Annotated in this window: 95 protein-coding genes (1 of these 95 running past the window's edge); 46 read left to right on the top strand and 49 right to left on the bottom strand. The window is 46.8% G+C overall.

The annotated features are described in order from the left end of the window. The 5 genes from H8K52_RS13105 to H8K52_RS13085 form a co-directional block, all read right to left on the bottom strand. Positions 1–306, bottom strand: the 5' portion of a protein-coding gene (locus tag H8K52_RS13105; RefSeq protein WP_186923353.1) for a hypothetical protein. The gene continues 93 nt to the left of window position 1, outside the view; only the first 306 of its 399 coding nucleotides appear in the window; its start codon is at positions 304–306; the stop codon falls past the left edge of the window. Further along, complete coding sequence (locus H8K52_RS13100) at positions 303–1,166, bottom strand: CbbQ/NirQ/NorQ/GpvN family protein (protein ID WP_186923352.1); 864 nt, start codon at positions 1,164–1,166, stop codon at positions 303–305. Before H8K52_RS13100 ends, H8K52_RS13105 begins: the two co-directional genes overlap by 4 nt. Before the next feature lie 78 nt (positions 1,167–1,244). After that, the gene (locus H8K52_RS13095) at positions 1,245–2,633 is read right to left on the bottom strand and encodes a cbb3-type cytochrome c oxidase subunit I (protein WP_186923351.1); all 1,389 of its coding nucleotides are present in this window, start codon (positions 2,631–2,633) and stop codon (positions 1,245–1,247) included. A 152-nt stretch (positions 2,634–2,785) separates the two neighbouring features. Beyond that, on the bottom strand, positions 2,786–3,211 hold the full coding sequence (locus H8K52_RS13090) for a c-type cytochrome (protein ID WP_186923350.1): 426 nt from the start codon (positions 3,209–3,211) through the stop codon (positions 2,786–2,788). Between the two features lie 352 nt (positions 3,212–3,563). After that, positions 3,564–4,076 carry a GIY-YIG nuclease family protein gene (locus H8K52_RS13085; protein ID WP_186923349.1) on the bottom strand — a complete coding sequence of 171 codons (513 nt, stop codon included), beginning with the start codon at positions 4,074–4,076 and terminating at the stop codon, positions 3,564–3,566. 243 nt (positions 4,077–4,319) lie between these two features. On the opposite strand from H8K52_RS13085, the gene H8K52_RS13080 reads away from it, so the two are divergent. Both H8K52_RS13080 and H8K52_RS13075 read left to right on the top strand, forming a co-directional pair. Next, positions 4,320–5,381, top strand: a complete 1,062-nt coding sequence (locus H8K52_RS13080) for a 3-deoxy-7-phosphoheptulonate synthase (protein ID WP_186923348.1) — start codon at positions 4,320–4,322, stop codon at positions 5,379–5,381. Positions 5,382–5,533: 152 nt separating this feature from the next. Further along, entirely contained in the window at positions 5,534–6,139 is a 606-nt protein-coding gene (locus H8K52_RS13075) for a DUF2242 domain-containing protein (RefSeq protein ID WP_186923347.1), read from the top strand. A gap of 146 nt (positions 6,140–6,285) precedes the next feature. On the opposite strand, the gene H8K52_RS13070 is transcribed toward H8K52_RS13075, so the two are convergent. Further along, positions 6,286–8,529: a penicillin-binding protein 1A gene (locus H8K52_RS13070; protein WP_186923346.1), complete on the bottom strand. Its 2,244-nt coding sequence runs from the start codon at positions 8,527–8,529 to the stop codon at positions 6,286–6,288. 350 nt (positions 8,530–8,879) lie between these two features. Here H8K52_RS13070 and H8K52_RS13065 point away from each other — a divergent pair, with 350 nt between their 5' ends. After that, positions 8,880–9,425 carry a hypothetical protein gene (locus H8K52_RS13065; RefSeq protein ID WP_186923345.1) on the top strand — a complete coding sequence of 182 codons (546 nt, stop codon included), beginning with the start codon at positions 8,880–8,882 and terminating at the stop codon, positions 9,423–9,425. Between the two features lie 19 nt (positions 9,426–9,444). Here the strand turns inward: H8K52_RS13065 and H8K52_RS13060 are convergent, their stop codons facing one another. From H8K52_RS13060 to metK, 5 genes are all read right to left on the bottom strand, one after another. Continuing rightward, positions 9,445–11,235, bottom strand: coding sequence for an ABC transporter ATP-binding protein (locus H8K52_RS13060; RefSeq protein WP_186923344.1), 1,791 nt, complete (start codon positions 11,233–11,235; stop codon positions 9,445–9,447). Next, the gene (locus H8K52_RS13055) at positions 11,225–12,976 is read right to left on the bottom strand and encodes an ABC transporter ATP-binding protein (RefSeq protein ID WP_186923343.1); all 1,752 of its coding nucleotides are present in this window, start codon (positions 12,974–12,976) and stop codon (positions 11,225–11,227) included. The genes H8K52_RS13060 and H8K52_RS13055 overlap by 11 nt, the downstream gene beginning before the upstream one ends. A gap of 98 nt (positions 12,977–13,074) precedes the next feature. Next, on the bottom strand, positions 13,075–15,159 hold the full coding sequence (locus H8K52_RS13050) for a prolyl oligopeptidase family serine peptidase (RefSeq protein WP_186923342.1): 2,085 nt from the start codon (positions 15,157–15,159) through the stop codon (positions 13,075–13,077). Positions 15,160–15,378: 219 nt separating this feature from the next. Beyond that, positions 15,379–16,287: a M14 family zinc carboxypeptidase gene (locus H8K52_RS13045; RefSeq protein ID WP_246464516.1), complete on the bottom strand. Its 909-nt coding sequence runs from the start codon at positions 16,285–16,287 to the stop codon at positions 15,379–15,381. Between the two features lie 19 nt (positions 16,288–16,306). Further along, the gene (gene metK / locus H8K52_RS13040) at positions 16,307–17,485 is read right to left on the bottom strand and encodes a methionine adenosyltransferase (RefSeq protein WP_186923341.1); all 1,179 of its coding nucleotides are present in this window, start codon (positions 17,483–17,485) and stop codon (positions 16,307–16,309) included. Positions 17,486–17,770: 285 nt separating this feature from the next. Here metK and H8K52_RS13035 point away from each other — a divergent pair, with 285 nt between their 5' ends. Further along, the gene (locus H8K52_RS13035) at positions 17,771–18,631 is read left to right on the top strand and encodes a lysophospholipid acyltransferase family protein (RefSeq protein ID WP_186923340.1); all 861 of its coding nucleotides are present in this window, start codon (positions 17,771–17,773) and stop codon (positions 18,629–18,631) included. Then, the gene (locus H8K52_RS13030) at positions 18,628–19,524 is read left to right on the top strand and encodes an LpxL/LpxP family acyltransferase (protein ID WP_186923339.1); all 897 of its coding nucleotides are present in this window, start codon (positions 18,628–18,630) and stop codon (positions 19,522–19,524) included. Before H8K52_RS13035 ends, H8K52_RS13030 begins: the two co-directional genes overlap by 4 nt. A gap of 105 nt (positions 19,525–19,629) precedes the next feature. Here H8K52_RS13030 and phhA read toward each other — a convergent pair whose 3' ends face one another. Both phhA and hppD read right to left on the bottom strand, forming a co-directional pair. Further along, positions 19,630–20,514 carry a phenylalanine 4-monooxygenase gene (gene phhA / locus H8K52_RS13025; RefSeq protein ID WP_186923338.1) on the bottom strand — a complete coding sequence of 295 codons (885 nt, stop codon included), beginning with the start codon at positions 20,512–20,514 and terminating at the stop codon, positions 19,630–19,632. A 76-nt stretch (positions 20,515–20,590) separates the two neighbouring features. Continuing rightward, positions 20,591–21,709, bottom strand: coding sequence for a 4-hydroxyphenylpyruvate dioxygenase (gene hppD / locus H8K52_RS13020; RefSeq protein WP_186923337.1), 1,119 nt, complete (start codon positions 21,707–21,709; stop codon positions 20,591–20,593). Positions 21,710–21,904: 195 nt separating this feature from the next. Between hppD and H8K52_RS13015 the strand changes: the two genes are divergently transcribed. From H8K52_RS13015 to H8K52_RS12995, 5 genes are all read left to right on the top strand, one after another. Beyond that, entirely contained in the window at positions 21,905–22,405 is a 501-nt protein-coding gene (locus H8K52_RS13015) for an Lrp/AsnC family transcriptional regulator (RefSeq protein ID WP_186923336.1), read from the top strand. 467 nt (positions 22,406–22,872) lie between these two features. Beyond that, entirely contained in the window at positions 22,873–23,262 is a 390-nt protein-coding gene (locus H8K52_RS13010; protein ID WP_186923335.1) for a hypothetical protein, read from the top strand. 62 nt (positions 23,263–23,324) lie between these two features. Further along, the gene (locus tag H8K52_RS13005) at positions 23,325–23,924 is read left to right on the top strand and encodes a hypothetical protein (RefSeq protein WP_186923334.1); all 600 of its coding nucleotides are present in this window, start codon (positions 23,325–23,327) and stop codon (positions 23,922–23,924) included. Positions 23,925–24,181: 257 nt separating this feature from the next. Further along, complete coding sequence (locus tag H8K52_RS13000; protein WP_186923333.1) at positions 24,182–24,403, top strand: hypothetical protein; 222 nt, start codon at positions 24,182–24,184, stop codon at positions 24,401–24,403. Beyond that, positions 24,400–24,693: a BrnA antitoxin family protein gene (locus H8K52_RS12995; RefSeq protein WP_246464514.1), complete on the top strand. Its 294-nt coding sequence runs from the start codon at positions 24,400–24,402 to the stop codon at positions 24,691–24,693. Before H8K52_RS13000 ends, H8K52_RS12995 begins: the two co-directional genes overlap by 4 nt. 244 nt (positions 24,694–24,937) lie before the next feature. Here the strand turns inward: H8K52_RS12995 and H8K52_RS12990 are convergent, their stop codons facing one another. The 5 genes from H8K52_RS12990 to H8K52_RS12970 all read right to left on the bottom strand — a co-directional run bounded on the left by H8K52_RS12990 (position 24,938) and on the right by H8K52_RS12970 (position 30,971). Continuing rightward, entirely contained in the window at positions 24,938–25,948 is a 1,011-nt protein-coding gene (locus tag H8K52_RS12990) for a PstS family phosphate ABC transporter substrate-binding protein (RefSeq protein ID WP_246464512.1), read from the bottom strand. A gap of 65 nt (positions 25,949–26,013) precedes the next feature. Then, on the bottom strand, positions 26,014–26,844 hold the full coding sequence (locus H8K52_RS12985; protein ID WP_186923332.1) for a hypothetical protein: 831 nt from the start codon (positions 26,842–26,844) through the stop codon (positions 26,014–26,016). A 111-nt stretch (positions 26,845–26,955) separates the two neighbouring features. Further along, entirely contained in the window at positions 26,956–28,212 is a 1,257-nt protein-coding gene (locus H8K52_RS12980; protein WP_186923331.1) for a multifunctional CCA addition/repair protein, read from the bottom strand. Between the two features lie 18 nt (positions 28,213–28,230). Then, positions 28,231–28,950, bottom strand: a complete 720-nt coding sequence (locus H8K52_RS12975) for a glutathione S-transferase family protein (RefSeq protein WP_186923330.1) — start codon at positions 28,948–28,950, stop codon at positions 28,231–28,233. 8 nt (positions 28,951–28,958) lie between these two features. Then, complete coding sequence (locus H8K52_RS12970) at positions 28,959–30,971, bottom strand: lytic transglycosylase domain-containing protein (RefSeq protein ID WP_246464510.1); 2,013 nt, start codon at positions 30,969–30,971, stop codon at positions 28,959–28,961. A 127-nt stretch (positions 30,972–31,098) separates the two neighbouring features. Between H8K52_RS12970 and H8K52_RS12965 the strand changes: the two genes are divergently transcribed. The 8 genes from H8K52_RS12965 (at position 31,099) to H8K52_RS12930 (ending at position 41,764) form a co-directional block, all read left to right on the top strand. Further along, entirely contained in the window at positions 31,099–31,707 is a 609-nt protein-coding gene (locus tag H8K52_RS12965) for a 5-formyltetrahydrofolate cyclo-ligase (RefSeq protein WP_186923329.1), read from the top strand. 135 nt (positions 31,708–31,842) lie between these two features. Further along, a complete protein-coding gene (locus H8K52_RS12960; protein ID WP_222613775.1) occupies positions 31,843–32,346 on the top strand; it encodes a DUF1924 domain-containing protein in 504 nt (167 codons plus the stop codon). Beyond that, complete coding sequence (locus H8K52_RS12955) at positions 32,318–33,094, top strand: cytochrome b/b6 domain-containing protein (RefSeq protein ID WP_186923328.1); 777 nt, start codon at positions 32,318–32,320, stop codon at positions 33,092–33,094. The genes H8K52_RS12960 and H8K52_RS12955 overlap by 29 nt, the downstream gene beginning before the upstream one ends. 442 nt (positions 33,095–33,536) lie before the next feature. Further along, positions 33,537–34,238 carry an SOS response-associated peptidase gene (locus H8K52_RS12950; protein WP_186923327.1) on the top strand — a complete coding sequence of 234 codons (702 nt, stop codon included), beginning with the start codon at positions 33,537–33,539 and terminating at the stop codon, positions 34,236–34,238. A 191-nt stretch (positions 34,239–34,429) separates the two neighbouring features. Next, positions 34,430–37,240, top strand: coding sequence for an insulinase family protein (locus H8K52_RS12945; protein WP_186923326.1), 2,811 nt, complete (start codon positions 34,430–34,432; stop codon positions 37,238–37,240). 223 nt (positions 37,241–37,463) lie between these two features. Beyond that, the gene (locus tag H8K52_RS12940; RefSeq protein ID WP_186923325.1) at positions 37,464–38,351 is read left to right on the top strand and encodes a metallophosphoesterase family protein; all 888 of its coding nucleotides are present in this window, start codon (positions 37,464–37,466) and stop codon (positions 38,349–38,351) included. 124 nt (positions 38,352–38,475) lie between these two features. Beyond that, positions 38,476–39,384 (top strand): DMT family transporter, encoded by a 909-nt coding sequence (locus H8K52_RS12935; RefSeq protein WP_186923324.1) that lies wholly within the window; start codon positions 38,476–38,478, stop codon positions 39,382–39,384. A gap of 313 nt (positions 39,385–39,697) precedes the next feature. After that, positions 39,698–41,764 carry a sensor histidine kinase gene (locus tag H8K52_RS12930; RefSeq protein WP_186923323.1) on the top strand — a complete coding sequence of 689 codons (2,067 nt, stop codon included), beginning with the start codon at positions 39,698–39,700 and terminating at the stop codon, positions 41,762–41,764. Here H8K52_RS12930 and tcdA read toward each other — a convergent pair. After that, the gene (gene tcdA / locus H8K52_RS12925; RefSeq protein ID WP_186923322.1) at positions 41,753–42,574 is read right to left on the bottom strand and encodes a tRNA cyclic N6-threonylcarbamoyladenosine(37) synthase TcdA; all 822 of its coding nucleotides are present in this window, start codon (positions 42,572–42,574) and stop codon (positions 41,753–41,755) included. The genes H8K52_RS12930 and tcdA overlap by 12 nt on opposite strands. Positions 42,575–42,773: 199 nt before the next feature. Between tcdA and H8K52_RS12920 the strand changes: the two genes are divergently transcribed. After that, positions 42,774–43,310: a hemerythrin domain-containing protein gene (locus H8K52_RS12920; RefSeq protein ID WP_186923321.1), complete on the top strand. Its 537-nt coding sequence runs from the start codon at positions 42,774–42,776 to the stop codon at positions 43,308–43,310. 67 nt (positions 43,311–43,377) lie between these two features. Then, complete coding sequence (gene pdxH, locus H8K52_RS12915; protein ID WP_186923320.1) at positions 43,378–44,013, top strand: pyridoxamine 5'-phosphate oxidase; 636 nt, start codon at positions 43,378–43,380, stop codon at positions 44,011–44,013. Positions 44,014–44,082: 69 nt separating this feature from the next. On the opposite strand, the gene msrA is transcribed toward pdxH, so the two are convergent. Beyond that, a complete protein-coding gene (msrA, locus tag H8K52_RS12910; RefSeq protein ID WP_186923319.1) occupies positions 44,083–44,613 on the bottom strand; it encodes a peptide-methionine (S)-S-oxide reductase MsrA in 531 nt (176 codons plus the stop codon). A gap of 238 nt (positions 44,614–44,851) precedes the next feature. On the opposite strand from msrA, the gene H8K52_RS12905 reads away from it, so the two are divergent. Beyond that, positions 44,852–45,628: a helix-turn-helix domain-containing protein gene (locus H8K52_RS12905; RefSeq protein ID WP_186923318.1), complete on the top strand. Its 777-nt coding sequence runs from the start codon at positions 44,852–44,854 to the stop codon at positions 45,626–45,628. Between the two features lie 14 nt (positions 45,629–45,642). Here H8K52_RS12905 and H8K52_RS12900 read toward each other — a convergent pair whose 3' ends face one another. The 3 genes from H8K52_RS12900 to H8K52_RS12890 form a co-directional block, all read right to left on the bottom strand. Further along, the gene (locus H8K52_RS12900; RefSeq protein ID WP_186923317.1) at positions 45,643–48,321 is read right to left on the bottom strand and encodes a bifunctional acetate--CoA ligase family protein/GNAT family N-acetyltransferase; all 2,679 of its coding nucleotides are present in this window, start codon (positions 48,319–48,321) and stop codon (positions 45,643–45,645) included. Positions 48,322–48,405: 84 nt separating this feature from the next. After that, positions 48,406–49,341 carry a histone deacetylase family protein gene (locus H8K52_RS12895; protein ID WP_186923316.1) on the bottom strand — a complete coding sequence of 312 codons (936 nt, stop codon included), beginning with the start codon at positions 49,339–49,341 and terminating at the stop codon, positions 48,406–48,408. Between the two features lie 117 nt (positions 49,342–49,458). Next, a complete protein-coding gene (locus H8K52_RS12890; RefSeq protein ID WP_246464508.1) occupies positions 49,459–50,823 on the bottom strand; it encodes a DUF3422 family protein in 1,365 nt (454 codons plus the stop codon). Between the two features lie 316 nt (positions 50,824–51,139). Between H8K52_RS12890 and H8K52_RS12885 the strand changes: the two genes are divergently transcribed. Then, positions 51,140–51,652, top strand: a complete 513-nt coding sequence (locus H8K52_RS12885) for a peptidylprolyl isomerase (protein WP_186923314.1) — start codon at positions 51,140–51,142, stop codon at positions 51,650–51,652. An 80-nt stretch (positions 51,653–51,732) separates the two neighbouring features. Here H8K52_RS12885 and H8K52_RS12880 read toward each other — a convergent pair whose 3' ends face one another. The 3 genes from H8K52_RS12880 to H8K52_RS12870 form a co-directional block, all read right to left on the bottom strand. Then, positions 51,733–54,690, bottom strand: coding sequence for a TonB-dependent receptor plug domain-containing protein (locus H8K52_RS12880; RefSeq protein WP_186923313.1), 2,958 nt, complete (start codon positions 54,688–54,690; stop codon positions 51,733–51,735). Positions 54,691–55,051: 361 nt separating this feature from the next. After that, positions 55,052–55,678: a 2-dehydro-3-deoxy-6-phosphogalactonate aldolase gene (locus tag H8K52_RS12875; RefSeq protein WP_186923312.1), complete on the bottom strand. Its 627-nt coding sequence runs from the start codon at positions 55,676–55,678 to the stop codon at positions 55,052–55,054. 130 nt (positions 55,679–55,808) lie between these two features. Next, entirely contained in the window at positions 55,809–56,282 is a 474-nt protein-coding gene (locus H8K52_RS12870; RefSeq protein WP_186923311.1) for an Lrp/AsnC family transcriptional regulator, read from the bottom strand. Positions 56,283–56,419: 137 nt separating this feature from the next. Between H8K52_RS12870 and kynU the strand changes: the two genes are divergently transcribed. From kynU to H8K52_RS12855, 3 genes are all read left to right on the top strand, one after another. Beyond that, positions 56,420–57,676 (top strand): kynureninase, encoded by a 1,257-nt coding sequence (gene kynU, locus H8K52_RS12865; RefSeq protein WP_186923310.1) that lies wholly within the window; start codon positions 56,420–56,422, stop codon positions 57,674–57,676. 52 nt (positions 57,677–57,728) lie between these two features. Continuing rightward, positions 57,729–58,586 carry a tryptophan 2,3-dioxygenase gene (gene kynA, locus H8K52_RS12860; protein WP_186923309.1) on the top strand — a complete coding sequence of 286 codons (858 nt, stop codon included), beginning with the start codon at positions 57,729–57,731 and terminating at the stop codon, positions 58,584–58,586. Between the two features lie 793 nt (positions 58,587–59,379). Further along, entirely contained in the window at positions 59,380–62,241 is a 2,862-nt protein-coding gene (locus tag H8K52_RS12855) for a TonB-dependent receptor domain-containing protein (protein ID WP_246464506.1), read from the top strand. Between the two features lie 335 nt (positions 62,242–62,576). On the opposite strand, the gene secA is transcribed toward H8K52_RS12855, so the two are convergent. Then, positions 62,577–65,339, bottom strand: a complete 2,763-nt coding sequence (gene secA, locus H8K52_RS12850; RefSeq protein ID WP_186923307.1) for a preprotein translocase subunit SecA — start codon at positions 65,337–65,339, stop codon at positions 62,577–62,579. A 234-nt stretch (positions 65,340–65,573) separates the two neighbouring features. Next, positions 65,574–66,545: a M23 family metallopeptidase gene (locus tag H8K52_RS12845; protein ID WP_186923306.1), complete on the bottom strand. Its 972-nt coding sequence runs from the start codon at positions 66,543–66,545 to the stop codon at positions 65,574–65,576. Positions 66,546–66,596: 51 nt separating this feature from the next. Between H8K52_RS12845 and H8K52_RS12840 the strand changes: the two genes are divergently transcribed. Continuing rightward, complete coding sequence (locus H8K52_RS12840; protein ID WP_246464504.1) at positions 66,597–67,091, top strand: DciA family protein; 495 nt, start codon at positions 66,597–66,599, stop codon at positions 67,089–67,091. Positions 67,092–67,120: 29 nt separating this feature from the next. On the opposite strand, the gene lpxC is transcribed toward H8K52_RS12840, so the two are convergent. Together lpxC and H8K52_RS12830 are read right to left on the bottom strand one after the other, a co-directional pair. Further along, the gene (lpxC, locus tag H8K52_RS12835; protein WP_186923305.1) at positions 67,121–68,056 is read right to left on the bottom strand and encodes a UDP-3-O-acyl-N-acetylglucosamine deacetylase; all 936 of its coding nucleotides are present in this window, start codon (positions 68,054–68,056) and stop codon (positions 67,121–67,123) included. A 136-nt stretch (positions 68,057–68,192) separates the two neighbouring features. Beyond that, the gene (locus H8K52_RS12830) at positions 68,193–68,699 is read right to left on the bottom strand and encodes a peroxiredoxin (RefSeq protein ID WP_186923304.1); all 507 of its coding nucleotides are present in this window, start codon (positions 68,697–68,699) and stop codon (positions 68,193–68,195) included. Between the two features lie 277 nt (positions 68,700–68,976). Between H8K52_RS12830 and H8K52_RS12825 the strand changes: the two genes are divergently transcribed. Next, the gene (locus tag H8K52_RS12825; protein WP_186923303.1) at positions 68,977–71,073 is read left to right on the top strand and encodes a M13 family metallopeptidase; all 2,097 of its coding nucleotides are present in this window, start codon (positions 68,977–68,979) and stop codon (positions 71,071–71,073) included. Positions 71,074–71,160: 87 nt separating this feature from the next. Here H8K52_RS12825 and H8K52_RS12820 read toward each other — a convergent pair whose 3' ends face one another. Continuing rightward, the gene (locus H8K52_RS12820) at positions 71,161–71,769 is read right to left on the bottom strand and encodes a glutathione S-transferase C-terminal domain-containing protein (RefSeq protein WP_186923302.1); all 609 of its coding nucleotides are present in this window, start codon (positions 71,767–71,769) and stop codon (positions 71,161–71,163) included. A 384-nt stretch (positions 71,770–72,153) separates the two neighbouring features. Between H8K52_RS12820 and purB the strand changes: the two genes are divergently transcribed. The 5 genes from purB to H8K52_RS12795 all read left to right on the top strand — a co-directional run bounded on the left by purB (position 72,154) and on the right by H8K52_RS12795 (position 76,017). Further along, positions 72,154–73,581 carry an adenylosuccinate lyase gene (gene purB / locus H8K52_RS12815; RefSeq protein ID WP_186923301.1) on the top strand — a complete coding sequence of 476 codons (1,428 nt, stop codon included), beginning with the start codon at positions 72,154–72,156 and terminating at the stop codon, positions 73,579–73,581. Positions 73,582–73,764: 183 nt separating this feature from the next. Beyond that, positions 73,765–74,316, top strand: a complete 552-nt coding sequence (locus H8K52_RS12810; RefSeq protein ID WP_186923300.1) for a cytochrome b — start codon at positions 73,765–73,767, stop codon at positions 74,314–74,316. A 3-nt stretch (positions 74,317–74,319) separates the two neighbouring features. After that, the gene (locus tag H8K52_RS12805; RefSeq protein WP_186923299.1) at positions 74,320–74,922 is read left to right on the top strand and encodes a YceI family protein; all 603 of its coding nucleotides are present in this window, start codon (positions 74,320–74,322) and stop codon (positions 74,920–74,922) included. Between the two features lie 32 nt (positions 74,923–74,954). Beyond that, positions 74,955–75,524 carry a YceI family protein gene (locus H8K52_RS12800; protein WP_186923298.1) on the top strand — a complete coding sequence of 190 codons (570 nt, stop codon included), beginning with the start codon at positions 74,955–74,957 and terminating at the stop codon, positions 75,522–75,524. A 55-nt stretch (positions 75,525–75,579) separates the two neighbouring features. Then, positions 75,580–76,017, top strand: a complete 438-nt coding sequence (locus H8K52_RS12795; protein WP_246464502.1) for a MarR family winged helix-turn-helix transcriptional regulator — start codon at positions 75,580–75,582, stop codon at positions 76,015–76,017. Positions 76,018–76,159: 142 nt separating this feature from the next. Here H8K52_RS12795 and ftsZ read toward each other — a convergent pair whose 3' ends face one another. From ftsZ to H8K52_RS12715, 16 genes are all read right to left on the bottom strand, one after another. Beyond that, positions 76,160–77,356, bottom strand: coding sequence for a cell division protein FtsZ (gene ftsZ / locus H8K52_RS12790; RefSeq protein ID WP_186923359.1), 1,197 nt, complete (start codon positions 77,354–77,356; stop codon positions 76,160–76,162). Between the two features lie 181 nt (positions 77,357–77,537). Continuing rightward, the gene (gene ftsA / locus H8K52_RS12785) at positions 77,538–78,770 is read right to left on the bottom strand and encodes a cell division protein FtsA (RefSeq protein WP_186923296.1); all 1,233 of its coding nucleotides are present in this window, start codon (positions 78,768–78,770) and stop codon (positions 77,538–77,540) included. A 116-nt stretch (positions 78,771–78,886) separates the two neighbouring features. Continuing rightward, a complete protein-coding gene (locus tag H8K52_RS12780) occupies positions 78,887–79,660 on the bottom strand; it encodes a cell division protein FtsQ/DivIB (RefSeq protein WP_186923295.1) in 774 nt (257 codons plus the stop codon). A gap of 30 nt (positions 79,661–79,690) precedes the next feature. Beyond that, positions 79,691–80,635 (bottom strand): D-alanine--D-alanine ligase, encoded by a 945-nt coding sequence (locus tag H8K52_RS12775; protein ID WP_186923294.1) that lies wholly within the window; start codon positions 80,633–80,635, stop codon positions 79,691–79,693. A gap of 50 nt (positions 80,636–80,685) precedes the next feature. Continuing rightward, positions 80,686–82,071, bottom strand: coding sequence for a UDP-N-acetylmuramate--L-alanine ligase (murC, locus tag H8K52_RS12770; protein ID WP_186923293.1), 1,386 nt, complete (start codon positions 82,069–82,071; stop codon positions 80,686–80,688). 46 nt (positions 82,072–82,117) lie between these two features. Further along, complete coding sequence (gene murG / locus H8K52_RS12765; RefSeq protein WP_186923358.1) at positions 82,118–83,203, bottom strand: undecaprenyldiphospho-muramoylpentapeptide beta-N-acetylglucosaminyltransferase; 1,086 nt, start codon at positions 83,201–83,203, stop codon at positions 82,118–82,120. Between the two features lie 14 nt (positions 83,204–83,217). Next, the gene (gene ftsW, locus H8K52_RS12760) at positions 83,218–84,351 is read right to left on the bottom strand and encodes a putative lipid II flippase FtsW (RefSeq protein WP_246464519.1); all 1,134 of its coding nucleotides are present in this window, start codon (positions 84,349–84,351) and stop codon (positions 83,218–83,220) included. Between the two features lie 83 nt (positions 84,352–84,434). After that, a complete protein-coding gene (gene murD / locus H8K52_RS12755; protein ID WP_186923357.1) occupies positions 84,435–85,934 on the bottom strand; it encodes a UDP-N-acetylmuramoyl-L-alanine--D-glutamate ligase in 1,500 nt (499 codons plus the stop codon). 37 nt (positions 85,935–85,971) lie between these two features. Further along, positions 85,972–87,141: a phospho-N-acetylmuramoyl-pentapeptide-transferase gene (gene mraY, locus H8K52_RS12750; protein ID WP_186923291.1), complete on the bottom strand. Its 1,170-nt coding sequence runs from the start codon at positions 87,139–87,141 to the stop codon at positions 85,972–85,974. A gap of 32 nt (positions 87,142–87,173) precedes the next feature. Then, a complete protein-coding gene (locus H8K52_RS12745) occupies positions 87,174–88,586 on the bottom strand; it encodes a UDP-N-acetylmuramoyl-tripeptide--D-alanyl-D-alanine ligase (RefSeq protein ID WP_186923356.1) in 1,413 nt (470 codons plus the stop codon). Further along, positions 88,586–90,142 (bottom strand): UDP-N-acetylmuramoyl-L-alanyl-D-glutamate--2,6-diaminopimelate ligase, encoded by a 1,557-nt coding sequence (locus H8K52_RS12740; RefSeq protein WP_186923290.1) that lies wholly within the window; start codon positions 90,140–90,142, stop codon positions 88,586–88,588. The genes H8K52_RS12745 and H8K52_RS12740 overlap by 1 nt, the downstream gene beginning before the upstream one ends. Further along, the gene (locus tag H8K52_RS12735; RefSeq protein ID WP_186923289.1) at positions 90,142–91,905 is read right to left on the bottom strand and encodes a penicillin-binding transpeptidase domain-containing protein; all 1,764 of its coding nucleotides are present in this window, start codon (positions 91,903–91,905) and stop codon (positions 90,142–90,144) included. Before H8K52_RS12735 ends, H8K52_RS12740 begins: the two co-directional genes overlap by 1 nt. Continuing rightward, positions 91,902–92,177, bottom strand: a complete 276-nt coding sequence (gene ftsL / locus H8K52_RS12730) for a cell division protein FtsL (RefSeq protein WP_186923288.1) — start codon at positions 92,175–92,177, stop codon at positions 91,902–91,904. The genes H8K52_RS12735 and ftsL overlap by 4 nt, the downstream gene beginning before the upstream one ends. Further along, complete coding sequence (rsmH, locus tag H8K52_RS12725) at positions 92,177–93,130, bottom strand: 16S rRNA (cytosine(1402)-N(4))-methyltransferase RsmH (protein ID WP_186923287.1); 954 nt, start codon at positions 93,128–93,130, stop codon at positions 92,177–92,179. Before rsmH ends, ftsL begins: the two co-directional genes overlap by 1 nt. 9 nt (positions 93,131–93,139) lie before the next feature. Next, complete coding sequence (gene mraZ / locus H8K52_RS12720) at positions 93,140–93,568, bottom strand: division/cell wall cluster transcriptional repressor MraZ (RefSeq protein WP_186923286.1); 429 nt, start codon at positions 93,566–93,568, stop codon at positions 93,140–93,142. Between the two features lie 481 nt (positions 93,569–94,049). Continuing rightward, positions 94,050–96,551, bottom strand: a complete 2,502-nt coding sequence (locus tag H8K52_RS12715; protein ID WP_186923285.1) for a beta strand repeat-containing protein — start codon at positions 96,549–96,551, stop codon at positions 94,050–94,052. Between the two features lie 305 nt (positions 96,552–96,856). Here H8K52_RS12715 and H8K52_RS12710 point away from each other — a divergent pair, with 305 nt between their 5' ends. From H8K52_RS12710 to H8K52_RS12670, 9 genes are all read left to right on the top strand, one after another. Beyond that, on the top strand, positions 96,857–98,323 hold the full coding sequence (locus tag H8K52_RS12710) for an ExeA family protein (RefSeq protein ID WP_186923284.1): 1,467 nt from the start codon (positions 96,857–96,859) through the stop codon (positions 98,321–98,323). Continuing rightward, the gene (locus tag H8K52_RS12705) at positions 98,286–100,163 is read left to right on the top strand and encodes a pilus (MSHA type) biogenesis protein MshL (RefSeq protein WP_246464500.1); all 1,878 of its coding nucleotides are present in this window, start codon (positions 98,286–98,288) and stop codon (positions 100,161–100,163) included. The genes H8K52_RS12710 and H8K52_RS12705 overlap by 38 nt, the downstream gene beginning before the upstream one ends. After that, positions 100,160–101,710 carry a tetratricopeptide repeat protein gene (locus H8K52_RS12700; protein WP_186923283.1) on the top strand — a complete coding sequence of 517 codons (1,551 nt, stop codon included), beginning with the start codon at positions 100,160–100,162 and terminating at the stop codon, positions 101,708–101,710. The genes H8K52_RS12705 and H8K52_RS12700 overlap by 4 nt, the downstream gene beginning before the upstream one ends. Before the next feature lie 38 nt (positions 101,711–101,748). Further along, positions 101,749–103,455 (top strand): GspE/PulE family protein, encoded by a 1,707-nt coding sequence (locus H8K52_RS12695; protein ID WP_186923282.1) that lies wholly within the window; start codon positions 101,749–101,751, stop codon positions 103,453–103,455. Beyond that, positions 103,452–104,654 (top strand): type II secretion system F family protein, encoded by a 1,203-nt coding sequence (locus H8K52_RS12690; RefSeq protein ID WP_186923281.1) that lies wholly within the window; start codon positions 103,452–103,454, stop codon positions 104,652–104,654. Before H8K52_RS12695 ends, H8K52_RS12690 begins: the two co-directional genes overlap by 4 nt. Before the next feature lie 21 nt (positions 104,655–104,675). After that, positions 104,676–106,250 carry a hypothetical protein gene (locus H8K52_RS12685; RefSeq protein ID WP_186923280.1) on the top strand — a complete coding sequence of 525 codons (1,575 nt, stop codon included), beginning with the start codon at positions 104,676–104,678 and terminating at the stop codon, positions 106,248–106,250. A gap of 1 nt (position 106,251) precedes the next feature. After that, entirely contained in the window at positions 106,252–106,944 is a 693-nt protein-coding gene (locus tag H8K52_RS12680) for a hypothetical protein (RefSeq protein WP_186923279.1), read from the top strand. Positions 106,945–106,959: 15 nt separating this feature from the next. After that, positions 106,960–107,517: a hypothetical protein gene (locus H8K52_RS12675; RefSeq protein ID WP_186923278.1), complete on the top strand. Its 558-nt coding sequence runs from the start codon at positions 106,960–106,962 to the stop codon at positions 107,515–107,517. A 263-nt stretch (positions 107,518–107,780) separates the two neighbouring features. Next, positions 107,781–108,449 (top strand): hypothetical protein, encoded by a 669-nt coding sequence (locus tag H8K52_RS12670; protein ID WP_186923277.1) that lies wholly within the window; start codon positions 107,781–107,783, stop codon positions 108,447–108,449. Positions 108,450–108,654: 205 nt separating this feature from the next. Here H8K52_RS12670 and H8K52_RS12665 read toward each other — a convergent pair whose 3' ends face one another. Both H8K52_RS12665 and H8K52_RS12660 read right to left on the bottom strand, forming a co-directional pair. After that, on the bottom strand, positions 108,655–109,578 hold the full coding sequence (locus H8K52_RS12665) for a type II secretion system protein (protein ID WP_186923276.1): 924 nt from the start codon (positions 109,576–109,578) through the stop codon (positions 108,655–108,657). Beyond that, the gene (locus H8K52_RS12660; RefSeq protein WP_186923275.1) at positions 109,556–110,530 is read right to left on the bottom strand and encodes a type II secretion system protein; all 975 of its coding nucleotides are present in this window, start codon (positions 110,528–110,530) and stop codon (positions 109,556–109,558) included. The genes H8K52_RS12665 and H8K52_RS12660 overlap by 23 nt, the downstream gene beginning before the upstream one ends. Positions 110,531–110,755: 225 nt before the next feature. On the opposite strand from H8K52_RS12660, the gene H8K52_RS12655 reads away from it, so the two are divergent. The 5 genes from H8K52_RS12655 to H8K52_RS12635 all read left to right on the top strand — a co-directional run bounded on the left by H8K52_RS12655 (position 110,756) and on the right by H8K52_RS12635 (position 115,148). Beyond that, positions 110,756–111,523: an ABC transporter permease gene (locus H8K52_RS12655; RefSeq protein ID WP_186923274.1), complete on the top strand. Its 768-nt coding sequence runs from the start codon at positions 110,756–110,758 to the stop codon at positions 111,521–111,523. Between the two features lie 11 nt (positions 111,524–111,534). Next, entirely contained in the window at positions 111,535–112,245 is a 711-nt protein-coding gene (locus H8K52_RS12650; protein WP_186923273.1) for a hypothetical protein, read from the top strand. Between the two features lie 364 nt (positions 112,246–112,609). Next, entirely contained in the window at positions 112,610–113,227 is a 618-nt protein-coding gene (locus H8K52_RS12645; protein WP_186923272.1) for a response regulator, read from the top strand. Next, positions 113,220–114,308 (top strand): sensor histidine kinase, encoded by a 1,089-nt coding sequence (locus H8K52_RS12640; protein WP_186923271.1) that lies wholly within the window; start codon positions 113,220–113,222, stop codon positions 114,306–114,308. The genes H8K52_RS12645 and H8K52_RS12640 overlap by 8 nt, the downstream gene beginning before the upstream one ends. Before the next feature lie 156 nt (positions 114,309–114,464). Next, a complete protein-coding gene (locus tag H8K52_RS12635; protein WP_186923270.1) occupies positions 114,465–115,148 on the top strand; it encodes a prepilin-type N-terminal cleavage/methylation domain-containing protein in 684 nt (227 codons plus the stop codon). Positions 115,149–115,343 lie beyond the last annotated feature (195 nt).

Genomic DNA, 115,343 nt, shown 5'->3' with positions numbered 1-115,343 from the left:
GAAGACAGAGTGCACGCACAAGACGTATAAAATTAGAACCATCCAAGTCCCTACCTGACGTAAATCGCCAAATAATAAAATACCCGCACTGACCAAGATCAGCATAAAACCAGCACAGATACTGGCACCCAGAGCCTGAATCAAATGGCATTGCACTAGTGTCGACACATTGTGACGCTGTCGTTGATAAAGCAATAGCAGCAACACGAAGGCGGCAAACGGTAGCAGCAAGATATTCAACAAGTACAGCGTTGCAGCAATACTTGCTATTTGAATTTCTTGTGCCGTTGGTTCTAAGATTTTCATGGCGTTTTACTTGATAACTTGCCACTGTCAAAATGTAGTTTGACGACTTCCATTAAAGCAGTGATGGTATCGAGATCGTCAGTTAAGGGCTCAACCAGCGCGGCGGCGCAGGCTTCTATCACCGGACATCCAGCAGCAATTAAATTTGCGGCATAGACCAGTAAGCGAGTCGAGGCTGCTTCATCTAAATCATGTTGTTTGAGCTGACGAAAACGCTGTGCAATATCGACCAAACGTGTTGCCAACGTTAGATCGATGCCTGCTTCTTTCATCAAAATACTTTGCTCTAATTCTGCATTGGGATAATCAAACTGTATCGCCAAAAAACGCTGTCGCGTCGATGGCTTGAGATTTTTGAGTAGATTTTGATAGCCAGGGTTATACGACACCACCAGCATGAATTCTTTTGGTGCAGCCAATTCCTCGCCGGTACGTTCGATAGGCAAGATGCGTCGGTCGTCAGTGAGCGGATGCAATACCACGGTGGTATCTTTACGCGCTTCCACGATTTCATCCAAATAGCAAATGCCGCCCTGACGCACGGCACGGGTCAGCGGGCCATCTGACCATAAGGTTTCTCCATCGCCAATCAAGTGACGGCCGACTAAATCTGCTGCGGTTAGATCATCATGGCAAGCAACCGTGATTAATGGACGCGCCAGTTTCGCTGCCATATGCGCGACGAAGCGTGTTTTACCGCAACCAGTTGGTCCCTTAATTAATAGAGGTAACTGGCGTTGGTACGCAAGTTCAAATAAAGCGCATTCATTCCCAACTGGCTGATAGTAAGGAATCTCGACGGCTGCTGAAGTTTGCGCCGCAGCTGAAGACAGAAACACTTGATGGCTCAAATCATTCATGAAAACTTTCGTAAAGCGATATCAAATAACAATCCAAATCAAAAACGCCCGACGATGTGTTGTCGGGCGTTGCGCTGCTTATGAAGTTTGAGATGAATTCTCAGCGTGGTCTCCACCAACGAAGAAGCTAAAGATGTATAAGCCCAATCCAAGTAGGAAAATCACACCAGAGGCAAGTCGTAACCAGTAAAAGATCATCAACTGATCTTGCGTTGCCATGAAACTCAATGGTGATGTCGCCACACGTTGCAACCATACTTGCAAGATTCCCGCAGCGGTCAGGAACAAGGTAATGAAGACCATGGATACTGTCATCAACCAGAACGACCACATTTCGACGACTTGAGATTTATTGCTATTCGCCTGACGACCACGCATGAGCGGCATGGTGTAGCTGATCATCGTCATTACCACCATCGCATACGCACCGTAGAACGCCATGTGTCCATGGGCCGCCGTAATTTGCGTGCCGTGCGTGTAGTAATTCACTGGTGACAAAGTATGTAAGAAGCCCCATACACCAGCACCTAAGAACGCCATCACACCGGTACCTAAAGCCCACAACACGGCCGCACGATTTGGATGGTCACGACGGCGACGGTTCACCATGTTGAATGCAAACACGGTCATCATAAAAAATGGAATCGGTTCTAAAGCCGAGAATATGCTACCCCACCATTGCCAGTATTCAGGCGCACCGATCCAGAAATAGTGGTGTCCAGTACCGATAATGCCGGTGATTAAGGACATCGCGATAATGGAGTACAACCATTTTTCGATCACTTCACGATCAACCCCAGTGACTTTAATCAAAACAAATGCCAGCATCGCGCCAAGGATCAGTTCCCAAACCCCTTCCACCCACAAATGCACGACCCACCACCAGTAGAATTTATCTTTCACTAAATTGTGTGGATTAACAAAAGAGAATAGGAAGAAAATCGCTAAGCCCCACAAACCTGCCAACATCACCAGGCTGATACTGGTTTTGCGACCGCGTAAGACTGTCATCGAAATATTGAACAAGAACACCAGTGCCACAATCACGATACCAATTTTGGTTGGCAAAGGTTGCTCGAGGAATTCCCGCCCCATGGTTTCAAGCAGATCATTGCCCGTCATTTTCGCCAACGATGCATACGGCACTGCCAGATAGCCAACGACGGTTAAAGCACCTGCTACCAAAAATACCCAGAACATTAACATCGCCAATTTCGGGCTGTGTAATTCACGTTCCGATTCTTCGGGGATCAGGTAATACGCTGCGCCCATAAAACCAAACAGCAGCCAGACGATTAGCAAGTTGGTGTGCACCATCCGAGCCACATTAAATGGAATCAGAGGAAACAAGAAGTCGCCTATGATGTATTGCAAGCCCATGATCAGACCAAATAAGATCTGACCTACGAACAGGGCAATTGCCGCGATAAAGTAGGGCTTCGCGACGGCCTGTGATTTGTATTGCATGAAGTTCTCCGCTTATAAGTTGGACTTACACAAAACCGCCTCAAATTGCTGCTGCGATTCATTTGCGATTTTTACTGTCTTCGCAAAAGTGCTCCCTTGCGTCGCGTTGAGACAATTTTGCGTAAGCCCTGGTATGTTTAAGGATCGCGTTATTAACCTTCGATATTCGGCGGCCAGTTATTGGTATTAATCTCTGAGCTGTATTTCAGAAATTCGACGAGATCGTTCATTTCTTTTTCGTTTAAATTGAACTGTGGCATCTGACGACGACCCGGAGCTCCGGTTGGCTGAGCAGCCATCCACGCGCGAATAAAGTCAGGACCGCGACGCTTATACACATTGCCGAGTTCAGGCGCAAAATACGCACCTTCACCGAGGAGCGTGTGACAGCCAATACAGTTGCGGGTCTCCCATATTTTTTTACCGCGGATTGCCGATTCGGTTAGATTTGCGCTGTTATCTCGCTTGGGCAGCGCACGCATCGTGTCGAAGGTCAGTGCTAAAAATAACAGGAAGAAAAATACAGAGCCGCCATAAAAAATATTTCTGGCGGTTGACTTGGTGAACGTTGAGCTCATGTCGAGTTAACCCCTAGTGAATGTAAATCATAAAAAGCGCATACCAAGCAAAGCGAACAGTCTGCGCTATTTGATGTTGTGGATGTAGTTTCCCCACGTCACCGAGTGTAAGTGGCTAGTGACTTGCTTTCCTTGACTGCAGTCAATTTTGGAAAGATGGCAACAAAATGACTATGGATAAATGCGAGGTTTTCGAACAAGCTTTGCGGTGTATCAAAACTAGCCGAAATTTGTGAAATGGGATGGAGCTGATTGTGCAGAGAATTACGCTCGGCAAATCTGAGGATTGTTTGGTAGTGCGACTAAAACTTGACACCTTACGCGATGAGGCGACAAGTTTCAGTGATTGAGTTTAATTCATCGCCTCAGAGACCCAAGACATTGCTTTCTTAAAGATACCTTCGCGAACGGGTTCTGTTTTTACAGGCTCAACTGCAGCAGCGCTTTCCTTTTCCAAATACTCGCGCATCGCCACATCTTGTCTGAAGCGATTTTGAAACTTCAAGTCCGCATCGCTTACCGATATGCGAATTATTGCCTCAGCACGGTGCAATTCAATTTCAAAAAAATCCTGATCCTTGCGTCCACATCGAACATTGTGCAGAGCCTTCAAAACCATTTCTAAAGCGCCGCCACCATCTTGGGCACGCATTTCAAATATGCATTCAAAACTGCCGGGTATGGTATTAGTCTTGTCTCGGTTCAGCTCCAAAGCCTTGGCCCATCCAGAGCGTCGGCTTAAGCCAATTTGTAAAACACCTTCTTTCAAACCAGAATTACGCAGGATATAAATATGGCCTGGCACTCCGTGCAAAGGTTTTGGTTCCTTATATTTCCCGCGTGATTGCTCTGATGACGAAAGCATAAAGCACCTCAAAATTTTTCAAACATAGAAAGAGAGCTTAGTGTAAGAAAGATCACAGTAAAACCATGCTCGGAATAAGCTACAGAAAACCAGCTATTTCTTCCCTATGCCATCGCAACACATCAAATTTTGTTAAGTCTGTGGTGATTTCTGCATAGAAATCAGGGCTTAGTGCACAAACCATCGAGCCCGCCTGCCCTATAATAGCTACAGCCATTTACTCCTTTATTTGAAATCAAACCTATGAATAGCCAGGATTTAGAAAATATCAATGTCACCTCGTTTGCACCGATGCCCACGCCCGAGGAATTACACGCCAAACTCCCTTTATCTGAGAACGCTGCAACCGTAGTCGATGCCGGACGTGAAGCGCTAAAGAACATTTTAGATCGTAAAGATCGACGCTTTATCGTAGTAGTTGGCCCTTGTTCTATTCACGATCCGATTGCTGGACTGGACTACGCCCGTCGCCTCAAAGCCTTGCAAGACGAAGTTAAGGACAGCATGCTATTGGTAATGCGGGTGTATTTCGAAAAGCCACGCACCACGACTGGATGGAAAGGGTATATCAATGACCCCATGATGGATGACTCTTTTCAGGTTGATCTGGGAATGGAGAAAGCGCGCCAGTTTTTGTTAGACATCTGTGAACTAGGCTTGCCAACCGCGACCGAAGCGCTCGATCCAATTTCGCCACAATACCTCGGCGACTTGATCGCCTGGACTGCCATCGGTGCCCGCACCACAGAATCACAAACCCACCGCGAAATGTCGTCAGGTCTGTCTACGCCAGTCGGTTTCAAAAATGGAACTGATGGTGATATCAGTATTGCGATTAACGCGATTTTATCGGCATCCCATCCGCATTCTTTTTTAGGCTTAAATGGCCAGGGCAAAGTTGCGGTGGTTCGTACTCGTGGCAATCAGTATGGTCACGTCGTATTGCGTGGCGGTGATGGCCGTCCTAATTACGATACGGTATCGGTCGCGATGGCAGAACAGGCACTCAAGAAAGCCAAATTACCGGCCAATATTATCGTCGATTGCTCACACGCGAATAGCTATAAAAAACCCGAGCTACAACCACTCGTGATGGCCGATGTCATCAATCAAGTTGTCAATGGCAATCAAGCTTTGGTCGGCGTCATGATTGAATCGAATATCGTTGATGGCAATCAGAAAATTCCAGCCGATCTATCGCAGTTAGTGTATGGCTGTTCCGTGACTGATGCGTGCGTCGATTGGGCAACCACAGAAGAGATGATACGGGCAGCGGCTGAGCGTTTGCGTCATCGCCCAAGCTAACTCCTACGTTCAGTGTAAGTAAGCTAAACGATGTCGTTGCAAATAACGCTGATTTTCCCTGTAGATTGCCTTCTTTAGGATGTAAAATCAGCGAGCTCTACAACCATCAGCGCCATCGCCTGAATCTATCAAGCCCAAGCAGAGTATTCTCAATGTCAAACATTAATCATCTCAAATTTGCTCTCGTCTCCCTGCTATTAGTCTCGAGTCTAAGTGCTTGCACGACGACTCAAAAAGCGACCGTGCACAAAGATGAATTTGGCATGGCAGACATGTTCACCTACGCGGTACCTGGCACAGAGGAAGAAGCCTGTGAAGCTTCGAGGCGTGCTTTACTCAGTCAAGGCTATATCATCAATGAAGCGCACGAGAACAATGTCAAAGGGCGTAGAAAATTTCAGTCAGATGATGAAACACATGTCGAGATCGAATTCAATATTGTCTGTGCACCCAATAGCAAAGGCAGCAACAGCACGACTATTTTCGCAAACGCCGTTCGTGATCGCTATTCTTTAAAGAAAAATAGCTCAAGTGCTAGCTTGGGGGTCGGTGGTATAGGTTCAATCTCTTTACCTTTTGGCGCCAGCAATGATTCCATGGTGAAAGTTGCCAGCGAAACCATAGCCGAGGCAAAGTTATATGGTCGATTCTTTGATTTGGTAGAACGGTATCTAGATGATGTCAAAAAACCCGAAGACGAATCCATCAAGTCCGAGTTAACCGGCATGCCTGACAAGGCAAAAGAGGAACAGCAATAAACACCATTAGTAGAGGACTTAGCTGAATGCAGCCACGTCATGATGGCGTAATAATGCATCGTTATGATGAAGGCTCATCTGACTACTCCTCCAAGGGTGTGGATTTTGCCCGCAAACATTTGCGGGCTTTTTTTTATCCTTTGCGACTACTGCTCTGGCGGTATCGTGGCTGGCGCAGTCTCAATATCCAGCGTTTTTACCCCGGCGCCATTCTCATATTCCGCATACATCCATTTGCCATTGGCAAAAACTAAGTTCTCAGGTGTAGGACGGGTAAACTCCGGTTTGCCATTTAAGGCATGACGCATCGCATCGATCCAAATTGGCAATGCTACTGTTGCGCCAAACTCCCGTCCACCTAAGGACTTAGGATCATCAAAGCCCATCCAAGAAACAGCCACCACATTACCCGCATAACCTGCAAACCAGCCATCCACGGCGTCGCTAGTCGTACCGGTCTTGCCTGCCAAATCACGGCGTCCAAGTTTTTGAGTCGCCGCAGCCCCGGTCCCGGAACGCACGACTTCCCGCAACATACTATCCATCACAAATGCATTACGACTATCTAGCACACGCATATCTTCACTAGCTTGTTCTGCGACTTTGGCTTCGAAAAGCACGGTTCCCTTGCTGTCTACGACTTTCTGAATCAACCAAGGTTTAACTTGATATCCACCATTCGCGAAAACCGCATAAGCACCTGCCAATTGCAATGGAGTGACAGAACCAGTTCCCAAGGCCATCGTCAAATTAAGCGGATGTTTATTCTGATCAAAACCAAATCGTGGCAAAAAGTCTCGACCATACCCTGCTCCAATGGCTTTCAAAATACGCACAGACACTACGTTTTTAGATTTCGCCAGTGCATGCTGCATATCGATAGGGCCGTCGTACTGACCATCATCATTACGTGGATCCCAAGCTAAGACTTCCTCCGTAGTCTCTGACAGTGGAACATCATTGATCAAGGTTTCTGGAGAAAATCCCTTTTCTAAGGCAGCTGAGTAAACAAAAGGTTTAATTGACGAGCCTGGTTGACGCCAGCCACTGGTCACGTGATTGAATTTTTTACGATTAAAATCAAAGCCACCGACCATAGCGCGATACGCACCATTATTCGCATTTAAAGAAACATAGGCTGCCTCAACCTCTGGGGTTTGTGTGACGGACCATTTTCCTTTGCGGTCTTGCATCACCCGTATCAAGGCACCAACACGGATTTTTATGTCGCGATTGGCCTTTGACTGTAAAGCAGGAACAGCTAAGCGCAATCCCTCGCCACTAATCTCCACGGATTCACCAGTCGCCAAATCGGCTTTGATCAACTTCGGAGATGCCGCGGTCACAACCGCGGAAATCAAGCCCTCGCTGGATGGAAACTTTTGCAAAAACTCATCTATCGCTTCATCCCGTAAGGTGTCATCCGTCGGTAATTCAATAAATGCCTCGGGACCACGATAGCCGTGACGCTGATCGTAAGTCAGGACATTTCTGCGTAAGGACTCATAAGCCGCATCTTGCTCATCACTGTCTATCGTTGTAATGACTTTGATACCGAGAGTGTAAGTTTCGTCTTTGAATTGGGCATAGATTTGCTGTCGCACCATTTCCGCCACATGCGCTGCATGTGATTCAAACTGCGCGACTTTACTGACCTGCAAACGCTCTTTACTCGCTGACTCAAATTGAGCTTGATTAATGTCGCCATGCTTTAACATACTTTTCAAAACTAAGATCTGACGCTTTTTGGCACGTTCAAAGTTGACTGCCGGATTATGTCGTGCTGGATTTTGCGGAATACCCGCTAACATCGCGGTTTCTGCAATGGTTAATTCTTTGAGGGATTTATTAAAGTAAGTACGTGCCGCACTAGAAAAACCGTGAGTGCGTTGCCCAAGATAAATCTGATTCATATACAGCTCTAAAATCTGATCTTTTGACAAAGCATCTTCTATGCGCTTTGCCAGCATCATCTCACGCAATTTACGCGTCATCGATTTTTCACGGGTCAAAAAGAAATTACGTGCGACTTGCATCGTGATCGTCGAAGCCCCTTGTTGCACGCCGCCAGTTGCTGTCGCCACCACGGCACGAGCAACACCGATGTAGTCAACCCCGCTGTGTTCATAGAAGCGCGCGTCTTCAATTGACAACACCGCTTTTTTCATCTTTTCTGGAATATCTTTAATCGGAACAAAATCCCTGTGTTCCTCACCAAATTCGCCAATCAAATTATTATCGGCGGTGTAAATTCGTAAAGGAATCTTCGGCTTGTAATCGGTCACTGCTGTCAATTCCGGCAACCCCGGAGCCAAAATCAGGAAGATATACGCGAGCAGACCTAGAATAAACACCACACCGGCGGCGGCTAAAGCGAGTAACCATTTCATGGAAGGCGGCCAAGCAGCTTGGCGTAGAATGAAAACGCACAGTGTAAACGGACTATCTCATGCTGCAAGCGTTTTCTTTGTCTAGTACTGGGATTCGGTACCTTTTAGAGCAAGCTCTGCATCAATCTAATCAGCCACATGAGATAGCGCCACGTTCTACTACACTAGCCGACTGCTCTCCACAGATTGGCTGTCACACCATGCTCTTTCGCTCACAAACCAGATCAAAAACACTGCGCTTTCTGTTCGTATTGATTTTGCACTTAGCTGGTTTGTATGGCTTCATGCTTAACTCCTCAAGTCGATCAAATACTAGCTCTACAATCGAGAGATTTGATCAATCAGAAACTATGTCTATCGTCTTTATAAAGCCTCCGGTTGTTAAAATTCAGAAATCAGAAAAAGACATTAGGCTCACGAATCAGCAAACGAATCATCCGCAACTGAGCAAGAATAACCAAGTAAAACAAAAGCAGTTAGAGGCGATCTCTGTCCCACCTGCCGATGCGCAAAAACCTGTGACTGATACTGCCATTGCCAATGAGCCCGTAGAACACAGCCCAAACGCCACATTAAACCGCGATGTGAACAACATCAGTAAATTATTGGAACGTGATCTGAGATTCGAGCAACAAAAAATCGAAGCAGCAAAACCGCCGAATCAAATTGCAAGAGAATACTGGCAGAAACAAAATAACCCGTACAAAGATAAGTGGGAAGAGCTCGCCCACAAGATAGAGAAAGCAGGCACGCCACGTGGTCTGCAAATGGAAACATTTAAAGCCGCCGATGGTACGCAAATTACTAAACTTGGCGATAGATGCTTCAAAGCACCCGACCCCGGACGAACCTATTTGCATCAGGCGGAAGCAAGGCGGGTCATTTGCCCGCGTTAACTTAAGCCATCAAGCCCTTCTATTCTTCCAAAGTCTGTAGCAAATACAGTTTTTGATACAGACCGTTGTCGACCGCCATCAAATCAGCATGTTGTCCCTGCTCGGCAATCCGGCCATGATTCAAGACGATGATCTTATCGGCATCACGTATCGTTGAGAGTCGATGTGCAATCGCGACGATAGTGACCTGCCCTCTTAAGGCATTCAAGGCCAGTTGCACGACCTGTTCAGTTTCACTATCAATATGCGAGGTCGCTTCATCTAAGAACAAAATCTTTGGCTTACCTGCAAGTGCACGCGCAATCGCTATTAATTGTTTCTGCCCTGTCGATAACTTCGCTCCACCTTCACCCAAAGGTGTCAGGTAGCCATGTTCTAATTGCAGAATAAAGTCGTGAGCGCGCGCGGCTTTGGCTGCGGCAATGATGTCGGCTTCACTGATATCCCGTCCCATCGCAATATTCTCGCGAGCATTGGCTGCCAACAAAAATGGTTCTTGCGGAACCAAACCCACACTGGCACGGAAGCGTTCGTCACTCAATTCTTGCAAGTCCAGATCGTCAATCAAGATCTTTCCACTTTGTGCGGTGTAAAAACGCAATAACAAACTTAACAGCGTGGATTTGCCACTACCAGTATGACCTACGATGCCATAAAAACTGCCTGCAGGAATATCCAAATCGATCTCATGCAAGATCACTTGCTCGGGATCGTAGCCGAAACGCACCTTCGATAAGTGCAAGGCACCCTCAGTGATTTCGGCATCGTTTTGTTTGCTAACGGCAGTTGATTCTTGCAACAAAGTGTTCACCCGCGCCGCAGATACGACCGCCTGCTGGATCTGTCCGAACTGCAAAGTAATTTGTATGAGTGGATCAACCACGCGAGCGATGTAGCTGACAAATGCATACAAGATACCGATTTCTAATCCAGAGAAACTGCGCTGACCAAAGACGAAAATCACCACCACCAGCAACAAGGAATTGAGTAAATCTAGGGCGGGACGCAATAGCCAAGCATTTGCACGTAACTCATCAACCCGCGCCACATAATGTTTTTGATTGGTCGCTTCAAAACGTTCACCAAAGCCACGTTCCGCATTGCAGGCCTGGAGCGCACTCATGCCATTAATACTCTCAGCCACTTGTGCATTGATCTCGCTGCGCATCTGCCGCGCGCGGGTCACTGCTGGTGCACTCCAGCGTTGATAAAACCAAACGATCACCACTACCGCGGGCACCAACATCAAGACGATCAACATCAAACGCCAATCGAGCCATGCCATCGCAATCAAAGCGCCGAGTACCACGATAGAACTGTCTAACATCACGAACAAGACTTGCACGTAAAGATTTTTTACGGCCTCGGTATCGTTGGTCACACGACTGACTAGTTGTCCGGTGATCGCCTTATCAAAAAACGCCATCGGCAATCGCAACACATGCGCATACACCTGCTCACGCAAACGGCGTACTGAACGCATCGCCACGCCGGCCAAACGCGTCAATTGCAAATAGCGTAGCCAAGTCGCCCACCAGCCCGTCAAAACGAAGGCAAGCAGTAAACCTGCCATCATCCAGATATCATTATTCCGAGGAAGTAAATAATGATCGATGAAAGCCTTGCCTAAGATCGGCCCTAAGGCTTCGAGGCCAGAAGCCAAAAATAGAAATACGATGCCCAAGATGACATGACGCTTCTCTGGCTTCGCTGCTTGCACCAAGAGTTGCACCGCCAATTTTTTTTCTGAGGGCTTGTCGGTTTGCTGTTTGGTATCTGTCTCAGCATTTTGTTGAACTTCAGGCTGCATTTAAATCTGCCTCTAACTGTTGGTATTTCCACTGACTCGCATACCAGCCATCTAAGGCCAATAACTGCTGATGTGTACCTTGTTCTATCAGCACACCCTCGCGCAAAACCAAAATATGATCGGCTTCGGCAACCGCACTTAAACGATGACTAACGATAATCGCACTACGCTCAGGTCGTGCTAAACGCAATTCGGCAAGATGTCTGAGAATGCGGGTTTCGGTATCGGTATCGACTGCTGACAAGGCATCATCTAAAAGCAGTAAAGGACTATCAGTCAGCAAGGCTCGTGCAATCGCTACACGCTGTTTTTGTCCACCGGATAAAGTCACACCCCGCTCTCCAACCGGCGTATCGTAGCCTTCCGGAAAACGCAAAATATCCTCATGAATCGCCGCCAACTCAGCAGCATGCATAATTTGTTCGCGACTAGCTTGCGGATTCGATAAAGCGATATTGCTAGCAATCGATGCGGAAAATAAGAAAGGCTCTTGCGCCACCCAATTGATGGCATTGCGCAAGCGTTCTAAAGGGAAAGCAGCGATACTGTGTTCGCCCCAAGTCACATGACCTTGCTTGGTCTCGAACTGTCGTAGCAACAACCTGAGCACGCTCGATTTACCAGCACCGGTCGCCCCGACAATGCCTAGCGTCTGTCCGGAACCCAAACTAAAGTTCAATTGATTCAATGCCAAATTCGCTTGTCCGGGATAAGAAAAACTCACATGATCGAAACGAATTGTGCCTTCTGGTTGGTTCTGTAATTTGCCTAAATCCTGAATCACCAAATCCGCTTCCAATACAGGACGTAAGCGTCCCCAAGCTGCTTTGCCACGCTCTAACAAAGACAAGACCCAACCAGCAGCGAACATGGGCCAAATCAACTGCCCGAGATACATACTGAATGCAGTCAAATTACCAATGCTCATTTCGTTTTGCCACACCAGATAAGCACCGACACCCAAAGTTAAAGCACCTGCGGCGGTCAAGGCAACACCGACTGCCGGTTCGTAGGCGGCTTCCCATCTTTGCGCACGCAGACTAGCGTCTGCCGCGTGTTCCGCCATCTCCGCAAATTGCTCTGCATTGCGCTGTTCTAGACCGAGCACGCGCAAAGTACGCACGCCAGAAATGGTTTCTTGCACGTGATCATTCAACTTACTAAAACGTTCTAACGACTCTTTCGAAGCATCATGCACATGATGGGTAATCCGTTTGAACGCCCACGCCATGAAAGGAAATGGCAACAAGGTCGCTAAGGCCAAACGCCAATCCACGCCCAAAGTCATCATGCCGATCACCAGCACAAATGTCATAGCGCCATCAAAACCCGCTAGCGCCGCTTCGCCAGCTGCCAACTCAATCGCATCCGCATCATTCGTTCCCAACGCCATCAAATCACCGGTACGTTGTTGCTGGAAAAATGCGGGACCTTGCATACTTAAGCGTTGATACAAACGTAAACGCAACTGTGCGCCCAAGCGATACGACGCAGCGAACAATTGCAAACGCCAACCCACACGCAGAAAATAAATTGCAACGCCCATCAACAGCACCGTTGCCAATTCCCAGATCAAGGCTTCGCCTGCCAAGTTGTGCGCCACCATGGCGTCAATGATTTGACCGATCTTACGTGGAATTAACACTGTTAAGGCAGCAACCAAAAACAGCATCACGGCAGCCGCAACGTAAGAGCGCCAGTGTTGGCGAATAAATTGGGCGAGGAGTTGGTACAGGGTCATGCTGAGACTTTCAAATTTGAATCTTTTGCCGCAGAGGTGCAGAGGAAACATCTAGAGAAAATCTCTGCGTCCTCGGCGCCTCTGCGGCTCATGCTTTTTTACTTCAGCATATTCCACAAAAACGAATACGTAATCGCACTCATATCCGCGCGCTGTGCATTGTTTGCAGCACCGCCATGTCCGCCTTCAATATTTTCGTAGTACCAGACATTTTGATGACCCTGATCTAGCATCTTCGCTGCCATCTTGCGTGCATGTCCAGGATGTACGCGATCGTCACGTGTCGAGGTAATAAACAAGACATTTGGATATTTCAATTCCGCTTTGACGTTGTGATATGGGGAGTATTGTTTGATGTATTCCCATTCCGCTGGCACATCAGGATTACCATATTCACCCATCCAAGAGGCACCCGCTAACAACTTGTTATAACGCTGCATGTCGAGCAAGGGAACTTGACTCACCACGGCATTAAACAACTCAGGACGCTGGGTTAATGCCACGCCTGCCAACAAGCCACCATTACTACCACCCATCGCACCTAAATGTTTTGCGCTAGTGATTTTGCTAGCGATCAAATCCTCTGCGACTGCGGCGAAATCATCATAAGCACGTTGACGATTTTGTTTTAATGCAGCTTGGTGCCAGCGTGGACCATACTCACCGCCACCACGAATATTCGCCACTACGTACACGCCACCTTTGTCTAACCACGCTTTACCGATACCACCAGAATAAGATGGCGTTAAGGATACTTGGAAGCCACCATACGCGTATAACAAAGTTGGATTGCCGCCATCGAGCTTGATGTCTTTCTTGTGCACCATGAAGTAAGGTACTTTGCTACCGTCTTTTGATGTCGCAAATTTTTGTACTGCTTGATACGGACTAGCGTCAAAAAAGCTTGGCGCTGATTTCAACAACTCACGTTGATCCGTACCAGCCTTGGCCAGATGTAAAACACTTGGGGTCAAGTAATCTGAGTAACTCAACAGATACTCGTCAGATTTTTCTGAATCCAATGGACTAACACCGACCGCGCCCATCGTCGGCAAATTCACATTGCGCGCCACCCATTTACCTTGCTTGAACTGCAGTTCAACCAAACTACTCTTCACATCTCGTAACAATTGCATTAAGAGATAATTCTTGGTCGCTGTTACACCAGTGAACGACGCATTATCGGTTGGTTGAAACAGGACTGTGAAGTTACGATCACCTTTCAAAAAGGCTTCAAAATCAATCGCCAAGACACTACCTTGCGCGTAAGTTTTACCGCCAGTAGTCCAAGTTTCATTCGGGGTCACGATGAATTGCGTGCCAAAAAATTCATAGCCAGTCTGTGCAGGGATATCAAGTTTCAACAACTTACTACCGCGCATCAAGAAAACTTCAGAGGTATAAAAAGTCACCGCACGATTCACGATTTCATGTGTGATGCCACGATGAGTAGCACGACCAGCAGACACGCTGATATCTTCTTTCTTACCCTCAAAAATGGTTTTTGCTGTACTGATCGGTGTGCCACGCGTCCACTCCTTAACAATGCGTGGATAGCCAGAATCCGTCATGGAGCCAGCGCCAAAATCAGTACCAACAAATAGCGTATTTTTATCACGCCACGCGACATTCATTTTTGACTCTGGCAGGCTAAAGCCGTCTTTCACAAACTGCTTCGTCTTTAAATCAAATTCACGTATCGTCACCGCATCCGCGCCACCGCGCGACAAATTAATGATGCAACGATCGTAGGCAGGCTCGCGACACTGGCTGCCTTTAAAAACCCAGTTTTCATTTTCCGCTTTGGCAATCGCATCGAGATCCATCACCATTTCCCATTTTGGCGATGGCTTACGATACTCCGCTAAACTGGTTTTGCGCCAAACACCACGCGGATGTTCGGCATCCATCCAAAAGTTATAAACAGCATTACCAATTTTTTGTATGCCAGGGATGCGGTCTTTGGAATCAAGGATCACTTGCAAATCGCTACGTAACTTCAGAAAGCCCGCATCGTTATCGAGCTTATTACGCGTTTCCTGATTGCGCGCTTTGACCCAATCCAAGGCCTTCTCGCCACCCACGTCTTCCAGCCATTGATGTTTATCATCAGTCTGCGCCATGGCATTATGAACACTGAATAACATTGCAGCCAGCGCGAGTAATTTGACTTTTGTTTTCATGATTTTTATCGTTGAAGTTTTTGCTTGATGGTTTTAGGAAAGATATTCTCATCGGTCAGATTCTTGGCAATAGACAAAGCATTGTAGAAGCAGTCACAGCAGCTAGGAGTACATTTTAGCGACGATCAATAGTTGCGCCTAAATCTTACGAAAAAAAGAATAATGAAGTATAAACGCAATACGCTGCGACAGTGAAGCATCAGAAAAATGCGGACTCAATCAGTTCTTACGTGCGGAGATATGTTGACGTATCCAAATTTGCATATCTTGCCAAATACGGGCGATTTCACTTGGACTTGGCATTACTAAAGCGTGCGGCAGCTCTATCGTTAGCACCGGAATGTCTTGATGCATGCCGCTGTAATTTCCGAGGGAGCCAGGATACACGCCTACCCGATTGAAATGCAGACGTCCAAAGCGCGTTGGCGGTTGCGCCGGACCATCTAGATCAAGCACACCAAATGGTGCATGCACGGAGATGATGACATCGGGTTGAAAGGATTTAATCGTATCGTGAATCCATTTACTTTCTGGCTCAGAAATTGGTTTCTTTCCTGGGAAGCGCCGTGGATCGCTTTTGGTTTTTTTCGCCCAATATTGCAATGCTTCTTTATCCCAATCCGGGGTTGGAAAATTACGATTTAAATCGACGCCACGTGCGTTCACACGCGTAGACTTCGCTGCGAGCAAGCCATCGGGATTCACGAGAGGCGCAACTTTCCATTGAAATTCCTGCACGCCGGATTTACTCATCGCAGCCAGCCATTTAAAAACTACCGCCGTCGCCGTCTTTTCATCACCATGTATACCACCGATCAACAAGACACGTCGCACTTTTTTAATGTGTGGATCAATTGGAAAATCACGCGTCATCAATGGTATGGCCTTGAATGAACGTCCATCACTGGGTGCCAATTTACTCAGTACGCATTCATTCAAAGATACTTTAGGCAAGCGTGGCGTCACTTGCTTACACCACTGGTGTAACTTAACGGTAGCAGGCACTACTTCGGCACGCACCGTCGAATGCATCAATGCACAAAATAAAAAGAGCGATGCGCTCAATCGTCGCATCGCTCTCCCTTGATGTTTCTTCACGTTCGACAAAACCAACTGACGTTTCAACATGAAGGATAAATCCTAATGATTACAGACCAGCCGCTGCACGCAGGATTTGCGCCTTGTCGGTACGTTCCCAAGTGAATTCTGGTTCTTCACGACCGAAATGACCGTAAGCCGCTGTTTTTTGATAGATCGGACGTAACAAATCTAACATTTGAATAATGCCACGTGGACGCAAATCAAAATACTCGTTCACCAATGCGGCGATCTGATCATCTGGAATCACGCCTGTGCCTTCGGTGTATACAGTCACATTCATAGGACGCGCGACACCAATCGCATACGCAACTTGAATCTGACATTGCTTCGCCAAACCAGCAGCAACGATATTTTTTGCGACATAGCGTGCAGCATAGGCAGCAGAGCGATCCACTTTTGTAGGATCTTTACCAGAGAAAGCACCACCGCCGTGTGGACAAGCGCCGCCGTAGGTATCAACAATAATTTTACGACCAGTCAAACCGCAGTCGCCTTGTGGACCACCAACGACAAAACGACCTGTCGGGTTAATCAGAAACTTAGTATCTTTCAACCATTCTGCTGGCAATACCGGGCGGATAATTTCTTCAACGATCGCTTCCACAAATGATGGCTTCATCTTATTGCCATCGCTTTGATCTGGGCTGTGCTGAGTAGACAAGACTACAGTATCGATACTATGTGGTTTGCCATCAACATAACGCATCGTGACCTGACCTTTTGCATCAGGGCGCAAGAAAGGCAAACGCCCATCTTTACGCAATTGCGCTTGACGCTCTACTAAGCGATGCGCGTAGTAAATCGGTGCTGGCATGAGCTCTGGCGTTTCATCACATGCATAACCAAACATCAAACCTTGATCACCAGCGCCAATATTCAGATGATCGTCAGAAGCATGATCGACACCTTGGGCGATATCATTGGATTGTTTGTCGTAAGCGACTAAAACTGCGCAGCCTTTGTAATCGATACCGTATTCGGTATTGTCGTAACCAATACGCTTAATCGTATCGCGCGCAACTTGAATGTAGTCAACATGTGCGTTCGTGGTGATCTCACCTGCCAATACCACTAAGCCGGTATTGACTAAGGTTTCAGCAGCAACACGGGAACGTGGGTCTTGGTCAAAAATCGCATCCAAAATTGCATCAGAAATTTGATCTGCAACTTTATCTGGGTGACCTTCAGAAACAGATTCTGAGGTGAAGAGAAAATCATTTGCCATCGCAGGCTCCTATAAAAATGTGACGTAAAGTCGCAGTAAGAAAGAGTTCCTGCGACGCTTTAGCGAAATTTATTACCCGCTTCGCAAGTTGTCTATTTAACTCGGCGGGGGCTCCTTTTTATTCGAAGATCTGAGTGCAGATTACTCTGCATCATTTCATTCAGGTGCCAATCTGTGCTATTTTACGCCTCTTACAGGATTCGTGTCGAATTGCCTTAGATTTTTGAGGTTTATCAATATAAAAGAATCCATCATTTTTAGTAATTCACCATCATTTCCAGACTCATGCTAATTCGTCTGTTCCGTTTTTTATCGGTCTTTCCGCTTCCCGTTTTACACTTTATCGGAGTCGTACTCGGCTACTTGGTATATGCGGCATCACCGACTTATCGCAAGCGTATGCGTAACAATATGGCATTGGCCTCATACGAGCAGCAACTAGGCATTGCTTTACGCGAAGCGGGTAAAAATATTATGGAGTTGCCATTGATTTGGTTAGGCAAACCAGAACGACTAGCGGCAAAAGTTCGTTTAGAAAATTGGGAAATCGCCCAAGCTGCAATTGATGCAAAAAAAGGCGTGATTTTTTTAACGCCGCATCTAGGGTGTTTTGAATTGTCGGGTAAGTCAATTGCCTTGCGCACCAAAATGACCGTGTTATACCGACAACCCAAAAAAGATGCCTTGAAACCCTTGCTAGAAGATGCTCGGGCATCCAGTGGCATGTTACTTGCGCCAGCGAATTTATCTGGTGTGCGTGCGTTGGCAAAGGCCTTAAAAAAAGGCGAAGCGATTGGTTTACTACCGGATCAAGTACCGCAAGAAGGCGAAGGTGTATGGGCAGATTTTTTCGGTAAGCCGGCTTACACCATGACCTTATCGGCAAAACTAGCCGCAATGACGGGCGCCCCAATTATCTTGACCTATGCGGAGCGTTTGCCGTTTGGTCGTGGCTTCGTACAACGCTTTGTGCCATTTACAGAATCACTCGACGGCGATGCCGCTCAACAAGCACGAGCAATTAACAAGGCAATGGAAAAACTCATCGCCAATGCGCCAAGCCAGTATTTCTGGAGTTATCACCGCTATAAAAAGCCCGATGGCGTAAGCGGACCAGACGACATTAATTCACAGGAAAACGCATGAGATTTGCCGTATTAATTATGTGGCTGCTGCACTGGTTGCCGCTGCCGATCTTGGCGCGTATTGGTGAAGGACTTGGTAGTCTTTTATATTTAATATTAAGTCGCCGCCGCCACATCTGCTTAACAAATTTGCGTTTATGTTTTCCGCAAATGCCAGAATCTGAAAGAAAGAAGATCACACGACGCCATTTCCAAGTGTATGTACGCAGCGTGCTCGAGCGTGGCATTTTGTGGTGGTCATCAGAACGCCGTTTACGTAAATTGATTCACGTCGAGTATGCAATGCCGATGGCAGAAATGACGAGCTCGCCAACAATCTTTATGTGTCCGCATTTCGTTAGTCTGGATGTGGCTGGCGTGGCTGTGATGCTGGAATCCTCGCTGTGCTCAATCTACACCACGCAAAGAAACAAAACTTTCGACAAAGCCTTGCGCAAAGGCCGTTCGCGTTTTCGACCAGTCAAATTGTTCTCGCGCGCCGAAGGTGTCAAACCCATCATTCGTGCAATGAAAGAAAATCTACCTTTCTTTATGTTACCTGATATGGACTTTGGCGCCAAAGACGCAGAGTTTGTTTCCTTCTTCGGCGTACCGGCGGCAACATTAACCGCACTGCCACGGATTGCAGCAGCAACCCATGCCAAAGTCATTCCTGTGATCGCTAGCATTCGTCCTGGTTACGACGGCTGGGATGTGAAGTTTGATAAGGCTTGGGAAGACTATCCGCATCAAGATATTGTCAGCTCTACCCGCTTTATGAATGCCTACATTGAATCAGAAATTCTGCAGATGCCCGCCGAATATTTTTGGACGCACCGCCGCTTCAAAACCCGGCCAGAGGGCGAACCTAGTGTGTACAAGAATACGCAGCAATTTCACGATACTCACCACTAAAGTGGATCACACGATCTTGCCATGCAAGATGACAATAAAAAAGCTGCGCAATGATGACGATCACTGCGCAGCTTTTTTCTAGAACTACTCTAAATTAAATTTAATTCAAGCGCCAGGCAGTAATTCAATTTCATCTTCCAGCAAAGTATTCGCTGGCAATACGTCCATACCTTTTAATTTTTCATAAATTGGTGTGAAATCAGGCGCTGTACCATCAAACAATTGTTGATAACTATCGATCACAAAATAGGTCTCTTGATAAGAATCAATTTTGTATAAAGTACGTAAGCAACGCTCGATGTCTAAACGGATATGACGCGACTTCGTACCGCGCGTGAGACAGTACTCAACTTCACCACCGGATGACAAAATACCCGCGCCATAAATACGAACTCCAGCAGGTGTATTGATTAAACCAAATTCCACGGTGTACCAATACAAACGCGCCAACTCATCTAAACCACCAAGACGCATTGCTTTCAAACCACCCTGACCATAACGCTGCATATAATCCGCGAATACAGGATTAAACAACAGAGGGACATGACCAAAGAAGTCGTGGAATACATCCGGCTCAACAATGTAATTAAATTCCTCTGGTTTGCGTAACCACACCGTGACCGGGAAGCGACGATTCGCGAGATGATCGAAGAAAGTTAATTCAGGAATCAAACCAGGTACAGCGACGATAGTCCAACCCGTTGCGGCAAACAATTCCTTTGAGGTCTTCTCGAACACCGGAATTCCTGCACTAATATCCATCTTCGCCAGAGCTTCAATAAACTCGTCACAAGCTCGTCCAGGCAACAAGGCTGATTGACGCTGATACAATTTGCGCCAGAGCTCATGCTCTTGCTCGGTATAGTTATCCCAATTTTGTTGCACAACATAGTGCGCATCCATGTGTTCATAGTCACCGCGTAGTGCGGCACCGTTCGACTTCTCGGCAACTGTCGCCAAAAAGTCTTCGTTCGAAACTGAGGTATCCATCTTGTTATCTCCAAAAAAAAGCTAACGTATTGTTAGCTTTTTTATTTGTTATTCGCTGTAATTAGCTCGTGACCAATTACGCTGTTGTCGTTGTATCGTCTTTCAATACACCACGACGAATTTGATCTAATTCAATCGATTCAAACAAAGCACGGAAGTTACCTTCACCAAAGCCTTGATCGCCTTTGCGCTGAATCACTTCAAAGAAGATAGGGCCAATGACTGTCGTCGTGAAAATTTGCAATAACAATTCACGCGTGGTTTCAGTACTCTTACCATCAACCAAAATACGCAATTTGCGCAACTCATCCACGTTCTCGCCATGACCTGGCAAGCGGCGATCAATCAAATCATAATAAGTATCGATCGTGTCTTGGAAACTCACGCCTGCCGCCTTCATATCGATAATGGTTTGATACACATTGTCGGTACCCATCGCAATATGCTGTACACCTTCGCCATGATACAGATCCAGGTATTCTGAGATTTGCGATTTATCATCAGAAGACTCGTTAATAGGAATACGAATTTTGCCGCATGGTGACGTCATCGCTTTTGATTTCAAGCCGGTTAATTTACCAGCGATATCGAAATAACGAATTTCGCGGAAGTTAAACAAAGTTTCATAGAAATCAGACCATTCCGCCATGCGACCACGATGGACATTGTGCGTTAAATGATCGATGTAAGTTAAACCATGTCCTTTTGGATTTGGATCCACACCAGGAATTGCTACGAAGTCAGCGTCATAAATACTGATGTTACCGATAGCACCTTTCTCGGCACCATCTTTACCCTGCCAACGATCAACAAAATACACTAAAGAATCGCCAATACCTTTAATCGCTGGAATATTCAATTCCATAGGACCAGTTTGATTATCGAAGCCCCAAGCACCGAGTTCCAAGGCACGTTTATAGGCGTGGTTCGCATCTTTGACACGGATCGCAAATGCACAAACGGATGGGCCGTGTTTGCGAGCAAAGCGTTGCGCAAACGAATTTGGCTCCGCATTGATAATGAAATTCACGTCGCCTTGACGATACAAAGTGACGTTCTTGGTACGATGTTTTGCAATCGCTGTGAAGCCCATTTCAATGAACAGCTTTTCAAGTTCTTTTGGTTCTGGCGCAGCGTATTCGATAAATTCGAAACCATCTGTCCCCATCGGGTTTTCCCAAGTTTGGATCGTCATTCTTATCTCCGGTTAAAGTGTCATTTTCTAAAACGCAAAAACATGTTTCGTTTACTCTGATCAAAACAAAGCTTCTTTGCGCCAAATCAATCCGCAAGTATAAAGCCTCTACAACGCCATAAAATTCCAAATTACTGCACAAGAACGACTATTTAAGCAATAATATTGCCAACTTAAATCGATAAAACGCAGAATATGCCCCAAATAGCACTCGATAAAATTGATCGCAAGATTTTAGCGATTCTACAAGCCGATGGTCGACTCACCAATCAAGAGGTTGCCGAACGTGTCAATCTGTCTCCGTCACCATGCTTGCGCCGTATCAAAAGACTAGAAGATGCTGGCGTCATCCGCAAGTACGTTGCGTTGATTGAGGCCGAAAAAATTGGCTTAGGATTACTTGCTTACATCAATGTCCGTTTAGAAAAACACACCGATACACCAGCAAAAGGCAACTCAAGATCGCCTCGCATCGATTTCGCTGCTTCGGTAGAACAATGGCCTGAGGTAGTCGCCTGCTATGCCATGACAGGTGAAATGGATTATTTACTACGAGTTCGAGTCGAAGACATGAACCATTTTTCCCGTTTTATGATGGAGACCTTACTGAAACATCCAGCCGTGTTAGACGTCAAATCCAGCTTCGCACTTCAGCAAATTAAAGATACGACCGCCTTACCCGTTGGGGGCGGCTAGATCTTATGCGAAGCCCTAGGCTGTGAATGACGTATTTTCATTTTAAGAAATCCCAAGCAAGTTCTAGCTCCCCCAAGCTTGACATTGTGGGTACCAACTAACATCAAACAACGAACTACTACCATGAAACAATTGACCCACGCGATTTTCAGTGCCATGGAGTTAGATTGAGTATTTGCCTTCAACGAGGCAATCAATTGCATTTGAGTTGCACCACACGATTGCATAGAGATACGCCTTGCATTTCTCCAACATTCGAATCGCTTCCTTGACACGCCCCAGAAGCTGGGTAGAATGCCGAAGGAATTGTAGTGACGGTTTTCATAGAAAATTTAATACTGATTAAATATTTAGTACATTCATGAAGAGCCTTACTACAAAAGGGTTTCAAGACTATTTTTTTAACTTTGTATGCGAACGATGTCGGGCTTATTCGACGAACGGTCGCGGAAAACAGGTTAAACATCATGAAGTTGCTGCTCAAGCGATGTGGAAGTTGTGGCGTCGAATACAAACTGGAAAATGTCCGCGTGGACGATCATTGGAATAAATGGACAACTGAGCCGGCATTCTGCTATTGCCCGCATTGCGACGCTAAACTTGATGGTGTTCACCCTGATTCGATCGACTTAGCTAAACACTTAACACCTACTAACGTAATCATTTTTATCGGTCTCCTTATTGTTTTCCTTATTGGTACTGTGACAAATACACTTTTGTTTTCAGGAACGTCCAGCGTAATAGGATTTGGATTGTGGTTGGCTGCGAAATCAACAGTTAAAGATCATAGAATCATTGGCTGGCTACTAGTTGGTATTGCAGTAACCATTTTTGGAGTGGTCGCCGTATATGTTTAACTCATTGCTCAAAACGGGCACGCAAGCTTGCCGTTTAGCGTGGCGTTATGCAAAGGAATAGAATGACCGATGAACAATATAAAAAGATGACTTCTGCTGCAGAATTTTTTAATGAGACTGCTAGAAAATTTCTTGTTACCGAGCATGGACTTCATGCAGAAACCCTCATCTCGTCTGTTGCCAGAATGGCTGGTTCACTGATGTATAGAAGCTTTGGGTTTGACGAAAAAATTGAACCAGGGACTGCTGTTTTATCTGATAAAGCAAATATTGAAGGCCCCAAATTAATGAATGGGATGTACGCCACACTCAGACAATTGGGTCATCAAATTGAAGAGGAAAATACCAATCGAGAGTACGCCTCAGGAAAATTCTCTCAACTAAATTTCAAAGAGTCTCATGATCGTCTTGCCGCATTTTATCTCGCATATTGCAAAGCAGCCGCTATTTCATTTCAAGACGCAGCATTTGGCGCATCAATCGCCACAGCAATTCTTGTACATGACTGTCGTAAAGTTTTAGCTGTCGAAAAAGGCGCGGCGCTTGCTATTTATGGTTTTGTTGAGGGAACAAAAACTGCACCCTATCCGACAGACGCAAGCATGCCACCGTCATCTGTCCCTTCTTCGCCTCCAAAGAAACCTTGGTACAAAATATGGTGATTCGTTTTGCAGTAGCACATACTGAGATTATGCATAACATGACAGTCGAAGGTGAAGCCGCAGTGCTGCCTCGCCTTCGAGCTAGCAACTCTTCGCGGCTCACCTCGCTTTTGCGTTAACCCTCAGGAGAGTTCACATTGGCAATCGTTGATAGGATTTCGTACGCCTTCCTCGGGCTCTTTTTTGGGGTGCTTGTCGGAATTGCCTGCTGGTGGCTTTACGGCCTTGCGCACTCCTTAAATTACGACGGTCCGGGCATGGACCCAATCCTTCGTCACTGGGTCACGTACGTGGGTGGTGTTTTCGCCGTATTGGGTTTCCTTTTCAGAGAACGTGTCGGTGATTTCATTGGCGACACCATCAGCGGAATCTTCCACTTCGAAGCTAATGACGCACTGGGATCGACCGCGAGCTCCTTGGTTGGCTTAGTGTTCTTGGCGATCATCATCGCCGCTGTGTGGTTTACAGTTCCGACATGACCCTGACATCGATTGATCTGCTCGTTTTGCCAAGCGTGCCTTGGCGTTCAAACGAGACGCTACTTACCGAAGGCGAAATCATGAGAGACGAATACGATTCTTCGAAAGCAAGCAAAAATCCCTATGTTTCACAACTCAAAAAGAAAATCACTATCCGACTTGATGAGGAAAGTATTAATTACTTCAAATCTATTGCAGAAGGTATCGGCATTCCATATCAAAGCCGTATCAATTTATATCTTCATGATTGCGCAACATCACACCGTAAGTTGAGCCTCAGGTGGAAATGAAATTTAACAAGAACTTCTACACAAACACGCAGGCGTGCGTGTCAGTTTGGTGTTGATGGCAAAGTCCATTCAAACACACAATTAGACATCGTTTTTCTCATTTCTCGCGGAATTGACGTTTCGCTTTTTGGGCGCAACGATTGCCACTACTCCACTGATTCCACCATTTATCAGTAAACAAAAAAAACCGGCCATAGGACCGGTTTGTAAAGAGAGATACGACTCAATGATGTGCAAGCAGGGCTTAGTTTTTCGGCTCACGTTTCAATAATTCTTCAATTGTGACGCCAACTTCCGCCTCGCCGCCGAATGCGGTGCCAGTTTTCTTCACTTTATAATTGACCATCGTGTGGCGATAATCTTTCATCGATAAAGGAATGTATTTGACTTGCTTCGCGATTGCGTCAGCGTTGTTGAGATAATAGTCAACAAAGGCGCGAACCTCTGGGCGCTCATCTGATTTCGCATTGACATAGATAAATAAAGGACGGGCTAAAGGTTTATAGCTTGCGTCTAACACCGTTTTCACCGATGGCAAGACTGCCGCTTTACTATCTTTCGCAATGATCGCTGCGGCTTTCAACTTCTTACTATTTTCAGAGAAGTAGGCAAAGCCCAAATAGCCAAGCGCGTTAACATCACGAGAAACCGCTTGCACGATCACGTTATCATCTTCAGAAGTCGTGAAGTCTGTGCGACTCAACTTTGCTTTGCCGTTAATCGCTTCAGTGAAGTAATCGAAAGTACCGGAGTCTGCGCCTGGGCCGTACAATTTGATCGGTGCTTTAGGCCAAGCTGGATTGACTTGATCCCAAGTCGTGATCACACCTTGCGCTGCTGGTTCCCAAATTTTCTTGAGTTCTTCGACGGTGATCTTACTCAGAAATTTGTTCTTTGGATTAATCACCACGGTTAGTGCATCGAATGCGACTGGCAATTCCAAATAGTAAATGCCATTTTTTGCGCACTCCGCCATTTCTTTTTTCAAAATCGGGCGCGACGCATCAGAGATATCTGTTTCACCTTTGCAGAATTTCTTAAATCCACCACCTGTACCAGCGATACCGATGGTAAATTTTACGCTGCTATTCTTTTCGCGAAAACTTTCAGACACCGCCTCAGTGATAGGGAACACCGTGCTCGATCCATCGATCTTAATGATCGATTGTGCTCTAGTAGGCTGTGCCGCCAAGATGCCTGCCAACATGAACAGAGATATTGAAGCGAGAATTTTTTTGTGTTGTGCTGGTTTCATCTTGGTTCCTGGAATTTCTGAAATAAGGGTTCAGTACATTAATCAGTTTGATCAGTTTGATGCAATTAGCGTTCAGCAATAATGCTTGGATCAGGCGGCAAGCCATAGCCGAGGCGCACGATTTCCACCATCATTTGTGCGATGCGATCACTAGTAGAAGAAATATTGCGCAAATCTTCGGCGCGCAAACTTGGCGAGCTCAAAGCTTTTTCGTAAAACATCCACTGTTGTTGCGCCAATTGGAGACGTTCTTTCAGAGGCTTATCGTCTTGTGCTTCATCGGCGAGCAAATTCATGCCATTGACGAATTCAATCCGTGACTGCGCCAAATCAACTTGCAAACCCTGTTTGGCTTGCATATTTTTATCCATGGAACGCAGTAAAACGATTTTTGCCATCCGTTGCGCCAATGAGGCTTGACGTAAAGCCAAACCTGTTACACGCGCCGTGGTGTCGTTTGATTCTGCTTCGATGGCGAAAGACAAAAAGTTCATCTTGATCAACAGATCTTCATTCACGTCATACATCGCTGCGGCTGTCTTGGCGCTGAGTCTTGGTAGAGATTCGACTTGATCATTGAGTGCGATATTCACCCGATTAAAAGCTTTACCTGTTTTATCAGAGCGCATTTGACGCGAGAGGTCTTTACGCAAACGATTAATATTGTCTAGGGAGCGGGAACGCTCAATTTCAGTATGTCCGCTCAAGATACCGAGCGCCATCTGCAAACTCAACTTATAACTGCGTTCAGACTCCAAACGAAACATGCCCGCAGTCAGCAAAGCTGGTGGAGCGAGATTGGTGCCTGGCACTTGCACCGGCCGATAATCGGCGCTGGCAGCAGCACCGCAAAAAAACATCGAGGCAAGCGTAAGTTTGAGGGTTTTGTGTAACATCATTTTCTCTATCATCTGGAATTGAACATCAATCTTTTGGCTTCACCTGGGTGCAAACGGTGACGCTCTTATTTTGTGTTCGAATTGTAGTGACAGGATATGACGAGATTATTACAGTGCGCTAATTTCGGCTTGCAGCTTGTCTTGGGTGACTAGTCGGATCGCGTCAATACGGGCGATCCGAATTGCCTCAGCAATTTTTTGCGGCTGTCCTAAGAATTTTTGCGCGACCTCACCAGCATTGACTGACAACGCTGCATTGAGTACTGACGTGAGAAAACTCACTTGTGGAAATTGAATATTTTCCAAACCAGATCGTCCAAAGCAATCACATTCGGACGCCTTGAGCATGTCTAAAAATCGCTGTGGTTTGCGGAAGGCATCGTTGCGTTCCAACATGTCTTGCAAGGTTGCTGCACGCATTTCACGGCTGCGTCCCACGTTGCCATGATCACGCGCAGTCATGATGGCTAAATCGCGGCAATCGCTTGGTACTTTTAAGCGTTCACACAAATTTTTGACCAATGTGATACCACGCTCCTCGTGCCCATGATGTCGCGGCCAGGTGGCAGGATCGGTGGTTCCTTTTCCCAAATCGTGCAGTAGTGCAGCAAACCGTATCGGCAGAGAAAACCCTTGTTGCGCCGCGTAATCGACCACTAACATGATATGCACGCCGGTATCGATTTCGGGATGAAATTTGGGTGGTTGCGGCACGCCCCACAAGGCATTCAATTCTGGCATTAAGCGCTCTAAAGCACCGCATTCACGCAAGACTTCAAACATGCGCGACGGTTTTTGTTCCATCAAGCCACGTGAGATTTCTTGCCACACGCGCTCGGCAACCAGGGCATCAACCTCGCCTGCTTGCACCATGGATTTCATTAACGCCATGGTTTCAGGCGCAACGACAAAGGCATGCGGGGCGACTGAGAAGCGCGCGGCAAATCGTGCTAAGCGCAAAATTCTGACTGGATCTTCCTCGAAGGCTGCGGAGACGTGACGAAAAATTCCCTTTTCCAAATCGGCGCGACCATTAAACGGATCAGTCAACACGCCGTGTTCATCACGTGCGATCGCGTTGATCGTGAGATCCCGTCGCACTAAATCTTGTTCTAACGTGACTTCGGGATCCGTGTGAAACACAAAGCCTTTATAACCGGCAGCGGTTTTCCGTTCGGTACGCGCTAAGGCATATTCTTCGTGTGTTTTAGGATGCAAGAACACAGGAAAATCTTTGCCAACTGGCGTGAATCCCTGTGCCAACATTTGTTCTGGCGTAGCGCCGATCACCACGTGATCGCGGTCTTGTACAGGCAAACCTAAAAGCGCATCGCGAACGGCACCACCAACAACATAGGTTTTCATCGCGCGTCTGATCGCCAGTTAAGGAAAATCATATTTGGGTAAATCATCTTTTTCATCCAAAGCGCCAAGTACCCATTGCGTCACAGCAGGATGAGCTTCAATCCGCTCACAATACGCCTGCAAGGCTGGCGCCAATGACACACCATAGCTTTTAAAGCGCATCACGACAGGCGCAAAAAAAGCATCGGCAATCGAAAAATCACCAAACAGAAAACGATGCGCGCCATAAGTTGACAAACAATCTTCCCAGATTTCGCTGATGCGACCGATATCCGCTTGTGAACCAGCAGTACGTCCTTTGCCAGGAAATCGTGCACGAATATTCATCGGCATCGCCGTGCGTAATGCACTAAAACCTGCATGCATTTCTGCACAAACACTGCGCGCTGCCGCACGTGCTCCCACATTTTCTGGCCACAAGTGATAAGTCGGAAAACGCTCGGCCAGATATTCACAAATTGCCAGTGAATCCCAGATCACCAGATCATCACCCAACAACACCGGCACTCTTCCAGACAAAGAATATTCAGATATTTTTTGGGTGGTATCAGGTCTGTCCAACAGGACTTTAATTTCCTCAAATGGGATCCCAAAGCTCTTCATGACTAACCACGGACGCATCGACCAAGAAGAGTAATTCTTGTTACCAATCACCAATCTGTAATTACTCTTACGCATGGCATTGTGCAAAGGCGCTAAGGTCGTTTGCAGATCGAGATTCGTTTCATTCGTTTGCATAGCTACTCCTACTGATATTCCGGTTCGTCAGCACTCATTCCCTTTGGTACAACCGTACCCAAACGGGCTTTCAAGGATTGTGGTTTTTTTTCAAAAATCGCAGCGTAATAGGTGGCGTTGGACAATACATTTTTAACATAATCACGGGTCTCTAAAAAGGGAATCGTCTCCGCAAATATCGCGCCTTCGACGGGTCGCGTCAGGGTCGAGCGCCAAGCGCGTGGTCGTCCAGGTCCGGCGTTATAGGCTGCCGACGCCAAGGCTTGCGAGCCGCCTAAATCAGTCAGTACCATATTGAGATAATTTGTCCCTAATGCGATGTTGGTTTCCACTTCATTGACTTGATGCGGCACATAATTCGACAAGCCGATTTTCTTTGCTACCCACTTGGCAGTCTGAGGCATAACCTGCATCAAACCGGATGCACCAACATGGGATTTAGCCGCTGTAGCAAAACGAGACTCTTGTCGTATCAATCCATATACCCAAGCCATATCGACGCCGACAGCCTGAGTCGCTTTATACATACTGTCGTTAAACGGCGTTGGAAAACGTTGATTAAAATCGACATCAGACTTGGTCTTATCGGAGGTATTGACCATGCGATCGAGTAATTCGTTTTGTCTTGCAAACTCGGCTGCCGCCAATAATTCGCGTTCGTTCATACTACGTAAAGCCCAATTCCACTCGCGAGTGCCTTCGAAACGTAAATTCATCGCATAGAATTTTAAGGCGCGTTGCAAATTAGGGTTTTGGGCAATGGGTGCCAATTCCTCTGGTGTTACTGGCTTGATTGACAGAGGCACACCTATTTTTTGTCCGCGTTCCTCCAAAGCGAGCTGCCCATAAAAATGCATCTGATCTGAAATGCTGGCAAAAATCGACTGCGCCTCTTCTTTTTTACCCTCTTGTTGCAGAGCGCGACCGTGCCAATACACCCAAGCAGGCTGATTCTTTAAACTGACTGGCATCGCTGCAATCGACGATTTCACCATCTTCCAATCGCCCTCGCGCAATGCCATACGAACTCGCCATTGATAGCCATCCAGAGTCAAGCTGGCGCCGTCCGCATGTTTCCAATACCCTAGTGCTTCTGCTTGTAACTTCTGAGAGGCTGGTAAGGCAATATTAGCCCAGGCTTGCGTCTTTTCGGCTGCGCTTAGTTTTCCTGCGAATTTTTGCAAGGCGGCGACCGATTTTTCTGGATCGGTCTTGGCTGCGCGACCTAAAGCTAATAAAAATAACTCGCGGCTGAGGCGATCATTGGCAGGTTCTTTTTTGAATAAATTATTCGGCTTATCCATAGCCTCGATCAAACGTTTTTCGGGGATATTGAGCATTTTCCCTAAACGTTTGGCGAGCGGCATGGCTGAAGCCTCGGCGGCAATACGCATTTGCGCCCAGATATCAGCATCCGTGAATTGTCCCTGATCGTACAGGGCATTGATTAATTGGTAGCAGCCATCGCCGTATTGTTTAGGCGAGGTGATCAAAGCTCGTGCGTCAGCGGCCACGCGCTGCTGTTTTACGACCTTGGATAACAGCGCATAGCATTTTACTTGGCTATCATCATTGACCACATACAAGGGCAATTGCTGGTCGAAATTAGCCCAATCTCCGCGAAACCCTAATACCAACAACCAATCATTGCGCAATCGATCCGCGATCGCACTGCCTGCATATTTTCTAAAAAAATCTTGAATTTCAGCAGCCGATACGGAACGTATGCGGGTTCGTAAAACATAGTAATCCACATACGAGGGAATCGCATATTGGCCCAACTGTGATGCATGCATCTGCGCCGCTTTGGCGTCATCGTGAATGGCCGCGTCTCGCAGCGCCATAAACCGATCGTCATCATTAATGACACCAGGTACGGGGTCAAATGCCAGCGATGCAGCAAGCTCGCGCGAATATTCGGCCTGTGCCAATTGCGGCGTCGTTAAACTCAAGGACAATAGCGCCATGACGCCCGACATCAACAGACGATTTGATCTGCCTACCAATTTTTGTTCTGACATTTTCAAGCAAATTCCTTTAAAACCACGAGGTCTCGGTTAACATGTACATTAGATACAGATGCGTTTCATTAACTGATACATTAGATACAGATGCGTTTCATTAACTGATTAACCAATTTTTGACAGTATGACACAGCCACCAGATAGCGTAAAAGAACAAATGCCAGTCACCGCTCCCTCCCGTTCGCAGCTACGGCAGCATTTACGGCAACTACGTCGCGATATTCCATTAACAAGCAAGCAAGAATGGGATCTTCAAATTACGGATACATTAAGGCAAAGAATTCATCAACTAGCTCCACGACTGATTGGCGTCTACTGGCCGATCCAACAAGAGCCTGACTTACAACATTGTTTTCGACAATTGCACAATGAGGGCTACCAGCTCGCCCTGCCGATCGTGGTATCAAAATCTAAAGCACTGAAATTCGTCGCCTGGGCACCCGATGATGCAATGGATCAAGATGACTACGGGATTCCAATCCCGCAGCAACGCGAACAAACAGTAGTGCCAGATTTACTGATCATTCCCTGCGTCGGGTTTAATCAGCAATGCTACCGATTGGGCTATGGTGGCGGATTTTATGATCGCACCCTCGCTGCGTTAAACGCCGTGAACAGTATCGGTGTTGCCTATCAATTAGCCCTGACTGAGTTCGCCGCTGAGAAATTTGACCTGCCTCTTGGCGAGATCGTGACGGAATTAGGCATCGTAGCAAAAACGTCCCCAGCTTAAATAACGCACACAGGACTGATACAGATCAAACTTCTACCACTTTATCTTTAGAAAGCGCATGGTTGACGCAAGAGCCTAGCAAGCCTTAAGCCAAATTTAAGATTCATAAGCCAAGATGTCACACAAGGAGGCGCTATGAATCAGATCCTATTTCCCAATAAATTCACCAAACCAATATTGCATTGCTCCCTCAGCTTCGCGCTGATGTGCGGTCTCGCAATCTCGGCAACGGCACAAGCAGAAACACCGCAGAGCATTCTCAAACAATATGAAGCTCAGTCTAAACAGACGGTCTCGCCCGATCGCGGACGGGTTTTATTCACCACCAATCATGGCCGTGATTGGTGGTGCGACTCATGTCATGGCAATCCACCTACCCAAGCCGTCAAACATGCCTTGACCGGGAAAAGTATTACACCGCTAGCACCAGCCTTTAGTCCCGAACGATTCACCGACGTCACCGCAGACGTGCCGCAACATAGGATCACCAATTCCGCTTGGTTTATCCACAAGCATGACGACGTATCAGCTCAGACCTGGAAGCTAGCAGCAGTCAAAAGTCCATCCAATTGCATAGCCTGTCATCAACAAGCAAATTTAGGAGATTTCAATGAACACCGTGTCCACATCCCCCGCTAGTGCTAGTGATGCTAGTCAGCAGACTACAACTTCACACGCAGAACTCGCCAGTCACAGTAAACCCGACTATGTCAAAGTATGGGATCTACCCGTACGTCTAATCCACTGGTTAATTGCGCTCTGTTTCACAGGCGCTTACCTGACCGCCGAAAGCGAAAGCTGGCGTCTGCTCCACGTAACGCTGGGCTATACCATGGGTGGCTTAATCGCTTTCCGTGTTATTTGGGGTGTGATCGGCACTCGCTATGCACGCTTCTCTGAATTTGTCCGTAGCCCGAGCGCCGTGTTTCAGTATTTACGCAGTCTCATGACAAAATCACCTGAACATTTCACAGGACACAATCCGGCTGGTGCCATTGCCGTCCTCTTACTGTTAGGCTTGGGTGCAGCGATTAGCGTCTCGGGTTACGCCCTGTATAACGATCTGGGCGGCGAGTGGATCGAAGAAGTCCATGAATTGCTTGCGAATGCCATGCTTGCCATCGTGTTTATTCACATCGCTGCGGTTCTTATTTCCAGCCACTTGCACAAAGACAATCTACCACTAGCCATGATTACCGGAAAAAAACGTCGTATCGCCAGTGCCGCCATCGCATCAACTTGGCGCAGTGTCGCGCTTGTTATACTGTTGGCGGTAATCGCTTTTTGGGTTTGGCAATGGCAACAAGCGCCGACAGCTCAGCAAACCCAACGCAGCGATCAAATCAGCGCAGCCGATCAAGCTAAAAGAAAAACAGACGACGACTAAATGCACGTCTTGATAACAGAAGTTGATTCCTTACTCGGCGATGGCGTGGCGACTCGTATTCTGCCGCGTACATTCAGTGCGGAGGGACACTAGTGTCGGGAGTGAAATTTTGTATATTCGGGAAACGCTGATAGCGACTGACTTACACGATGGCAATGCATGAATGGACTTGAAATAGAACGATAAGTGGTGGGTGTAAATATTCCCTCTCCCGCATGCGGGAGAGGGTTAGGGTGAGGGTAGTTCAGAAACTACACCGCCATTTCATACGACGATTTGGTAAAGAAATGGCGTTCGTTATATTTTTAAATATCGTTCAACAAATCTGACAATCCCTCATCCTTGCCTTCACACACCATGTTCTGTTTTTTCTGAAAGGCATTCGCTCTGGTCGCATTTTTTTGCGACAATAGAGCCGACTCATCAACACGATCAACATCCTATGTGCGTTAATTACACCCCCACTCGTAAAGATCAGATCACGGCAAAATTTAATGCCGTCGACCAAACTGGCGAAGAATGGCGACCTGAAACCTGGCAAGACTACGCAGCACCATTCATTACCCACGATGATCTAAAGCGTCGTCGCGCCCTATTGGGTAATTACAGCATGATCCCAAAGGCGAAAATCGCCCCCGGTGTAAAACGCTTTAGCACCATGAATGCGCGCGCTGAAACCCTAGGGGAATTACGTAGCTATGCCAAACCTTGGCGCGAAGGCCAATTGTGTCTGATTCCCTTGCAAGATTTTTTCGAACCCAACTACGAGAATGGCAAGGCCGAACGCTGGCAAATCGGCTTGCATGACAGCAGCGATTTTGCCGTTGCAGGTCTGTATCGAAGTTGGGATGAGCCCGACGGTCAACAAAGTTTTTCCTTCACACAGATCACGATCAATGCGGATGATCATCCCTTGATGAAGCGCTTCCACAAACCGGGTGAAGAAAAACGCTCGCTGGTCATCTTGCCGGAACAAGATTACGACGAGTGGTTAAGTTGCTGCAATCCAGAAATGGCACGCGCCTTCCTTCAACTTTATCCATCCGAAAAAATGTGGGCAAGACCTGCAGAAGTGCCTCAACGCAAAGCTAAAGCACAACAAACGGCAGTAACAACTCAGGCGTCACTGTTTGCGGATGAATGAAGCCAACAAGCATAACTAATTCAAAAATATTTTTATTCACACTTTGAGAAATTATCCAAGCATAAATGGCAATATACCGAATTAAACGTCACCATTGCCGACAAAAGTTATCATTATTACTTTTAGCTAATTGCAAATAATTAGCGAATCCACTATGTTGTTCGCCTCGTTGTATTTTTTAAGGATTTTCCGTGAAATTAATCACCTTACTTATGTTGAGTGCCGGTATTTTGACGCCTGGCATCGCATTTTCTGCCACAGCAACTGACACAACCACAACGCCGATCAGCGCCACTAAATCAAAACAAATCAGCGCGCCAGTCAAAGTCACCTCGGTTGAAGGCATTACCGAATATCGACTCGGCAACGGTATGCGCGTGGTTTTATTTCCAGATGCGAGTAAGCCAACATTGACGACAAATTTGATCTACATGGTCGGTTCACGTCACGAAAATTACGGTGAAACTGGTATGGCGCATTTGCTAGAGCATCTCTTATTTAAGCCTAGCGCCAACTTCGGCATCAAAAAAGGTACCAAGTCACCCGTTGAAGTTTTGAATGCGACTGGCGCAGAATTTAATGGCACAACTTGGTATGACCGTACCAATTACTACGCCACCTTTCCTGCCAACGAAGACAACCTGAAACAAATGCTGGCAATGGAAGCAGATCGTATGATCAACGCGGCCATTGATCAAAATGATTTGTGGAATCCAAAAACGCAAAAAGGCGAGATGACCGTCGTTCGCAATGAATTTGAGATTGGTGAAAGTGATCCTATCGGCGTGACCACCGAACGGATTCAAGCGGTCGCGTATGACTGGCACAATTATGGCAAATCCACCATCGGTGCGCGCTCCGATATTGAGCAAGTCAACATCCCTCGCCTACGTGCTTTTTACAAAAAATACTACCAACCAGACAATGCGATTTTGATGATCGCCGGTAAGTTTGATGACGCCAAAATTCTCAAGCAAGTCAATGACTTATTTGGCCGCATTCCTAAACCTAACCGTACGATTGATCCGACATACACTACTGAACCAACGCAAGATGGTGAACGCGCCGTCACCGTACGCCGCACTGGTGGCACGCAATTTGTTGGCGCGGGTTATCACATGGCACCATCCGCGCATATTGATTCGGCTGCCTTAGGTTTAGTCGCTAATATTCTCACGAGTGCGCCAAGCGGCCGCCTGCACAAAGCTTTGGTAGAAACCAAACTCGCGACAGCCATTAACTACAATACCGTCAGCAATCTCGAACCTAGCTATGGCATCTTTGGCGCCATCGTACCGAAAGAAAATAAGCTAGATGCCGCGCAAGACGCATTGCTCACCACTTTGGAAAGTTTAAAGAGCTCACCAATTACGCAAGAAGAATTGGATAGAGCCAAACAAGCGGCGCGCAAGCAAATTCAATTAGCTTTGAACGATACCGCGCAATTGACCATCGCATTGACGGAATCCATGGCAGCAGGCGACTGGCGTTTGTTCTTTATTGAGCGCGATCAGATCGAAAAAATGACATTGAAAGAAGTACAAGCGGCCGCCGAAAAATACTTAAAGTCGAGTAATCGCACCCTAGGTAAATTTATCCCAACGGAGACCGCCGACCGCACTGAAGTTCCCTCCACGCCTAATGTCTTGACTATGGTCAAGGATTACAAAGGACAAGCTGTTGTCGAACAAGGTGAAGCCTTTGATACTAGTCCCGCCAATATCGAAAAACGTACACAAAGATCAAGCTTAGCGAATGGCATGAAGCTGGCTTTCTTACCGAAGAAAACCAAAGGTGCAACGGTCAGCGTCAGTTTGCGTTTACGCATGGGCACTGAAGCCAGTTTGCAGGGCAAAGCCGAAGTCGGGCAATTTACAGCAGCCTTGTTAAACAAAGGCACAGAGCGCTTGTCACGTCAGGAAATTAAAGACAGCTTTGACAAACTCAATGCGCAGGTCAATATCGCAGGCAGCGCCGAAGGCGTAACCGTCAATGTCACGGCAACCCGCGACAAATTAGCTGCCGCCCTCGAACTCGTTGCTGACGTGTTGCAAAAACCAAGTTTCCCTGTCAATGAATTCGAAGAATTCAAATTAGCCGTGATCGGCAGAATCGAGCAATCGATTCCAGAGCCGCAAGCACAGGCAAGCAATGCAATGGGACGCTTGACAGATGCGACACCTGCGGGCCATGTCTTGCATATTGATACTTTGCCTGAACAAGTGATTGCCAGCAAAGCCGTGAAACTAGACGATATTAAGGCCTTTCATCAGAACTACTTTGGTGCTGACAATGCAAGTCTAGCTGCGGTCGGTGACTTTGATAGTGTCGCTCTGAAAGCACAATTAAACACTTTATTTGGCAACTGGAAAGCCAAACAAAACTATCAACGTGTTGCACGCACCATGAAAGCTGTGGCAGGTGAAAAAATCACATTGAACACACCAGATAAAGCCAGCAGCTTCTTGCTCGCGGTTCATCCCGTCGCGATCAAAGACGATGCGCCGATTTATCCAGCTTTACTGATGGCCAATCACATGCTGGGCGGAGGCGCTTTACGTAGCCGCTTGGCAGATCGTATTCGTCAAAAGGAAGGCCTGTCCTACGGTGTTGGTTCGTTCCTAAACGTACCAACTCAAGACCCTGCAGGACTCTGGGCAGCCTATGCTTTAAGCGCACCACAAAATACTGGCAAAGTCGAAGCCGCCTTACGTGAAGAAGTGCAAAAAGCGTTGGCAGAAGGCTTTACCGAAGCTGAATTGACGGAAGCGAAAAAAGGTTGGAAACAGGCAGAGGAAGTCGGCCGCACGCAAGACGCGGGACTGGCAGGTCAGCTGGCTAGTTATTTGGCGATTAACCGCACCATGAAATTCGATCAAGCTTTCGAAGCTAAAGTGGCGGCACTAACGCTGGCGCAAGTCAATGACGCCTTGCGCCAGTTAATCAAACCGGAGCAAATTTCCATCATCAATGCTGGCGACCAAGCTAAGCTCGGAAAGTAAGCATAAATCAACATGGGCAAAATGACGTTTTCCATTTTGCCCATGTTGACCTCGATAGTCTACCCATCACCTGCACATGCTTGAACTTCAGATATGCGAGTAAAATACTGCTTTACTCGCTTCCTGTTCACGTTCGATGTCCAATTTACTTCCCACTGCGTTCCGATATACTCTGACAAGAAAGCGTATTCTTTGGGTTTCCTGCCAAGTTTTACTATGCGTATTGAGTCTCACAGGACTCAACACGGTCGCTGTCGCCCAGAGCAAAAAAGTCCAAACAAACGCCCAGCCCATCATTACGCTCTACAGTGCGGGCGATATTGCTGATTGTCGAAAAACTCCTGCCGAACAAACGATGGCAGCGCAGACAGCCAAGCTGATCAGCACTGATTTAGCAAGGAATAAAAATGCCTATGTCATCACCCTTGGTGACAATACCTACCCGATTGGTAAGCCAGAAGAATTCAACAACTGTTACGACAAGACTTGGGGTAAATTCAAAGCCATTACCCTGCCTTCTCCTGGCAACCATGATTACGGTGTGCCGATGGCCAATGGGTATTACAATTACTTTGACGACTTGGCTGGTCCCGGTCGTCGCGGTTATTACAAAAAAACACTAGGTAATTGGCTGCTCCTTTCGCTCAACAGTAATATCAAAGGTCAAGCCATGCAAGAACAAAAGCGCTGGCTAAAAGGTGTATTAGCGCAACGACAATCTACATGTGTGATGGCGTTCTGGCATCATCCCGTATTTTCCTCAGGCGGTCACGGCAATGTTCAAGCCATGCGAGAGGTATGGGAAATGTTAGCCGATGCGCGGGTAGATCTGGTACTCAGCAGTCACGATCACGACTACGAACGTTTCGCGCCTCTAGATAAACATGGCAGACCTGATAATAATGGCATACGCAGTTTCGTCGTCGGCACTGGCGGCGCCAATTTGACCAGCATGTTGTTTGTTAAAGACGGCAGTGAAATTCGTCAAAACGATAGTCATGGCGTCCTGAAACTTCAACTACGTAGCAATAGCTATAGCTGGGAATTTCTCAGTGTGACCAAGCCCAATCAACAAGGCTTCACTGACCAAGGTGACTCGAACTGTCATTAACTATATTAACCATGCGAGCGCCTTCATAATAAAAATAGTTGCTCAATAATGAGGTATCGACGTTCAACGATCATCTCACTCGATCCACCGCATTTGAACCAACGATACAAAGCACAAGGTCTTCATGCCATCTTCTTTACTGTTCATTATTGCCTCACTGATCTGGGGTTCTACTTTTTGGGCGATCACCCAGCAATTGGGTGAAGTCGCCCCCGCCGTGTCGGTCGCCTACCGCTTCGGCTTAGCATCCTTGACTTTGTTCGTCTGGTGTTTATTGCGAAAGGATGACCTACGCCTACCGTGGAAATTGCAAGCCTGGCTTGCCTTGCAAGGCTTCTTCACTTTTTCGCTCAGCTATTTATGTACCTACTCTTCAGAACAGTATTTGGTCTCCGCGCTGGTGGCGGTTCTGTTTGCGTTGATGGTCATTTGGTCGCCTATTACAGAGCGCCTGTTTTTTAACAAACCTCTCAGCCTAAGAATCTGGGGTGCGGCTTTGATTTCTATCACTGGGGTGATTTTATTATTCTTCCCAGCACTCAAAAGCAATTGGGAAGAAACTCACTCTGGCCATGAGACCCATTTTTTACTAGGTCTGGGACTAGCCTTAACTGCGACTCTAGCGAGTACATTTGGTAACCTCGTGGTCGTGAAAGTACGTCAGCAAAGTCACAATGTCTTATTGACGATGGCTTGGGCAATGGCATGGGGGACATTGTGGGTCAGTTTGTTTGTCATCGGTACAGGACAACGCTGGACCTTGCCATCGACCACGGCCTACTGGCTTTCTCTTCTTTATTTATCATTATTTGGTTCCGTCATCGCCTTTGCTTGTTACTTCACCCTCATCCATAGAATCGGTGCGCAAAAGACCGTTTTTATCGGTGTGATCACACCGATCATCTCGGTACTGCTATCAATCCAATTAGAAGATTACCATCCAGGTTGGATTGAATGGGCTGGCATGATTTTGTGTCTTTCTGGTGTCGTTTTAGCCTTGGGTGGCACTACGAAACCGCTTAAGGCAAGCTAAGACTAAAGGCCAACATAGTGGTTTGACAGTAAGTATCACGCATACGCGGATACTCATCCTGACATGAGCCATCGTCGCACCTCAAACATTGCCATTAAATTTATAATTTAAATCATATTGTGGATACCAAAGGCGATGCCTTGTTATGGAAAAACCACATTCGCCAGCAAGCAAGCTTTCGTCTTCATGACAGGCCGTTTTTTTGGGTTATGCTTGTACACCCTGATCTATCTTTTCGTTGAGACTTTTCACTTCGCCAAGATGGTCACGTAGCATACTAACCGCATCGGAAGAACAAACTGCTGCAGCGCTTATGACAGATAAACTGCTCGAACCGACAGTCTCAGCACAACTCGACAGCCATGCTTTACTCGAGCAGGGACGTGCCATGTGTTTGGGTGGCCATTCTGATCAATTGCAGACACTCATTCCGCGCCTCTCGCAATTGCAGTTAAATCCCGAACAAGCCCTACTACTCGAAGTTCTGATGCTTTATCCAGGTGCCAGCACCAAAGTTCGAACACATACGCAGCTATTGCAGCGTGCCATGCACCTACACGAACTGGCGCAAGCACTTAGTAGCAATCTGGCACGCGCTTGGATCTGGGAGGCGATGCAGCTCATACAAATTAATTTACAGTTACATTCAGCTGCCTTGCATAGCACTGCCATGGCTGCTGAAATGTTTGAACTTTGTGGTCGGGCACAGGATGCGATCAGCTTGCGAGTTAGTCGCTGTTTAGTCATGATACATTGTGAAATGTACCGCGAAGTCTTAGAAATGAGCGGCTCACTGCTAGAGCATAGAGAGCAGTTAGATCCTATTGCGTTGGTTAACTTATTACGCTCCACCGCCTCCGCATACTACTTCCTCGGCAACGATACCGAAGGAACAAAGGCACGCTCGGCATGGATCAATTCGCTGCAACTACATAAAGAGTGCTTACAAGTCGCGCAGCAAGCACACATCGATAAATTCATATTAATTTCACATACCAATATCGCGATATTGTGCGCTTCGCTCGGTTTGCGTGAAGAGACCACGGCGCATCTGCTACATGTTGAAGGCATGCAGCGACAAGCAGACCATATCAACAATAGCTGGTCCTACTGGATACGCTATTGCGAAGCACTATTGATGTGTCAAGGTGCTGAATTTGAAAAAGGCTGGCAGTCCTTGCTAGCTATGGCCGAAGAATTAGAAAAGTTAGATATACGGACGGCACCGGTACAAGATACGGTACTGAAAAAAATCGTTAGTTTAGGTAAAAAATGGGAGCATTTTGAAATCGCCCTAAAAGCCAGCGAACGCCAGATTGAATTGAATCGTCAACGCCGACATCTACTTTCAAAAACCTTAGGTGATGCCATCGATGACGTGATGGCTGTCCCATCATTGCAGCAAAAAAATCAAGAATTGAGTCAGCAAGGTTATGCCTTGGAAGCTTCTTTGGCGCGCCGCAATCTGGAATTAAACCAAGCCTTAGCCAAGCTGCAAACCGAGGCGGAAATTCGCTCACAAGCCGAACAAGCATTGCAACGTGCGCATACCAATCTGGAAGAGAAAGTAAGACAACGCACGCAAGAATTAGAACAGGCAATGAGTTTAGTTATGCGCCAGGAAAAACAACTAGCACTGAGTCGTTTAGTAGTCGGTGTCGCGCATGAAATGAACACCCCTTTAGGCAATGCCACCATTGCTGCAAGCACGATGCAGTTCCTAAGTCAAAACTTGCTCAACGACCTATCTGGGCCAAGCTTAAGTCGTAGTAAACTACAACATACTCTACACTCTCTTTTGGAAGGGAATGCGCTATTAAATCGATCCCTACAAACGGCGAGTGAACTGGTGCAACGATTTCGTGCACTGGCGGTTGAACAACATCAAGAAGAATTACAAACCTACGACATATCCTACCGCTGTCAGCTCTTGATCGACGAATGGAAGTCTCGCTTTAAACAAGGGGCGGTTGAACTGCATTCACAGATTCCAGCGGGAATTCAACAAACTGGTTATCCTAATGCGCTATTTCAGGTGCTCGATCAGTTGATCGATAACGCCATGCGCCACGGTTTACAAACGACGCAACAGCCACAACTGGAGTTCAGATTACATCAATCTGCGGATGATATTCATATCACCTTGAGTGACAATGGATTGGGAATTGCCGAAGACAATCTGCAAAGAATATTCGAGCCTTTTTTCAGCAAACAATTGGGCTTAGATGGTATCGGCTTAGGTCTAAGTGTTGCGCACAGTGTGATAACCGATTTGATGCACGGCAAAATCCAAGTAGAAAACCGGCCAACCCAAGGCTTACAAGTTTCTCTAATCATTCCCAAAATTATTCAAGCACGAACTCAAACCTCATACACTTGATTTATCAAACGCCAACTGACGCAATACATGAGCAGCTGCCGCGAGACCGAATGATGCCGTTACCACGATCGAAGAACCAAAACCAGCGCAATTCAAACCTGAAATACCATTTTTATCAGTGGCCGTATCAACCGCGCAAACTTCGGGGGTTTCTGGCATACGTAAGGCTTCCATTGAAAACACCGCATCGATTCCAAACTTGGTTTTAGCCCCGCGAGGAAAGCCAAAATTTTGTCGCAAGCGTTTCCGTACCAAGGCCAACAAAGGCTCTTGTTCTGTTCGCGACAAATCACGGATTTCTATTTTTCCGGGGTCGGTCTGTCCACCTGCGGCACCAATGGTAATCAAAGGAATCTGCTGTTCTCGGCAGTAGGCAATTAAAGCTGTCTTGGCCTTCACGCTATCAATGGCATCGATCACATAATCGAATTGCTGACTCCCAAGCATTTGTGGCAAGTTATCTGGCTCCACAAAGTCCTCAATTTGCCGCACTTGGCAATAGGGATTGATCGTGGCAATTCGCTCGGCCAAGGCGGTCACTTTTGCTTTTCCCAAAGTCAAACTGGTTGCTTGAATCTGGCGGTTAATATTGGACTCTGCGACATTGTCCAAATCAATCATCGTGATACGGCCAATCGCACTACGCGCCAGCGCTTCGACCACCCAGGAACCAACTCCACCAACGCCGACCACGCAGATGTGCGCCTCCCGAAAGCGGGCTAAACCGTAGGCACCATACAAACGTGCAATACCACCAAAACGGCGGTCAAAATCAATGTCATCATCAACGGTGGGAATGGTTTCTTGCATGGGGAATCATTTCGGTATTGGTAAAATCAAGCTGGTCAGAGCGACCAAGGCCAGCGCTATTTTACAAGCTTCAGGTGAATTAAGCATTGTTGGCTTGATTTTGCGCAAGAGCAAGTGGTGTAAAGTCAGCGGAAGTTCTGAAAATAGCGGATAATTTCGCCCCTACAGCAAGCTAATTTTTTTACTTCATAAAGCGATCATGGATACTTTATTTGCCAGCGCCCCCGACTTTGATCAGCCCTTGGCAGTTCTCAAGCATTGCCATGACAGGATTCGTAAACAACTTGCTACCTTAGAAAAACTATCACCGCATCTGCAAAAAAATGGCGCAGATTTCGAAGCACAAAAAGCCGTGCTGGCGATATTGAAATACTTTCAAAATGCTGCTCCGCTGCACCATGATGACGAAGAAGTCGATCTGCTACCTGAGCTACAAAGAACAGCGCAAGGAGCTGATGCGGAATTGTTGGCAATGATTCTGCCGACTATATTTCAGCAGCATCAACAAATGGCGCAGCAATGGCGTGCGCTAGAGAGTCAACTCAGTATGATTGCCGAGGGTCGATCGGCTGAACTCAATGAGCTGCATGTTGCCGCGTTTCAGGCGCTTTATCAAGATCACATGCAAATTGAAGAAACACAAATCGCACCGATGGCAATGCGCTTGTTGAATGCGGGACAAATGCATAAATTAGGGCGTGCCATGCAAACACGTCGCGGCATCATTGCGAACTAGACCTCAGAATCAATCCACATCAATTACAATTCAAAACTCATTTTGATCTCAACGCCAAGGAATAACTATGTCGATTGCCAACCTGAGAAAAGACTACCAACTCGCCAGCCTGTCTGAGAGCGATGTAGCGCATAATCCCATCCAACAATTTGCTCATTGGTTTGAACAAGCGCTCAAAGCGGAAGTCGCAGAAGCCAATGCAATGAGTTTATCGACCGTCAATGCGGAAGGTAAGCCGTCATCACGTATCGTGCTCATTAAAGAATTTGATGAACGCGGGTTTTCTTGGTTCACCAATTACGATAGTCGTAAGGGCCAAGAATTATCACAAAACCGCCACGCCGCCCTCTTGTTTTTTTGGAGCGCGCTCGAACGTCAAGTTCGCATAGAAGGCCGGATCCACAAAGTTTCAGAAGAAGACAATGACAAGTACTTTCACAGCCGTCCACTAGGCAGTCGCCAGAGTGCCTACGCATCCAGTCAAAGTCAGCCTATCGCCAATCGTCAGCAATTAGAAGATAAACTGGCTGAAGTCGTGACACAATTCGGCGAACATCCACCGCGTCCTGAACACTGGGGCGGTTATCGCTTAGTGCCGGAATTTATCGAGTTCTGGCAAGGTCGCAGCTCACGTTTGCACGATCGCATTGCCTATACACGCCAAGCGGACGACACTTGGGTCGTCTCCCGATTGCAGCCGTAACGCTGGCACGGCATGAAAAAAGGTTTAGTGTCGATGAACACTAAACCTTTTTTTAAATTCATAACCCAATCAGGCCGCCAATCGCTTTTTAAATGCTTCGCGGGACATTATGATTTTTGGTAGGATGAACTCGCGGCAGTAAGCATCCTCGCGATGATTTCTATAGAAATTTTGATGTTCTGCCTCAGCTGGAAAAAATAACGTGGCCGCTTTAATCTCCGTCGTCAGTTTGCATCCAGATACAGAAGCTAAAGTTTTCACCACGTCTTGTGCCAGTTTTTTTTGTTCAACACTATGATAAAAAATCGCTGAACGATGTGGCGACGCCAATCGACTATCGATGCTCGTCGTATTCATCGGCTGATGAACTCTAAAGAAAACGTCAAGTAACTGGTCGTAAGAAAGAACATCTGTATCAAAACAAACTCTAACGACTTCCGCATGCCCTGTATCACCACCACAAACAGCTTCATATGTAGGGCCATCGGTATGCCCACCAGCATAACCGGATTGTACTGACTTCACGCCCCGGATTTGTTGAAACACTGCTTCCAGATCCCAAAAGCGACCGCCGCCAAGTGTTACCGTTTCTAACGCCATATTTATCATCCTCACGCCACGTTTAATTTTATTTATTCTTGTCTTATTTTGCCTCGTCTGTCTGTTCGCCTATCGCTGGCGTAGAACTTAACGTCCAGAGTAGCCGAACGCATCTTGATCAAAAAGCCAAGCATTATCACTGACGGTAGCGTTTTCTAACAAGCAACAAACAGAAAGTGGCAAATTCCGTAACTTGCTGTATCATTTTTCGATACTTTTTTAGGATTTAATTAGTCTTATGACAAAAGCATCTACGCTCATCGACGTCCTTAAGCGCGAACTGAAATCACGTCGGATTACCTATATGGATTTGGCACAAAAAATCTCAGTTTCAGAGTCGAGCATCAAACGCATGTTTGCGTCTAAAAATCTGACCCTGCATCGGCTAGATCAAATTCTCGATGCGGCGCAAATTAGCTTGCACGATTTAACTGCACGAAGTTATGAAGAGTCTTTAATTGATGAACTGAGCTATGATCAAGAAGAAGAATTAATCAGCGATCCCAAAAAATTTATTGTCGCGGTTTCAGCAATGAATTACCTGTCCTTGCAACAAATCATCGACATCTATGCAATGACCGAAGCCGAAGTGGTCGCCTATCTGGTGCGACTCGATCATTTACGCATCATAGAATTATTGCCGAACAATAGAATCAAATTGCTGCTATCTAGGACGTTTCGCTGGATTCCCAATGGCCCGATTCAAAAGTTTCACCGGCGCGAGTCCTTCGCGGATTATCTTGATTCCAATTTTGATGGTAAGCATGATTTAATGCAGTTTGTCAGCGTCATGCTCTCTAAGCAATCAAGCGGCGTGTTCCTCACACGCCTGATGCAATTGGCACGCGACATCTCAGATCAACATAGGCAAGACGCGACGCTGCCTTTTGAAGAAAAACATAGGATGAGCTTTATGCTATCGGCGCGTCCATGGATACCAAACTACTTCCAAGCACTGGTACGCCCAGACTATATTGAAAAGTATTACGCACGCAAACATAAATCAAAGTCTTAATCCGCCTACCATGTTCAAAGTGCCTTGACACACAAACGGAAATCAGGATCTTCTGGATAAGATCTAACGTCAAATTCCAAGCTACGCATCAGGCGCAACATATTGGTATTATTCGTCAAGACTAGGCCTTCAATGTATGCCAATCCTCGACTACGAGCCACATCAATAATCGACTGCATCAAACGGGTACCGAGCCCCTGCCCAGCAAAATCGTCGGCAATCAATAAAGAAAATTCGCAGGTACTTTTATCGGGGTTGGTGACATAACGCGACACGCCGATGATACGCGTGGTCTCTTGAAAACTTCCATCTTCCTGTGGATGACGTTCTGTATAAATTGCCACCAGCGCCATCTCGCGGTCATAATCGATTAAGGTGAATTTGGCCAACATCCGATCTGACAATTCACGCATGGAAGATACAAAACGGAAGTAGCGACTCTCAGGTGATAAGCGTCTGACTAAGTCCTGCAACATTTCGGCATCATGCGGATGCAATGGACGAAGAACATAAATGCGTCCGTCACGTAAAGGCCATTCAGTTTCTTTATCGGAAGGATACGGTGAAATCGCCAAATGTTCATAATGGCCAGGCTCTGACGGCGAATGATCGACCACAATCCGAGCATCCACCGCTAAGGCACCATGCTCATCGATAATCAGAGGATTGATATCCATTTCACGTAATTGCGGTAAGGCACAGACCATCTCTGAAACCCTGAGCAAGATTTGCTCTAATGCCTCACGATGCACTGGTGGCGAACCTCGCCAATTGCCCAGCATCTCAGCACAACGTACGCGATCAATCAATCGGTGCGCCAAAAATTGATTTAAAGGTGGTAGTTCAATCGCGCGATCCGCGATCAATTCGATCATGACGCCACCGGCACCAAATGAGATCACAGGGCCAAACAACTCATCGGTCGAGACACCAATAAATAGCTCCCGCCCTTCTGGCTTACCCGACATATTTTGCACGGTGACACCATTCATTTTGGCATCGGGTCGCAACTGCGTCACACGTTGCAACATGTTTTGCCAGCCATCTCGTACACCCGTCGCATTCGCCACATTCAACAACACGCCTTGCACATCGGATTTATGTGAAATATCGGCGGAATCGATTTTTAAAGCCACTGGATAGCCAAGTTGATTCGCCACTAGCATGGCTTCGGTAGAGCTACGCGCCAACATCGTCTTTGTGACTGGAATATGAAAAGCCGACAGCAATGCTTTTGACTCCATCTCTGTCAGCACTTTACGCCTTTCCGCCAACACGCTCTCAATCAAGATACGCGCACCTTCTAAATCCGGCTTGGCTAACTGCGATAAGGGTGGCGGCACCTGACGCAACAGTTGTTGATTCCGATGGAATAGCGAGACATGATTAAAAGCGTCAACGGCGGCTTCTGGCGTTCTAAAGCTAGGAATACCGGCTTTAAATAAAATGGTGCGTGCCGCAGTCACTTTTTCATCGCCCATCCAACAACTAATCAAAGGCTTACCGACGGTCGCCTGCATATCGGCCAACACTTGCGCGATGGCGCCGGTATCAACGCCGGCGATCGGTGACAGGATCACTAAGATGCCATCGACCTCATTACAGTGCGCACAAGCCGTCACTGCTGCGCGGTAATGCTCAGCATTCGCGTCTTGCGATAAATCGATTAGCTCCTCCAGTGCCGCATAAGGTGAGATTTTTTTGTATAAATTCTTTACCACGTCGGCTGGCAATTTCGCCATTTCCAATTTCACTTCATTGACAAAATCAGCTGCCAAGACAGCGGGACCACCGCCATTGGAAATGATGGCTAAACGCCTGCCAACTGGTAAATACCGTGCCGACAGACATTTTGCAGCAGCAAACAACTGCACCATGGAATGCACTCGCACGGCGCCAGCACGTTGCAAAGCGGCGTCAAAGATCGCGTCGCTACCAACGATATTGCCAGAATGCGTTAAGGCAGCTTTAGATCCATCTGGCTTACGCCCTGACTTCAGCACGATCACAGGTTTAGAATTGGCGGCAGCACGCAAAGAACTCATAAAGCGGCGGGCGTTTTTAATCCCTTCGATATACACAACAATTGTCTGCGTCGCCGCATCATCCGCCAAAAAATCTAACACCTGAGCCAAATCCACCGCAGTATTGACGCCCAGCGATACCACTGCCGAAAATCCCACCCCGTTTTTGGCAGCCCAATCTAGTATCGAACTGGTTAAAGCTCCCGACTGCGAGACCACCGCAAGTGAGCCCGGTTGCGCCAACTTACCTAGTGCGCTGGCATTCAAATGCGCTTTGGGACGTTGAAAACCCAGGCTATTAGGACCAAGCAAAGAGATGCCATGCTGCTTAGCGATTTTATGTAAGCTTTTAGCCTGCGCCGCATCAACACCGATTGATAAAATTAAGGCCGAGCGGCATTGGATACGCCCGACAACCTCTAATGCCGCATTTAACTCAGCATTGGGTAACGCCAAAATAGCCAAATCGGCACGCGAATTCGCCAAATCCCCCAGAGTTCCCTTCACGCGACTGTCCAGATATGTCACGGTTCCCTGAAATTCTTTACTCTCCAAATGCTGCAAAAAAACCCGAGTTACTGACGTCTGCAATTCTGTTGCGTTTAGATCGCCGGCAAACACCACCACCGAGCGTGGAGAAAACAAAGAGCTGAGGTAATGCTTGTTCATCATGTTCTCACTTAAAGAAAATCAAATTTGTTTGATCGATCGATTGATTGATTGATTGATTGCAGCGATTGTCTCCAATTTGTGTCAATCAGCGCCGATCAATACCCGTACGTGGGCAGCAGCACTACGTCCCAAGGAAGACAGGTCATAACCACCCTCAAGACAAGAGACAATTCGACCATGCGCATAGCGTTGTGCGATCTGCACTAGCTGCTTGGTTACCCATTCATAATCGGCTTCGACCAAAGCCAGATTTCCCATATCGTCTTCTCGATGCGCGTCAAAACCTGCCGAAATAAAAATCATCTCTGGCTGAAATTTATCCAACGCAGGAATCCAAACTTCTCTAACAGCTTGGCGAAATGCATCACTTCCTGAGCGCGAGGGTAAACCGACGTTAATCATGTTCGATCCCATGGGAACATCACCACAAAATGGATACAGATTCTTCTCAAAAATCGAACACATGAGAACACCCGGATCATTAAACAAAATATCTTCGCTGCCATTACCATGATGGACATCAAAATCGATCAATGCAATACGTTCAATGCCATGTTGTGCCATCGCATGGCGTATGCCAACCACAATATTGTTAAAGAAACAGAAACCACCCGCATTGCTGCGTTCGGCATGATGTCCTGGTGGACGAATATTGCAAAAAGCCACCGGAGCCTGCCCTGATGCCACCAAATTCGCAGCCAATACCGCCGCCCCTGCCGAACGCAAAGCCGCTTGATAGGAAAATTCATTGATATTGGTATCGGGATCAATCTGGACACGCCCCCCTTCGGGTACCTGTTGAGCAATTTCGGCAAATTCATCCAAATAACTAACACTGTGCGCGCGGGCTAATTGCTCGCGAGTCGCAAGTGGTGCGTCGACTTGCTCCATATAGTCGAGCAAACCCTTAATCAAAAGCTGATCATTGACAGCACCTAATCGTTCAGGAGACTCGGGATGGTGATTGCCCATATCGTGTTTTTGGCAATCGGTATGGGTGATGTAGGCTGCTAGCAAAGGAAATACTCCTGAGTAAGGAATCGATCAATCATTCACCCGATTCTAGTCTCATCACTAGCACCAGTAAAGCCAGAACCAAGGGACTTTGCGCTGCATCAAGGGTGTGCAACGTCGCTAGAAATGCGCCTTGTCCTGCTGTTTTGCTTGCAACACGTGATGCATACGTCGCAAACCCAACCACACGGCACCTAGTACCAAGGGCACCGCAATTCCCACGGCAATATCGACCTGTGCGATCCAGCCAAACTCTTTAGCCGCTTTTGACGCATAACCAAAAAGACCGATCACATAGTAGGAAATGGCTGCAACCGACAACCCTTCCACAGCCTGCTGTAAATGCAATTGTTGCGCAGCGCGGGCATTGAGCGATTGTAGGATTTTTCGGTTCTGCATTTCTTGTACGATACCGACACGGGTGCGCAATAAGTCGTTCGAATTCGCGATGCGTCGTGCCAGTGCCTCTTGGCGATTGGCGACCGCATCACAGGTATTCATAGCTGGCGTCAATCGTCTATCCATAAATTCCGCCACCATTGGCAGGCCTTCAATACGCTGCTCGCGTAACTCTTCGATACGGGCAAGCACAAGTTTGAAATAGGCCTTGGACGCCGAAAAACGATAATTATTTTCCAGCGAGAGCTTCTCGATACGCGCGGCCAAATGCGTGATTTTCTCCAACAAATGGCGCTCCGCATCAGTCTCTTTATCGATACCTTGCTCACTCATGGCGTGATCCGCGGCCACCATCGCGGTTGTCAATTCTACCAATTGACTCTCGATCAAATTCAATTGCGGCGTGGTAGCTTGCGCAAGCGGTAATCCTAGCAATGCCATCATGCGATAAGTTTCAATTTCCAATATTCTTTGCGCTAACCTACCTGCTTGTTGCGCACGCATATCCACATCACGAATCACGAAACGGGAAAAACCATCCGCATGCACGACAAAGTCCGACCAAAATTCTCCGCCCTGCATGACACAACTTGCTGCCAGCGTATGTCCTCTAAACAGACTTTGAATCTCTTGAGAAAAAGCCGATGCACTGATAGGTCGATTATCTAAAATTAAGTGAGCGGCAACCAACACACTCCCTTGTAAACGATGCAACCAGCCTTCAGGCAGGCGCGTAATTGGCATTTGCACTAGCGCCTGCTCCAAACTCAATGGGAGTTCTTGATGCTGGGCAAAGGTGTAAGTCGCGAATTCGGTATGGGACTCCCATTTCAAACGAAATGGACCAAAGTCAAAATAAAAATATTTCGCTTCCGGTGCCGGCGCAGTGACTGCAAAGTGACTGCACAAAGCCAACAACAAGGCATGTTGTTGCTGTTGTATGGCGATCCCTGTCTCGGATTTATCTCGCGGATATACGGCAAGATGAGAAATCAATTCGGGAGCAGTCAAACTCAAAAAGGGGCGCGAATGAATTTCCGCCGAGAGTGCTACCCGATCACAGTGATTCAATTCAAAGAAATGCATAGACGGACTCATGGAAAAGACTAACGAAAAATTGCTCAGTGCTTCTGAGCATTCTAAATCGATGTTGGTGTCGGCAAATTTACGGGAAATTTGCTGTCTTTGTGAGATCGCCTAATCACCAAAACGGCTATGATGAGCCGGCTTCGAGTTTCGATTGTAACAAAGAACAATTAAACTGGTATGACAGCAGTCGTACGAGCTTCTGTCGAAATCGTCGGTCCGCTAGCTGAACTGGTAGAATGGCAACCTCAATATCAATCAAGGCTGGACGTTCAGTACAGCCGTCTTTTCAATTTTAAAACACTAAGAGGAAACTATGAGCCAGCTCAAAGTCATCATGCAAACTAACAAAGGTACCATCAACATCAATCTGTTTGCCGATCAAACACCAGTCACCTGCGCCAGCTTCGTCAATTTGATTCAACGTGGTTACTATGACGGCTTAAACTTTCATCGCGTCATCAGTGATTTCATGATTCAAGGCGGTTGCCCAGACGGTACCGGTATGGGTGGCCCTGGTTATCGCTTTAAAGATGAATGCACCAGCGAGTTGCGTCATGACAAAGCGGGTATCTTGTCGATGGCAAACGCAGGTCCGGGCACGAATGGTAGTCAATTTTTCATTACACATGGTGCGACACCGCATTTGAACGGCAAGCATACCGTGTTCGGCGTGGTGGTCAGCGCTGACGACCAAAAAGTTGTCGACAGCATTGCCAAAGGCGATGTGATGGAAAAAGTTACTGTGGAAGGTGACACTACGGATTTGTTGGCGCAACAAGCAGAATTGGTCGCGAAGTGGAATGAAGTCTTAGATTCACGTGGCTAATTGAACTAACAGAGCGGCGAACATCGCCATCTGTACACGAAGCCCGGCACACGTGTCGGGCTTCGTTTTTTTGCTATGACTTACTTAAATTTGTAGCTCGCCGATACACTCACGACACGTCCAAATAAATTCAAAGCGTGGTTGTAACCTTCCCAGCCGTAAGGATCAAAGAATGGTTTGGTATTCATAACATTCTTGATATTTAAACCCAAACGCAAGTTCTTAACTGGTGTCCAGCCCAAACTCAAGTTAACAGTTTTAAATGCTGGTGCGCCACCACAATTTTTTGGATCAACGGCGACATCGGCTGCGGTACAAGATTGAGGATTATTATTTTCCTCGTCATTCTTATCGTAAGCCCACTTAGAACCACCCGTGTAATTCACGAATACACTAGTCGTGAAATTGCCATACAGCCAGTCAGCATTCAAGTTTGCACGCAACTTTGGATTACCGTAATAACCCACATAATTTTGTGAAAAACCATAACCATCATCGCCGTTATAGGCATTGCGATTCATGATCGTTGCGGAGGTTCCAAAATTCAACTTGCCATAAGTACCGAGATCGAAGCGGGCATGGGCATCAATATCGAAACCATCGATCATGGTGCGACCGCGATTCATATACTTATTCGTCAAGCCAGCCAAGATACCCACTGAGTACTTCGGTACACCACCTGCACAAGCTGCCGCATTTGCCGGATTCGCACACATACCAGCGACCGCCGCCATATTTGCTTTATCAAAATCAGTGATGGGTGCACGCACCGCATTCGGAGCACCGATGAGAGCTGGGCCGTATTTTTCAACTGCTTGATCGTAGACCTCAGTAAAATCTTGGCGCACGATTTCATTGCGACGATACACGAACCAATAGTCAGCTGAGATATCAAACTGTTTGCTAGCTTGATAGACTAAACCAAAGGTGCTGATCTTGGCTTTTTCCGGTTGCAGATCTGGATTCGGTGGCGTCAATCCGCCGATATTGATGCTGCAGTTAGAGTTCAATAAGGACTTGCCCAAATCCTGATCAGTCGTGCTAACCGATTTCATCAAAGTTTTTGCAATCGCATTCGTCTCATCGCAACGTACGGTGTCACGCATCCCACCACGCTGTGCATATACACCACCGATGCCAGACTCTGCCAAATTCGGTGCACGGAATCCTTGAGAATAGGTACTTCGAATCAAGAGGTCACTGATAGGTCGATAAGTCACACCGACTTTCGGTGCCAGATTGGCGGCAAAATTTGGGTACTTATCAATACGTGCTGCGGTATTGACTTCCAAATTTTTTGCTAACGGAAAAATCGCCTCGCCAAATACTGCCGCGATGGTGCGAGAACCATCAAACCAGGAGCCACCTTGCTGTGTGATCTTGCCATCAGCAGCATCTTTATTCCCTGGCGTTTCAAATTCTTCGCGCATCAAATTAACGCCAAAGGCTGCTCGTGCGTCGCCCGCTGGCATCTTAAACAAACTCCCTTCCAACTTGGCATCCCAGGTGACTAATTTAGTCCAAGATTGAATATCAAAAGTCGGGTAGGCTTGACGTAATAACTCTGCATTTTTATCGCTAATCACACCAAATTGGTAGGCAGGATTATCGGCAATATAAGTGCGTTTAGTGACAGGATCGACTGTGAATGGACCGAAAGCTTTTTCGAAACCATCTTTATTCACATTCACGGTTTGATACAAAGTGGAATGACTGCCGGCAACCGCGAGCGCAGATTCAAAATCCCATTGACCAAATGAGCCGCGCAGGCCGGCCATCATGCGATAGGTTTTATCCGTATTTTGTTGACCAAAATGACCTTTAGCATCTTGCATTAAATAGGTCAAACCCGCAGCACCGCCCATCTTATCTTTGAGGTCGGCACTCATGTTTTTCAGGTACACATTGTTGGGACCGAGGTAGGGATAAGTGAACGTATTTAAAGTCGTTCCCGTATTGCGTGAATACCAGTTTGCTGTACCGCCACCACTACTAAATGAACGTGGGCCATTTTCACCACGCATATCAATATCTGTGTAGGCAACTTCTGCAAAACCTTCCCAATCCTGATTCAGATTGACGCGACCGCTGACAAAGATCGTGGCGCGCTCTGACGTTGGGCCAGTGTCTAAAGAATAAGGCAAGGTATTCCAAACGCAACGCGTGCCGGAGCCTTCGGTAATGAACGTTGAGCAACCAGATGCGGCTTGTTGATAGCGTTTATTATTGGCGTTTTTATCAAACACAAACAGAGTTCCCGGATTTAACACGCCTGGCTGACTGCCCTCACTAATACGGAAATTGCTGACATAGTTAGGATTGTTTTTGTAAAACTGCTCAGGACGCTTCAGATAGGTATCTTCTAATGCGATGCGATCTCGTTTGTACACATTCACCGAGGCATAAACGTTGTAGTTATCTTTCGCTAAATCGCCAATACCAAACAATGCGCTGGCCTGACGTTCGCCATAAGACTTGACTTCACTTGAGCTGTCAATCGTCGCACTCGCTTGCAATCCGCTATACGACTTCTTGGTGATCACGTTAATCACACCGGCAACGGCATCTGAACCGTACACAGCAGAGGCGCCATCAGTCAGGACTTCCATACGCTCAATGGCAGCGGCAGGAATCGCGTCGATATTGACGAACTGGGTTTGAAAACCTTCTGGTGCGCCATAGAAAGACAGGCGACGACCGTTCAATAAAATCAAAGTACCTTGCGCTCCCAAACCACGCAAATTTGCTTGTGAGGCGCCATCTGAGCCTGTGAACATAGACCGGAAATCCTGCTGCGCCGGACGCGCTGCAGGCAGATTATCTAGCACTTGCAGCAATGTGCGTGCCCCCATATTTTCGATTTGTTTGGCATCGATCACTTGCACTGGCGATGCTGTCTCAGCGTTCACTCGCTTGATGCTAGAGCCTGTCACTTCGACTCGTTGAACCTTATCTTTTTTGTCGTCTTCGTCCGCAGCGAATGCGCTCGAAGCAAATCCTATGGCGAGCATAGCCGCTGCCAGCTTAGTCAATCTCATTTTAATCTCCTATTTATAATTGCAAAAAACTTGTCGTCAGTATGTTGAATGCATTCGATGATCGCGCTTGAGTGAATCCGGTAGATCACCTTGAAGTCATCAATGCAAAATGTGGCAAGCATGGATAAAGTGCCGACAAGTCAAAGAATAAATGGGATTAGAAAAAGCCAACAGCGACAAATAATTGAGCGCACATCAAGTAAAATTTTATGAGTGACGCAACGAGAATTTAAAAGAAATCGAACGAGGAATGGCACGCGAACAGCATAACTGAGCGTCACTCTAAGAGAGGACACCAGCAAAATACGCGCAGGAAATTTGCATGAAAAATCAATACGACTTCAGATTGAATTGGAAGGCATCAGCGAGTCTGAGTGCGCCACGCCGTAGCATATGCCTGAGCTTTAATGTTAACTTGATCTACACTATCACCAGCCTGATATAGATTCGAACCAAGCCCAAAACCATTCGCTCCAACCCGCAAATAGTCTGCCATACCCAGGGGCTGAACACCGCCCACCGGTAAACATATCGTCGCGGCAGGCAACACAGAACGCCAAGCTTTTAACACCGACGGGGGAACGCTCTCAGCGGGAAATAATTTAAGCGCATCTGCACCATGGGCCAAAGCGGAAAAGGCTTCGGTCAGAGTTGCGACACCGGGAGTGCAAATCATGCCACGTTGTTTAGCTGCGCGAATCACCGCAATATCGGCGTGCGGCATGACGATCAACCTTCCACCTGCTTGATAAACTTGTTCCACCTGCGTTTCACTCATCACCGTACCAGCACCGACCAGGCAAGTGGATGGCAAATGATTCGCCAAAAGTCTTATGCTGTCGACCGCATTCGGCGAATTCATCGGCACTTCGATACAACGAAATCCAACTTGCACCAAGGTCTCTCCAACCGCAACACATTCATGACTTTGGATGCCACGCAAAATGGCAATGAATGGAAACTCAGTGAAGTAATCAGATAAATTCATAAGGCAAAACATTCAGGATAGATAGAGGAAAACAGAAATTGCAACACATCGTAGTTTAGTCAATTCTTGCGACTTAGAACAACGAGATAAATTATCCACCTCGTTTACTTTTATTTAATCACCTGCAAATTTATTCACTCAATAATTCTGGCGCTAGTCCGCTACTTTCTTTTAAAGTTTGCAGCACAATGTTTGAACGAATATCGAGCACACCTGCAGTTTTATATAATCGATCGAGCACGAAAGCCGAATAGTGCTTCAAATTACGTGCGCGCACTCGCAGCAAATAATTTGCTTCACCAGTGATAATGTAAGAGCCGACCACTTCCGGCCAACTTTGCAAAGCCTTAGAAAAATTCTCATGCCATTGTTCGACATCACGCCGCATTGTGACCTGCACAAAAGCATCAACTTCCAGTCCTAAAACATTGGTATCGAGCACTGCACGGTAATGGCTAATCACGCCACTTTCCTCCAAAGCACGCACTCGCCGCAAACAGGAGGATGGCGAGAGAAATACTTTTTCCGCCAAATCTTGATTGCTGATACGTCCATCAGACTGCAATAACTGCAAAATCTTCAAATCAATAGGATCGAGTTGCATATGAATTTTTCCGTCAATTTTTCCCACTAAAACGACATATTATTCGAATTAATCTGTCATTAGCAAAGAAATTTGCAATTACTCACCCTCAATTTCGACATAAAATACTTAGCTCTTTGACTCAATAATTCGATGACATGACCAACATTGACCGCCCCTACTGCGAAACGCTCGATGCTCAGGATGCCCTGGCCAGCTTGCGCACCGAATTTCATCTTCCAACAGGCATGATCTACCTTGATGGCAACTCTTTGGGCGCACAACCCAAAGCAGCATTTGAACGTGCGCGACATGTGATTCAAGAAGAATGGGGCAATGATCTGATCAAGAGTTGGAACAAGGCTGGCTGGTTTGATCTGCCTTCACGTTTAGGCAATTTATTGGCGCCATTGATCGGTGCCAAAGCGGAAGAAGTGGTCATTACTGACTCGACTTCCATTAACTTATTCAAGGCCATCGCCGCCGCTTTACATCTACAAGCGCAAAAATCGGATGCCGAAACGCGCAAAGTCATCATTACCGAGCGCAGCAATTTCCCAACCGATATTTACATGGCTGAAGGTCTAACAAAGTGGTTAGATCGCGGTTATCGCTTGCATCTGATTGACTCACCCGACGAATTGGCGAGTGCGATCAAGCACGACACTGCCTTAGTGATGCTCACGCATGTGAACTATCGTACTGGCGCATTACATGACATGGCAAAGATCACCGTATTAGCACATGCACAAGGCGCACTCTGTCTATGGGATCTGGCGCACTCAGCGGGGGCTGTTGAAGTCGATTTACATCAAGCCAATGCCGACTTCGCCGTGGGCTGCTGCTACAAATATCTCAACGGTGGCCCGGGTGCACCCGCGTTTATTTGGGTTCCACAACGCCATCAAGCCCAATTTCATCACCCACTCACAGGATGGTGGGGGCATGCAGCGCCGTTTGCCATGCAAGCCTCGTTCACTGCCACGCCCGACATACGGCGGGCACTCTGTGGAACGCAGCCGATTGTCTCGCTGGCGATGATTGAGTCTGGTTTAACGATATTTGGCAAAACAACGATGGCGGCTGTACGGCAAAAATCCTTGGCGTTGACTGACTTGTTTATCCAGCTAGTTGAAGCCCGCTGTGCCCGCCATCAGCTCGGACTGGTGACACCACGCCATCATGCGCAACGAGGTAGTCATGTCAGCTTCACTCATGCACACGCATATGCGGTGATTCAAGCGTTGATAGCGCGTGGCGTTGTAGGCGACTATCGTGAGCCGGGCATCATGCGCTTTGGCTTTACCCCGCTCTATACCAGCTACGCCGAGGTTTGGGACGCGGTGGAGATCTTGCAAGAAATCCTCGACCAAAAAACTTATGATGCCAACATTCAGAGACATACAGTCACTTGAGTTGCCACTAAAAAGTTCTAATAAAAATTCTTCTCGAAAGCTCGACGATATTATGACAAACGATAATCCACAAAACCAAGGCAAATGCCCAATGTCCTGGCATGGTGCCAAACTCGATTTCACTAAAGACATGAGTTACGGTGATTACCTCGGGCTGGAACAAATCCTCTCAGCTCAGCATCCACTCTCACCTAATCACAATGAGATGTTATTTATCATCCAACATCAAACCAGTGAGCTGTGGATCAAACTGATGCTGCATGAACTACATGCTGTACGCCAACAAATTCGCGTGGGTGATTTACCTCCGGCCTTCAAGATGCTGTCGCGAGTCGCGCGCATCATGGATCAATTGGTACATGCCTGGGATGTACTAGCAACCATGACCCCTAGCGAATACACCGCGATACGCCCTTATTTAGGCAATTCTTCAGGCTTTCAATCGCACCAGTATCGTGAGCTGGAATATTTACTCGGCAATAAGAACGCTACCCTTTTACAAGTTCACGAAAAAGCCCCAGAGGCACACGCTAGCTTAGAAGCCGCGCTAACATCGCCATCAATTTACGATGAGACGATCATGTATTTAGCCCGCAATGGCTTCAAGATCGATGCCGAACGCCTGCAATTAGATTGGACCAAGACAGTTGCTCCAAACGAATCCGTCAAACTGGCATGGCAGCAGGTATATCAAGCCCCTGAACAACACTGGGCATTTTATGAACTAGCTGAAAAACTAGTCGACATGGAAACTGCATTCCGCATCTGGCGTTTCCGCCATGTCACGACCGTTGAAAGAATTATTGGTTTTAAAACCGGTACTGGTGGCACTGCTGGGGTGAGTTATCTGCGCAAGATGCTCGATGTGGTGTTGTTTCCTGAGCTTTTTTCGATTCGGACTGAGTTGTAAATACGACCAATTATTTCACTCAAGTACGTCTGGCGTTAGCTACGATTGATTTCATGGAGGAGCATCTTGAAATCGGCTAGGCTCGAGACCACTAAATGGTGCAGCGCCTTCTTGACCGCTGAAAAGTGAATGACTGGCGATATCGCAATGAATTTTAAAAAACACAATTCACTGTCTAAAACAACGAGAAAATGTTGTAAAAAAGCTGCAGAAAAAGAGAACTTCGATAAGTATCTTTGGATGCATTTTAGTTAAGATTAAAAACAATTTATGGCTACAATCACTTACCGGTTTGCAATTTTTTTTATCAAGCGATTCTGCCGATTTTGATAAGAGAATTTCGAGGGTACTAATGGCTCCGCAGTAGAATATTCTTCTGCAGAGCAGCAAAAAAAACGAATTAAAAGTCTTCACATCCCACCGCCATTGATTCAGGTTTCCCGCCACCAATTTAACGTGATGACCAAAAAGGCAACTGGTATTAGTCTGGCATTTATCGAAAGTGATATTTCCAAACTTTTCAAAGTCACCTCCTAGCTTGACACCTACTGGGATCGAATGTTCTCATTCATGGTGAATGTTTTTCAAGGTTAATTAGATAATACTTTCTTAAAACCACATTTCGCAGAGCATGAGCTTAAAATTCTGCCACTGTCCAGTTTTCAAATTGAAAGCAATGATTAACCAAAAGTTAACCAAACTTTGGAAGCATTACTCGTAAAGTTTTTAAAAAAGCAATCAAGAAAACGTTTTAAAAGCTAATTTTGTCGTTCAATCAATGGAGGAATTCAACATGGTAGAAAAAATGTTATCCCGTTCCGTACGCCTGATGTTCATTGGCGGCGTAGCAATGGGGGCTGGTATACTCGCTCAACCAGCATTTGCACAAGACACTGCACCACAACGTATTGAAATTACGGGCTCGTCTATTAAGCGTATCGCTAAAGAAGGCGCATTACCTGTTCAGACTTTAAGTCGTAAAGATATTGAGCAAAGCGGTGTTACTAATGTTGCTGACTTAGTCGCAGCTTTACCTGCTATGCAAGGTTTTATTACGTCATCTGCCTCCGTGAATGGTGGCGGCAGTGGCGTGCAAACAGCATCCATCCACGCAATTGGTACTGCCTACACACTGGTATTACTGAATGGCCGTCGTATGGCACCGTACGGTACAGGCAGCGCAGTCAATTTGGCCAGCATTCCCCTCTCGGCTGTAGAACGTGTTGAGATCTTGACGGATGGTGCATCGACTTTATATGGCTCAGACGCGATCGCTGGCGTAATCAATTTCATTTTAAAGAAAAATCAACAAGATTTCGTAGTTGAAGCAACCTTAAATTCACCTCAAGAGAGTGGCGGACGTAGCACCAACTTCTCGATTTCAAAAGGTTTCGGCGATCTGACAACCGATGGCTACAACTTGCAGGTTTCATACGCACATGATGAACAAGATGCTCTGAAAGCGACTCAAAGAGATTTCGCGAAGTCAGGTGTAAAGCGCTTTAACGAAGGTGGTGAAAAATACGCAATCTTCCAAACAAGTATTAACTCTATTCCTGCCGTCTTCGACTCCGATCTTGATGCGTTCTCACCTGACTTTATCAAAACGGGTAAATGTAACGGTCCAAATACCTTTCAGCGTGGCGAGTTCTGCCGCTATGACTATGCAGCGACAGTCGATTTAATTCCCAAAACTACGCGCGATAGTATATTCGCAAATGGTAGCTGGAAATTAAGCAGCGAAACCACGTTGTTCGGTGAAGCAGTGCTTTCTAAATTCACTAATCGTGCACAATACGCCGCGCCTGCTCAGCCTTTGACAATTTTTAGTACGGATCCAATTACTAAGGTAAAAACGGTCAATCAGAATTATATCGGCGCGTATAACACAACTGTAGTCCCAATGTTGACTGCACGTGGCGTCAAGGCATCTGAGCTGACAGATGCTTTCTTTTATTTCCGCGCGTATGACGCAGGTGGCCGCGCTGACGAATACAAAACAGATGCGAATCACTTAGTTTTAGGAATGGATAGCAACATTGCAGGCTGGGATTACAAAGCAAGCTATACCCATTCTGAAAATACGCAGACAGATCAGGCTGTATCAGGCTACATGAGCTCGAATAAATTTAATGCACTAGTTAAATCTGGTGCATTTAACCCGTTTATCATGAACCCAAATGCGTCAGCAATCTTAGCTCCAGCTGTTCTAAACCAGAATTTATTGACGACAAAGTCTAAAATTGACGTATTAAGTGCTAACACTTCGAAAGAAATGTTTTCGATGGCTGGCGGAGCAGCTTCCTTAGGTATGGGTATTGATTTCACCAAACAATCTTACCAAGATCAATACAGCTCAATTTCTAAAGGCCCTGGCCCGCAGAATCCAGATAAATCTTGGACGGACACGCAAATCGGTGGCGGTACTGGGGCTCAAGATTTGGACGCAACGCGTCAAAGTTGGGGTGCATTCGGTGAAATGCTAATGCCAGTGATCAAGAACTTGGATGTTACAGCTGCGGTACGTTACGATAGCTATGACGCTGTAAAGAAAAACAATACCACTTACAATACAGATGGTAGTGCTGCAGCAGCTGGTGAAGTTGGCAATGCCGTATCCAAGGCAACTTACAAGTTATCTGCCCGTTTCCAACCAACAGAAACAGTGTTATTGCGTGCATCTTATGGTACAGGCTTCAAAGCACCGACCATGAACAATATTGCTGATCCTGTGAAAAACGCTGGCTCATCAAGCTTCTTTCCATGCCCGATCACGAATCCAACTGATTACCGCTTCCCATACTGCCGCGGTGCTCAGGAATATGGTTTGTTAACCAAAGGCAATGCAAATAAAGGTTCTACTGGCTTGAAGGCTGAAGAATCCAACCAAATGGCATTTGGCATCCGCTTCGAACCAATGAAGAGCTTGACTGTTGGCTTTGACTGGTGGGATGTGAAGTTGAAGAACCAGATCCAATCATTGTCACAAGATCAGATTTACACTACACCGGCTCTGGCAGACAAGTACATCCAATTGTATTTTGATCCAATTCAAGGCTCAAAAGTGATTGTTGCCCAGTTATCCCCAGTGAATTTGGCAACATCTCACTACCAAGGTATTGACTGGGATAGTACGTACAGAACTGCCACGCCACTCGGTGCTTTGTCTGTCAATTGGTCTGGTACATACATGCTCAAAGCGGAACAAGATGTACCAGGTGTTGGCTTAGAGAAAAGTGTTGGCCGTTTTGATTCATCAGATAATGTCGTGTTCAAGGTCATTTCTCGCATGGTTTTCTCTCTGAAATCCAGTGACATGATTTCTAACTCATTGACTATGAACTATCGTTCAGGCTACAGAGATAAAGTCATCAATGCTTCTGATTCGCAATTGCGTTTCGTCAATGAAGATGGTTCAATCGGTGGCTTAGCTGGCTTAGAAAGAAGCGTAAAGAAATACCTGACACTTGATTGGCAAATCAAAGCAAATGCGTCGAAGAACTTGACCTTAACCGCAGGTGTTCGCAATTTGCTCAACCAAGACCCACCATTATCTATCCGCAACACCGGTGGTGGTAATCAAGTTGGCTACGATGGTCGCTATACTGATCCATTAGGCCGCACGGTGTACATGACTGGTAACATCAAGTTTTAATTGATTTGATAACTTAATAACACCTAAGTTATCAACATCCATTAAATTGAAAAGCCCTCGCTCAACGCGAGGGCTTTTTGTTTTATAGCCTGTTATTTTCGCTGGGGGAAATCCATTGAAAATCGTTTATTAGACCTTACTAGTCAGGCTTTAAGTTTCATTTGGCACGCAATTTTTAACAAGCAAGGTTCACACAAATAAGCGACAAATGATGCCAAAACAACTTTACAAACCACGAGCTCTGCAAGCATAAAAAAACCCCAATCTTAACAGATTGGGGTTTTTCATTACTGCATCAAGTTTGCGACGAGCAAGCCTGATTAACCCTTAAACACTCAAGCCAACTTACCGTGACATTGCTTAAACTTCTTACCGCTACCGCAAGGGCAAGGGTCGTTACGGCCTGTTTTAAATCCGTTATCAACAAATGGCGAGGAAACATCTGCCACGACTGGAGTCGGTGCCAGCATTTCTTCTGGTGACGCATTTGCATCAAATTCTGCGTGTTGATAATGTACATTCTCAACTTGCGACTGTGCCATTTGCTGTTCAGCTGCTTCGATCTCTTCACGTGATTGAATGCGTACTGTCACGACAATACGCACGACCTCATTTTTGATCTGGTCCAACATTTGACCAAACAGTTCAAAGGCTTCACGCTTATATTCTTGCTTAGGATTTTTCTGTGCATAGCCACGCAAATGTATCCCTTGACGTAAGTGATCAAGTGCCGCCAGATGCTCGCGCCAATGATTATCGATACTTTGCAACATGACACTACGCTCAAATCCGGCGAATGATTCTTTACCAACCACCTCCAACTTAGCGTCATATTCTGCTTTTGCGGCAGCTACAACACGTTCAAGAATGTCTTCATCCGTTAAATTTTTCTCAGTCTCTAACAAGCCGACCAGATCCAAATCTAACGCCCACTCGCCCGCTAATACAGCTTGCAACCCAGGCAAATCCCACTGCTCCTCGACTGTCTCTTGTGGCACGTATTGACGCACTAGATCATGGAACATACCGTCACGCAGAGACGCAATCATTTCTGACATATCGTGCGCTTCGAGCAATTCATTACGTTGCTGGTAAATCACTTTACGCTGATCATTGGCAACGTCATCGTATTCAAGCAATTGCTTACGAATATCAAAGTTACGTGCTTCGACTTTACGTTGTGCCGACTCAATCGAACGACTAACGATACCAGCCTCAATTGGCTCACCTTCTGGCATCTTCAATCGATCCATAATTGCACGTACGCGATCACCTGCAAAGATACGCAATAAGGCGTCATCTAGAGACAGGTAAAAGCGAGACGAGCCCGGATCGCCTTGACGACCTGAACGACCACGCAATTGATTATCAACGCGACGCGATTCGTGACGCTCTGTACCAACGATATGCAAACCACCAGCAGCAACAACCTGATCGTGCAAGGATTGCCATTCATCACGCAGTGTATGCGATTGTTTTTGCTTTTCAGCATCAGACAAAGTCTCAGATGCTTCGATCAATTGCACTTGTTTTCCGACATTACCACCCAACACGATGTCGGTACCACGACCAGCCATATTGGTAGCAATCGTGATGGCTTTTGGGCGACCAGCCTGCGCAATGATTTCCGCTTCACGTGCATGCTGTTTCGCATTCAACACATTGTGCGGTAATTTCGCTTTGTCTAAGATACCTGAGAGCAATTCAGAATTCTCGATCGACGTTGTACCGACCAATACAGGCTGTCCACGTTCGTAGCAGTCCTGAATATCTTTCAACATTGCGCCGTATTTTTCTTCAGCGGATTTATAGACTTGATCTTGGCGATCTTTACGAGCAGACGGACGATTGGGTGGAATCACCACCGTTTCGAGACTATAAATTTCTTGGAATTCGTAAGCTTCAGTATCCGCTGTACCAGTCATACCTGACAAACGCGCGTACATGCGGAAGTAATTTTGGAAGGTGATCGATGCCAAAGTTTGGTTTTCGTTTTGAATACGAACACCCTCTTTTGCCTCAACCGCCTGATGCAAGCCATCAGACCAACGCCGACCAGTCATCATACGACCAGTGAACTCATCGACGATTACAATTTCATCATCCAAGACCACATAGTGCTGATCTTTAAAATACAAAGCATGTGCACGCAAGGCTGCGTACAAATGATGTACCAATGAGATATTCGCAGCATCGTACAGAGACGCGCCTTCCGGCAACAAACCCATTTGCGTCAAAATACGCTCGGATTTATCATGACCGGCTTCAGTCAATAAGACCTGGTGTGACTTCTCATCTTTGGTGTAATCACCCGGCACTTCAACCACGCCCTTGCCATCCGGTGTTTCTTCACCGATTTGCAAAGTCAATAATTTAGGTACCTCGTTAATCTTGTAATACAACTCTGTATGATTTTCCGCCTGACCAGAAATGATCAAAGGTGTACGTGCTTCATCAATCAAAATCGAATCGACTTCATCAACCACGGCGAAGTTTAAAGTGCGCTGTACACGGTCTTTGGCTTCATACACCATGTTGTCGCGCAGATAATCGAAACCAAACTCATTATTCGTGCCATAGGTAACATCGGAACCATACGCAACTTGTTTTGCATCGTGCTCAAGTTGCGATAAGTTAACCCCAGTGGTCAAACCTAACCAACCGTAAAGTTCTCCCATCTGATCCGCATCGCGCTGTGCCAGATAGTCATTGACCGTCACGACATGCACGCCTTTACCGGATAAAGCATTCAGGTAGATTGGCAAAGTTGCCATCAGCGTCTTACCTTCACCGGTGCCCATTTCCGCGATTTTGCCGAAATGTAAAGCCATACCGCCAATCAACTGCACGTCAAAATGACGCATCTTCAAGACACGCTTACTGGCTTCACGACAAACCGCAAACGCCTCAGGCAACAAGGCATCTAAAGTCTCACCCTTGGCCAGGCGTTCTTTAAATTCTGGCGTCTTCGCCTTGAGTTGATCATCCGACAAAGTTTCATACTTTGGCTCTAATGCGTTGATATCACGCACAATTTTTTGATATTGTTTCAAGAGCCTTTGATTACGGCTACCGAATATTTTGGTCAGAAATGACATGCTAGTAGTGAGTATGGTGGGTGTAGGTTCTAAAACACTGCAATCAAACAAAAAATGCAGCAGATATGATTAACTTTTAATTTTAACATGGCTCACCTAGCTTTCTAGAGTTTCTGCTGTCAAGAGAGGGAAGTATGGCTGAGAGATGGTGATAAATCCGACAAAATCAAGCGTCTATCAGATTTTTATCAAAAGAGTCCTTTGGAGATACCAGAAAAACTAGGAACTTCTAAATTAAGGTTGCAAATTAGCCAATTTAGAATCATCTGCGCCAGGAAGACCCGCATTTAAGAATTTATGCGGATTCTGTGGCACGCCTTTGATTCTGACCTCGAAATGTAGATGTGCGCCAGTTGATCGCCCGGTTGAACCAATATTTGCGATATGTTGACCACGCTTTACGATATCACCTACCTTCGCCAATAACTTGGAAGCATGTGCATAGCGCGTCATCATGTCGCCACCGTGATCGATTTCCAGCATATTGCCAAATTCCGGATGATATTCAGCCGAAACCACCACGCCACCAGCGGCAGCAACAATTGGTGTTCCATTAGGAGCGGAAAAGTCTAAGCCCTCATGAAAAGCGGTGCGACCTGAAAAGGGATCAAGCCGCCGCCCAAAAGTTGAAGCGTTATAGCCAACATTCACTGGAACGATGGTCGGCAACAATTTGGCTTGCAATTTGAAACTCATCAGTTTAGATTCGACCACATTCAAATAGTCAGAGCGATAATTGAGATCTCTAGATAAAGCATCGAGCGAAGCTTGAAAATCTAGTAAATTCAATTCAGCCTTTGGTACATCACTCAGAATTTCTGCACCACCGCGCCCTGGCAGCTCTTTAAAATTGAACTCTTCCGGCTTTACCCCCGCCAGTCCTTGCACTCGTTCACCAAGCGCATCCAAACGAATCAACTGCGCTTGCATCTCACCAATTTTGACTGCCATCGCCGCCAAATTTTCTTTCAAATACTTGTCGTTACCGCTTAAAGAACCAGCACTCGACGCCAACATCGCCTGCGGCAAGATACTTTTCATCAAACTTGAGTCACTATCTGCGAATTTGACGAAGATATTCATCAATGAAAATGATGCTAGCAAAGCTAACAATGCAAATGCGGAGAGAAAAATAAAAAGGTGAGTCGATGACAAAGTCACCGACTTTGCCTGGGTCAAACGTGAATGCATAATAATGACTTGCATTAACTGTTACCTCCGTGATCAACAAGAATAAATTATGGTAATGTGCGAAATATGCAATCACCTCATCCAACTTACCGATTAAATGTCAAACGTGGCAAAAAAATGGCTCAAACCAATGAGATAGCGTCATTTTTACGGCACAACGACAAACTATCTCCACTTTTGCCGACAGTGAAGCGAAACATTTCGCTACAAAAAGAATGTAGAACTGCCTTACCTGCTATCTTCGATGCGTGCGAGGTCTTAAACCTCAACGAAGATCAATTGGTGATGTCCACCCCGAATGCATCAATCGCCGCAAAACTAAAACAACAGCTGCCAAAATTGCAAGCACATTTGCAGCAACGAGGTTGGCAGATTAACGCAATCAAGATCAAAGTACAAGTCAAGCGCATGGTAGATAAACCTGAGCCGGTCAAACAAGCCTTATTAACAGGCTCGGCCCTATGCGCTTTTGAGGAGTTGAGAAACAACTTGGATGCCACGCCACAGAATGAAGGGTTAAAGGCAGCACTTAGCCGTCTCCTTAGTCGCAACCAGCGCTAACATACTGGCAGCCAAACAGCCTCACCGTATCAATTCAATGCCCATTCTCGCTCTTCTTGATGGGAGTAAGATCTAGGTGCGCTATTCGCATCTTCAAAAGTCACGATCTCATAAGCATCTGGCTGTGTGAGCAACACCCGCAGCAATTGATTGTTCAGGCCGTGCCCTGATTTATGCGCGGTGTAACTTGCCAAAAATGGATGCCCGATCAGATACAAATCGCCAATTGCGTCGAGAATTTTATGACGCACAAATTCATCATCAAAGCGCAAACCATCCGCATTGAGGATACGGTATTCATCCATGACGATCGCGTTTTCTAGAGAGCCGCCACGTGCCAAACCGATTCCTCGCAACATTTCCACGTCTTGCATAAAGCCAAAGGTTCGAGCACGAGCAACATCTTTTACATAGGAAACTTGTTCAAAATCGACTTCTGCAGTTTGATTGGTACCATCAACGGCGGGATGATTAAATTCAATGAAAAAATGCAATTTAAAACCGTCATAAGGCTCAAGGCGCGCCCACTTTTCTGTTTTTCCACTGCCTTCTCGGATCTCTACCGGCTTAAGAATACGAATAAATTTCTTGGCGGCATCCTGCTCTTGCATACCGGCTTGCTGCAGCAGATAGACGAAAGATGAGGCTGAACCATCCATAATAGGGATTTCTTCCGCACTCACATCAATATAAATATTGTCAATACCGAGACCAGCACAGGCAGAAAGCAAGTGCTCCACGGTAGAAACTTTGGTGCCATCTTTAGTCAAGGTTGATGCCATCTTGGTATCGCCTATATTTAAGGCAGTAGCTGGGAACACGACTGGCGGTTGTAGATCAACACGCGTAAAAATGATGCCGGTATCGACCGGGGCGGGACGAAGCGTCAATGTCACCTTGGTGCCGGAATGCACACCGACACCGATGGTTTTCACTTCTTTTTGTATAGTAATTTGCTTTAGCATAGCGAGATTATAAAACGCAATAGTCATTTACGCAGAACATTCACAGCACTGAATAAAACACATACCATCACAAATAAAAAATGCGCACCGACTGATGCGCATTGCAGGAACGACGATTAATTACGCTAACGAGAGATTAAGCCAGTTGTGCCAGCATAGTCTCAGCGTTAGACACCGCAAAATTACCGCCCTCTTCTACGTTTAAGTGCTTGACTTCACCATCAACCACAACCATAGAATAACGCTGGGAACGCACGCCCATGCCGAACTTACTAAAATCTGCGTCCAAACCTAATGCTTTGCTAAATGCAGCATTACCGTCTGCCATCATGCGCACAACACCAGTCGCCTTTTGATCACGTCCCCAAGCGCCCATGACAAATGCATCATTGACGGAGATACACCAAATTTCATCAACGCCTTTTGCTTTTAAAGCCGCTGCATGTTCAACATAACCAGGAACATGTTTAGCGGAGCATGTTGGTGTGTATGCACCAGGCAAGCCAAAAATAGCGATCGTTTTACCTTTTGTCAGGTCTGCAACTTCAAAAGTATTTGGCCCCAAAGAACAACCTTCAGATTCCACTTCGATAAACTCGGCCAGGCTACCTGCTGGTAATTTGTCGCCAATCTTGATGCTCATAATGAACTCCCTAAAGTTAAAACGCAGAATATGTTGATACTCACCTGAATCGACGCCGACACAGAGAGGGGTGCAAGTATGCCTTAATCCTAAAAATCCTGCTGGCGCGGAGACACAATTGTCTAACCTTGAAATTATTCAATTCATGGATGAGTCCAGAAATGGAATTACACTAACAACGTGGAACTATGAAGCTAAGCTCATGTCCAATCTCAGCTTCGCATAGCACCATCAATTTATAACAAATAATTTATAACAAATTTCCAGAGGAATCTCGATGCGTCAACGTTTATTATTTTCTATCATTTCCGGTCTCTTTATCAGTTCGATTAGCATCAATGTACATGCGCAAAATCCGGCGCCAAGCAACAAAGCAATGCCAACCAAAGCGCAAAGCAAAAAAGCAGTCAAGACAATGCAATCTGGCATAGACCTACAGTGGATAGACACAAGCGTACGACCACAAGATGATTTTTTCCGTTTCATGTCCGGTAAATGGCTAGCCAATGTCGAAATTCCAGCGGATCGTGGTCGTTACGGTGCCTTCGATCAGCTCGCTGAGCTCTCCGCCAAGCAATCATCCGCCATCATTCAAGAACTCGCCAGCAAACCTGATTTAGTCTCGGGTAGCAATGAACAAAAAATTGCCGATCTCTACAATAGTTTTATGAACGAAGCTCGCCTCGACGAGTTGGATATACAAGCTTTACAAGCAGACTTTCAGCGCATACAGCAAGTGAAAGACAAAACCGATTTACCGGCAATGTTTGCCTATCTCGCCAGAATTAGCGTGGCCACACCTATAGCTTCGGGCGTGACCCAAGATGCTAAAGACTCATCAAAATACACGGTATCTGTTGGCCAAGCCGGCTTAAGCCTGCCCGATCGTGACTACTATTTGAAACTCGAAGATGCCAAATTCAAAACCATACGAGAAGCCTTCTTAGTTCATGTAGAAAAAATGTTGTCAATGAGTGGGCATGCTAACCCAGGTCAAGCTGCCTCAGCGATCATGGCTCTAGAAACGGAGATCGCCAAAATTCAATGGAGCAACGTAGAAAACCGCAATCCCGTCAAAACATACAACAAAGTAGAAGTGAGTAAATTAGGCGAACTTTTGCCGGACTTTGCATGGAATAAGTATTTCACTGAGATGGGGACGGCCGGAAAAACCGACTACGTCATCGTTCGCCAACCCAGCTATCTCACTGGATTAAACAAGCTCATTCAAGACACGCCGATCGAGACTTGGCGGGCATATTTCAACTGGCGCATCGTAAATGCTTATGCTCCGTATCTGAGCAAGCGCTTCGTTGAGCAAGATTTTTCTTTTTCCAGTGTGACTTTACGCGGTATCCCGCAAAATCAGCCGCGCTGGAAACGGGGCGTCAGTCGCGTCGAGGAATCACTATCAGAAGCTTTGGGCCAGCTCTATGTTGCTAAGCATTTCCCAGCAGAGAATAAAGCTCGCATGCAGACCTTAGTCAACAATTTGCTTTTGGCTTACAAACAAAGCATAGAAACCTTACCTTGGATGGGCGAAGCAACCAAGAAAGAAGCACTCACAAAACTCGCTAAATTCACACCTAAAATCGGCTACCCGGACAAATGGCGCGATTACAGCAAATTGAACATTGTCAAAGACGACTTGATCGGCAACATTAAGGCTGGTCGTCACTTTGCCTATCAACGCCAAATCGACAAACTCGGAAAACCGGTTGATCGCAGTGAATGGGGTATGAGCCCGCAAACCGTCAACGCTTATTACAATTCACGTCAAAATGAAATCGTTTTTCCAGCCGCGATTTTAATGCCACCGTTTTTTAATCCAGATGCAGATGATGCGGTCAACTACGGCGGCATTGGCGCGGTGATTGGACACGAAGTCGGTCATGGCTTTGACGACTCAGGTAGTCAATCGGATGGCGATGGTAATCTGCGTGATTGGTGGACGGCCGAAGACAAAGCGAATTTCGGCAAATTGACCGATGCTTTGGTCTCGCAATATAGCAACTATAGTCCGCTCGAAGGATATAAAGTGAATGGCAAATTAACTTTAGGTGAGAATATTGGCGACAACTCTGGACTCTCGATCGCGTTCAAAGCCTATCAACTTTCTCTGAATGGAAAGAAACCTCCAGTCATCGATGGCTACACCGGTAATCAACGTGTGTTTATGGGTTGGGCGCAGGTATGGCGCGGCAAGGCACGCGAGACCGAAACAATACGTTTAATCAGCACTGATCCACACGCGCCTGGCATGTTCCGCGCCAATGGCCCATTGACGAATATGCCTGAATTTTACGAAGCGTTTAAGGTAAAAGCTGGTGATAAGATGTACGTCGAGCCAGCAAAACGTATACGCATTTGGTAATTACCAGCTTCACCAAACCTTAAGGCAAAAAAGCAAAAGCGGATAGAATTTTCTATCCGCTTTTTGTCTATTTCAGAAACAGAAAAATTACTCTGGCACCGAATCTCTAAACGATGGACGTTCAGATAATTTATCAAACAACTTCGCCAGATTTGGATACTCGTCACGCCAAGCAATGTTGGGGAAACGGAATGCTAACCAGCCCAAACAACAGGCCACGCTAACATCGGCCAAAGTCAGATGATTGCCAACGCAGAAAGCCGAATCCCCCAAGCCTTGCGACATCGCTTTTAATCCCGCATTGACCTTATCCATTTGGCGATTCACCCAAACTTCGCTCTGCATTGCTGGATCGCGTGTGGTGCGTTCTAAGCGCACCAATACGGCGGCTTCTAAAATACCGTCAGCTAGTGCCTCCCAATTTTTGACCTCTGCTCGTTCACGCCCATTTGGCGGAATCAATTTACCGACTGGAGTCAAGGTATCCAAATACTCAACGATCACCCGTGAATCAAACATCGCCCCGCCGTCTTCCATCAATAAACAAGGAATTTTTCCGAGCGGATTAGACTGCTGAATAGAGGTATCTGGACCCCAAACGTTTTCAAGTATTAGCGCATAGTCGAGCTTCTTTTCCGCCATCACCACGCGTACTTTTCTCACATAAGGACTTGCTAGGGAACCGATTAGTTTCATATGCTTGGTTTCTTGAATTGTCAAAAAAATTTCAATGACAATTACTTAAGAGTAGTTTCAATTAGGGGAAATTATAGCATTGCCATAACTAAATTATTTTCAGCTTGACTTGGCAATTAATTATCATTCTGTAGAAAGTCAAAAATGCGCACCGAGCATGTTAAAATGCGCGCTTTCGTATTTTGGCGTTTTGTAGAATTTAAGGTCAGATAAGACCAAATTCACTGCTTTTCATTTGCCATTCATTGTCAATGAAAAAAGGCAGAACAATAAGTTTGTCAGTTTTTTGCATCGTCATCTCCTGTAATTTAATTCTCTGCATTGTTGTTTTTCGCCAGACTTAGCATGCTTGGTATTCACTCTTCCAACTCTCCTCACTATCCTATGTCACTCTCAACTCTCTCCGCTCTTTCTCCTCTCGATGGGCGTTACGCCTCCAAAGTCGATGCGCTACGCGCGACATTATCTGAAGCTGGGTTCATGCATCATCGCGTGAAAGTCGAAATCTCTTGGTTGCAAGCGCTTTCCTTAGCAGGCTTTACCGAAATCAAACCATTTTCGGACGCTGCCAATACCCTGTTAAACCAGATCGCAAGCGATTTCTCTGAAGCCGATGCCGCCCGTATCAAGTCGATTGAGGCCGTCACGAATCATGACGTCAAAGCGGTGGAATACTGGCTCAAAGAATCGGTTGGTTTAGCCCTTCCAGAAAGCTACAATCATCTGGCTAAACGTGAATTGCATATCGCGCCTGAAATCACGGCTGAACTAAAAGCAGCAGCGGAGTTTATTCACTTTGCCTGTACTTCAGAAGACATCAATAATACCTCGCACGGCATGATGCTCAAGACGGCTCGTGACAGTGTAATGTTGCCTGCTTTAGAGAAATTGATTGCGCGTTTGAAAGATATCGCACACGAGAACGCCAATGTGCCTATGCTGTCGCGCACCCATGGCCAGACCGCTAGCCCAACCACACTCGGTAAAGAAATGGCGAATGTCGTTGCGCGCTTACAGCGTGCGGCACAGCGTATCGCCCAAGTCGAAATTCTCGGCAAAATGAATGGCGCAGTCGGTAACTACAATGCGCATTTATCTGCCTATCCAAATCACGATTGGGAAAGTTTCTCCAAGAATGTAATCGAACAACGCCTAGGTTTGACTTACAACCCTTACACCATTCAAATCGAGCCGCATGATTATATGGCTGAGATGTTTGACGCCTTTGCGCGCGCCAATACGATTTTGCTAGATTTGAACCGCGACATTTGGGGCTATATTTCCGTTGGCTATTTCAAGCAAAAAACGAAGGCTGGCGAAATCGGTTCCTCTACAATGCCGCACAAAGTGAATCCAATTGATTTTGAAAATTCTGAAGGCAATCTCGGCTTGGCAAATGCCTTACTCAAACATTTGTCTGAGAAATTACCCATCTCCCGCTGGCAGCGTGACCTGACAGACTCCACCGTTTTGCGTAACATTGGTGTGGCCTTCGGTTACACCTTATTGGCTTACGACAGTTGCGTACGCGGCTTGAATAAACTCGAAACCAACCAAGCACGTCTGGCCGAAGATTTAGACAATACTTGGGAAGTGTTGGCAGAGCCCGTACAAACAGTGATGCGTCGCTATGGCGTTGAGAATCCGTATGAACAATTAAAAGAACTCACGCGTGGCAAAGGCATTTCGAAAGACGCTTTGCGTGAATTCATCCTCGGCTTGAGTATTCCACAAGACGCAAAGGATTTATTGCTGACTATGACGCCTGGTAATTACACAGGTATTGCAGCAAAATTAGCAAAAGCGATCTAAACCGAATCAGGTTGTTCTACCAAGGGCCTTCAGATTTGTTCTGAAGGCCCTTTGCATTTGATCTTCGATTAGCACTATCAACTCTACTTTTTGGGACCTTTTTGCAGAGGTCTTTGTGCAGACTTCGATTTTTTTTGCTATATTAGTCCTAATTCGAACTAATTTCCTTTTTGAGGAGAACTTATGCAACGCTATTCAGGAAAAAGTATGGCGCTTCACTGGCTGGTTGCAATCATGATCATCGCTGCCTTTATCATGGGCAGTTATATGACCGACCTCAGAATCAGTCCAACAAAATTAAAACTGTACTCTTGGCATAAATGGATAGGCATCACAGTACTCGCTCTGGTCGCGATTCGTCTGTTGGTGCGCTTAACCAATCCAGCGCCAGCGTATCCAGAGCACATGAAATCCTGGGAAAAACAAATCGCGCAGGTGACCCACATTGCACTTTACTTCCTGATGTTTGCCGTTCCGATTTCGGGTTATTTGTACACTTACGCTGCTGGCTTCCCAGTGGTCTACCTAGGATTGTTTGAGTTACCAGCATTAATCGCCCCCAATCCAGAGTTGAAGGACAGCTTCAAAGAACTACACGAATATTTGACCAAAGGCATGTTAATTTTGGTTTTACTACATGTCGCCGCAGCCTTGAAACACCACTTCATCGACAAAGATGACGTATTAAAAAGAATGTTACCTGCACGTTTGCATGACGAGAATAAACAAGGATAAAAGATGAAGAACCTGACGACCCCAACATTAAAAAGCATCGCTAAACTGAGTGCGCCGTTATGGCTAACATTAGGCATACTGAGCACCAATAGCTATGCTGCAAACTTAGTAGTTGATACATCGAAAAGCTCCGTACAAATTATCTTTAAGCAGATGAATGTACCAGTACCAGCACAATTTAAAAAATTCAATGCCAACATTGATTACAACAGCGCAAAACCAGAGAGTTCAAAAGCCTCGGTTGAGATTGATGCTAGTAGCTTAAATTTACCTGCACCAGAATACAACGCAGAAGTCTTGAAAAAAGAATGGTTCAACGCCGCACAATTCCCAAAGGCGAGCTTTGTGTCGACCGCGATGAAAGTGAGTAGCGCAGGCAAGCTCGATGTCAGCGGCAATCTCACCATCAAAGGAAAAACCATCGCAATCAGCTTTCCTCTGCTAATCAAAACTGCTGGAAAGTCCATTAGCTTTGAAGGTAGTCTGCCGATCAAACGTCTTGCTTTCAATATCGGCGAAGGTGAATGGAAAGACACCAGCATGATCGCCGATGAGGTCGTGATCAAATTCAATGTCGTCACCAATCAGCAGTCCCCCCAGCTGTAATCGTTTTACTTATTTTTCATAGGAGCTTCACCATGCAATTATCAAAATTCTTCGCCATCGCTTTATTCGCCGTTGCTGCACCAAGCTTTGCCCAAACTTACAAGATCGATCCGACTCACACTTATCCAAGTTTTGAAGCCGACCACAAAGGCATCTCATTCTGGCGTGGAAAGTTCACTAAGACTGAAGGCACAATTACCTTAGATCGCGCTGCAAAAACAGGCACTATGAACATCACCATCGATGCCAATTCCATCGATTTTGGTATGCAGAAAATGAATGATCATGCGAAGAACAAGGACATGTTCAATGTACCTCAATTCCCGACCATTACTTATGTTGGCAAATCCATGAAATTTGATGGCGACAAATTAGTCGCGGTGGAAGGTGAATTAACGCTACTTGGCGTCACTAAACCAGTAACCTTAACCGTGAATAAATTCAAGTGCATTCAAGACGGTATGACGAAAGTCGAAATTTGCGGCGCCGATGCTAGTGCCGAATTCAAGCGTACTGACTTTGGTATGAATTACGCGATCAATTGGGGCTTCTCTCCAGACGTAAAACTGGCAATTCAGGTCGAAGCTGCGAAGACAAACTAAACTACGTAGGCAAGGTGACTAACTTAAGTTTAGTCACCTTTTTAATCTGTATATCATGCTAGAAAAACGTTATTTACGCAGTATTCGACTCCTATCAGAGTGCATGCAATTGTTCGAAAAATTGTCTTCGAAGCGAGTCCGATCATTAGGCTTTACAGAGTCACAGTTCGATATTATTGCAACGCTGGGCAACACTCCTGGTATGACATGCAAAGAACTCGGCGAAAAGACATTGATCACTAAAGGCACATTAACCGGTGTGCTTGATCGCCTCGAAGCTAAAGGTTTAATTCAACGCGCACGAGGCGATGATCGTCGTCAACTCTTCATTAAATTAACCCCAGAAGGTGAAGCCCAATTCGCCAGCTCTTTTCCAGAAGTGGTTAAAGAAGGTAGGGAAAATTTTCGTGAATATCAAACCGAAGACTTCGAAGCATTAGAAGCGCAATTGACTAAACTCAAAACGAGTTTGAGCCGCCAACTGCCTGACTAACTCTCGAAATATCATCTGTGCAAACATCAACAGCATAAAAAAACGCCCGCTTCTTTTCAAAAGCGGGCGTTCTCATAGTGACGTCAAAACTGTAGTCTGCTTTTCAAGTCACATCAAATCACATAAACCAAAAACTAAATAATCAATCAGCCTGCTTGCGCAAGAATGCAGGAATATCGTAGGTTTCCATACCGTTCTTTTCTAAAGCACGTACTTGCTCAGTCGCTGAATGACGCCATACTGCAGGCTTGGTCAAGCTATCAAAACCAGCACTCACCGATGTTGTCGCCTTGCCTGTCGTTGTTGCCGCCACTGATGTTGCCATCATCATTGGCTCATCATTAGTACCCGTACGCAGCATTGGTGTTTGCACCAATTGAATATTCTTCTTGCCGCGGCCTAAGCCTGTTGCTACCACTGTTACACGAATCTCATCGCCCATGCTTTCATCGTAGGCGATACCTTGGGCAATCGATGCATCTGGCGCTGCGAAAGCGCGTACTGCTGACATCACTTCTTTAATCTCTTTACCTTTCAAACCGCGACTAGCTGTCACGTTCACCAACACGCCACGCGCGCCGGAAAGGTCGATGCCATCTAACAATGGTGAGGCAATTGCCTGCTCAGCGGCGATACGTGCGCGATCCACGCCAGATGCCGTCGCCGTTCCCATCATCGCTTTACCCTGCTCACCCATGATGGTTTTAACGTCGTTAAAATCGACGTTGATATGACCTGGTACATTGATGATTTCGGCGATACCCGCCACGGCGTTATTTAAGACATTATCGGCATGACCCAACCATTCGATCATGCTGTCGTCTTCATAGATTTCTTCAAGCTTTTCATTGAGGATGATGATCAATGAATCGACATGTTTAGACAAAGCTTCTAAACCTTCATCAGCGATATCCATGCATTTCTTACCTTCGTAAGAGAATGGTTTTGATACCACTGCGACAGTCAAGGCACCTTGTTCTTTTGCGATTTGTGCGAATACTGGTGCGGCGCCAGTGCCAGTACCACCACCCATACCTGCAGCGATAAACACCATATTGGCACCACGCAATGCGTCTTCAATACGCGTACGGGATTCTTCCGCTAATTGACGACCTACTTCAGGTTTCATACCAGCACCGAGACCTGTCTCGCCGATTTGAATCACATTGTGTGCACCAGATTGCGTCAGCGCCTGAGCATCGGTATTAGCAGCGATAAATTCGACGCCAGAAACACCTTTGTTAATCATGTGCTGAACCGCATTACCACCTGCGCCACCGACACCAACTACTTTAATTACTGTGCCCTGCGTAGCGTTATCGACCATATCGAACTCCATCATGAATCCCCCAAGTAGGCAGTTTTCAGTCGCTAATCCTCACCCTATGTGATGCCTAGCGAATGAAAACTGTATTTCGCAACATTATAAAATGATTGCAGCAAATTATTGTGAAAAATCTGCTGCAAATCGGCTCATTTCATCTATAAAGAAACACTATTTTCCAAAACAAAAATCAGAATTAAAAATTCCCTTGAAACCACTCCTTCATACGCTGCCAAACTGCACTCGCCGACCCTGCCTGACGCGTCACAATATTGCCTCGTAAGTACTGCTTCTTCGCTTCCAACAACAACCCTAAAACTGTGGCGTAACGCGGACTGCGCACTACGTCTGCTAGTTGACCAGAGTACGCCGGCATACCGATGCGAGCTGGTTTCAAAAAGATGTCTTCTGCCATTTCAACCATGCCTTGCATCGTTGAAGATCCACCAGTTAGCACGATGCCAGATGACAGCACATCTTCATAGCCTGATTCACGTACGACTTGATGTACCAACGCAAAAAGTTCTTCGACACGTGGCTCGATCACCGCGGCCAAAGCTTGGCGCGATAAAGATCGTGGACCACGATCGCCGAGACCTGGCACTTCCAAAGTATCAGCAGGATCCGCTAACACTTGCTTGGCAACGCCGAAACGGATTTTGATTTCTTCTGCTTCTGAAGTTGGTGTGCGCAAAGCCATCGCAATATCGTTGGTGATCTGATCACCAGCAATCGGAATCACGGCAGTGTGGCGAATCGAACCTTCACTAAACACCGCAACATCAGTGGTGCCGCCACCGATATCGATCAACACCACGCCCAACTCTTTTTCATCGTTGGTCAAAACCGCATCCGCCGAAGCCATCGGTTGCAAGATCAGATCAGACACTTCCAAACCGCAACGACGCACGCATTTAACGATGTTCTGCACCGCTGACACCGCACCGGTGACGATATGTACTTTGACTTCCAAACGAATACCGCTCATGCCTATCGGTTCGCGTACATCATCTTGACTATCGACGATAAATTCCTGTGGCAAGGTGTGCAGTAACTGCTGATCCGTCGGAATATTCACAGCCTTTGCCGTTTCAATCACGCGCGACACATCCGCCGCAGTCACTTCCTTATCCTTAATCGCTACCATCCCACTGGAATTAAAGCTACGAATATGACTACCGGCGATACCGGTGTACACCGTACGAATTTTGCAGTCCGCCATCAATTCGGCCTCTTCCAGTGCGCGTTGAATCGACTCTACCGTCGCTTCAATATTCACTACCACGCCTTTCTTCAAACCTTTGGACTCATGTTGCCCCAGACCGATCACCTCATGACGACCGTCAGGCATAACTTCAGCAACTACAGCCACAATTTTCGAGGTGCCGATATCAAGGCCAACGATCAGATTTTTCGCGTCTTTTGTCATAGTCTTCCACTTACTTTTATAAGGTACTCGTTACTGATATTGAACATCAATGTTAACGTCCATCAACCTCTATCAATATCAATTAAGTTCTGCTCATTTACAATTACATCCGCAGTCTATTTACTACCTAACTTTCGATTCAATCCAAATCCACTACCACTTGATTGCAAAGCTAGACCGTTTGGATAGCGCATATCCACGCTCACAATTCTGTCCTGCAATCGAGTCACTAATTGCGGGTAGACCTTGATCAATTGCTCTACCCTTCTTTTCAAAATACCTTGCTCTTGCACTTTGCCTAGCTCAACTCGCAAGCCATTATTTAACACCACACTCCACGCATATCGACTTGAGTACTCAACCGTCTCCGGCTCCAAGTTGATACTAGCAAACCAATTTTTAAATTGTCGATATTGCGCTATGACTTCCTTCTCACTACCTTCTGGTCCGACAAAGCCAACTAGTTGAGCATCTTCTTCAGCTTCCGCTAGGTTGGCGGTAAACACATCACCAGCCATCGAAATCAATCGCCCATCCTCGCCCCAGGTTCCCAGGACTTCATGTTCCTGCAAAGACACGATGAGCTTATTCGGCCAAACTCTTTGCACACTCGCTTTTCTCACCCAAGGCACAGATTCAAATGCTAGCCTGACTTGATCGAGATTAGCTGTAAAAAAATTACCACCAATTTTTGGTATTGCCTGATCCCGTATCGTCAACGCGTTCACATGGCGTAGATCACTTTTATTCTCACCCTCTACCCGCACGGTTTGCAAGGTAAATAATGGTCGTTGAATCACCCACCAAACACCCGATGCAACAAGGGCAAGCAACACCAAACCAAATAGGGCATTGGCGATAGCGTTAAGCAGCTTTGCGTCTTGCCACATAAAATCAGTTTCTACTTTCTACGCAAAAAATTATTCTGAATCAGACGCGGTTTTCAAACGCGCTGTCTTCAAAATTTCGATACAAACATCTTCATAACTCATGCCTGCCGCTTTCGCTGCCATCGGCACTAGAGAGTGACCCGTCATTCCAGGCGACGTATTAATTTCAATCAAAAATGGCTTGTTATCGCTAGCGCGCAGCAACACGTCAACGCGTGCCCATCCTTCACAATTCACCGCGCGATAAGCTTCTTCACACATGGTTTTAATTTCTTGTGTCAACGCTTCATCGATCGGTGCTGGGCAAAGATACTTTGTGTCGTCCGTAAAATATTTATTTTGATAATCGTAGTTACCATCTGGTGCAACAATTTCAATCAGTGGCAATGCGTAAGCACCAGGCCCGCGACCTAAAACAGCGACGGTCAACTCACGTCCTTGAATAAATTCTTCGGCCAAGACTTCTTCATCAAACTTTGCTGCCAATTGATACGCGGCAGGTAAAGCATCAGCGTTCGTTACTTTCGTGATGCCAATGGTTGAACCTTCATGCGGTGGTTTGACGATCAGCGGCAAACCTAATTGGTTGGCGACTTTGCTCAAATCCGTATTCGCATTTAGCACTGCATACTTGGGTGTGGTCAACGCGTGATATAACCAGATTTTTTTTGTAAAAATCTTGTCCATCGCTACCGATGACGCCATCACACCGCTGCCGGTATAAGGAATTCCTAACTGTTCCAACGCACCTTGCAAACTACCGTCTTCACCATAACGACCGTGCAGAGCAATGAACACGCGATCAAATTTTTCTGCGGCGAGCTCAGCCAAACTACGTTCAGCCGGATCAAAGCCGTGTGCATCTACGCCACGACTTTTCAGCGCATTCAATACGCCAGTGCCAGACATGATGGAAACTTCGCGCTCTGCTGAGCGACCACCGAATAACACACCAACTTTGCCGAGTTCTTTCATTTCGTATTCATCCAATTTAATAATTTATTCAGTGAATTTCTTTTATCTACTTATTTGCCCGCAAGTTTTCCAGGGACGGTACTAATAGAACCAGCGCCCATCACGATCAAGACATCACCATTCCGTAACATTTGTCGCAAAGCCTCTGGCATGTCTTGCATATTCTCTACAAAAATCGGTTCGACTTTGCCCAATACTCGCAATGCTCTGGTCATCGCACGTCCATCCGCTGCAACGATAGGGGCTTCACCTGCCGCATACACTTCCGCCAACACGACGGCATCGGCTGTCGACATGACTTTCACAAAATCTTCAAACAAATCGCGGGTGCGGGTATAACGATGCGGCTGAAATGCCAACACCAAACGACGACCTGGATAAGCACCACGCGCCGCGGCCAAGGTTGCAGCCATCTCTACCGGATGATGACCATAGTCATCGACCAAGGCAAAACTGCCACCATCGCTACCGATTGTAATTTCGCCATAACGTGTAAAGCGACGACCAACACCATTAAATTCACTTAATGCTTTTTGCGTCGCGCTATCTTCAACACCAACTTCACGTGCAATCGCAATCGCTGCGCAAGCATTTTGCACATTGTGCATACCAGGTTGATTCAAGCTAACCTGCATATCGGCATAACCATTTTGCACCACGGTGAAATGCATCTTGCCGTTAGCAGCGCTGGCGTTAATTGCGCGTACTTCCGCTTCTTCGTGGAAACCGTAAGTCACAATCGTTTTCGTGATTTCTGGCATGATTTCGCGAATATTTGGATCATCCATACACAACATGGCAACGCCATAAAATGGCAAACGCAAAGTGAAGTCCACGAATGCTTGTTTCAATTTCGCGAAGTCGTGATCATAAGTTTCCATATGATCGGCATCAATATTCGTAATGACTTCGATCACCGGCAACAAATTCAAAAACGAAGCATCCGATTCATCGGCTTCCGCGACGATGTATTGACCACTACCGAGCTTTGCATTGGCTCCCGCGCTATTGAGCAGTCCACCGATGACGAAGGTCGGATCTAAACCACCCTCGGCCAAAATGCTTGCGACCAAACTGGTGGTCGTGGTTTTACCATGCGTGCCAGCGATCGCAATCCCGCTTTTCAAGCGCATCAGTTCCGTCAACATCAATGCACGTGGCACGATAGGAATATGTTTCTCACGTGCGGCGATCACTTCTGGGTTATCCGCTTTCACGGCAGTTGAGGTCACGACCGCATCGGCGCCTTCGATATTTTCTGCTGCATGACCGACTGTGACTTTCGCACCCAAACTCGCCAAACGCTGTGATGCAGCATTACTACTCAAGTCAGATCCAGAAATCACATAGCCCAGATTCAATAGCACTTCGGCGATGCCGCTCATACCTGAGCCACCGATGCCGACAAAATGTAAGTGCTTGACTTTATGTTTCATAATTCTCTCGTTAACCCTAATTATTCTCTGCGTATTTTCTGCAAACTTATTGCGCTAAATCTTCTAATATTGTTGCAATCGTCTGATTCGCATCGCGCTTACCCATTTGATACGCTGCTTGCGCTAATTTTAAACAACGCTCACGCTGCATACTCTGAATCAATTCTGCCAATCGCTGCGCGGTCAATTCAGTTTGTGGCAAATGAATCGCACCACCAGCTTGACTCAACCACTCAGCATTCGCTTTTTGATGCGAGGTACTGGATGCCACCAAAGGCACTAACACACTAGCGACACCAACTGCGGTCAATTCCGACACCGTGATCGCACCAGCACGGCAAATCACCAAATCGGCATCAGCGTAGCGACGTGGCATGTCGTGAATAAAATCCAAAACTTCCGCTTGTACGTTTTGCGCCGCATAGCGTTGACGCAGCCCTTCCACATGTTGCTTACCAGATTGATGCGTGACAAGCGGACGCTGATCTTCTGGAATTAATGCAAGTGCATCAGGTACGGCTTCATTTAATACTCGCGCACCGAGACTTCCACCCACCACCAATATCTTCAACGGCCCTTGATGCTGTGCGTAACGTTCCTGCGGCATTGCTAATCCTGTGATCTCACGACGAATCGGATTGCCTGTGAATACAAATTTCTGCTCTTGCATCGGTGCATTTGAAGGCAAACCAAACATCAGTTTTTTTGCAAACAACTTCAAGGCTTTATTCGATAACAAGAGCGGCGCATCAGCATTCATCAATACCAAAGGTTTCCCCAGCAAAGCACTACTAACTCCACCTGGCACCGTGACATAGCCACCCATTCCCAACACCACATCAGGCTGACGCTTACTGACGATGCGTAGGCAGGAAAAAAAACTCGCTAGCAACTTAAACGCGCCACTAATGCTATGTCGAAGACCTTTACCGCGCAGCCCAGTAAAATCTAGTTGATCCATTGCGATTCCATGCTTGGCAACAATCTCACCTTCCATGCCCGTCTTGGTTCCTAACCACGACACGGTCCAACCACGTTGCTGCATTTCTGCTGCGATTGCCAGACCCGGGAAAATGTGACCACCAGTTCCTGCAGCCATGATCAGTAAATGTTTTTTCTTTTTTGCCGCCATTACATCTTTACTTGTCATATTCGTCCCCCACGCATCATCAAGCGATTTTCATAATCGATTCTGAGCAACAGGGTTAATCCTATACAGTTAATCAATACGCCACTACCGCCATAACTCATCAATGGCAATGTCAAACCTTTGGTAGGTAACAAGCCCAAATTGACGCCCATGTTGATGAAGGTTTGTATGCCTATCCATATACCGATGCCTTTGGCGGTCAAACCTGCGAAAGTCGCATCCAATACAATCGCCTGGCGTCCAATTTCAAAAGCCCGCTTGACGATCCAGTAAAACAAATAAATCACGACTGCCACACCAATAAAACCAAGTTCCTCGCCAATCACCGCCAATAAAAAATCCGTATGCGCTTCTGGCAAATAATGCAGTTTTTCCACACTCGCACCCAGGCCCACACCTAATATCTCACCACGCCCAAACGCAATCAGAGAGTGCGTTAATTGATAAGCTTTACCAAGGGCATTGTCTTCTTCAAACGGGTTCAAGTAAGCGAAAATTCGTTCACGACGCCATGGCGACAACAAAATAACTGAGGTAAAAATACCGACCAAAGCCGCCGCGATGCCACCAAACCAAATACCATTGATGCCACCTAAAAATAGAATCCCCATCGCGATACAAACAATCACACCAAACGCGCCAAGATCCGGCTCCAACAAGAGCAACAGTCCCAACACCGCCACCGTAATCATCATCGGCAAGAAGCCTTTGGTTAGCTTATGCATAAACTCTTGCTTACGCACCGTGTAATCCGCCGCATATAAAACCATGAACAACTTCATCATTTCGGAGGGCTGTACGTTGAAGACTTTTAATGATATCCAACGTTTCGCACCATTCACCCCTTTGCCTATGCCGGGTATCAGCACCAATACCAGCAACACTAAGGTGGCAACAAATAAGTAAGGCGCAAGTTTTTGCCAGTCCTCTACACGCAAACGAAAAACAATGAAACTCGCCAAAATTGACACCGTCACAAACATCGCCTGCCGAACTAAGAAATGATTATTCTTGTAGTTCGCATATTTCGGTGAATCGGGCAAAGATATCGAGGCGGAATACACCATCACCATGCCAAACACCATCAAAATCAAGGTCACCCACACCAAGGCTTGGTCATACTCCATCATCTTCGAACGCTGCACGAAATGCGTCGTGGTCTGGTTGCTACTAGACGCACGAAATGGGTTCAAATTGAGGAGTAGCTGTTTCATCAGCAAATTTCTCCGCGACTCAATGCAATTTCACGTACCGCGTCGACAAACACTTGTGCACGATGTGCATAATTTCTGAACATGTCCAAACTAGCGCAGGCTGGCGACAGTAAAACGATATCGCCCTCTTGCGCAATCTCACCTGCCTTTGCTACTGCGTTTTCCAAACTAGAGAAATTTTGCATCTCGACCGCAGTCACATTCAGAGCAGACTGAATTTCAGCGGCATCTTTGCCGATCAATAAGACAGATTTAACGTAGCGTGAAACTGGCGACGCTAGCGGGCTAAAATCCTGTCCTTTACCATCGCCGCCGGCGATTAAAATTATGCGTGGACTAGTGCTACCGCTCTCTTCGCCTAAGCCCTTAAGAGCAGCGACCGTTGCACCAACATTGGTGCCTTTACTGTCATCAAAATAATCAACGCCAGCGATGGTCGTGACCAACTCAACACGATGTGGCTCACCTTTGTATTCACGCAGCGCATGTAATAACGGTGCCAATGGAAGACCGATACCACGGCACAAGGCCAAGGCCGCGAGCGCATTACTGGCATTGTGCTGACCACGTATTTTTAAGGCATCGGCTGGCATTAAGCGCGTAATCGTCAATGCCATTTCCACCACTTCTTTTTTACGCTTACGGGATGATAGTTGTTCATCCTCATCGGCATTCGCGACTGCCAACCACGTCATTCCTTGATCATGCAATAAACCAAATTCAGCATCGTGCTGCGGCGCTTTACATGAAAAACTCAAAAAATGAGAATTAGGACGCTGCATTGCCATCACTTGTTCATCATCACGATTGAGAACTTGCAAAGTGTTGGCACCAAAAATCTTGGCTTTATCGGCACAATAATTTTTCATGTCACCGTGCCAATCCAAGTGATCTTGTGTCACGTTTAAAACAGTAGCGACATCAGGATTTAAACTGAGATTAGTATGCAATTGGAAGCTCGATAATTCCAACACCCAAACTTGCGGTAAGGTTTCACCGTCAATACATTCACATAAGACATCCAACATGGCGGGGCTGATATTGCCAGCGACTTTGACGCTAAGTCCTGCACGTGCGCACAGTTGACCTGTCAAACTAGTCACGGTCGTTTTGCCGTTAGTGCCTGTAATCGCAATGACTTTTGGTGCGTAATTATTTGACTCTTTGAGCTCAGCCAAAGCCTGGGCAAATAATTCCAACTCGCCCCAAACGGCGATGTCATTTTCTAGCGCAGCTTGCATGATGACTTGCAACTCACCATCTGGCGCCAAACCTGGACTGACCACGACCATATCAACACCATCGACATGTGCAGCTTGCAATTCACCACCACAAAACTCAGCTTCTGGTGCAAGTTCTTTCAAAGCAGATAAACGATCGGGATTGCTACGCGTATCGACCACACGCAGGCGCGCGCCGCAACGCTGCAACCAACGCGCCATCGCCAGACCAGATTCACCTAGCCCGACGATCAATACCTGCTTATCCGAAAACTTCATACTCATACCAAATTAACCAATCAGCTTAAAAGAACAATCAACGCAGCTTCAAAGAGGACAAACCTACCAACACCAACAGCATCGTAATAATCCAAAAACGCACGACCACTTGCGTTTCTTTCCAACCTTTTTGTTCAAAATGATGATGCAAAGGCGCCATCAAAAATAAGCGTTTACCGACACCATATTTTCTCTTGGTGAATTTGAAGTAGGTCACTTGCAACATCACCGAGAACGTCTCAACCACAAAGATGCCGCCCATAATGAATAACACGACTTCTTGACGCACAATCACCGCGACTGTACCAAGCGCACCACCTAAAGCGAGTGCACCAACGTCACCCATAAACACTTGCGCCGGATGTGCGTTAAACCAGAGAAATGCCAAACCCGCACCAGCCATCGCACCGCAGAAAATGAGCAGCTCACCCGCGCCTGGAATGTAGGGAATCAATAAATATTTTGAGTAACCAGCATGTCCTGTGAGGTAAGCAAAAATGCCCAATGCAGAACCAACCATAATCGTCGGCATAATAGCCAAACCATCTAGACCATCGGTCAAATTTACAGCATTACTCGTGCCGACAATCACGCAGAATGTCAGGGCGATAAAACCCCAAACGCCGAGCGGATAATTAAAGGTTTTAAAGAATGGGATAATCAAATCCGCCTTTGGGGGTAAGTCCATGCTAAAGCCAGACTGTACCCAAGCGAAGAACAACTCCATGACTTTAGTATTGGTCGGCGCGGATACCGAGAAAGCCAAATAGACCGCCGCCACAATACCGATCAAAGATTGCCAGAAAAATTTTTCACGCGACGCCATGCCGTTTGGATCGCGATACACGACTTTGCGATAATCATCAACCCAACCAATCGCACCGAATCCCAGGGTAACTATCAATACGACCCAGACGAAACGATTACTCAAATCTGACCATAACAAAGTCGAGATACCGATCGAGATCAACACCAAAGCACCACCCATCGTCGGTGTACCAGACTTAATCAGGTGTGTTTGTGGTCCATCAGTTCGCACAGCCTGACCAACTTTTAAACGTGTCAACATCCGAATCACAGCGGGACCAGCAATCAGACCGATCGAGATCGCCGTCATCGTCGCAAACACCGCACGGAAAGTAATGAATCCAAACACGCGGAAGAAACCGATGTCTTGTTTAAAAAGTTCTGCCAACCAAAGCAACATAATATTTTCCCTAAGTATTTTTTCTAATTGTTTTAATGTGTTCCTGATGCTGCTGCATTTACTACGGTGCCAGCTTCGGTATTCGCCGCACTCATCAAATGCGCAACGACACGTTCCATCTTCATAAAGCGAGAACCCTTGATCAGGATCGTATTACCACTACCACTTTGACTATCCAACTTCACCAACAAGCCAGCCAATTCGTCAAAGTGCTGCGCACCATTTCCGAAAGCGATCGTCGATGACTGTGCCAATGAACCCAAGGTGTACAAATGTTGGATGCCGTGCGCTTTGGCATATTGTCCAATCTCTTGATGAAAAGCCGCGCCATCAACACCGACCTCACCCATGTCGCCGAGCACCAAGGTGGTTTCTGCATTAGCGTTGGCTAAGACATCAATCGCTGCCTTTACAGAATCTGGATTAGCGTTGTAAGTGTCGTCTATCAAGCGCGCGCCTGCTGCCGCCTGCTTTAATTGCAAACGACCTGAAACCGGAGCGAATGCCTGCAAACCTTCAATAATTTTTGCAGCGGAGATACCAATCGCAGAGCAACAAGCGGCAGCAGCTAAGGCATTCAAGACATTATGCTGACCAGCAGCGGCTAGTCGCACCATGACAGTTTCGCCTTGAATCGACATCTGTATATCACTACCAAATTCTTGTGCAACAAAGCTGCCCGACACATCCGCTCTTCGTTCCGAATTTAAATCCAAACCAAACGTCAATGTTTTACGCTGGCCAGCAAATTCTTTCCAAATCGCAGTGTACGTATCGTTTGCAGGAAAGACCGCGACACCATCCCCAGGTAAGCCTTGAATCACGGCACCATTTTCAATCGCGACCGCTTCTACCGTTTGCATAAATTCTTGATGCTCACGCTGGGCATTGTTGACTAAGGCCACATTTGCTTGTGCAATTGCGCTCAATACCGCGATTTCACCAGGATGATTCATGCCTAGCTCAAATACTGCTGCTTGATGCTCGCCTTGCAAACGGAAAACAGTCAGCGGTACACCGATTTCATTGTTCAGATTTCCTTTGGTAGAAATCATGTGTTCGCTGCCATACTGTGCCAGCAAAATCGATGCGATCATCTCTTTCACGGTAGTCTTGCCATTGCTACCGGTTACCGCTATCACTGGCAGAGCAAATTGTTGACGCCAATAAGTCGCGATTTCCGCTAAAGCCAGTTTAGTATCAGGAACAATCAAGGCTGGAATTGGGAAGTCTGCTAGCACACGCTCTGCGATTACAGCAACGGCACCGGACTCTGCAACCATCGCCAGAAAATCGTGAGCATCAAAAGTCTCACCGCGCAAAGCAAGAAACACATTACCTTGTTCTATTTTGCGACTATCCGTACTCAAGCCAGCAAAATACGTATCGCCCGTGACGGTAGAATTCGCTACCACTTTCTGCAATTGACGTAGAGAAGTCCGTATCAAGATGACCTCCGCATCGAGCTATTCGTAGCCACTGTCGCCAATGCCAGCAGTGCATGTTCTTCATCGGAAAATGGCCATTTTTTACCATTAATATCTTGGTAGTTTTCATGGCCTTTACCAGCAATCAAAATGACGTCATTCGATGCCGCATGTTTGACCGCATACAAAATTGCACTAGCACGATCAACGATGGCATTTGGTGTACCGCTCATACCAGCGAGTATGTCTTGCAGGATTTTTTCTGGATCTTCGGTGCGTGGATTATCACTGGTCACCACCACGTGTTGCGCCATTTGGGCGATCTTCCCCATTTGTGGGCGCTTGCCAGGATCGCGATCACCACCACAGCCAAATACGCACCATAAATTTCCCTGACGCTCTTGCGCTACTTGCTGTAAAGCCTGCAAAGTTTTTTCTAAGGCGTCTGGCGTGTGCGCATAATCAACGACGACCATCGCCTTCCCGCTAGAGCCGAGTTGTTGCATACGACCTTGTACGGGGGTCAGTTTTTCTATAGTCGCAATCGCTCGTTCCCAAGTAATGCCTCTCATCAATAGCACGCCCAAAACGCCAAGCACATTGCTGACATTAAAACGCCCGATCATTTGTGTTTTGACGACACCGCTACCAAATGGTGAATCGACATGAAACTGTGTTCCGATATGTGTGGTCTTTAATTGTGAAGCACGCAGAGTCGGTATCGTAGAATCGACAACAGTATCAATGGCGTATGCCAGCAGCTTAAGCTCTGGTTGACTGATAGCTAAGCGCTGCAACAATGCCAAACCAAAAGCGTCATCTGCATTGATTACGCCGGCTTGCAAACCCTGCCAATGAAATAAAGCTTCTTTCGCCGCCGCATAAGCTTCCATCGTGCCGTGATAATCAAGATGGTCGCGGGTTAGATTCGTGAACAGTGCGACATCGACATGCAAGGCATTTAAGCGGCCTTGATGAATGCCAATCGAGGAGGCTTCAATCGCTAAACTCTTAGCGCCATTTTTTTTCAACTTCGCTAAACGCGCCTGCAATTGCAATGCATCAGGTGTGGTAAATCCCGTTTCTTGCAGCTGATTTATTACGCCATCGCGATAGTTGCCTACCCCCAGAGTGCCGATGACTGCTGCTGGTGTACCTTGCATAGACAAGGCCTTCGCTATCCATTGTGAGCAAGAGGTTTTGCCATTGGTGCCAGTGACCGCAACGCTAAACATACCTTGATCTGGCGTGTCATACCATTGGTTGGCGATCGCTCCCAATAAATCAATTAAACCAGTCACCACTAAGTGCGGAACACTGATATCTTGTACCTTAGTCGCAGCATTTTTTTCATATACAATCGCAGCTACCCCGCGTTCAATTGCATTCTGAATAAACGCACGACCGTCTCCTTTGCCGCCCGTAATTGGGAAAGCAAAAAAAACATCGCCAGCTTGAATCTCGCGAGAATCAGAACTTAATTGCGCCTCAGGTGCATGTTGCTTTAACCATTGAACAATCGAAGTCACCGTATTGGCTACCAATGCTTTATCTTTATTATCTAATTCACTCATTACAAACTCTCCTGTACGCTAGGTTCAGGAATGATATTCATCACCGAAGAATCGGGAACCACGTTCATAGAACGTAAAACATTCGCTGTGATCGCAGCGAACACTGGGCCGGCGACGGAGCCACCGTAGTAGACACCACCACTAGGCTCATCAATCATCACCGCAACAATAATGCGTGGATTCGATACTGGCGCAAAGCCAACGAAATCACCGATGTACTTATTCACGTATTTACCATGCTCAATTTTGTGTGCAGTACCGGTTTTACCTGCAACCCGATATCCAGGCACGCGTGCTTGTGTAGCAGTGCCACCTGGCTGCGTTACACTCTCTAGCATTTCACGCATTTGCATGGCAGTTTTTTCTGAGATCACGCGGGTGCCAACAGGCATTGCGGTTGACTGTTGGAAAGTCAAAGGAATCATGTCGCCCTTGCGCGCAAAAATCATATAGGCACGAGCGATTTGTAACAGCGACACTGACAAACCGTGGCCGTAACTCATGGTCGCTTGCTCAATTGGCTTCCAGGTTTTGTAATTGCGCATGCGTCCCGCTACTGCGCCTGGAAACCCAATATTCGGTTGCTGCCCAAAACCCAATGTGGCAAACATTTCCCACATTTCTTGTGGTGGCATTTGCAAGGCCATTTTTGCTGTGCCGATATTCGACGATTTTTGAATGACACCGGCAACGGTCAAGGTTCCCTGTTTGTGAGCATCATGAATCGTGGCAGATCCGATAGTCATATGACCCGGTGCTGTTTCTATTAGTGTTTCCGGTTTAACTCTGCCAGTATCCAGTGCCAAGGCAACCGGAAAAGGTTTCATGGTAGAACCAGGCTCAAAAGTATCAGTAATCACGCGATTACGTAACTGCGCACCGGTTAATACTGAGCGATCATTCGGGTTATAAGTCGGCAAATTCACCAGAGCTAAAATCTCGCCGGTTTGCACATTCAATACCACGGCACCGCCTGCTTTTGCTTTAAATTTTTCGACCGCATCTTTCAAATGCGTATACGCGATGTATTGAATTTTGCTGTCGACAGACAGTTTCATATCTTTACCATCATGCGGTGGACGCACCGATTCGATATCTTCAACTACGCGACCAAGACGGTCCTTAATCACACGACGACTGCCTGTTTTACCGGCTAGGTTTTTTTCTGAGGCTAACTCAATACCCTCTTGTCCTTTATCTTCAACATTCGTAAAGCCGACGACGTGTGCCATGACTTCACCTTCGGGATAGAAACGTTTGTATTCTTTTTCTGTCTTCACACCCGGAATGTTGAGGGCCAATACTTTATCGACCAAAGCCTGCTCTGCCTGACGTTTGAGATACACAAACTGTCTATCCAACACCAATTTTTTACGCAATTCAAGCTCGCTCATATCTAATAGTGCCGCGAGTTGTGCGATCTTTTCTGCAGGTGCTTCGAGGACACTTTCTGAACTTGCCCAGATAGCTTTGACTGGCACGGACGACGCCAAGACCTGACCGTGTCTGTCGATAATTTTGCCACGTGTGGCGGACAGCTCTAATGTGCGCGCATAACGACTCGCGCCTTGTTTTTGCAAGAATTCAGTGGACATCCCTTGCAACCAAAGTGCGCGCGCGATCAAAGCGACAAAGGCGGCAAACAAGAAAAACAATACTAACCGTGAGCGCCACACTGGCAGCTTTACCGCCAACACCGGGCTGGAAGAAAAGGAAACGCCTTTACCCGCTGCAGTACGCGATGAATGCGAGGCTCGAGTCACTTGACCACCTCGGCTGATAGATATTGTGTGCGATCAGGCGTAACGTGAACCATGCCTAATTCTTTGGAAGCAACAGCTTCGATGCGAGCATGTTTGCCGAATGTCGATTGATCTAATTTGAGCTGTGTCCACTCGATTTCATATTGCTGACTCAATGTTTGGGCACGCTCAATCTCAATGAATAAGCGACGAGCCTGATACTGCGAATTAATTAAAGACAAGGCAGAAATCACCAACAACAAGCCGAGTAATAAATTCAGACGCGTACTCATTAGATCGCTCCAATCCGTTCTGCAACGCGCATGATTGCGGAGCGGGCACGAGGATTACGCAAAATTTCTTCTTCAGTTGGTTTCATGCGCGAAATCAACCGCATTTGCGGCTTGGGCAAATCGATATCACGAATCGGCAAACGTCTATCTGGTTGTGCTACTTTGACCTTGGAGGCAAAAAACTGTTTGACGATGCGATCCTCCAATGAATGAAAACTGATCACCGCCATGCGCGCATCAGGTGCTAGGCTGTCATAAGCGCCGACTAAACCGATCTCGAGGTCTTCAAGCTCTTTATTGATGAAAATCCGTATAGCTTGAAAGGTGCGAGTTGCCGGGTCTTTGCCCTTCTCGCGAGTTTTGACGGCGTGTGCGACGAGTTCGGCAAGCTGCCGAGTACTTGAAATGGACTCGCTCGCCCGGCGAGCAACAATCGCCTTTGCAATCTGAAAAGCAAACCGTTCTTCCCCATAATTTTCTATAACCTCTCTAATTTTTTGTTCATCTTCATGCGCCAACCACTCCGCTGCCGAGATACCACGCGTGGTATCCATGCGCATATCCAAAGGCCCATCATTTCTAAAACTAAAACCCCGCTCCGCATCGTCCACTTGCGGCGATGAAATACCGAGGTCCATCAAAACACCATCAACCTGTGTAATGCCTAAATGTGCCAACTCCGCGCGCATATCAGCAAAGCTTTCATGCACGATAGAAAAACGTGGGTCATTAATTTGCTCCGCATTAGCGATTGCATACGGATCTTTATCAAAGGCGATCAAGCGACCTTGTGGTCCCAGTTGACTCAGTATTTTTCGACTATGGCCTCCACGGCCAAACGTGCCATCAACATACACACCATTTACACGCGTGCCTTGGATGTCGAGTGCTTCAATAGCCTCGTCTAGCAACACCGTATGGTGAATCAGTTCTCCAGGAGTCATAACAGTCATGATGTGCTATCAGAAGGAGAAATTACTTAAAGCGTCGGGCATACCATCAGCAATTGCCTTGGCTTCATTTTCGGCTAGCTTGTTGGCATCCCAGATTTCGAAATGCGAACCCATGCCCAAGACCATCACATCGCGCTGCATGCCGACTGCGTTGCGCAGTTCCGGTGCGACGAGGATGCGGCCATTGCCATCCATTTCCACATCACAGGCATTACCCAGCAAGATTCGTTGATAGGCGCGCGCCGCCATAGGCCAAGCAGCGATTTGTTCGCGATGCGACTCCCAAGTTGGACGTGGAAATAGCAACAAACAGCCGTCGGGATGACGAGTCAAGGTGACGCGACCTTCGCACTGCACATTCAAGGCGTCACGGTGCTTAGCAGGAATTGACATCCTACCTTTGGCATCGAGATTGAGTGCAGAGGCGCCTTGGAACACTGGATAACCCTAAATTTGAATTCATTGGAGAAAAAACGGAGTGATTTTTTTGGTCAATTTGCACCACAAAAAAACACTTTTTCACACTTTTCCCCACTTTAGAGGATCACTTGAGCATGGTCAAGCGAATTCACACAGGAAAATGCGAAATTATTGAATAAAGTCAATGACTTAGCGCACATACTTAAAACAGCACGAAGAAGAATATCTCAATAAATTAGAGACTTACGGAAGATAGTGAAAGTAGGACATTACATATACCCATGTGTTTAACTGGGTAGACTAAGGAAAGTCGGCCGACAAAAAATGCGACAACAGCCGCAGAGGGTGGGACTCAAACAATCAGGAGGAATAAAAAAAGACCGGCAATCAATACCGGTCTTTTTCTGCACTACTCAGCACTACTCAGCACTACTCAGCACTACTCAGCACAATTTAGCACTACTTAGAATATATGCGGTCAATCAAACTAAGTACCGTTTTAATTACAAAATGGCGGCGTGACGCCATCACCTCGACCATTATCCTTAATTGTCATAATCGAGGTCGCGGCTGCGCCGAGGCTGTCGAGTACGGTGATCGTAACGTCAAAGGTTCCAAAAAGAATACGCTTCCCATCGGTATCAATCGCTGTGAAACAACGGTCACCATTAGTCCCGGGAGCGACACTTAACACGCTACCAACCACACTGACGCGAGACAAGCGTTCATCGCTGGTATAGGCGCGATATGGGGGTGTGCCACCAAAAATATTCAAATTCACCGTTGCCGTACTATCTTCGCCGATCAGGAAAGGATTCGGTGACAAACGCAGCGATGTGTTAATTTGGCTAGCGGTCAAACTAAAGGCCTTGATCTGACCTAAAGCGTCAGTAATTGTCACAACAGTGCTACCAACATTGAGCAAATTAGCGGTAAAGCTACCACCATTGGTCGGCACTGGGCTAGGCGTCACAGAGGCAATACTCGGGTTATTCACAGTGATGGTGTAAGGCGGCGTGCCAGAACTAATCAAGAATTGCAAAGCATCACCCACATTGCCACCAGCGCCGTCTGGCTGCACATTGACCAAGGAAGGCGTACCTGGACTGACCGTGAGAGTAATGGCTTTGAGCTGCCCCAACGCATCAATGATCGTGACCGTAGTAATACCTTCATTGAGCAAAGTTGCATTAAAACTGCCGCCACTGGCATTCACAGTGAGTGGAGAAACGGTGGCGATCCCAGGATTATTCACAGTAATGGCATAGGGCGGCTTACCGGCACTAAGCAAAAATTGCAAAATATTCCCGACTTTACCACTTGCGCCATTCGGCTGCACATCGATCGGTGTTGAGTTTGTGTTGGTGACGGTCACATTGATCGTCACCGATGCGCCGCTACTATCAAACACGGTGATCGACGCACTGCCCGCTGAGATTGGTGTAATTTCTAAACGACTTCCATTGACTGTGGCACGCGCCACACCCACATTACTGCTACTGACAATATACGGCGCACTGCCGCCACCAATAACATAACTATCGGAGACGCCGATGGGTAAAGTTAAGACATCGCCCGCAGTCGTAAATAGATTGATATTGCTGTCACTGGCACTGACCGTAACAGAAAAATTCACTGAATTGCCGGTAGCATCAAACACGCTAACGGCAGCGGAACCAACTGCCACGCTCGTCACACTGAAAGTCGTTGATGATGCACCCATGCTCACTGTCGCCACACGGGTATTGCTACTGGTGACCGTATAAGGTGACTTGCCACCACCGATGATATAGGTGTTAGACGCCGCTTTTGGCATGATCACACCAGTACCCGCAGTAGTATAGAGCGGGGTAGGATTGGCGTTACCACTCCCCACTGTGAGCTCGATAGATACTTTAGTGCCAGTGGCATCGAATACCAGAATTTGTGCCTCACCCTCACGCAGCGCATCCACCGTCACGGCATTGCTGAGCGCATTCAAACTCGCATTCGCTACCGTAGTATTGCTACTGCTAACAATATAAGGAGCAGTACCACCGCCCAGGCTATAAGTCGATTTAGCGCCTATCGCCATCGTAACCGAAGACGGCGCGGCTAGATAAAATGGCGTTGCAATCCCGGTAGGATCAACAACGACTGTGGTACTCACGGAAGCACCACTGGCGTCGAACAATGTAATTTGTGCAGAACCTTTACTGATTCCCTTAACACTGACAGCATTACCACTCAATGTGACAGTAGCGACGCTTTGGTTATTGCTACTTGCAAGATAAGGTCCGACACCACCGCTAACAATATAATCCTGGGTCTCAGCGACTTTCAAACTGATGGTGCCTGCTGCGCTGACAAATAATGGCATCGCCGCACTCCCATTACCAACCGTGACATTCAAACTCACGGCGTCACCTTTGCTATCAAGAACAATGATTTGGGCTACCCCAGATTTAATCCCGGAAATAATAAAACTGTTACCATTAATCCCAACAGCTGCAACACTGGGATTACTGCTGCTCACGAAATAGCCAGGCTTACCACCTGCAATGGTGTAGCTACCGGACAAACCTGCTGCGAGTGTCAAGTCTTTAGGAGCCGTAACGAACAAACTCACGCTTCCCCCACCATCTCCAACGGTGACATTCAAACCTAATTGTGTACCGGTCGCATCACTGATCACAACTTGCGCTGTACCATTCTGCAAACCCTTGAGACTCAATACTGTACCTTTGACTTCCACACTCAGGACATTGACACTACTACTGCTTGCCTTATAGGTCGCGGTACCCCCACCGATGTCGTAATTTACACTAGCGCCGACCGCCAGATTGATGCTGCCAGGGGCGGTGGTATAGAGTGCCCTGCCGGTTGGCGTTCCAACTGTACCAGCACCACCGCCGCACCCACTCAGCCCTAATATCATCAAAATTAAACACAAGCAGACGGACGCCGATTGCATAACACGCGAGAATTTTGCCATCGGATTGCAGATAATTTCAGTAGCCATGATGATCCAAAGAAGAGTTACAGCGAATTAGGTGAACGGTTTGGTAAAAAATTTGTCCAATGAGGCCATGTGTTTCTGTTCTTATTTCAGTTTTTAGCCTAAAAATTCTCAAAATGAAAAAACAAATCGATGACCCGCAAACAGTATTTTGCATGAATCCCCGCACTTAGTTAGAAATATTTCGAAGAAGAAACAACAAGGCTTTGCTAAAAACCAGTAAAACCAGAGATTAGTGCGTATGCTTGGAAAAAGAAATGCTTATAATTCTAAGATGCAATCACCCTGGATAACAGACCTCAATTCCTATGTACCATTCTCATTTTGGCCTGAACCAATCCCCTTTTAGCATCACCCCCAATCCCGCCTTCTTTTATTCGGGAAGTCAACGTGGCGATATTTTGGAAGCCTTGATTTATGCGGTGTCGCATGGTGAAGGTATTATCAAAGTGACTGGGGAAGTTGGTAGTGGTAAAACCATGCTATGTCGCATGCTTGAAGGCATGATGCCTAGCCACGTCGAAGTGATTTACTTGGTCAATCCGACCTTGAGTCGCGAAGAAGTGGTGTTTACCATCGCCGGCGAACTGGAAATTCCGACCGAAGGCAAACGTCCCGATGAAGTGATTCGTCTGCTGCACCAAGATTTGATCGGCAAACACATCAACGGCAAGCAAGTCGTGTTATTAGTCGAAGAAGCGCAAGCAATGTCATTGGAAACCTTGGAAGAAATTCGACTATTCTCCAATTTGGAAACCGCGCACCACAAGTTATTACAGATCGTTTTATTCGGCCAGCCTGAACTCGACGACAATCTCAATTTGCCGAGCATGCGGCAATTGAAGGAACGGATCACGCATAGCTTCATGGTGCCGCCCATGACAGCGTCACTAATTCCAGAGTTTTTAATGTTTCGTATGCGTGCTGCGGGCTATCATGGGCCGAACGTGTTTAGTAAAAGCGCCATCAGACTGTTAGCAAAAGTCTCCGAAGGCATCGTCAGACGAATCAACATTTTGGCAGACAAGGCCTTATTGGCTGCCTTTGCTGACAATACCCATGCGGTTGAAGCCAAGCACGTGAAAGCAGCCATTCGCGACAGTGAATTTTCTTCTAGCAAACTAGAATTTTCATATCGTTATGTAGCAATTGTTTTATTCGCGCTAATGCTCTGTGGCGGTCTGCTGTATTGGGCGTTTTGGACTTGGCAAGCGACGCATACCGCACTGCCACCAAGCACGTCACATGCTGCGCCCTCCTCAACAGTAGGCGCAGCACCGCGACCACAATCACTGAATCTAAGCTCGACACTGAGTCCAACGCTCAGTCCGACCGGCAATTCAGCAACGTCCATAGCGAGTAATGACGCACGCGCTCCCTCGCCCGCCGTTACGCATGAGAAATCGCAGCCAGAAATAGCCCAAATAAGCCTACTTCAACAACGCGTAGCGCAATCCAAGATTTGGCTGCGCGAAACACCAGCGCAATTTTATACCTTGCAATTAGGTCTCTTCGCGCAACAAGACGCTAACAAGATTGAACTGCAATTGAAGGCTTATGCCGCCCATTTCGGCATCGAAAATCTATATTTATTTCCCACCAAAATAGACCAACAGCAACGCCTTGGCATCGTCTATAGCAGTTTCAGCCAAAGACAAGAGGCGTGGTTAAAGCGTAAAAATGTGGAAGTAAGCACTAGCTATAAGGCACAATTGCGCACCATAGAAGGTTTACGCAATGAAATGCAAACGACTCAGAGTGAAGATATGTGGTGAAATAGCGCCTATCGATACGCTAGTTCGCAAACTCGAAAATATGATCGACTTCCAACTTGTAATTGACCAAACACGCGAATCAATGAATAAATTAGCTGCTACCTGTTGTGTTCTCCTCGCTGGCTGCGGTACCCAGACGATGGCACCGTCGACTAGTCACATACAAGAGTCACGCAATAATGCGAATGCGTCGATTCCTGAACCTGTGCGTCAAAGCGCGACCATCGCTGCGCCGAAAGCGGCTCCCAAAGTCGAAACCTACAGCGTGGCAGTGTATAAAGTCCCCGTGCAGTCCTTATTATTTGCCCTGGCGCGCGACGCCAAGATCAATGTCGATATTCATCCTGGTATCGAAGGTGAAGTGACCTTGAATGCCTTAGATCAGACGCTGCCACAATTGCTGTCGCGGATCGCCAAACAAGTTGATATGCGGTTTGAACTGAATGGCACTAATTTGGTTGTATTGCCGGATTCGCCGTTCTTGCGTAATTACAAAATCGATTACGTCAATGTTTCGCGAGACACCAGCAGTACAGTCAACATCGCTACGCAAATCTCGACCACAGGCGGCACGTCCGCAGAAAGTAGTAGTGGCGGTAATAATAATTCAACGACTTCCGTTTCCAATACGTCCAATAATCGCTTTTGGACCACCTTAGTCGAGAATATTAAAGATACTCTGCGTGAAACGGATAAACAGATCCCGGAAAATAATGCGCAGAACACCGCCAATATAGCTACCAACAAAAACGACAGCACGACAAACAATAGCACTCGTCAAAGTAATTATCGCGAAGCAGCATCGGTCATCGCCAATCCGGAAACTGGTTTAATCGCCGTCCGTGCCACTGGACGTCAACACGAAAAAATTCAAGAGTTTCTGGATCTCGTGATGTCCAGTGCCAAGCGCCAGGTGCTAATTGAAGCGACCGTCATCGAGGTTCAACTCAATGACCAATACCAACAAGGCATCAACTGGTCATCATTACGCACCAGTCCAAACGAAGGACCGAATATCACGTTTGGGCAGTCCAATGGAAGCTCACTTCCGTCCGGCATCAATCCTGGCCTGAGTCAGGGTATTTTGAATTTCAACTTCTTAAAACCCTTGACTGGCTTAGGCAATATCGCCGCAACCATCCAGTTATTAGAATCGTTCGGCAAAGTCAAAGTGCTGTCCAGCCCGAAAATCAGTGTGTTGAATAATCAGACTGCGCTCCTCAAAGTCGTCGACAACCGCGTGTATTTCACCATTACCGCCACCACGCAACAAGGAAGTGTCGGCGTGCCAGCCATCACCACGTATGCGTCGAGTTTAAATACGGTGCCGGTCGGTTTCGTCATGAGCGTGACGCCACAAATTGCCGACAACGAAGAAGTCACCATCAATGTGCGCCCTAGTATTTCCCGCATTATCGGCTTCGTGCAAGATCCAAATCCTGCACTTGCCAATGCGGTCGTGCCTGTCGTTAGCAATGTGCCAGTGATTCAAACACGTGAAATGGAATCGATCTTAAAAGTCAGTAGCGGACAAATCGCCGTGATGGGTGGCTTGATGCAAGACAGTGTGAATAATTTGAAAGATGAATTACCAGGTGCAAGCAAGTTGCCCTTCTTTGGAGATCTGTTAAGTTATAAAAATGAAGTCGCAACCAAATCTGAACTCGTCATCTTCATGCGTCCTATCGTGGTTAAAGATGCCAGCTTAAGCGGCGACTATAAAAATTATCGTTACTTGCTGCCGAATGATGCGCCCTTGAACAAAGAGCCCTACACCGAGCCCGCACTCAATCCGCCAGCGAAACAACCTGCCACTTTGAAAAAGGCAGGTCAACCATGAGTTTGCTAATGCAGGCTTTAAAAAAAGCTGAACAAACCAAGCAAAAGCAGCAAAGTGACGCGGTCTTATCCTTATCACCGACAGACATGCATGCAGAGCCGCTTTTGCACACCAAGGCTGAAGCGGACGATCACGCTTTGCTGGCCAATAAGCCTGAACAGGCCGAGACTTTTTTACTGCTAGACGACAATGCAGAGACAGCATCGATCACCGTTGACCCCATACCAGCATTTAGCCAACCCATTGACGCCGTATTGGCAAACCAATTTATCAGCACGCCAGCACCAGTAACGCCGGACATCAAGGAAACCCTCAACAAGCCAGACAACAATCCCATACCAGAAGAAAGAGTGACCCGTCCACGCATCGATATTGATCAAGTCAAAGCCAATATCAACGCGAATATCGACGCAAATAAGACACAAGCTGCGGAACAACAAAAAGCAAAATCCGTGTTTTCGTCCAAATCGCCACAAGTCAAGCACCGACGGATGTGGATCATTGCCATTAGCGGTGTCGCATTTCTGATGTTGACGGGATTTGCCTATGTGTTTTGGCAAAGCAGTCAAATCGAAAATCGCTATTCTCAGATTGCCTTGATTCCTGCGAATCCTGTTCCGCCAGCGCCACCAGTTGTCGCAGTTACCGCTACAACGGCGGCTAGCACTGCCACTGTTAGCGAAACGAGTACAGTACCTGTGAACACAAATAATCCACCTGTCGTACCGGCGACGCCATCGAGCAATTCGACTCTAGCCAAGGGTATGGATAACAAGCTTGACACCAATCAGGCTATTGCAAAGAACGCAGACAATCGACGACCCAGTACTTCCTCGAATGCGACAAACTCGGATGGTCAAGCACGCTCTGATGCCGCTAATATCAGCAACAAGACTGGCACACAGCAAAGTCAACTCGCCAAAGACGCGCAAGGCATACAAATTCGCAAAGGTAGTAGCGACGCGCAAATCCACCCGGCTTTGAGCAACGCCTATCAAGCCTTCTTGGCTGGCGATAGCGCTAAAGCCGAACAGCAGTATCAGATCGTCTTAAGTCAAGAAGCGAATAACCGCGATGCCTTAATCGGCTTAGCTGCCATCGCGCTGAATCAAAGAAACGCGGAAAAAGCCGGCGCGTATTACGGTAAATTACTTGAGCGCGATCCCAACGATCCCGATGCGATTGCCGGTCTCACGAGTTTGCAACAAGGCGATCCGGTGCAAAGCGAAAGCCGCCTGAAAAAAGCCTTAAATCAACACCCAAATGCTGGTGCCATCTTATTCGCACTCGGTAATTTATACGCACAACAGACGCGTTGGTCGGATGCTCAGCAAAGCTATTTCCGTGCCTACACGACGCAGACTAGTAATGCGGACTACGCCTACAATCTCGCCATCAGTTTAGATCGATTAAATCAAATCAAACTGGCGAAAGAGTATTACCAACGTGCCTTAGATGCTGGCCAAAGTGGACCTGGAAATTTCAATCGTAGTAGCGTACAAAAACGCATTGCCGAGCTAGATAAAGCTGTCAATGATATCCAATGACAATAACCACAACGGCAAAGACTGGCGAGCAATAAAGTATGAGTGACAACCTTAAACTTCCTTTAGGTAAACTGCTGATTTCGAAAGGGGTCATCAGTGAAGATCAATTACGCATTGCGCTGATCGAACAAAAGGCGACCAGCATGCCGCTGGGTAAACTCTTCATCACACTGGGATTTGTCACTGAGGCGACGGTACGTGAGGCACTGAGCGAAAATCTCAATCAGCAAAGTACCGATCTCACCAGCATCATCGCCGATGCCAACGCGATTAAATTAATTTCCAAAGATGTGGCGAAACGCTATCGCGTTTTCCCCATGGTATTTGATAAGGATCAGCGTAAATTAATGCTGGCGATGGCCGATACCGCCAACATTGTAGCGCTCGATCAGATCAGCGCTATGTTGGGCAAAGACATCAGAGTGACCCCTATGCTGGCCAGTGAGTCCGACATCGTCAAAGCCATCGATCAATACTACGGTTTTGAATTATCGATCGACGGCATTTTGCAAGAGATAGAAACCGGCGAAATTAATTACAAGAGTTTGCAGTCCGTCTCGGATGAATACAGCCAACCGCTAGTGCGTTTAATGGATGCGATTTTGGCTGATGCCGTACAACAAAATGCGTCTGACATTCATTTCGAGCCTGAAGAATTTTTCCTACGCATACGCTATCGCATCGACGGTATCTTGCGGCAAATCCGCAGCTTACACAAAACCTATTGGCCAGCGATGGTGGTGCGTTTGAAGGTCATGAGCAATATGAATATTGCTGAGACCCGTTCGCCTCAAGATGGTCGTATCTCAATTAATTTTTCTGGTCGTCAAATTGATTTTCGTTCGGCCGCGCAACCAACTACACATGGTGAGAACGTTGTCTTGCGGATTTTGGATAGGCAAAAAGGTTTGGTCCCGCTAGACAATCTGGGTCTGGAAGAATACGACCTGATGATGCTCAAATTAATGATCGCCCGACCTGAAGGCATCATTTTAGTCACGGGACCAACCGGCAGCGGTAAAACGACGACCTTGTATTCGATTTTGAATCACGTCAATACCGACTCGGTCAACATCATGACCCTCGAAGATCCAGTTGAATATCCAATGACCATGATACGCCAAACCTCGGTCAATGAATCCGCGAAAATGGGCTTTGCGAACGGTATTCGCTCGATGATGCGACAAGATCCCGACATTATTTTGGTAGGTGAGATTCGCGATACCGAGACCGCTGAAATGGCCTTCAGTGCAGCCATGACTGGTCATCAAGTCTACTCGACTTTGCATACCAATTCCGCGATAGGGGCAATTCCGCGTTTATTGGATATCGGCATTCTGCCTGACATCATGGCGGGCAATATCATTGGCATCGTTGCCCAGCGTTTGATTCGTAAATTATGTGTGCATTGCAAGCAGAGTGTCGCTGCCGATGACATGGAAAGACAATTACTCGGTATCAAAAAAGACGAGCCGCCAGTTACCATTTATCGTGCCGTGGGCTGCCCGCATTGCTCGCATCAAGGCTACAAAGGTCGCATGTCGATCTTGGAAATTTTGAAGATCGACGGCGAATTAGATGACCTAATCGCCCGCCGCGCGACCCAAAGAGAGTTGCGCAAAGCTGCGATCGCCAATGGTTTTAGACCCTTGGTCGAAGATGCGGTACGGCGCGTCCTAGAAGGCATTACCACGCTCGATGAAATCTCGCGCGTCGTAGACTTGACCGACAGGCTTAAACCATGACGATGTACACCTATCGCGCAATTGATAGCCAAGGTAAAAATGCCAAAGGCAGTATGGATGCCGCAAATATCGCGGAGTTAGAACTACGCTTAAAGCGCATGGACTACGATCTGATCGATTGCAAGGAACAGGCTGCCAAATCGATTTCCTTGGGTCGCGTTAAAGTCACGCGTAAAGATCTAATCAACTTTTGCTTTCACATGGAGCAAATGACCTCCGCTGGCGTGCCAATTTTAGAAGGCTTAGGCGACCTGCGGGACGGCGCAGAAAATTTGCGATTTCGTGGAGTGGTTGCAGATCTGATTGAAAACATCGAAGGAGGTTCGCAACTCTCCGAAGCAATGCAGCGTTACCCAGCAATTTTTGATCGCACGTTTACCAGCTTGATTACCGCAGGTGAAAAAACCGGCCGGATTTCTGAAGTATTCAAAAGCCTTGGCGATAGCATTAAATGGCAAGATGAATTATCTGCGCAGACGATGAAAATTATTATGTATCCTCTGTTTGTCGGCGTTGTTGTGCTCGCGGTGATTTTCTTTCTGATGATTTATCTTGTTCCAAAACTGATCGATTTCATTAAAAGCATGGGGCAAGAATTGCCCTTTCATACCCGCGCTTTGATTTTCGTCTCAGATATTTTTATTCACTATTGGTATCTGGTACTGGCGGTCCCTTTTCTATCATGGCTAAGTCTCTTAATTTTATTGAAGAACAGTCCTAGTGCGCGTTTTAAAGCTGATGCCTACAAACTCAAAATCTGGATGATCGGCCCCGTTTTACATAAAATCATTCTGTCGCGCTTCGTCACTTTTTTTGCACTGATGTACGAATCAGGCATCACGATTTTAGATTGCATACAATTATCCGAAGATATTGTCGACAATGAAGCGATCGCTGCAGGTTTGCGTCGCGCTGGCACTTTAATTTCTGAAGGCCAAAGTGTGACCGCGGCATTTCAAAGTACCGACATCTTTCCACCGATGGTGATACGCATGTTAAAAATCGGCGAATCGACAGGGGCACTCGACACCGCGTTACGTAATGTCAGCTATTTTTATAATCGCGACATTAAAGAAATGATCGACAAAGTTCAGGCCATGATAGGACCGGCCATGACCGTCATCCTCGGGCTGACTTTGGGATGGATCATGCTGGCAGTGATGGGCCCGATTTACGACAATCTGTCTAATTTAAAATAGAAACACGCTCCGAGGACGATTTTGGCCAAGCATCTGCTCTATCTGACGAATACGCAATTAAGCGCCGCTATCTGGGATAAAGGCGAATTATCTAGCCCGCAGGTTTTTGATAACTTCGCGACCGGCTGGTCGAAATTTGCTGACTACCTCAAGCACACGACAGATTTACCCGCTTACTTTTTGACCGACTTAATTGAAGAAGATTTTCATCGCGAAAGCATTCCGCACGTGTATGGCTCCGCCCATAAAAATCTGGTGGAACGTCGCCTCAATGCGCTTTATCGCGACACCCCTTACCGGGAAGCAAGTCGCCAAGGTCGTGAGAAAGAAGGCCGCAAAGACGACCAAATGTTGTTTAGTGCGCTGACCAATCCACAACTGCTCAAACCTTGGATCGACGCCTTACAAGCCCACAAAATTGATATCGCCGGTATCTATTCGGTCGCTCTGTTAAATCCCTATTTATCTAAACCGCTGGGATTAGGCAAGGAAGCCTCCTTAATCGTCACCCATCAGTCTAGCGGTCTGCGTCAAAGTTTTTTTCAAGATGGGTATTTGCGTTTTAGTCGTCTGGCGCCAGAGACGGCTTGGAGTGCCGCCGCCATCGCTGACACTACCGCGCTCGAAATCGGCAAAACGCGCCAATTTCTCGCCAGCACACGACAAGTTGCCCGCGGTGCGGAGTTGCAAATTGTGGTTATCGCAGAACAGGAAATACTCAATCATTTGCAAGCCCAACAAGTCGTCGAAGCCGGGTCTTACTACCGCTTGATTGACCTCAATGAGGCGCGCCAACTTTTCAAAATGCAGGCGCTGACAGAGCTCAATCATTGCGACTCCTTATTTTTGTCAATGCTGGGCAGGCGCAACATCAGCAGCCATTACGCCACGGCCGAGCAAGCACGCACGCATTATTTTTCGCAGCTCAAACACGCCCTCAATGTCGCCAGTGTCGCCGCTATCGCCATGGCCTTATTTTGGTCGGCAAAAAATGGTTTCGACGCCTATCAGGCGCAACAGTTAACTGAGCAAGCGCAGATTGAAACGCTTAGCGCCCTCGCTAAATATCAATCAACCGCCAACAGCATGCCCAGCACCATCGCCAATCCAAAAGAAATGCGAGCGGCGGTCGATTTGGAGCAAACCCTGCGTAACAACGCACCGAAACCCGCTGAGCTACTGACAAGTCTGAGTCAGGCACTCGATCAAGTGCCTCAAATCAAAATTCAAGGACTTACTTGGGAGACTAGTGAGACCGACGGCAGTACAGTCGATCCAAACGCCGTAGTGGTTGCGCCTGTGCCGCTACCCGATGGCAATATGCCCTTGATGCCTGGACTCTTGGGCATTCCCAAACGGCCATTTGAAATTCTAAACTTGGAAGCGGAAGTGCTGCCCTTCCAAAATAACTATCGCAGCGCTGTCGACAACGTGCAGCTCTTCGTCCGCACACTACAAAAAGATCCGCACCTGAACGTGAGCGTTATCAAGCCCCCATTGGATACGCGCCCCAGCATGAAATTAGAAAGTCAGGCGGGCAATGATGATGCGCTCGCCAAGCCGCGCTTTACTGTCAAAATTATTTGGAAACCTTGAGATGGCAAAAAATCCTGTGCCACCGGTTAAACTCAACATCGGGGCAAGCAAAGAAGGCGCAAAAATACGCACCCAATGGCAAGATGATTTTGCCATCATTCGCCAAGCCTGTATCACTTTAGGACTGAGTCTAGGATTTGCCGCGCTCTTAATAGGCAGCACTCACTACTTCTACCTAAAGCAAAAAGAAAAACAAGAACAAGCACAGTCCGAGCTAGTTCAAGCTCAAGGCAAATACGCCAATGCGACCAATGAAAAAGACGATATTCGCGACTACCAACCACGCTATTTACAATTACTAGAACGCGGCTTTGTCGGCGATGAAAAACGCCTAGACATCGTCGAACTCATGCAATCCATCCAAGCCAAGTACCGCTTGCTACCCATGAGTTACGAAATCTCGCCACAACAAGTGGTTGCACTCGACCCATCAATGAATAATGGGGAGCTCGAATTACGTGCCAGCAAAATAGTCTTACAAATGAATTTATTGCACGAGATGGATATGTTTAATCTGTTTAATGAGTTGAACCAAAAAGGACAATTCATCCATCAATCTTGCGACATCAAAACTGGCACGACTTTAAGTGCGATAAACTTACCACGTCAGTTAGAAGCCAAATGTAGTCTGCAATGGATGACCATGGGACGCCGCCCTAACCCAGAACTCGCGCCCGCAGCACCAGTTCAATAGGACAAGGAAAAACACATGCTGCCCGCCAAGACAAATCAAACAATGCATCCGCCATTGCATTCGAGATCCATCTCCACCAAGCAGATCGCCCTAAGCTGCTTGACCTGCGTTGTGCTCGCATTAGTCAGCTCGGCGCACGCGCAAGAAGTCAAACTCGGCCGCCTATTCTCAAACCCTAGTGAGCGCAGCAGTTTAGATAAATTACGCCTGCAAAATAAATTAGGCGAGAATGCCCCAACCGAACAAGTCGCTGCGCCAACCGAAACCAATGTACCCGTCACTGCACCACAGACTCAATTGCTGACCCACAATGGTTTCGTCAAACGCAGCAATGGCACAGAAACCACCTGGATCAATCAAGTCCCCAGTGACAAACAAAAGGCGTCGGCAAACATACGCGTCAAACAACAACTGAGTAAAGTCCCCGTAGTCACAGTGACTCTGCCATCGGGCAAACGACAAGAGCTCAAAGTAGGTCAGAGTTTTGATATCGGTACAGGTAAGGTGCGTGAGGTTTATGAGGTGCCGACATCATCGACTGCGTCGGATAAGGCTGCTGTGGTGAAGCCCTGAATGAACACATCTGTTTGAAATTGCAGTTCAAATATGGATCTACTTATTTTTACTCGTTTTAGGTTGAGAAAACTGCGATGCTGCCCTTTTTGTTTCGATGAACTAAGCGATTCGAGAAATAACGTCATGGGTGACACTAGGAATGGTGTCGTTGAAGAACGCAATATCGCTAAAATCTGGCTAGAGAAAAGTGGAGACCTAGCTCCAAGCGCTTTAGTGAATTTTGCGAACCTTACTACTTTTCTATGTAATGAAAACTTGTTATGAGAATGCGGGTTGTCTTTTTGAATTTTGCTTTAGTACTTGCTTTAGTTCTCGCTTTAGTTCTCGCTTTATTTTTTTCTCTAGCTCGTGGAGAGCCAGCGAGAGTTATGAAGAATCCAAATTGGACTCAATTTATTCAGGAGAAATTTCCCCTTCTTCTTAATGTCGAAATTTTGGGAGAGGTAAGAATCACGTCTCCCTCGATTGCGCTCTGTGGTTATGGTTATTGTGGAGACAAAAGTCAAGATGTGATTTTCACTGCGGATTTTAAAAGTAAATCGATTGACGGTGTTCGTGAACAGCCGTACGGAGGAATTAAGATGGTTGGACGCGTTAAACTTGAGTATGGTCTACTTAGTGAATCGCAAAACAATGAGCAAATATTTAAAAATACGCGCTTGCCAAAAATAAATTTTGTCGCAACGACACCAATCACTATAGCGCTTGGACCTGACGATAAAAGAGCTGAGAGCAATTTTCAACAGCTAGTTTATGAATTGGAAAAGCGTGGTTTTCAGAATTTCCCTATCTATGATTTTAGTGATGAAGATTTATGTCATTTTGGAAGACTTTATAGCCCGAAAACGATAGAGATATCAAAGCAAGAAGTCATGGTAAATCTTGAAATTGGTGACATTTCAGTAAAATGTCTGAAGTTATTGTTTTGAAACAAAGCGATGACACCCATTCCAAAACGCTAACAACACACCGAAAACCACTAGGAATATGCTTTACACATCAACAACCAGCAGGAGAATAGTGCACTGCAATCCACCTAATGGAAATCAATTTCAAAAAAGAACACAGTTAGCGACGAGTACATGGAGGGGAATTGACTTTATCGGCACAGCAAACCACTACGCGAGCTAGAGCTTAATGCACACGCTCTTTCAAACGCGCATTTTTCAATACCTCAGCAATGCTCGGATGTCTGAGATAGTCATCGAAATGCGCGCGGCTATTTGCTGGATTGAAAGCCGCATCGCGGTAGGTTGTACCCTGTGCCGCTGGTAGTGTGAGGGCGACATTTGCCAAATTCGGCATTTCATCATCGCCTGCGAATTGCGTGCCGGGCAAAGGGAGTAGAGAAATCGCGCCGATATTACCTGGCTGAAAAACACCACCGGCGTTGTAGGCGCCAGCACCCGATTCTCCGTGAGAAATAACAACATAGGCAGCACCCGTGCCTAACGGGCGGTTATTGATGCGAGTCGCCCAGCCCGCTGCGCCGCCTACGCCATTCCAGACATCGAGGCCTTTTCCAGTCAGAAAAGTTGCGGGCGAGGTACAGGTGGCGGGATTAGCAACGCAGGTCGGCGTCGGGGTGCGGCAAACTCCGCCAACGCCGACTGAGCCTGTGCCAGCAATATCGCAGTTGCTCATGTCCATTAATCGAGGTACTAGCGTGGTCAATGCGGGATCGACGCGATACGTCAGGCGTCCATTCCACGGGTCGCGTGCCTCATCTTCACTTAAACCCAGAGTCACCCAAGGTAAAACGCCATGCGCCTGTGAAGCGCAAGCAGCTAACTCCAAACCCACGTTGGGGCTGCCGCTGACAACACGTCCGTCGGCGGGACAAGGCAGGCGACGATGTTGTGTCACGTAATCAACCATGGCGCGATCGACGCGATCCAAGATTTTGGCGATATCGGTGGTCTTGCGCAGACGACGTTGGGCATCCGACATCGCCCATTTGGCAAAAATCGCCATCGCCACCACGCCTAGTATGGCGACGATGGCGAGCAAGGCTAGTCCGGCTTGACGCTTAGATTTATGGATGTGCGCGTGGTCCAAGATTGACTCGATTTAAAACGCTCATGATGGTGGGATGGCTTAGGTAGTCATCGAAATGGGCAGCACCTGCAGCTTCGATTAAGGGCGCGTCACGATACGTATTGGCGATAGACGATGCCGGAAGCGGAGACAGCGGGCCAGGAGCGGCAACAGGTGCTGGAGGCAATGGCTTTAGAGGATTGCCATTCAAATTAAATGCTTCATCATTGGTACCAGCAAGGACACTTCCTGGCTGAGGAGTGACTCCGTTTTTATTATATGCACCAGTACCACTGGGGCCATGCGATATCAACACATAAGCAGCCCCTGTCCCTGCCCCTCGATTATTCTGTCGCAAGGCCCAACCTACGGCGCCGTTGATACCATCCCAAACATCTAAACCTTTGTTCCTAAGGAATTCTGCAGGTGACGTACAGTTCAGGTTGGCGGTACAAGGAGAAACTGGGGCCTTGCATCCACCGATCGCGCTAACTAATCCCGTGCTTGAAGGATCACAATTACTCATATCCATAAACCGAGGAAATGTGCTGCCCGTCGCGAGTGCTGGATCGACCCGATAAGTGATTCTGCCGCCCCAAGGATCAGTCACGTCAGCTTCGCTCAATCCCAAAGCTACCCAAGGCACGATCCCATCTGATTGCGTGCTTGGATTACAGCTACCGATCAATGACGGCAGAGCTGGCCCTAACCACAAAGTTTCTTGTCCAGCATTCGGATTTCCAGTGGGAATGACTCCACTCGCAGGACAAGGCAGGCGCTTATTTTGCGCAACAAAATTCGCCAAGGCCGTATCAATCGTGTCTAATTGCGTACGTATGGTGGAACGCTGTGTCCCATCACGCAGACTTAATGTAACGGTGATGATCATGCCGACCGCAATACCACCGATCAGCAGCGCCATCGCAACTTCGACCAAGCTAAAGCCACGCGCTTTTTTTATTTTGTTTTGCATCTTCTCTTCCTAAGCACTTTCAAACAAATTCAGAAATCTCGGTGCGTACGCAATTCGCATGCGTCGATGAATTTATTGTAGACTCGTCCTTGCCAACTTTTGTATTTCGCACCAGTCTATCCAGCACAAACAACACTATAATCGCAATTTCTCCCGTAGTTTGAATTTTGTCACACATACCAGCCGTGTGCGCTGCTGACTATTTACCGATGGATCCTGTCTTTTATGCTGAAACAAATTGTTAGTATCGCGCTATATACCTTGTTAGAAGCCCTGCGCAATCGCCTAAGCTGGCTAGTGCTCGTGGTCGCCTTGCTCGGCATCGGTTTGAGCGGGTTCTTAAATGAACTGGCTTTGACAGAAAGCCAGCAAACCCAAGTTGCTTTATTGGCGGCATTTTACCGCTTCGCCGCTGCATTTTTACTTGCCACTTTTGTGGTAACTAGCATGGTGCGTGAATTCAATGATAAGGGTTTGGAACTATTGCTCTCGCTGTCACTTCCGCGTGCGGCCTATTTGCTGGGTAAGTTGGCTGGTTTCGCCTGTTTAGCGGTATTGCCTGCGATCTTATTTGGCTTATTGACCTTGTTCTTTAGCAGTACAGAGCAGAGTGCGCTGTGGACGATTTCTTTGATTTGTGAATTGTGGATAGTGGCAGCCTTTTCCATGCTATGTGTGTTGAGCTTTAATCAAATCATGGCAGCCCTGAGCGCGACCATGGGCTTTTACTTGTTAGCGAGATCTATCAACGCTTTGCAATTCATCGCCACTGAAGCACAGCTCGACAGTAGCACTTCACAGCAATTCATGGCCATGGTGATGAAAGGAATCTCGGCGGTCATTCCGCACTTAGATACTTTTACGAAAACCGAATGGCTGGTGTATCAAACTGGGCATTTCAGCGATCTGCAGAATATTTTGCTACAGAGCTTGATTTGTATCAGCCTATTGTTAGGTGCCGCTTTATTCGATTTGTATCGTAAGAATATTTGAGCTGACATACCATGCGCGAACGCTCACTCTCTACCGTTCCTAAACCCGCCTTACTACTCTTAGTATTGGCACTGCTATCGCAGGTGCTGTGGAATTATCTGCAAACACCAAGCAAAGCACAAGCTAGCAATCTCAACGCACCGCCGGGCATTGCCAGCATGCGACTGGCAAGCTTTGGTGAACCCATCGCGCTGGCGAAATTATCGATGCTGTACTTGCAGGCATTTGATCATCAAGCCGGCATCCGCGTATCGTTCCAGCAATTAGACTATGCTCAGGTTGAGGCATGGTTAAGCCGTTCCATAGCACTGGATCCGCGTTCTCAATATCCTCTGTTTACTGCCAGCCAGTTATATGCAGAAGTGAGCAATGAAGCCAAGCAAAGGCACATATTGGATTTCATTTATCAACAGTTTTTACTCGACCCCAATCACCGTTGGAAAGCCATGGCGCATGCAGCAAACTTGGCACGTCATCGACTCAAAGATATGGCACTGGCAAAAAAATATTCACAAGCGATACGTCTACACGCCACTTCTAGCGAAGTTCCTAGTTGGGCCAAGCAGATGGAAATTTTTCTTTTGGAAGATATGAATGAATTGGAACAGGCGCGAATTCTGTTGGGTGGTTTGTTGCAGAGTGGACAAATTAGCGATCCACATGAGTTTAAATTTTTAGAGCAGCGCTTGATTGAGCTAGAAAATTCGATGAAGGACAAGTGATGATTTCGCGCGACATAGGCACGTGGCTAGCGCGGGTTAACGTCGTGCGTGACTTGATCTACAAGCTAATATTGCCTCAATAGACTTGAAAATCAACGATGGACTGTGGATCTGAATGTTCCCTCTCCCGCAAGCGGGAGAGGGTTAGGGTGAGGGTGGTTCAGAAACCACAAAGTTTTCAAAAAGCATAAGTCCGAGAAGAAATTGCATAATTTATGCCCTCAATAGCTTTGTCCGAATCTGAACGTCCCTCATCCCCGACCCTTCTCCCGCTTGCGGGAGAAGGGAGTTACAAACCAAAGCTGACAAAAAAATAGTCGTTTCATAGAAGACTGAATAGTCACTAAGGCAAAATGAAAAAACCATGACCACCCAAAGCACCAGCCACCTGCTCGTTGTTGACGACGATCCTGCCCTACGCATGATGCTCAGAGGCGTTCTAGAGCTCAACGATTTTCAGGTAAGTGAAGCGGAGTCCCGTGATTCCGCGCTCGCGATGTTAACGCAACAAACGGACATCAGCGTCGTGATTCTCGATCTTGGCTTACCTCCCTATGCGCATGAAATCGTCGAAGGCATCGCAACTTTACAAGCGATCCAAGCTGCTATTTTGCCAGTCAAAGTCATTGTACTGACAGGGCAAGATCAAGAGGCTGCCGCGCTCGCTGCGATTCGTGAAGGGGCTTTCGATTTTTTGGCTAAGCCTGCCAGTGCCGATGCTATTTTACGTGCGGTGCGTCGCGCTGAATTGTTTTTACAAAAAGAGCGCGAGCTCGGGGAGCTCGGCATTACGCGCATTGCCATCAATGCGCAAATTAGCGATGGCCTCAAAGGTGTACGGGTCGATGCGGAAGAGCGATTAGTTCGACAAATTCTGAAAGAAACGGGCTTCAATGTGAACCAAAGTGCCAAGCGTCTCGGAGTCAAACGCGAGAATATTTATTACTTCCTCAAAAAGTTTGGAATCGAGCGCGATGCTTAATCTGCTCTATCCATTTCTCATCATCATTGGCACCACAATCGCTGTTGTTTTGGGCTATCTGTGGTGGCGAGCCCGCACCGCTAGCAATCACAAACTCGCTCTGATACGACTAAATGAAGCCAATCAATTCGATGCCCCCGCCTTTTTACAGCAAGCCTGGCCCATCTTAGAGGCTGCGGGATTACTCGGTATGCGTTGGCGCTGCAATTGGTTTGGGATCGTCATCGAAGGCGCTGACGGTATACATCAAAGCAAAGCTCTCCATCAGGAAATTCATGTTGGGGAAATGCATCTGAGCATCGATTTTTTTCAGCATCGTCGCGGTGAAAGACAATACTTTGATACCGCTCTAATCGAAACCTTCATTTTGCTCTTGCGCAGCGATATGTGGATCAAGGCCGGTGCTGTCGATGCGACTCTGGCACAAATGTCCAAGTTGACCTTATTCCTGCAACACGATATGAAAAACGTGGCGCAGTTTATTCAGCTGATGGCAGACCAACTCGCTGCCGTACCTCCTGGTAAGGAATTGCAAGTCCTTAATTATTTACGCACTGCCGCACCATTAATGCGACAACGGGCAGACCGGATTGTACAAACGTTGACACTCGGTCAAATGCAAAACGAAGTGCCAAAAAAGATCACACTGGATAAACTATGTAACAGCCTAATTGAGCTCTACCAATTACGCGCAAAAATCACAGGCAACGCGTATATCGTCATCGCGGAGACCCGCTTGGAAACCGCCTTGGAAAATATTTTAAAGAACTACAGCGATCTGCATTTACGTTTGGGTGGCAACAAACCTTTAGTCAGCATCCAGATCACGACTGAGGCCGATCGCGAAAATGAAAGCATAGCCATCAGCATCTTTTCCGAAGATACCCCAGCCATGCCACATATCGAACGGCTATTCGAACCATTTTGGAGCATGAATCCGAATGGTCTTGGTATCGGTTTATATCAAGCTAAGCATCTACTGGAAAGCTGCGGCGGCACACTGAATGCACAAGAAACCGAGAACGGCCGCTTAGCATTTCACATTCAATTGCCGGCAGCACCACAAATCAATATGATTTAATTTAGTCAAAAATTCACCAAATTAAAATATTGCCACATGTAAATTTTTTAGACACTTGCGGCATTTCCTTGATGTGGTAACTTAGGGTGTCAGTATTGTTTTTTGTACTCAGTTGTTTGTGTCATCTATGTTTATTGTATTTACTCTGGAGTGTGTATGAATCAAATCAAACGCCAACAATCAGGCTTCACATTGATTGAAATTGCTATCGTATTGGTCATCATCGGCTTGCTGCTTGGTGGTGTATTGAAAGGCCAAGAGATGGTGGAAAATTCTCGTATTAAATCCGTCGTGGCCGATATGCGCGGTGTATCTACAGCTTTTACTGGTTACTATGATCGCTATCGTGCTTTGCCAGGTGATGAAACTGCAGCAACCGTGTTGGCTCGTGGCTGGGGTGCACTGGGTGGTGGTAATGGTGACGGCGTCGTAACATTGGCAGTGGCTGATACTTTCCTGAACGCTGGTGTAGAACACGCTGCAATGTGGCAGCACTTGCGCGGCGCTGGCTTCTTGTCAGGCAATCCTTTGACAGTCGGTCAAGCAGCTTTACCACGTGCTGGTACTGGTGGTTTGATGGGCGGCGCAACAGCACCATTCGCTTTACCAGGTGGTGGCCCAGCAGTGTGTGTTTCTAATTTGAATCACAAACAGGCTTCTGGTATTGATGTATTGGTTGACGGCCCCTTGCCAGCTACAAATATCGGCAACAACGTTGGTGAATTGCGCGGCGCAGCGAATGCTGCAGTCAACAACCCGCCTGCTGCTGCGGTACCGGCTGGAGCTGCATACAATGAAGCAGCAGTGACAACTTGGACTATCTGCCGTAAGCTACAATAAGATTTTTTAGTCTGAATGCAGTTTCGATGTCGATTCAATGATATCTAAAAGAGCCGGAAATATTTCCGGCTTCAGATCGCTGACAAACCCCGTCTTTTATTAAAAGCGGGGTTTTTTATTGGGTAATGATTGCGTCTCTAGTAGGCACTTTAAAAATAAAAGAACTTCGCCACGTATTTTTCAAACGAAGACTCA

Origin of the sequence: Affinundibacterium seohonense (assembly GCF_014284305.1) — a bacterium.
Classification (GTDB): Bacteria; Pseudomonadota; Gammaproteobacteria; order Burkholderiales; family Burkholderiaceae_D; genus Undibacterium; species Undibacterium seohonense.
The sequence above is the reverse complement of the archived record's forward strand: the minus strand, read 5'-3'. Positions and strand labels throughout refer to the sequence as shown.

Excerpts from the sequence above, each read along its gene's own strand:
- H8K52_RS13100 (WP_186923352.1), bottom strand. The coding sequence starts at position 1,166 with ATGAATGATTTGAGCCATCAAGTGTTTCTGTCTTCAGCTGCGGCGCAA.
- H8K52_RS13095 (WP_186923351.1), bottom strand. The coding sequence starts at position 2,633 with ATGCAATACAAATCACAGGCCGTCGCGAAGCCCTACTTTATCGCGGCA.
- H8K52_RS13090 (WP_186923350.1), bottom strand. The coding sequence starts at position 3,211 with ATGAGCTCAACGTTCACCAAGTCAACCGCCAGAAATATTTTTTATGGC.
- H8K52_RS13085 (WP_186923349.1), bottom strand. The coding sequence starts at position 4,076 with ATGCTTTCGTCATCAGAGCAATCACGCGGGAAATATAAGGAACCAAAA.
- H8K52_RS13080 (WP_186923348.1), top strand. The coding sequence starts at position 4,320 with ATGAATAGCCAGGATTTAGAAAATATCAATGTCACCTCGTTTGCACCG.
- H8K52_RS13075 (WP_186923347.1), top strand. The coding sequence starts at position 5,534 with ATGTCAAACATTAATCATCTCAAATTTGCTCTCGTCTCCCTGCTATTA.
- H8K52_RS13070 (WP_186923346.1), bottom strand. The coding sequence starts at position 8,529 with ATGAAATGGTTACTCGCTTTAGCCGCCGCCGGTGTGGTGTTTATTCTA.
- H8K52_RS13065 (WP_186923345.1), top strand. The coding sequence starts at position 8,880 with ATGTCTATCGTCTTTATAAAGCCTCCGGTTGTTAAAATTCAGAAATCA.
- H8K52_RS13060 (WP_186923344.1), bottom strand. The coding sequence starts at position 11,235 with ATGCAGCCTGAAGTTCAACAAAATGCTGAGACAGATACCAAACAGCAA.
- H8K52_RS13055 (WP_186923343.1), bottom strand. The coding sequence starts at position 12,976 with ATGACCCTGTACCAACTCCTCGCCCAATTTATTCGCCAACACTGGCGC.
- H8K52_RS13050 (WP_186923342.1), bottom strand. The coding sequence starts at position 15,159 with ATGAAAACAAAAGTCAAATTACTCGCGCTGGCTGCAATGTTATTCAGT.
- H8K52_RS13045 (WP_246464516.1), bottom strand. The coding sequence starts at position 16,287 with ATGTTGAAACGTCAGTTGGTTTTGTCGAACGTGAAGAAACATCAAGGG.
- metK (WP_186923341.1), bottom strand. The coding sequence starts at position 17,485 with ATGGCAAATGATTTTCTCTTCACCTCAGAATCTGTTTCTGAAGGTCAC.
- H8K52_RS13035 (WP_186923340.1), top strand. The coding sequence starts at position 17,771 with ATGCTAATTCGTCTGTTCCGTTTTTTATCGGTCTTTCCGCTTCCCGTT.
- H8K52_RS13030 (WP_186923339.1), top strand. The coding sequence starts at position 18,628 with ATGAGATTTGCCGTATTAATTATGTGGCTGCTGCACTGGTTGCCGCTG.
- phhA (WP_186923338.1), bottom strand. The coding sequence starts at position 20,514 with ATGGATACCTCAGTTTCGAACGAAGACTTTTTGGCGACAGTTGCCGAG.
- hppD (WP_186923337.1), bottom strand. The coding sequence starts at position 21,709 with ATGACGATCCAAACTTGGGAAAACCCGATGGGGACAGATGGTTTCGAA.
- H8K52_RS13015 (WP_186923336.1), top strand. The coding sequence starts at position 21,905 with ATGCCCCAAATAGCACTCGATAAAATTGATCGCAAGATTTTAGCGATT.
- H8K52_RS13010 (WP_186923335.1), top strand. The coding sequence starts at position 22,873 with ATGAAGTTGCTGCTCAAGCGATGTGGAAGTTGTGGCGTCGAATACAAA.
- H8K52_RS13005 (WP_186923334.1), top strand. The coding sequence starts at position 23,325 with ATGACCGATGAACAATATAAAAAGATGACTTCTGCTGCAGAATTTTTT.
- H8K52_RS13000 (WP_186923333.1), top strand. The coding sequence starts at position 24,182 with ATGGACCCAATCCTTCGTCACTGGGTCACGTACGTGGGTGGTGTTTTC.
- H8K52_RS12995 (WP_246464514.1), top strand. The coding sequence starts at position 24,400 with ATGACCCTGACATCGATTGATCTGCTCGTTTTGCCAAGCGTGCCTTGG.
- H8K52_RS12990 (WP_246464512.1), bottom strand. The coding sequence starts at position 25,948 with ATGAAACCAGCACAACACAAAAAAATTCTCGCTTCAATATCTCTGTTC.
- H8K52_RS12985 (WP_186923332.1), bottom strand. The coding sequence starts at position 26,844 with ATGTTACACAAAACCCTCAAACTTACGCTTGCCTCGATGTTTTTTTGC.
- H8K52_RS12980 (WP_186923331.1), bottom strand. The coding sequence starts at position 28,212 with ATGAAAACCTATGTTGTTGGTGGTGCCGTTCGCGATGCGCTTTTAGGT.
- H8K52_RS12975 (WP_186923330.1), bottom strand. The coding sequence starts at position 28,950 with ATGCAAACGAATGAAACGAATCTCGATCTGCAAACGACCTTAGCGCCT.
- H8K52_RS12970 (WP_246464510.1), bottom strand. The coding sequence starts at position 30,971 with ATGTCAGAACAAAAATTGGTAGGCAGATCAAATCGTCTGTTGATGTCG.
- H8K52_RS12965 (WP_186923329.1), top strand. The coding sequence starts at position 31,099 with ATGACACAGCCACCAGATAGCGTAAAAGAACAAATGCCAGTCACCGCT.
- H8K52_RS12960 (WP_222613775.1), top strand. The coding sequence starts at position 31,843 with ATGAATCAGATCCTATTTCCCAATAAATTCACCAAACCAATATTGCAT.
- H8K52_RS12955 (WP_186923328.1), top strand. The coding sequence starts at position 32,318 with ATGAACACCGTGTCCACATCCCCCGCTAGTGCTAGTGATGCTAGTCAG.
- H8K52_RS12950 (WP_186923327.1), top strand. The coding sequence starts at position 33,537 with ATGTGCGTTAATTACACCCCCACTCGTAAAGATCAGATCACGGCAAAA.
- H8K52_RS12935 (WP_186923324.1), top strand. The coding sequence starts at position 38,476 with ATGCCATCTTCTTTACTGTTCATTATTGCCTCACTGATCTGGGGTTCT.
- H8K52_RS12930 (WP_186923323.1), top strand. The coding sequence starts at position 39,698 with ATGACAGATAAACTGCTCGAACCGACAGTCTCAGCACAACTCGACAGC.
- tcdA (WP_186923322.1), bottom strand. The coding sequence starts at position 42,574 with ATGCAAGAAACCATTCCCACCGTTGATGATGACATTGATTTTGACCGC.
- H8K52_RS12920 (WP_186923321.1), top strand. The coding sequence starts at position 42,774 with ATGGATACTTTATTTGCCAGCGCCCCCGACTTTGATCAGCCCTTGGCA.
- pdxH (WP_186923320.1), top strand. The coding sequence starts at position 43,378 with ATGTCGATTGCCAACCTGAGAAAAGACTACCAACTCGCCAGCCTGTCT.
- msrA (WP_186923319.1), bottom strand. The coding sequence starts at position 44,613 with ATGGCGTTAGAAACGGTAACACTTGGCGGCGGTCGCTTTTGGGATCTG.
- H8K52_RS12905 (WP_186923318.1), top strand. The coding sequence starts at position 44,852 with ATGACAAAAGCATCTACGCTCATCGACGTCCTTAAGCGCGAACTGAAA.
- H8K52_RS12900 (WP_186923317.1), bottom strand. The coding sequence starts at position 48,321 with ATGAACAAGCATTACCTCAGCTCTTTGTTTTCTCCACGCTCGGTGGTG.
- H8K52_RS12890 (WP_246464508.1), bottom strand. The coding sequence starts at position 50,823 with ATGCATTTCTTTGAATTGAATCACTGTGATCGGGTAGCACTCTCGGCG.
- H8K52_RS12885 (WP_186923314.1), top strand. The coding sequence starts at position 51,140 with ATGAGCCAGCTCAAAGTCATCATGCAAACTAACAAAGGTACCATCAAC.
- H8K52_RS12880 (WP_186923313.1), bottom strand. The coding sequence starts at position 54,690 with ATGAGATTGACTAAGCTGGCAGCGGCTATGCTCGCCATAGGATTTGCT.
- H8K52_RS12875 (WP_186923312.1), bottom strand. The coding sequence starts at position 55,678 with ATGAATTTATCTGATTACTTCACTGAGTTTCCATTCATTGCCATTTTG.
- H8K52_RS12870 (WP_186923311.1), bottom strand. The coding sequence starts at position 56,282 with ATGCAACTCGATCCTATTGATTTGAAGATTTTGCAGTTATTGCAGTCT.
- kynU (WP_186923310.1), top strand. The coding sequence starts at position 56,420 with ATGACCAACATTGACCGCCCCTACTGCGAAACGCTCGATGCTCAGGAT.
- kynA (WP_186923309.1), top strand. The coding sequence starts at position 57,729 with ATGACAAACGATAATCCACAAAACCAAGGCAAATGCCCAATGTCCTGG.
- H8K52_RS12855 (WP_246464506.1), top strand. The coding sequence starts at position 59,380 with ATGGTAGAAAAAATGTTATCCCGTTCCGTACGCCTGATGTTCATTGGC.
- secA (WP_186923307.1), bottom strand. The coding sequence starts at position 65,339 with ATGTCATTTCTGACCAAAATATTCGGTAGCCGTAATCAAAGGCTCTTG.
- H8K52_RS12845 (WP_186923306.1), bottom strand. The coding sequence starts at position 66,545 with ATGCAAGTCATTATTATGCATTCACGTTTGACCCAGGCAAAGTCGGTG.
- H8K52_RS12840 (WP_246464504.1), top strand. The coding sequence starts at position 66,597 with ATGCAATCACCTCATCCAACTTACCGATTAAATGTCAAACGTGGCAAA.
- lpxC (WP_186923305.1), bottom strand. The coding sequence starts at position 68,056 with ATGCTAAAGCAAATTACTATACAAAAAGAAGTGAAAACCATCGGTGTC.
- H8K52_RS12830 (WP_186923304.1), bottom strand. The coding sequence starts at position 68,699 with ATGAGCATCAAGATTGGCGACAAATTACCAGCAGGTAGCCTGGCCGAG.
- H8K52_RS12825 (WP_186923303.1), top strand. The coding sequence starts at position 68,977 with ATGCGTCAACGTTTATTATTTTCTATCATTTCCGGTCTCTTTATCAGT.
- H8K52_RS12820 (WP_186923302.1), bottom strand. The coding sequence starts at position 71,769 with ATGAAACTAATCGGTTCCCTAGCAAGTCCTTATGTGAGAAAAGTACGC.
- purB (WP_186923301.1), top strand. The coding sequence starts at position 72,154 with ATGTCACTCTCAACTCTCTCCGCTCTTTCTCCTCTCGATGGGCGTTAC.
- H8K52_RS12810 (WP_186923300.1), top strand. The coding sequence starts at position 73,765 with ATGCAACGCTATTCAGGAAAAAGTATGGCGCTTCACTGGCTGGTTGCA.
- H8K52_RS12805 (WP_186923299.1), top strand. The coding sequence starts at position 74,320 with ATGAAGAACCTGACGACCCCAACATTAAAAAGCATCGCTAAACTGAGT.
- H8K52_RS12800 (WP_186923298.1), top strand. The coding sequence starts at position 74,955 with ATGCAATTATCAAAATTCTTCGCCATCGCTTTATTCGCCGTTGCTGCA.
- H8K52_RS12795 (WP_246464502.1), top strand. The coding sequence starts at position 75,580 with ATGCTAGAAAAACGTTATTTACGCAGTATTCGACTCCTATCAGAGTGC.
- ftsZ (WP_186923359.1), bottom strand. The coding sequence starts at position 77,356 with ATGGAGTTCGATATGGTCGATAACGCTACGCAGGGCACAGTAATTAAA.
- ftsA (WP_186923296.1), bottom strand. The coding sequence starts at position 78,770 with ATGACAAAAGACGCGAAAAATCTGATCGTTGGCCTTGATATCGGCACC.
- H8K52_RS12780 (WP_186923295.1), bottom strand. The coding sequence starts at position 79,660 with ATGTGGCAAGACGCAAAGCTGCTTAACGCTATCGCCAATGCCCTATTT.
- H8K52_RS12775 (WP_186923294.1), bottom strand. The coding sequence starts at position 80,635 with ATGAAAGAACTCGGCAAAGTTGGTGTGTTATTCGGTGGTCGCTCAGCA.
- murC (WP_186923293.1), bottom strand. The coding sequence starts at position 82,071 with ATGAAACATAAAGTCAAGCACTTACATTTTGTCGGCATCGGTGGCTCA.
- murG (WP_186923358.1), bottom strand. The coding sequence starts at position 83,203 with ATGGCGGCAAAAAAGAAAAAACATTTACTGATCATGGCTGCAGGAACT.
- ftsW (WP_246464519.1), bottom strand. The coding sequence starts at position 84,351 with ATGATGGAGTATGACCAAGCCTTGGTGTGGGTGACCTTGATTTTGATG.
- murD (WP_186923357.1), bottom strand. The coding sequence starts at position 85,934 with ATGAAGTTTTCGGATAAGCAGGTATTGATCGTCGGGCTAGGTGAATCT.
- mraY (WP_186923291.1), bottom strand. The coding sequence starts at position 87,141 with ATGTTGCTTTGGTTGGCAGAACTTTTTAAACAAGACATCGGTTTCTTC.
- H8K52_RS12740 (WP_186923290.1), bottom strand. The coding sequence starts at position 90,142 with ATGAGTGAATTAGATAATAAAGATAAAGCATTGGTAGCCAATACGGTG.
- ftsL (WP_186923288.1), bottom strand. The coding sequence starts at position 92,177 with ATGAGTACGCGTCTGAATTTATTACTCGGCTTGTTGTTGGTGATTTCT.
- rsmH (WP_186923287.1), bottom strand. The coding sequence starts at position 93,130 with ATGACTGTTATGACTCCTGGAGAACTGATTCACCATACGGTGTTGCTA.
- H8K52_RS12715 (WP_186923285.1), bottom strand. The coding sequence starts at position 96,551 with ATGGCTACTGAAATTATCTGCAATCCGATGGCAAAATTCTCGCGTGTT.
- H8K52_RS12710 (WP_186923284.1), top strand. The coding sequence starts at position 96,857 with ATGTACCATTCTCATTTTGGCCTGAACCAATCCCCTTTTAGCATCACC.
- H8K52_RS12705 (WP_246464500.1), top strand. The coding sequence starts at position 98,286 with ATGAAATGCAAACGACTCAGAGTGAAGATATGTGGTGAAATAGCGCCT.
- H8K52_RS12700 (WP_186923283.1), top strand. The coding sequence starts at position 100,160 with ATGAGTTTGCTAATGCAGGCTTTAAAAAAAGCTGAACAAACCAAGCAA.
- H8K52_RS12695 (WP_186923282.1), top strand. The coding sequence starts at position 101,749 with ATGAGTGACAACCTTAAACTTCCTTTAGGTAAACTGCTGATTTCGAAA.
- H8K52_RS12690 (WP_186923281.1), top strand. The coding sequence starts at position 103,452 with ATGACGATGTACACCTATCGCGCAATTGATAGCCAAGGTAAAAATGCC.
- H8K52_RS12680 (WP_186923279.1), top strand. The coding sequence starts at position 106,252 with ATGGCAAAAAATCCTGTGCCACCGGTTAAACTCAACATCGGGGCAAGC.
- H8K52_RS12675 (WP_186923278.1), top strand. The coding sequence starts at position 106,960 with ATGCTGCCCGCCAAGACAAATCAAACAATGCATCCGCCATTGCATTCG.
- H8K52_RS12670 (WP_186923277.1), top strand. The coding sequence starts at position 107,781 with ATGAGAATGCGGGTTGTCTTTTTGAATTTTGCTTTAGTACTTGCTTTA.
- H8K52_RS12660 (WP_186923275.1), bottom strand. The coding sequence starts at position 110,530 with ATGCAAAACAAAATAAAAAAAGCGCGTGGCTTTAGCTTGGTCGAAGTT.
- H8K52_RS12655 (WP_186923274.1), top strand. The coding sequence starts at position 110,756 with ATGCTGAAACAAATTGTTAGTATCGCGCTATATACCTTGTTAGAAGCC.
- H8K52_RS12650 (WP_186923273.1), top strand. The coding sequence starts at position 111,535 with ATGCGCGAACGCTCACTCTCTACCGTTCCTAAACCCGCCTTACTACTC.
- H8K52_RS12645 (WP_186923272.1), top strand. The coding sequence starts at position 112,610 with ATGACCACCCAAAGCACCAGCCACCTGCTCGTTGTTGACGACGATCCT.
- H8K52_RS12640 (WP_186923271.1), top strand. The coding sequence starts at position 113,220 with ATGCTTAATCTGCTCTATCCATTTCTCATCATCATTGGCACCACAATC.
- H8K52_RS12635 (WP_186923270.1), top strand. The coding sequence starts at position 114,465 with ATGAATCAAATCAAACGCCAACAATCAGGCTTCACATTGATTGAAATT.